Annotated in this window: 116 protein-coding genes and 2 pseudogenes (1 of these 118 only partly in view); 56 read left to right on the plus strand and 62 right to left on the minus strand. The window is 66.5% G+C overall.

The window, feature by feature from the left end:
* Both PUN51_RS09855 and PUN51_RS09860 read right to left on the minus strand, forming a co-directional pair.
* Nucleotides 1-81: the 5' portion of an ABC transporter ATP-binding protein gene (locus tag PUN51_RS09855; RefSeq protein ID WP_275180757.1), read on the minus strand. The gene continues 633 nt to the left of window position 1, outside the view; only the first 81 of its 714 coding nucleotides appear in the window; its start codon is at nucleotides 79-81; the stop codon falls past the left edge of the window.
* A gap of 31 nt (nucleotides 82-112) precedes the next feature.
* Nucleotides 113-1216, minus strand: a complete 1104-nt coding sequence (locus tag PUN51_RS09860; protein WP_224023174.1) for an FtsX-like permease family protein — start codon at nucleotides 1214-1216, stop codon at nucleotides 113-115.
* A 167-nt stretch (nucleotides 1217-1383) separates the two neighbouring features.
* On the opposite strand from PUN51_RS09860, the gene PUN51_RS09865 reads away from it, so the two are divergent.
* From PUN51_RS09865 to PUN51_RS09880, 4 genes are all read left to right on the plus strand, one after another.
* On the plus strand, nucleotides 1384-2694 hold the full coding sequence (locus PUN51_RS09865) for a sensor histidine kinase (RefSeq protein ID WP_275180758.1): 1311 nt from the start codon (nucleotides 1384-1386) through the stop codon (nucleotides 2692-2694).
* Nucleotides 2691-3350 (plus strand): response regulator, encoded by a 660-nt coding sequence (locus tag PUN51_RS09870; RefSeq protein WP_159630414.1) that lies wholly within the window; start codon nucleotides 2691-2693, stop codon nucleotides 3348-3350. The genes PUN51_RS09865 and PUN51_RS09870 overlap by 4 nt, the downstream gene beginning before the upstream one ends.
* Nucleotides 3351-3466: 116 nt before the next feature.
* Nucleotides 3467-5080: an AMP-binding protein gene (locus tag PUN51_RS09875; protein WP_224023170.1), complete on the plus strand. Its 1614-nt coding sequence runs from the start codon at nucleotides 3467-3469 to the stop codon at nucleotides 5078-5080.
* Between the two features lie 103 nt (nucleotides 5081-5183).
* Nucleotides 5184-5369 carry a hypothetical protein gene (locus tag PUN51_RS09880; RefSeq protein WP_224023168.1) on the plus strand — a complete coding sequence of 62 codons (186 nt, stop codon included), beginning with the start codon at nucleotides 5184-5186 and terminating at the stop codon, nucleotides 5367-5369.
* A gap of 221 nt (nucleotides 5370-5590) precedes the next feature.
* Here the strand turns inward: PUN51_RS09880 and PUN51_RS09885 are convergent, their stop codons facing one another.
* On the minus strand, nucleotides 5591-5902 hold the full coding sequence (locus PUN51_RS09885; RefSeq protein ID WP_224023166.1) for an antibiotic biosynthesis monooxygenase family protein: 312 nt from the start codon (nucleotides 5900-5902) through the stop codon (nucleotides 5591-5593).
* Between the two features lie 27 nt (nucleotides 5903-5929).
* A complete protein-coding gene (locus tag PUN51_RS09890) occupies nucleotides 5930-6448 on the minus strand; it encodes a GNAT family N-acetyltransferase (RefSeq protein ID WP_224023164.1) in 519 nt (172 codons plus the stop codon).
* A gap of 143 nt (nucleotides 6449-6591) precedes the next feature.
* Between PUN51_RS09890 and PUN51_RS09895 the strand changes: the two genes are divergently transcribed.
* On the plus strand, nucleotides 6592-7833 hold the full coding sequence (locus tag PUN51_RS09895) for a GAF domain-containing sensor histidine kinase (RefSeq protein WP_224023162.1): 1242 nt from the start codon (nucleotides 6592-6594) through the stop codon (nucleotides 7831-7833).
* A gap of 64 nt (nucleotides 7834-7897) precedes the next feature.
* Here the strand turns inward: PUN51_RS09895 and katG are convergent, their stop codons facing one another.
* Nucleotides 7898-10192, minus strand: coding sequence for a catalase/peroxidase HPI (katG, locus tag PUN51_RS09900; protein ID WP_275180759.1), 2295 nt, complete (start codon nucleotides 10190-10192; stop codon nucleotides 7898-7900).
* A gap of 327 nt (nucleotides 10193-10519) precedes the next feature.
* On the opposite strand from katG, the gene PUN51_RS09905 reads away from it, so the two are divergent.
* Nucleotides 10520-11617: an SDR family oxidoreductase gene (locus PUN51_RS09905; RefSeq protein ID WP_275180760.1), complete on the plus strand. Its 1098-nt coding sequence runs from the start codon at nucleotides 10520-10522 to the stop codon at nucleotides 11615-11617.
* Here the strand turns inward: PUN51_RS09905 and PUN51_RS09910 are convergent.
* On the minus strand, nucleotides 11571-12806 hold the full coding sequence (locus PUN51_RS09910) for an MFS transporter (protein WP_275180761.1): 1236 nt from the start codon (nucleotides 12804-12806) through the stop codon (nucleotides 11571-11573). The two genes, PUN51_RS09905 and PUN51_RS09910, sit on opposite strands and share 47 nt — an antisense overlap.
* 224 nt (nucleotides 12807-13030) lie before the next feature.
* Between PUN51_RS09910 and PUN51_RS09915 the strand changes: the two genes are divergently transcribed.
* Together PUN51_RS09915 and PUN51_RS09920 are read left to right on the plus strand one after the other, a co-directional pair.
* Nucleotides 13031-14764, plus strand: a complete 1734-nt coding sequence (locus tag PUN51_RS09915) for an ABC transporter ATP-binding protein (protein ID WP_275180762.1) — start codon at nucleotides 13031-13033, stop codon at nucleotides 14762-14764.
* Complete coding sequence (locus PUN51_RS09920; RefSeq protein ID WP_275180763.1) at nucleotides 14761-16788, plus strand: ABC transporter ATP-binding protein; 2028 nt, start codon at nucleotides 14761-14763, stop codon at nucleotides 16786-16788. The genes PUN51_RS09915 and PUN51_RS09920 overlap by 4 nt, the downstream gene beginning before the upstream one ends.
* A gap of 71 nt (nucleotides 16789-16859) precedes the next feature.
* Here PUN51_RS09920 and PUN51_RS09925 read toward each other — a convergent pair whose 3' ends face one another.
* From PUN51_RS09925 to PUN51_RS09955, 7 genes are all read right to left on the minus strand, one after another.
* Nucleotides 16860-18236, minus strand: a complete 1377-nt coding sequence (locus tag PUN51_RS09925) for an MFS transporter (protein WP_275180764.1) — start codon at nucleotides 18234-18236, stop codon at nucleotides 16860-16862.
* Between the two features lie 86 nt (nucleotides 18237-18322).
* A complete protein-coding gene (locus tag PUN51_RS09930; RefSeq protein WP_224023150.1) occupies nucleotides 18323-18775 on the minus strand; it encodes a MaoC family dehydratase in 453 nt (150 codons plus the stop codon).
* Nucleotides 18776-19969, minus strand: a complete 1194-nt coding sequence (locus tag PUN51_RS09935; protein ID WP_275180765.1) for a thiolase family protein — start codon at nucleotides 19967-19969, stop codon at nucleotides 18776-18778.
* Nucleotides 19969-20745: a 3-oxoacyl-ACP reductase FabG gene (gene fabG, locus PUN51_RS09940; RefSeq protein WP_224023146.1), complete on the minus strand. Its 777-nt coding sequence runs from the start codon at nucleotides 20743-20745 to the stop codon at nucleotides 19969-19971. The genes PUN51_RS09935 and fabG overlap by 1 nt, the downstream gene beginning before the upstream one ends.
* A gap of 60 nt (nucleotides 20746-20805) precedes the next feature.
* The gene (locus tag PUN51_RS09945; protein ID WP_275180766.1) at nucleotides 20806-22002 is read right to left on the minus strand and encodes an acyl-CoA dehydrogenase family protein; all 1197 of its coding nucleotides are present in this window, start codon (nucleotides 22000-22002) and stop codon (nucleotides 20806-20808) included.
* The gene (locus PUN51_RS09950; protein WP_224023142.1) at nucleotides 21999-22463 is read right to left on the minus strand and encodes an acyl-CoA thioesterase; all 465 of its coding nucleotides are present in this window, start codon (nucleotides 22461-22463) and stop codon (nucleotides 21999-22001) included. Before PUN51_RS09950 ends, PUN51_RS09945 begins: the two co-directional genes overlap by 4 nt.
* Nucleotides 22456-23706 carry a CaiB/BaiF CoA transferase family protein gene (locus PUN51_RS09955; RefSeq protein WP_275180767.1) on the minus strand — a complete coding sequence of 417 codons (1251 nt, stop codon included), beginning with the start codon at nucleotides 23704-23706 and terminating at the stop codon, nucleotides 22456-22458. Before PUN51_RS09955 ends, PUN51_RS09950 begins: the two co-directional genes overlap by 8 nt.
* 175 nt (nucleotides 23707-23881) lie before the next feature.
* Between PUN51_RS09955 and PUN51_RS09960 the strand changes: the two genes are divergently transcribed.
* The 6 genes from PUN51_RS09960 (at nucleotide 23882) to PUN51_RS09985 (ending at nucleotide 30661) form a co-directional block, all read left to right on the plus strand.
* Nucleotides 23882-24778, plus strand: coding sequence for a LysR substrate-binding domain-containing protein (locus tag PUN51_RS09960; protein ID WP_224023138.1), 897 nt, complete (start codon nucleotides 23882-23884; stop codon nucleotides 24776-24778).
* A 153-nt stretch (nucleotides 24779-24931) separates the two neighbouring features.
* A complete protein-coding gene (locus tag PUN51_RS09965; RefSeq protein ID WP_275180768.1) occupies nucleotides 24932-26125 on the plus strand; it encodes an acyl-CoA dehydrogenase family protein in 1194 nt (397 codons plus the stop codon).
* Between the two features lie 280 nt (nucleotides 26126-26405).
* A complete protein-coding gene (locus PUN51_RS09970) occupies nucleotides 26406-27854 on the plus strand; it encodes an HNH endonuclease signature motif containing protein (RefSeq protein WP_275180769.1) in 1449 nt (482 codons plus the stop codon).
* Nucleotides 27855-28071: 217 nt separating this feature from the next.
* Nucleotides 28072-28938, plus strand: coding sequence for a phosphatidylinositol-specific phospholipase C/glycerophosphodiester phosphodiesterase family protein (locus PUN51_RS09975; RefSeq protein WP_275180770.1), 867 nt, complete (start codon nucleotides 28072-28074; stop codon nucleotides 28936-28938).
* 36 nt (nucleotides 28939-28974) lie between these two features.
* Nucleotides 28975-30030 carry a hypothetical protein gene (locus tag PUN51_RS09980; protein ID WP_275180771.1) on the plus strand — a complete coding sequence of 352 codons (1056 nt, stop codon included), beginning with the start codon at nucleotides 28975-28977 and terminating at the stop codon, nucleotides 30028-30030.
* Between the two features lie 175 nt (nucleotides 30031-30205).
* Nucleotides 30206-30661, plus strand: coding sequence for an SRPBCC family protein (locus PUN51_RS09985; protein WP_159630441.1), 456 nt, complete (start codon nucleotides 30206-30208; stop codon nucleotides 30659-30661).
* A 112-nt stretch (nucleotides 30662-30773) separates the two neighbouring features.
* Here the strand turns inward: PUN51_RS09985 and PUN51_RS09990 are convergent, their stop codons facing one another.
* Nucleotides 30774-31568 carry a GntR family transcriptional regulator gene (locus PUN51_RS09990; RefSeq protein WP_275180772.1) on the minus strand — a complete coding sequence of 265 codons (795 nt, stop codon included), beginning with the start codon at nucleotides 31566-31568 and terminating at the stop codon, nucleotides 30774-30776.
* Between the two features lie 16 nt (nucleotides 31569-31584).
* Entirely contained in the window at nucleotides 31585-32943 is a 1359-nt protein-coding gene (locus PUN51_RS09995; protein WP_275180773.1) for an aspartate aminotransferase family protein, read from the minus strand.
* Between the two features lie 278 nt (nucleotides 32944-33221).
* On the opposite strand from PUN51_RS09995, the gene PUN51_RS10000 reads away from it, so the two are divergent.
* The gene (locus tag PUN51_RS10000; RefSeq protein ID WP_275180774.1) at nucleotides 33222-34262 is read left to right on the plus strand and encodes a phosphotransferase enzyme family protein; all 1041 of its coding nucleotides are present in this window, start codon (nucleotides 33222-33224) and stop codon (nucleotides 34260-34262) included.
* 73 nt (nucleotides 34263-34335) lie between these two features.
* On the plus strand, nucleotides 34336-35769 hold the full coding sequence (gene eat, locus PUN51_RS10005; protein WP_275180775.1) for an ethanolamine permease: 1434 nt from the start codon (nucleotides 34336-34338) through the stop codon (nucleotides 35767-35769).
* 30 nt (nucleotides 35770-35799) lie between these two features.
* Here the strand turns inward: eat and PUN51_RS10010 are convergent, their stop codons facing one another.
* On the minus strand, nucleotides 35800-36330 hold the full coding sequence (locus PUN51_RS10010) for a GNAT family N-acetyltransferase (RefSeq protein ID WP_275180776.1): 531 nt from the start codon (nucleotides 36328-36330) through the stop codon (nucleotides 35800-35802).
* A 190-nt stretch (nucleotides 36331-36520) separates the two neighbouring features.
* Between PUN51_RS10010 and PUN51_RS10015 the strand changes: the two genes are divergently transcribed.
* The 3 genes from PUN51_RS10015 to PUN51_RS10025 all read left to right on the plus strand — a co-directional run bounded on the left by PUN51_RS10015 (nucleotide 36521) and on the right by PUN51_RS10025 (nucleotide 38268).
* The gene (locus tag PUN51_RS10015) at nucleotides 36521-37429 is read left to right on the plus strand and encodes a patatin-like phospholipase family protein (RefSeq protein WP_275180777.1); all 909 of its coding nucleotides are present in this window, start codon (nucleotides 36521-36523) and stop codon (nucleotides 37427-37429) included.
* Between the two features lie 253 nt (nucleotides 37430-37682).
* Nucleotides 37683-37817 (plus strand): hypothetical protein, encoded by a 135-nt coding sequence (locus PUN51_RS10020; RefSeq protein WP_275180778.1) that lies wholly within the window; start codon nucleotides 37683-37685, stop codon nucleotides 37815-37817.
* Between the two features lie 109 nt (nucleotides 37818-37926).
* On the plus strand, nucleotides 37927-38268 hold the full coding sequence (locus tag PUN51_RS10025) for a hypothetical protein (RefSeq protein ID WP_275180779.1): 342 nt from the start codon (nucleotides 37927-37929) through the stop codon (nucleotides 38266-38268).
* 93 nt (nucleotides 38269-38361) lie between these two features.
* Here the strand turns inward: PUN51_RS10025 and PUN51_RS10030 are convergent, their stop codons facing one another.
* A complete protein-coding gene (locus PUN51_RS10030) occupies nucleotides 38362-38646 on the minus strand; it encodes a DUF427 domain-containing protein (protein ID WP_275180780.1) in 285 nt (94 codons plus the stop codon).
* Nucleotides 38647-38746: 100 nt separating this feature from the next.
* A complete protein-coding gene (locus tag PUN51_RS10035) occupies nucleotides 38747-39106 on the minus strand; it encodes a VOC family protein (RefSeq protein ID WP_159630460.1) in 360 nt (119 codons plus the stop codon).
* A gap of 71 nt (nucleotides 39107-39177) precedes the next feature.
* On the opposite strand from PUN51_RS10035, the gene PUN51_RS10040 reads away from it, so the two are divergent.
* On the plus strand, nucleotides 39178-39486 hold the full coding sequence (locus PUN51_RS10040) for a hypothetical protein (protein WP_275180781.1): 309 nt from the start codon (nucleotides 39178-39180) through the stop codon (nucleotides 39484-39486).
* A 10-nt stretch (nucleotides 39487-39496) separates the two neighbouring features.
* Here PUN51_RS10040 and PUN51_RS10045 read toward each other — a convergent pair whose 3' ends face one another.
* The 3 genes from PUN51_RS10045 to PUN51_RS10055 all read right to left on the minus strand — a co-directional run bounded on the left by PUN51_RS10045 (nucleotide 39497) and on the right by PUN51_RS10055 (nucleotide 42509).
* Nucleotides 39497-40201 (minus strand): EAL domain-containing protein, encoded by a 705-nt coding sequence (locus tag PUN51_RS10045; protein WP_275180782.1) that lies wholly within the window; start codon nucleotides 40199-40201, stop codon nucleotides 39497-39499.
* Between the two features lie 137 nt (nucleotides 40202-40338).
* On the minus strand, nucleotides 40339-41385 hold the full coding sequence (locus tag PUN51_RS10050) for a muramidase family protein (protein WP_275180783.1): 1047 nt from the start codon (nucleotides 41383-41385) through the stop codon (nucleotides 40339-40341).
* Nucleotides 41386-41552: 167 nt separating this feature from the next.
* The gene (locus PUN51_RS10055; RefSeq protein ID WP_275180784.1) at nucleotides 41553-42509 is read right to left on the minus strand and encodes a zinc-binding dehydrogenase; all 957 of its coding nucleotides are present in this window, start codon (nucleotides 42507-42509) and stop codon (nucleotides 41553-41555) included.
* 159 nt (nucleotides 42510-42668) lie between these two features.
* Between PUN51_RS10055 and PUN51_RS10060 the strand changes: the two genes are divergently transcribed.
* From PUN51_RS10060 to PUN51_RS10070, 3 genes are all read left to right on the plus strand, one after another.
* On the plus strand, nucleotides 42669-42983 hold the full coding sequence (locus PUN51_RS10060) for an ArsR/SmtB family transcription factor (protein ID WP_159630470.1): 315 nt from the start codon (nucleotides 42669-42671) through the stop codon (nucleotides 42981-42983).
* A complete protein-coding gene (locus tag PUN51_RS10065) occupies nucleotides 42980-43387 on the plus strand; it encodes an SRPBCC family protein (protein ID WP_159630472.1) in 408 nt (135 codons plus the stop codon). The genes PUN51_RS10060 and PUN51_RS10065 overlap by 4 nt, the downstream gene beginning before the upstream one ends.
* 103 nt (nucleotides 43388-43490) lie before the next feature.
* Nucleotides 43491-43739, plus strand: coding sequence for a hypothetical protein (locus tag PUN51_RS10070; RefSeq protein WP_275180785.1), 249 nt, complete (start codon nucleotides 43491-43493; stop codon nucleotides 43737-43739).
* Nucleotides 43740-43869: 130 nt separating this feature from the next.
* On the opposite strand, the gene PUN51_RS10075 is transcribed toward PUN51_RS10070, so the two are convergent.
* The 4 genes from PUN51_RS10075 to PUN51_RS10090 all read right to left on the minus strand — a co-directional run bounded on the left by PUN51_RS10075 (nucleotide 43870) and on the right by PUN51_RS10090 (nucleotide 47916).
* Nucleotides 43870-44034, minus strand: coding sequence for a hypothetical protein (locus tag PUN51_RS10075; RefSeq protein WP_275180786.1), 165 nt, complete (start codon nucleotides 44032-44034; stop codon nucleotides 43870-43872).
* 132 nt (nucleotides 44035-44166) lie between these two features.
* The gene (locus PUN51_RS10080; protein ID WP_275180787.1) at nucleotides 44167-45432 is read right to left on the minus strand and encodes a hypothetical protein; all 1266 of its coding nucleotides are present in this window, start codon (nucleotides 45430-45432) and stop codon (nucleotides 44167-44169) included.
* A gap of 238 nt (nucleotides 45433-45670) precedes the next feature.
* Nucleotides 45671-47437, minus strand: a complete 1767-nt coding sequence (locus tag PUN51_RS10085) for a DUF5671 domain-containing protein (RefSeq protein WP_275180826.1) — start codon at nucleotides 47435-47437, stop codon at nucleotides 45671-45673.
* Nucleotides 47434-47916, minus strand: coding sequence for a hypothetical protein (locus PUN51_RS10090; RefSeq protein ID WP_159630476.1), 483 nt, complete (start codon nucleotides 47914-47916; stop codon nucleotides 47434-47436). The genes PUN51_RS10085 and PUN51_RS10090 overlap by 4 nt, the downstream gene beginning before the upstream one ends.
* 159 nt (nucleotides 47917-48075) lie before the next feature.
* On the opposite strand from PUN51_RS10090, the gene PUN51_RS10095 reads away from it, so the two are divergent.
* The 12 genes from PUN51_RS10095 (at nucleotide 48076) to PUN51_RS10150 (ending at nucleotide 61180) form a co-directional block, all read left to right on the plus strand.
* The gene (locus tag PUN51_RS10095; RefSeq protein ID WP_159630478.1) at nucleotides 48076-48681 is read left to right on the plus strand and encodes a helix-turn-helix domain-containing protein; all 606 of its coding nucleotides are present in this window, start codon (nucleotides 48076-48078) and stop codon (nucleotides 48679-48681) included.
* Between the two features lie 163 nt (nucleotides 48682-48844).
* The gene (locus PUN51_RS10100) at nucleotides 48845-50176 is read left to right on the plus strand and encodes an MFS transporter (RefSeq protein ID WP_159630480.1); all 1332 of its coding nucleotides are present in this window, start codon (nucleotides 48845-48847) and stop codon (nucleotides 50174-50176) included.
* Nucleotides 50177-50187: 11 nt separating this feature from the next.
* Nucleotides 50188-51585: an FAD-dependent oxidoreductase gene (locus tag PUN51_RS10105; protein WP_275180788.1), complete on the plus strand. Its 1398-nt coding sequence runs from the start codon at nucleotides 50188-50190 to the stop codon at nucleotides 51583-51585.
* Nucleotides 51582-52835, plus strand: coding sequence for a CaiB/BaiF CoA transferase family protein (locus tag PUN51_RS10110; RefSeq protein WP_159630484.1), 1254 nt, complete (start codon nucleotides 51582-51584; stop codon nucleotides 52833-52835). The genes PUN51_RS10105 and PUN51_RS10110 overlap by 4 nt, the downstream gene beginning before the upstream one ends.
* Entirely contained in the window at nucleotides 52832-53635 is an 804-nt protein-coding gene (locus PUN51_RS10115) for an enoyl-CoA hydratase-related protein (protein ID WP_159630486.1), read from the plus strand. Before PUN51_RS10110 ends, PUN51_RS10115 begins: the two co-directional genes overlap by 4 nt.
* A 44-nt stretch (nucleotides 53636-53679) precedes the next feature.
* Nucleotides 53680-54630 carry a dihydrodipicolinate synthase family protein gene (locus tag PUN51_RS10120; RefSeq protein WP_224023095.1) on the plus strand — a complete coding sequence of 317 codons (951 nt, stop codon included), beginning with the start codon at nucleotides 53680-53682 and terminating at the stop codon, nucleotides 54628-54630.
* Nucleotides 54630-55430 carry an SDR family oxidoreductase gene (locus tag PUN51_RS10125; RefSeq protein WP_224023092.1) on the plus strand — a complete coding sequence of 267 codons (801 nt, stop codon included), beginning with the start codon at nucleotides 54630-54632 and terminating at the stop codon, nucleotides 55428-55430. The genes PUN51_RS10120 and PUN51_RS10125 overlap by 1 nt, the downstream gene beginning before the upstream one ends.
* A 27-nt stretch (nucleotides 55431-55457) precedes the next feature.
* Nucleotides 55458-56930 carry an aldehyde dehydrogenase family protein gene (locus PUN51_RS10130; protein ID WP_275180789.1) on the plus strand — a complete coding sequence of 491 codons (1473 nt, stop codon included), beginning with the start codon at nucleotides 55458-55460 and terminating at the stop codon, nucleotides 56928-56930.
* A 5-nt stretch (nucleotides 56931-56935) separates the two neighbouring features.
* Complete coding sequence (gene fdxA / locus PUN51_RS10135) at nucleotides 56936-57256, plus strand: ferredoxin (protein ID WP_275180790.1); 321 nt, start codon at nucleotides 56936-56938, stop codon at nucleotides 57254-57256.
* A 281-nt stretch (nucleotides 57257-57537) separates the two neighbouring features.
* Complete coding sequence (locus tag PUN51_RS10140) at nucleotides 57538-58908, plus strand: MFS transporter (protein WP_374114926.1); 1371 nt, start codon at nucleotides 57538-57540, stop codon at nucleotides 58906-58908.
* 105 nt (nucleotides 58909-59013) lie between these two features.
* Entirely contained in the window at nucleotides 59014-60270 is a 1257-nt protein-coding gene (locus PUN51_RS10145) for an aminopeptidase P family protein (protein ID WP_159630498.1), read from the plus strand.
* A 73-nt stretch (nucleotides 60271-60343) separates the two neighbouring features.
* Complete coding sequence (locus tag PUN51_RS10150; RefSeq protein ID WP_374114927.1) at nucleotides 60344-61180, plus strand: IclR family transcriptional regulator; 837 nt, start codon at nucleotides 60344-60346, stop codon at nucleotides 61178-61180.
* 129 nt (nucleotides 61181-61309) lie between these two features.
* Here PUN51_RS10150 and PUN51_RS20820 read toward each other — a convergent pair.
* Nucleotides 61310-61552 (minus strand): annotated as a pseudogene (locus PUN51_RS20820) (VOC family protein); the annotation flags it as partial.
* Here PUN51_RS20820 and PUN51_RS20825 point away from each other — a divergent pair.
* Nucleotides 61538-61711 carry a hypothetical protein gene (locus PUN51_RS20825; RefSeq protein WP_374114928.1) on the plus strand — a complete coding sequence of 58 codons (174 nt, stop codon included), beginning with the start codon at nucleotides 61538-61540 and terminating at the stop codon, nucleotides 61709-61711. The pseudogene PUN51_RS20820 and the gene PUN51_RS20825 sit on opposite strands and share 15 nt — an antisense overlap.
* 356 nt (nucleotides 61712-62067) lie before the next feature.
* Here the strand turns inward: PUN51_RS20825 and PUN51_RS10160 are convergent, their stop codons facing one another.
* Entirely contained in the window at nucleotides 62068-63669 is a 1602-nt protein-coding gene (locus PUN51_RS10160; RefSeq protein WP_224027119.1) for a PucR family transcriptional regulator, read from the minus strand.
* A gap of 107 nt (nucleotides 63670-63776) precedes the next feature.
* Here PUN51_RS10160 and PUN51_RS10165 point away from each other — a divergent pair, with 107 nt between their 5' ends.
* From PUN51_RS10165 to PUN51_RS10175, 3 genes are all read left to right on the plus strand, one after another.
* Nucleotides 63777-65336 (plus strand): purine-cytosine permease family protein, encoded by a 1560-nt coding sequence (locus tag PUN51_RS10165; RefSeq protein WP_275180791.1) that lies wholly within the window; start codon nucleotides 63777-63779, stop codon nucleotides 65334-65336.
* A gap of 57 nt (nucleotides 65337-65393) precedes the next feature.
* A complete protein-coding gene (locus PUN51_RS10170) occupies nucleotides 65394-66341 on the plus strand; it encodes a polysaccharide deacetylase family protein (protein ID WP_275180792.1) in 948 nt (315 codons plus the stop codon).
* A gap of 133 nt (nucleotides 66342-66474) precedes the next feature.
* The gene (locus PUN51_RS10175; protein ID WP_275180793.1) at nucleotides 66475-67710 is read left to right on the plus strand and encodes an amidohydrolase; all 1236 of its coding nucleotides are present in this window, start codon (nucleotides 66475-66477) and stop codon (nucleotides 67708-67710) included.
* Here PUN51_RS10175 and PUN51_RS10180 read toward each other — a convergent pair.
* Nucleotides 67707-68540: a helix-turn-helix transcriptional regulator gene (locus tag PUN51_RS10180; RefSeq protein ID WP_275180794.1), complete on the minus strand. Its 834-nt coding sequence runs from the start codon at nucleotides 68538-68540 to the stop codon at nucleotides 67707-67709. The genes PUN51_RS10175 and PUN51_RS10180 overlap by 4 nt on opposite strands.
* 85 nt (nucleotides 68541-68625) lie before the next feature.
* On the opposite strand from PUN51_RS10180, the gene ilvD reads away from it, so the two are divergent.
* The 4 genes from ilvD (at nucleotide 68626) to PUN51_RS10200 (ending at nucleotide 73169) form a co-directional block, all read left to right on the plus strand.
* On the plus strand, nucleotides 68626-70485 hold the full coding sequence (gene ilvD / locus PUN51_RS10185; RefSeq protein ID WP_275180795.1) for a dihydroxy-acid dehydratase: 1860 nt from the start codon (nucleotides 68626-68628) through the stop codon (nucleotides 70483-70485).
* 114 nt (nucleotides 70486-70599) lie between these two features.
* Nucleotides 70600-71418: an oxygenase MpaB family protein gene (locus PUN51_RS10190; RefSeq protein ID WP_159630516.1), complete on the plus strand. Its 819-nt coding sequence runs from the start codon at nucleotides 70600-70602 to the stop codon at nucleotides 71416-71418.
* Between the two features lie 92 nt (nucleotides 71419-71510).
* On the plus strand, nucleotides 71511-72728 hold the full coding sequence (locus tag PUN51_RS10195; RefSeq protein WP_275180796.1) for an MFS transporter: 1218 nt from the start codon (nucleotides 71511-71513) through the stop codon (nucleotides 72726-72728).
* A gap of 45 nt (nucleotides 72729-72773) precedes the next feature.
* Nucleotides 72774-73169 carry a (R)-mandelonitrile lyase gene (locus PUN51_RS10200; RefSeq protein WP_275180797.1) on the plus strand — a complete coding sequence of 132 codons (396 nt, stop codon included), beginning with the start codon at nucleotides 72774-72776 and terminating at the stop codon, nucleotides 73167-73169.
* Between the two features lie 73 nt (nucleotides 73170-73242).
* On the opposite strand, the gene PUN51_RS10205 is transcribed toward PUN51_RS10200, so the two are convergent.
* Complete coding sequence (locus tag PUN51_RS10205; RefSeq protein ID WP_224027112.1) at nucleotides 73243-73665, minus strand: universal stress protein; 423 nt, start codon at nucleotides 73663-73665, stop codon at nucleotides 73243-73245.
* Nucleotides 73666-73868: 203 nt separating this feature from the next.
* Here PUN51_RS10205 and PUN51_RS10210 point away from each other — a divergent pair, with 203 nt between their 5' ends.
* Nucleotides 73869-74531 carry a hypothetical protein gene (locus PUN51_RS10210; RefSeq protein WP_275180798.1) on the plus strand — a complete coding sequence of 221 codons (663 nt, stop codon included), beginning with the start codon at nucleotides 73869-73871 and terminating at the stop codon, nucleotides 74529-74531.
* A gap of 16 nt (nucleotides 74532-74547) precedes the next feature.
* On the opposite strand, the gene PUN51_RS10215 is transcribed toward PUN51_RS10210, so the two are convergent.
* The 5 genes from PUN51_RS10215 to PUN51_RS10235 form a co-directional block, all read right to left on the minus strand.
* Nucleotides 74548-75906: an LLM class flavin-dependent oxidoreductase gene (locus tag PUN51_RS10215; RefSeq protein WP_275180799.1), complete on the minus strand. Its 1359-nt coding sequence runs from the start codon at nucleotides 75904-75906 to the stop codon at nucleotides 74548-74550.
* 21 nt (nucleotides 75907-75927) lie between these two features.
* A complete protein-coding gene (locus PUN51_RS10220) occupies nucleotides 75928-76710 on the minus strand; it encodes an ABC transporter ATP-binding protein (RefSeq protein ID WP_275180800.1) in 783 nt (260 codons plus the stop codon).
* On the minus strand, nucleotides 76686-77540 hold the full coding sequence (locus PUN51_RS10225) for an ABC transporter permease (protein WP_224027108.1): 855 nt from the start codon (nucleotides 77538-77540) through the stop codon (nucleotides 76686-76688). Before PUN51_RS10225 ends, PUN51_RS10220 begins: the two co-directional genes overlap by 25 nt.
* Nucleotides 77537-78655: an ABC transporter substrate-binding protein gene (locus tag PUN51_RS10230; protein WP_275180801.1), complete on the minus strand. Its 1119-nt coding sequence runs from the start codon at nucleotides 78653-78655 to the stop codon at nucleotides 77537-77539. The genes PUN51_RS10225 and PUN51_RS10230 overlap by 4 nt, the downstream gene beginning before the upstream one ends.
* A 388-nt stretch (nucleotides 78656-79043) precedes the next feature.
* Complete coding sequence (locus PUN51_RS10235; protein ID WP_159630535.1) at nucleotides 79044-79937, minus strand: helix-turn-helix transcriptional regulator; 894 nt, start codon at nucleotides 79935-79937, stop codon at nucleotides 79044-79046.
* Between the two features lie 140 nt (nucleotides 79938-80077).
* Here PUN51_RS10235 and PUN51_RS10240 point away from each other — a divergent pair, with 140 nt between their 5' ends.
* Together PUN51_RS10240 and PUN51_RS10245 are read left to right on the plus strand one after the other, a co-directional pair.
* Nucleotides 80078-81094: a zinc-dependent alcohol dehydrogenase family protein gene (locus tag PUN51_RS10240; protein WP_224027106.1), complete on the plus strand. Its 1017-nt coding sequence runs from the start codon at nucleotides 80078-80080 to the stop codon at nucleotides 81092-81094.
* 150 nt (nucleotides 81095-81244) lie between these two features.
* Nucleotides 81245-82285 (plus strand): NAD(P)-dependent alcohol dehydrogenase, encoded by a 1041-nt coding sequence (locus tag PUN51_RS10245; protein ID WP_224027105.1) that lies wholly within the window; start codon nucleotides 81245-81247, stop codon nucleotides 82283-82285.
* Between the two features lie 99 nt (nucleotides 82286-82384).
* Here PUN51_RS10245 and PUN51_RS10250 read toward each other — a convergent pair whose 3' ends face one another.
* From PUN51_RS10250 to PUN51_RS20830, 14 genes are all read right to left on the minus strand, one after another.
* Nucleotides 82385-83422: a nitronate monooxygenase gene (locus PUN51_RS10250; protein ID WP_224027104.1), complete on the minus strand. Its 1038-nt coding sequence runs from the start codon at nucleotides 83420-83422 to the stop codon at nucleotides 82385-82387.
* 62 nt (nucleotides 83423-83484) lie between these two features.
* A complete protein-coding gene (locus PUN51_RS10255) occupies nucleotides 83485-83817 on the minus strand; it encodes a hypothetical protein (protein ID WP_275180802.1) in 333 nt (110 codons plus the stop codon).
* Nucleotides 83814-84395: an Asp23/Gls24 family envelope stress response protein gene (locus tag PUN51_RS10260; RefSeq protein ID WP_275180803.1), complete on the minus strand. Its 582-nt coding sequence runs from the start codon at nucleotides 84393-84395 to the stop codon at nucleotides 83814-83816. Before PUN51_RS10260 ends, PUN51_RS10255 begins: the two co-directional genes overlap by 4 nt.
* Nucleotides 84392-84958, minus strand: a complete 567-nt coding sequence (locus PUN51_RS10265) for an RNA polymerase sigma factor (protein WP_374114931.1) — start codon at nucleotides 84956-84958, stop codon at nucleotides 84392-84394. The genes PUN51_RS10260 and PUN51_RS10265 overlap by 4 nt, the downstream gene beginning before the upstream one ends.
* A gap of 113 nt (nucleotides 84959-85071) precedes the next feature.
* Entirely contained in the window at nucleotides 85072-85302 is a 231-nt protein-coding gene (locus tag PUN51_RS10270) for a CsbD family protein (RefSeq protein WP_275180805.1), read from the minus strand.
* A gap of 33 nt (nucleotides 85303-85335) precedes the next feature.
* On the minus strand, nucleotides 85336-85953 hold the full coding sequence (locus PUN51_RS10275; protein ID WP_275180806.1) for a hypothetical protein: 618 nt from the start codon (nucleotides 85951-85953) through the stop codon (nucleotides 85336-85338).
* Nucleotides 85950-86531 carry a hypothetical protein gene (locus tag PUN51_RS10280; protein WP_275180807.1) on the minus strand — a complete coding sequence of 194 codons (582 nt, stop codon included), beginning with the start codon at nucleotides 86529-86531 and terminating at the stop codon, nucleotides 85950-85952. Before PUN51_RS10280 ends, PUN51_RS10275 begins: the two co-directional genes overlap by 4 nt.
* Complete coding sequence (locus PUN51_RS10285; RefSeq protein ID WP_275180808.1) at nucleotides 86528-86968, minus strand: hypothetical protein; 441 nt, start codon at nucleotides 86966-86968, stop codon at nucleotides 86528-86530. Before PUN51_RS10285 ends, PUN51_RS10280 begins: the two co-directional genes overlap by 4 nt.
* A complete protein-coding gene (locus PUN51_RS10290; protein WP_224027096.1) occupies nucleotides 86965-87156 on the minus strand; it encodes a DUF2273 domain-containing protein in 192 nt (63 codons plus the stop codon). The genes PUN51_RS10285 and PUN51_RS10290 overlap by 4 nt, the downstream gene beginning before the upstream one ends.
* The gene (locus tag PUN51_RS10295; protein WP_224027095.1) at nucleotides 87153-87632 is read right to left on the minus strand and encodes an Asp23/Gls24 family envelope stress response protein; all 480 of its coding nucleotides are present in this window, start codon (nucleotides 87630-87632) and stop codon (nucleotides 87153-87155) included. Before PUN51_RS10295 ends, PUN51_RS10290 begins: the two co-directional genes overlap by 4 nt.
* Nucleotides 87633-87827: 195 nt before the next feature.
* Nucleotides 87828-88022 carry a hypothetical protein gene (locus PUN51_RS10300; protein WP_159630557.1) on the minus strand — a complete coding sequence of 65 codons (195 nt, stop codon included), beginning with the start codon at nucleotides 88020-88022 and terminating at the stop codon, nucleotides 87828-87830.
* 226 nt (nucleotides 88023-88248) lie between these two features.
* On the minus strand, nucleotides 88249-89016 hold the full coding sequence (locus PUN51_RS10305) for a GAF and ANTAR domain-containing protein (RefSeq protein ID WP_224027094.1): 768 nt from the start codon (nucleotides 89014-89016) through the stop codon (nucleotides 88249-88251).
* Complete coding sequence (locus PUN51_RS10310) at nucleotides 89013-89264, minus strand: hypothetical protein (protein ID WP_159630561.1); 252 nt, start codon at nucleotides 89262-89264, stop codon at nucleotides 89013-89015. The genes PUN51_RS10305 and PUN51_RS10310 overlap by 4 nt, the downstream gene beginning before the upstream one ends.
* A gap of 237 nt (nucleotides 89265-89501) precedes the next feature.
* Nucleotides 89502-89930 (minus strand): hypothetical protein, encoded by a 429-nt coding sequence (locus PUN51_RS20830; RefSeq protein ID WP_374114929.1) that lies wholly within the window; start codon nucleotides 89928-89930, stop codon nucleotides 89502-89504.
* A 214-nt stretch (nucleotides 89931-90144) separates the two neighbouring features.
* Here PUN51_RS20830 and PUN51_RS10320 point away from each other — a divergent pair, with 214 nt between their 5' ends.
* Nucleotides 90145-90879 carry a GAF and ANTAR domain-containing protein gene (locus PUN51_RS10320; protein WP_159630563.1) on the plus strand — a complete coding sequence of 245 codons (735 nt, stop codon included), beginning with the start codon at nucleotides 90145-90147 and terminating at the stop codon, nucleotides 90877-90879.
* A gap of 46 nt (nucleotides 90880-90925) precedes the next feature.
* Here PUN51_RS10320 and PUN51_RS10325 read toward each other — a convergent pair whose 3' ends face one another.
* Nucleotides 90926-91654 carry a hypothetical protein gene (locus PUN51_RS10325; protein ID WP_275180809.1) on the minus strand — a complete coding sequence of 243 codons (729 nt, stop codon included), beginning with the start codon at nucleotides 91652-91654 and terminating at the stop codon, nucleotides 90926-90928.
* A 90-nt stretch (nucleotides 91655-91744) separates the two neighbouring features.
* Between PUN51_RS10325 and PUN51_RS10330 the strand changes: the two genes are divergently transcribed.
* The 3 genes from PUN51_RS10330 (at nucleotide 91745) to PUN51_RS10340 (ending at nucleotide 93335) form a co-directional block, all read left to right on the plus strand.
* Entirely contained in the window at nucleotides 91745-92077 is a 333-nt protein-coding gene (locus PUN51_RS10330) for an ArsR/SmtB family transcription factor (RefSeq protein WP_275180810.1), read from the plus strand.
* A gap of 12 nt (nucleotides 92078-92089) precedes the next feature.
* The gene (locus tag PUN51_RS10335) at nucleotides 92090-92587 is read left to right on the plus strand and encodes an SRPBCC family protein (RefSeq protein ID WP_275180811.1); all 498 of its coding nucleotides are present in this window, start codon (nucleotides 92090-92092) and stop codon (nucleotides 92585-92587) included.
* A 154-nt stretch (nucleotides 92588-92741) separates the two neighbouring features.
* Nucleotides 92742-93335: a J-domain-containing protein gene (locus PUN51_RS10340; protein ID WP_275180829.1), complete on the plus strand. Its 594-nt coding sequence runs from the start codon at nucleotides 92742-92744 to the stop codon at nucleotides 93333-93335.
* 135 nt (nucleotides 93336-93470) lie between these two features.
* Here the strand turns inward: PUN51_RS10340 and PUN51_RS10345 are convergent, their stop codons facing one another.
* Nucleotides 93471-95642: a transglycosylase domain-containing protein gene (locus tag PUN51_RS10345; protein ID WP_275180812.1), complete on the minus strand. Its 2172-nt coding sequence runs from the start codon at nucleotides 95640-95642 to the stop codon at nucleotides 93471-93473.
* A gap of 177 nt (nucleotides 95643-95819) precedes the next feature.
* Here PUN51_RS10345 and PUN51_RS10350 point away from each other — a divergent pair, with 177 nt between their 5' ends.
* Entirely contained in the window at nucleotides 95820-96446 is a 627-nt protein-coding gene (locus PUN51_RS10350; protein ID WP_159630575.1) for a PadR family transcriptional regulator, read from the plus strand.
* Nucleotides 96447-96456: 10 nt separating this feature from the next.
* Here PUN51_RS10350 and PUN51_RS10355 read toward each other — a convergent pair whose 3' ends face one another.
* From PUN51_RS10355 to PUN51_RS10365, 3 genes are all read right to left on the minus strand, one after another.
* On the minus strand, nucleotides 96457-97776 hold the full coding sequence (locus PUN51_RS10355; RefSeq protein ID WP_201302385.1) for an ammonium transporter: 1320 nt from the start codon (nucleotides 97774-97776) through the stop codon (nucleotides 96457-96459).
* Nucleotides 97777-98101: 325 nt separating this feature from the next.
* On the minus strand, nucleotides 98102-98896 hold the full coding sequence (locus tag PUN51_RS10360; RefSeq protein WP_224027085.1) for a carbon-nitrogen hydrolase family protein: 795 nt from the start codon (nucleotides 98894-98896) through the stop codon (nucleotides 98102-98104).
* An 80-nt stretch (nucleotides 98897-98976) separates the two neighbouring features.
* Nucleotides 98977-99213, minus strand: a complete 237-nt coding sequence (locus tag PUN51_RS10365; protein ID WP_159630581.1) for a DUF2630 family protein — start codon at nucleotides 99211-99213, stop codon at nucleotides 98977-98979.
* Nucleotides 99214-99298: 85 nt separating this feature from the next.
* Here PUN51_RS10365 and PUN51_RS10370 point away from each other — a divergent pair, with 85 nt between their 5' ends.
* Nucleotides 99299-99697 (plus strand): hypothetical protein, encoded by a 399-nt coding sequence (locus PUN51_RS10370; RefSeq protein WP_159630583.1) that lies wholly within the window; start codon nucleotides 99299-99301, stop codon nucleotides 99695-99697.
* 34 nt (nucleotides 99698-99731) lie between these two features.
* Here the strand turns inward: PUN51_RS10370 and PUN51_RS10375 are convergent, their stop codons facing one another.
* The 4 genes from PUN51_RS10375 to PUN51_RS10390 all read right to left on the minus strand — a co-directional run bounded on the left by PUN51_RS10375 (nucleotide 99732) and on the right by PUN51_RS10390 (nucleotide 102121).
* Nucleotides 99732-100064, minus strand: a complete 333-nt coding sequence (locus tag PUN51_RS10375) for a DUF202 domain-containing protein (protein WP_159630585.1) — start codon at nucleotides 100062-100064, stop codon at nucleotides 99732-99734.
* Nucleotides 100065-100068: 4 nt separating this feature from the next.
* Nucleotides 100069-100419 (minus strand): YidH family protein, encoded by a 351-nt coding sequence (locus PUN51_RS10380; RefSeq protein ID WP_159635145.1) that lies wholly within the window; start codon nucleotides 100417-100419, stop codon nucleotides 100069-100071.
* A 91-nt stretch (nucleotides 100420-100510) separates the two neighbouring features.
* Nucleotides 100511-101713: an L-2-hydroxyglutarate oxidase gene (lhgO, locus tag PUN51_RS10385; protein ID WP_275180813.1), complete on the minus strand. Its 1203-nt coding sequence runs from the start codon at nucleotides 101711-101713 to the stop codon at nucleotides 100511-100513.
* 48 nt (nucleotides 101714-101761) lie between these two features.
* Nucleotides 101762-102121: a YnfA family protein gene (locus PUN51_RS10390; protein ID WP_224027082.1), complete on the minus strand. Its 360-nt coding sequence runs from the start codon at nucleotides 102119-102121 to the stop codon at nucleotides 101762-101764.
* A gap of 54 nt (nucleotides 102122-102175) precedes the next feature.
* Here PUN51_RS10390 and PUN51_RS10395 point away from each other — a divergent pair, with 54 nt between their 5' ends.
* The 3 genes from PUN51_RS10395 (at nucleotide 102176) to PUN51_RS10405 (ending at nucleotide 105625) form a co-directional block, all read left to right on the plus strand.
* Nucleotides 102176-103222, plus strand: coding sequence for an LLM class flavin-dependent oxidoreductase (locus tag PUN51_RS10395; protein ID WP_224027081.1), 1047 nt, complete (start codon nucleotides 102176-102178; stop codon nucleotides 103220-103222).
* A 125-nt stretch (nucleotides 103223-103347) separates the two neighbouring features.
* Nucleotides 103348-104442: a ferredoxin reductase gene (locus PUN51_RS10400; RefSeq protein WP_224027080.1), complete on the plus strand. Its 1095-nt coding sequence runs from the start codon at nucleotides 103348-103350 to the stop codon at nucleotides 104440-104442.
* A 13-nt stretch (nucleotides 104443-104455) separates the two neighbouring features.
* On the plus strand, nucleotides 104456-105625 hold the full coding sequence (locus PUN51_RS10405; protein WP_224027079.1) for a fatty acid desaturase family protein: 1170 nt from the start codon (nucleotides 104456-104458) through the stop codon (nucleotides 105623-105625).
* Between the two features lie 65 nt (nucleotides 105626-105690).
* Here PUN51_RS10405 and PUN51_RS10410 read toward each other — a convergent pair whose 3' ends face one another.
* On the minus strand, nucleotides 105691-106773 hold the full coding sequence (locus PUN51_RS10410; protein ID WP_275180814.1) for a cation diffusion facilitator family transporter: 1083 nt from the start codon (nucleotides 106771-106773) through the stop codon (nucleotides 105691-105693).
* Nucleotides 106770-107147: an ArsR/SmtB family transcription factor gene (locus PUN51_RS10415; protein WP_224027077.1), complete on the minus strand. Its 378-nt coding sequence runs from the start codon at nucleotides 107145-107147 to the stop codon at nucleotides 106770-106772. The genes PUN51_RS10410 and PUN51_RS10415 overlap by 4 nt, the downstream gene beginning before the upstream one ends.
* 158 nt (nucleotides 107148-107305) lie before the next feature.
* On the opposite strand from PUN51_RS10415, the gene PUN51_RS10420 reads away from it, so the two are divergent.
* On the plus strand, nucleotides 107306-108142 hold the full coding sequence (locus tag PUN51_RS10420) for an alpha/beta fold hydrolase (RefSeq protein ID WP_275180815.1): 837 nt from the start codon (nucleotides 107306-107308) through the stop codon (nucleotides 108140-108142).
* A gap of 96 nt (nucleotides 108143-108238) precedes the next feature.
* Here the strand turns inward: PUN51_RS10420 and PUN51_RS10425 are convergent, their stop codons facing one another.
* The 3 genes and pseudogenes from PUN51_RS10425 to PUN51_RS20835 form a co-directional block, all read right to left on the minus strand.
* Complete coding sequence (locus PUN51_RS10425; protein WP_275180831.1) at nucleotides 108239-108481, minus strand: hypothetical protein; 243 nt, start codon at nucleotides 108479-108481, stop codon at nucleotides 108239-108241.
* A 19-nt stretch (nucleotides 108482-108500) separates the two neighbouring features.
* Nucleotides 108501-108647, minus strand: a pseudogene (locus PUN51_RS10430) (response regulator); the annotation flags it as partial.
* A 77-nt stretch (nucleotides 108648-108724) separates the two neighbouring features.
* Nucleotides 108725-108847, minus strand: a 123-nt coding sequence (locus tag PUN51_RS20835; RefSeq protein WP_275181331.1) for an integrase core domain-containing protein, incomplete at its 5' end; no start/stop codon positions are given.

Below are 108847 nucleotides of genomic sequence, written 5' to 3' on the forward strand. Positions count from 1 at the left end.
GTCCAGGGCGGTGGTGGTCCCGCCGCCGTCCGGGTATTCGAGGGTGACGTTGACCAGGCTCAAGGGAGCGGTTGTGGCCATGGTGGGTTCCTTTCGGGGGAGGGAAGAGGGGTTAGTTGCCGCCGAGCGCGAGGAGCGCATCGACTTTGGTGACGCGGCGGACAGCCAGCGCGGCACCGGCCAGGCCCAGGGCAACGATCCCGACGACGGGAATCACCGTGGTGCCCAGGCTCAGCTGGAAGGGGGCGGCCTGGGCCGCGAACGCTCCGGCGGCAACACCCACGGCCCCGCCCGCTCCGGCGCCCGCCAGCAGCACAATGGCGGCCTGGGTCATGGCGTCGCGCAGGATGTAGGTGCTGGGCGCGCCCATGGCTTTGAGGACGGCGATGTCCCTGGTGCGCTGGATGGTCCAGACGCTCAGGAAGGCCACGATCACCAGTGCCGAAATTCCGTACAGGAACGCCTGCATCAGGGCCAGCGACCCGTTTTCGCTTTTGAAGGAGCCCAGGGCCTGGAAGGATCCGGTGCGCGACGCGCTGACGGTGTGGGCTGCAGCGTTCGCCGCCGCCTCATCCACTGTGGCCCCGTTCGCATAGGTGACGGCGACGACCGTGGCCAGCTGTCCGCCGTCGGACACGTGTGCCGCCTTGGCCCACGCGGGCAGCGCGGTCCACACCACGCTGGTGTGCGCGTACCACTGGTCCGGCACCACGGCCGCGACCGAAAGTTCCACGCCGCCCAAAGACAGCTTGCCGCCCTGGCCCACCGACAGGGCCTCCGCCACCGAGGAGCCCACCACGGCCGTGCCGGTGGAGACCTCCGCGGGTGGCAGCGGACTGCCCTGCGCGACGCCGAACAGGGCAACATTCGCTGTCCCCGAACCCTCCGCCGTCTGCGCCCGGGTCTGGATGATGCCCAGCGGTTCGGCGGACCGGACCCCGGGCCGGTCCTTCCAGCTGTCCACCTGGGCGGCGGTCACGGCGCTTTCGGTGAAGGACGCCTTGGGGGAACCGGTGCCGGGGGCGCCGAAGACGATGGTGTCCACAGGGCTGGCCGCAGCTGCCCCGAGCCTGGCGATGGCGGACGTGGATTGCTCGGCAAGGCCCGCGGTCAGGCCGGACAGCATGACCAGCAGCAGGGTGATCAGGGCTACGACGCCGCCCATCATGGCGAACCGGCCTTTGGCGAAGCGGATATCGCGGATTGCCAGGAACACGTTGTTTCTTCTCTCAGCAGGGGTGAATTGTTCTGTAGTTCCACCATCCCGGCCGGAGCCTCCACGGACATCGCGGGGATGGTTGATCCGCGGGCATGGAACGGTTGAGCCCGGAGTCAACCTTTCGGTTGATCCGCTCCCCGCAGTCCCCGGCATAAGCTGATGAAATGCCTGCCACTCCCTTGCCAACACCACCGGAGAAGGCCGCAGGTGTTTCCGGGCGGGGGCCGCTGAATGCCCTGGAAAACGCATCATCCGCAGCTATCCTCCGAGTCCTGCGGGTCACGCTGCACACCGGGTTCGCGCTGCTGCTGGCCGTCGGCCTGGTCCGGATGCTGATGGCGGGAGGTGCCCTGCGCTGGGTGTGGGCCAGCGCCGCTGTGGTCCTCGCTGCTGTCTACCTGGCCGGCACAGTCCTGGAAAAGCGCCATGCCGAGGGCCGGACCGTTGTGGATCCCCGCCGCTACGGTTTGCTCTGGCTGGGCCTGGTCACGGCCCTGTGGGTTTTCCTGCTGGCCGGCAGCGCCGATTTCGCCTGGCTGGCGTTCCCCATCTTTTTCCTGCACCTTCATTTGCTGCCACGGCGCGCCGCGCTCCTGACCATCGCGCTGATGACGGTGGCGGTCATCGCTTCCCAATGGGCTGCCAGCGGCGCTCCTGTCCCGCACGCTGCGGCCGTCGTCGGGCCTGTCCTGGGCGCGATCTTTTCCGTCATCACCGGCCTGGCCTACGCAGCCCTGTACCGCGAGGCGGAAAACCAACGGCGCGCGGCGGACGAGCTGCGGCGGACACGGGAGGAGCTGGCCCGGTCCCAGCACCAGGCGGGCGTACTGGCCGAGCGGGAGCGGCTGGCCCGGGAAATCCACGACACGCTGGCGCAAGGCCTGTCCAGCATCGTGCTGCTGGGCCGGGCCGCAGGGCAGTCCCTCGCCGACGGTGATCTCGCCACGGCTTCAGGGCGGCTGGCGCTGGTGCAGCAGACCGCGGCGGATAATCTGGCCGAGGCCCGCAGTTTTGTCCGCGGCCTGTCCTCACCCCAGCTGGAGGGCACCACCTTGGTGGAGGCCCTGGGACGGCTGTGCGAGAGGACCTGGACAGACGCCGAGGCCGCGGGGGCGCCCCTGCACTGCCGCCTGGAGGTGGACGGGGAGCCACAGGACCTGCCCCAGCCTGTCCGCATTGCCCTGCTGCGGGCGGCGCAGGCGAGCCTTGCGAACGTCCGCGAACACGCCCGGGCAAGCACCGCCGTCGTCAGCCTTGCCTTCCTGGGCAGTGAAGTGACCATGGACGTGTACGACGACGGCACGGGCTTTGACCCGCCAGATCGGGAAAGTGCCGCGGGCGCAGCGGACGGCAGCGGCTTTGGGCTGCGCTCGCTGCGGGAACGGGTCGCCGCCTTGAACGGCACGCTGGCGGTGGAGTCGGCGCCGGGCGAGGGCACAGTGGTGGCCATCAGGCTCCCGGTGGAGGAACCGTGAGCGACATACGGGTATTGCTGGTGGACGACCACCCTGTGGTCCGCGCCGGGCTGCGTGCCATGCTCACCGGCTTTGAAGGCATTTCGATCGCCGCGGAGGCCCCTGACGGCAGGGCAGCGCTGAAGGAACTGGCCCGGTTGACCGCCCTGGGTGAAGCGCCGGATGTGGTCCTCATGGACCTGCAGATGGGGGACGACATGGACGGCGTCACGGCCACGGCCGAGATCCGGAAGCTCGATGCTCCGCCGCCGGTGCTCATCCTCACCACCTATGACACCGACGCGGACATCCTCGCCGCCGTGGAGGCAGGGGCCAGTGGCTACATGTTGAAGGACGCCCCGCCGGAGCAGCTGCGGCAAGCGGTGCTGCAGGCTGCCGCCGGCGGCACGGTCCTGGCACCGCGGGCGGCCGCGCTGCTGATGAACCGGATCAGCAACCCCGGCACGTCGCTGACCCCGCGGGAAGTGCAGCTGCTGGAACTGCTGGCCACGGGCCTGTCCAACCGCGCCATTGCCAGGCAGGTCTTCATTTCGGAGGCGACCGTGAAGACCCACCTGGTGCACATCTACGGCAAGCTCGGCGTGGACAACCGCACGGCCGCCATCGCTGCCGCCACGCAGCGGCGGATCATCCGGCCGCCCGGCGCCAAGGGGTGACCTGTCGGCGCATGACAGCAGGGCGCGGCATGTGACGGCGATCTCAGTGCAGTAGGTTGATTCCACCGTGTTACACATGCCGGTGCTTCAAGGTGCTGTTGTTCAAAGGAGAATGAATGTCCCGTCCGGTTCCAGCCGTCGATGCCCTTCTCGCCACCTACGGTGCGCCGGACGCCTGCGCGGCCGAGCTCCTGTGTGACAGCCACGATCCCGATGCCGTTGCCTTCACAGTGGTCGCAGCTGACTTTTCGGCGGAGGACATTACCTACGGCCAGCTGCGGGAGCGGTCGGAACGGGGAGCCGCCGCCCTGGCGGAACTGGGGGTCGGCCCCGGGGACGCGGTGGCCACCCTGATGGGAAAGTCGGCAGACCTGGCGGTTATGCTCCTGGCCATTTGGCGGCGCGGGGCCGTCCATGTGCCCTTGTTCACGGCCTTCGCGTGGCCCGCCATCGAACTCCGCCTTACCGCTTCCCGTGCCAAGGTGGTGATCACCGACCCCGACCAGCGGGCGAAGATCCAGGAAACCGGCGCCGCCGTGGTGGTTGCCGGCGAAGAAGCCTCCGCGCCGGACCTGGCGCTCACGCCGCTCCTGGCCCGGCAGCGGCCGGGGATCGCCTCCGAAGCTGTGGGAGGGGACGGCGGCCTGGTCCTCATCTTTACGTCCGGCACCACGGGCGCCCCCAAGGGCGTGCCGGTGCCGGTCCGGGCGTTGGCAGCGTTCCGCCAGTACATCGAACTGGGCCTGGACGTCAGTGAAGGGGATGTCTTCTGGAATGCCGCAGACCCCGGCTGGGCGTACGGCCTGTACTACGGGATCCTCGGTCCCATGGCGGCGGGACGGCGGAACATCCTGCTGCGCCCCGGGTTCTCCCCGGAACTCAGCTTCAAGGTGCTGGAGGCGTTCTCGGTGACCAACTTCGCCGCCGCGCCTACCGTGTACCGCACCATGCGGGCCAAGGCCGGCGCCGGAACCGGGCCGTTCCAGCTTCGGCGCGCTTCATCCGCCGGCGAACCGCTGACCCCTGAAGTGATCAGCTGGGCCCGGGAGGTGCTGGGCGTTCCGGTGCGGGACCACTACGGGCAGACCGAACACGGAATGATGATCATCAACGCCTGGCATGACGATGTGAGGACGGAACTGAGGCCGGGTTCCATGGGCCGGCCCTTGCCGGGGTGGAGCTGCGCGGTCCTCAAGGACAATGCCGACGAGCCGGCCGCGCCCGGCGAGCTGGGCCGCGTCGCCGTCAACGTGGCGGAAAGTCCCATGATGTGGTTCAAGGGCTACCAGGATGCGCCGAAGAAGACCGCCGAAAGGTTCAGCGCGGACGGCAAGTGGTACCTGACCGGGGACGCGGGCATGGTGGACGCGGACGGTTACTACTTCTTCTCCTCCCGCGATGATGACGTGATCATCATGGCCGGATACCGGATTGGCCCGTTCGACGTGGAAAGCGTCCTGGCCACGCATCCGGCGGTCCTGGAATGTGCCGTGGTGGGCGCTCCCGACGAACTGCGCGGTGAAGTCCTGGAGGCCTACGTGGTCCTGGCGGACGGCACCGCCGCCAGTGATGCCCTGCTGGTTGAACTCCAGACCATGGTCAAGACGCAGTTCGCCGCCCATGCCTATCCGCGCCGCATCCACTTCGTTGCGGACCTGCCCAAGACGCCGTCGGGAAAGCTCCAGCGCTACATCCTGAGGCAGCAGCGGGCAGCGGCCCCCGGCAGCTAGCGGGCGGCGGTTTTTGGGGGACGGGCAGAAAACCTCAAGCTGTTCCGGAGCCTTTTCCGGCACCGGCTGTTAGCGTTGAGGCCCAGCCACAGAAGGAGGAGCGATGTCTATCAATTCACCTGATTCACTGCCTGAGGACGAGCCGCAGGAGGACACGGCCGCCAGGAAAGGCAACCCCGACGGCGGGATCCCCGGCGGGAAAGACGGCGTCGGGATCTCCGGTGGGGCCGAGCCCAACACTTTTGAGCCGGAGGAGGACCCCGACGCCTCGGCGGGCCCGGCAGACTAAAGGGCCTCGCGGACTAGAGGGCCCCGCAGATTGAAGGGACCCGGGGCCACCCTCAAAGTTCCATCAAGATTGGCCAAAGCCGCTGCAATCTGTGATTTCCGCAAGCTACCGGCCGGTAATTTATAACTGTTTCCAACGCCAGTTCCCCGGCAGGAAGCAAGGAGCCCCCGCGCTGGAGCGAGACTCGCGCGGGGGCTTCCCCCCAACGTCCGCGGCGCGGCTTATGACGCGGCTTTCGGCGCGGCGCTAACTGTTTCGAAGTGCTCCACCACCGGAAACGGCTCATAGAAGCGGTGCAGCAAAGAACGCCACTGCTGGTACCCCGGGGATCCCCTGAAGCCCACTGTATGGTCTTCCAGCGACTCCCATTCAACGAGCAGCAGGTACGTTTGGGGAGATTCAATCGAGCGCAACAAAGACATGGCGAGGAAGCCCGGCATTGAAGCGATGATGTGCCGGGCCTGGGCGAAAGCTTCCTCGAAGTCCTCTTCCCGGCCGGGTATGACCGGAAGCAGCGCGTGTTCTGTGATCACCCGCCAAGTTTGGCACGCGTTCGCCGGCTATTCGGTGTCGATCCAGTAGCGGCGCTTGCCGTTGCGCGTGTCCTCGTATTGGCCGCCGTTCTTTTCGATGGTTGCCCGCGAGCCGGCGTTGTCCTCGTCGCACGTCAGGAGAACCTGCGTGATTCCCAATGCCCGTGCCAGGGGCAGCGCATCGGCAAGTGCTTTCGCGGCATGGCCGCGGCGCCTGGCGGAGGGCCGGACGCTGTAGCCGATGTGCCCCCCTTCGTTGAGGAGGTGGTCGTTCAGCCCGTGCCTGATGGCCAGGGACCCAAGGAAGGTGCCGCCGTCGGCAATCCATAGATAGGTGCAGGGCACGTAGCCCGGCTTCCGCACGGTTTCCGGCTGCGCGTCTTTGATGAGGGCATCGACGAAGCGGCCAAAGACGGCGGGGTCCTGGAGATCGTCCGGGGACCAGCCCTCGGCGCCTGCGCCGTCCAGGTGGGCACCTTGGAACTCCGCAGTTCCTTCCAGCCAGGAAGAGTGGAGGGCTGGGTCCGGGACGATGAGTTGGGCCATAACTGGATCCTATGCCGCCTGCCGGAGCAATGCCTCTGAATCCCGGCCCGCGGCAGAGGAGCGGGGAAACGTATTCCCGGGACACGGGTGGTGGCCTGTACTATCTCCCCGGGGACCCCTTTGCGGTCTGGGAAGGGACGTTCATGGTTGGCACGCACTCGATGACAGCAGCGCTCAGCGATCCACTCGGACGGGACGAATTACTGCAGGAGTACGGATTCACCTTCGCCAACGGCGGGGGACGCCAGCGGAGCGTTGATCAGGCGCTTTCAACGGAACCCCTCGAAAACCTTGTCCAGCTTGCCGCAAAGCTCTGCGGCGTCCCCTACGGCGTGATTAACGTTGTCACGTCCGATGAGCAACAGCAGGTGGCCGCCGTCGGCTTTGAGGCCGCCGTCTGCGCCCGGGAGGACTCCATGTGCGCACAAGTCTTCCTCTCGGGGAAGACAACAGTTGTCCCGGACGCATCCCTGGACCCCCGCCTCGCATCGAATCCGTTTGTGACAGGGGAAATTGCCGCCGTCCGGTTCTATGCTTCGGTTCCGTTGGAGACGTCGTCCGGGTTCGTGCTGGGGTCGCTGTGCGTCTTTTCCAATTCTGCGGGCACACCCGATAAGGACCAGCTGGACATGCTGGAGATCCTGGCCCGCCAGGCAGTGCAGCTGCTTGAGCTCCAGCGGCGCACGCTGCAGTTGAACAGTGCCCTCGACGAGGTGCGGGAAAGCAACGCCAAGCTGGCGGAGTTTGCAGGACGCGTCAGCCATGACCTGCGCGGACCACTCACCACCATGCTGGGCTACGTGGAGATGGCAGAGGATGAAGTGGACGGGGACCACCCGGCGGCCGAGTATCTGCAGATCATCGGCGCCAGCGGCCACCGCATGCTGACCATGCTTGAGGACGTCCTGACCTACTCACGGATGGGCGGTGTCCTCCAGCGGCAGCACGTATCCCTTCAGGACGTGGCGGCCGAAGTGGCCAGGGATTTGGGCCTGTCCTTCGGGCCCGGCGCCGTCCTGGACAGCGGGGAGATGAAGCTCCACGTGGACCCCGGGCAGTTGCGCACCCTGCTGCAGAACCTGGTGGCCAACGCCATGAACTACCGGAGCCCGGACCGGGACCTCAGCGTGCGCATCAGCGGCATTTCGAATTACCACGGAACCACTGTGCTGGTGGCGGACAACGGCAAGGGCATTGCGCCGGTGGACCGGCAGCGCGTGCTGGAACCACTGGTCCGGCTGCACCGCGACGGGGACGGGCACGGCTCCGGCCTTGGGTTGGCCATCTGCCGCCGCATTGTTGAGGCGCACGGTGGGGAATTGAGCTTGAAGGAATCACCCGGCGGCGGGACCACGGCGGTCATCAGCTTCCCGGCCGACCAATAAAGCCGCCTCAGCAGGTCCGGGCCGGCTGCGGAATGCAGCCGGCCCGGAGCCTGGATTGTGGAGGCTAGTTCAGGTCGAACCGGTCCAGTTCCATGACCTTTGCCCAGGCGGCCACGAAGTCGTTCACGAACTTCTCCTTGGCGTCATCGCTGGCGTAGACCTCGGCCAGTGCCCGCAGCTGGGAGTTGGAACCGAAGACCAGGTCCACCGGGGTGGCCGTCCACTTGAGTTCACCGGTGGCAACATCGGTGATCTCGTAGAAGTTCTCCTCCGACTCCGACGCCTTCCATTTGGTGCCGGGCGAGAGCAGGTTGACGAAGAAGTCGTTCGTCAGGACCTGCGGCTTGTCCGTCAGCACACCGTGGCTGGAGCCGGCCACGTTGGTGCCCAGGGCACGCATGCCGCCCACCAGCGCCGTCATCTCGGGCGCGGAGAGGTCCAGCATGTACGCCTTGTCCAGCAGGAGGGTCTCCGGCTGGACCTTCGCACCGGGGCGCAGATAGTTGCGGAACCCGTCGGCCCGCGGCTCCAGGTACTGGAAGGATTCGACGTCGGTCTGTTCCTGCGTAGCGTCCGTGCGGCCCGGACGGAACGGCACCGTGACGGGGAACCCGGCGTCGGCTGCTGCCTTTTCCACGGCAGCAGCGCCGCCCAGGACGATAAGGTCCGCGAGTGAGACCTTCTTGCCGCCGGACTGTGCCGAGTTGAACTCCTCCTGCACGCGCTCAAGTACGGGAAGCACGGCAGCCAGCTGCTCCGGTTCGTGGGCCTCCCAGCTGCGCTGCGGCTCCAGCCTGATCCGGGCGCCGTTGGCCCCGCCGCGGCGGTCCGTCTTTCGGTAGGTTGCAGCCGATGCCCAGGCTGTGCTGGCCAGCTGCGGGATGGTCAGTCCGGAGTCAAGGAGCTTGGCCTTGAGCTCGGCAATGTCCTGTTCGCCGATCAGTTCGTGGTCGACGGCGGGGACCGGATCCTGCCACAGCTGTGCCTCCGGAACCCAGGGCCCCAGCATGTGCGGGCCCACTGGTCCCATGTCGCGGTGCAGCAGCTTGTACCAGGCCTTGGCGAAGGCCAGGGCGAACTGGTCCGGGTTCTCCAGGAAACGCCGGCCGATCTTCTCGTACTCCGGGTCGAAACGCAGCGACAGGTCCGTGGTCAGCATGGTGGGCCGGTGCTTCTTGTTGGGGTCGTGCGCGTCCGGGATGATCTCGGGGGCGTCCTTGGCGACCCACTGGTGGGCGCCGCCGGGGCTCTCGACCAGTTCCCATTCGTATTCGAAGAGGATCTCCAGGAAGCGGTTGCTCCACTGCGTGGGCTTGTCCGTCCACGTGACCTCCAGCCCGGAGGTGATGGTGTCGCCGCCCGTGCCGCTGCCGTAGGTGCTGAGCCAGCCCAGGCCCTGCGCCTCAAGGTCCGCCCCCTCGGGTTCGGGGCCCACGTGTGCGTCTGCGGGGCCGGCGCCGTGGGTCTTGCCGAACGTGTGGCCGCCGGCGATCAGCGCGAAAGTCTCTTCGTCGTTCATCGCCATGCGCTTGAACGTCTCACGGATGAACGCGGCAGCAGCCACGGGATCCGGGTTGCCCATGGGGCCTTCGGGGTTGACGTAGATGAGGCCCATTTCGGTGGAACCGACGTTGTCCGCCATAGTGCCCTCACCGGTGTACCGCTCGTCACCGAGCCAGGCGTCCTCCGGGCCCCAGAAGATCTGCTCGGGCTCCCACACGTCCTCGCGGCCAAAGGCGAAACCGAACGTCTTGAAGCCCATGGACTCAAGGGCAACGTTGCCGGCGAGGACCAACAGGTCCGCCCAGGAAAGCTTCTGGCCGTACTTCTGCTTGACGGGCCACAGCAGGCGGCGGGCCTTGTCCAGGTTGGCGTTGTCCGGCCAGCTGTTCAGCGGCGCGAACCGCTGGCTGCCGTCGCCCGCTCCGCCGCGGCCGTCGTGGACGCGGTAGGTTCCGGCGGCGTGCCAGCTCAGGCGGATCATCAGTCCGCCGTAGTGGCCGAAGTCCGCCGGCCACCAGTCCTGGGAAGTGGTCAGCACCTGGCTGATGTCCTGCTTGAGGGCTTCGACGTCGAGCTTCTGGAATTCCTCGCGGTAGCTGAAGGACGGCCCAAGCGGGTTGCTCGCCTGGCCGTGCGTGTGCAGCACGGAGAGGTCCAGCTGGTTGGGCCACCAGTCCTGGTTGGTCCGTGGCCGGTGCCCCTTGGGTGTCGGCGAATCGATCGCAGGGTTTTCGCTTTCACTGCCCTGGGCGGTGGCACTGCCATGAGCCACCGGGCACCCGCCCTCAACCTTCTGGTCCAGGCCCTGTGCGCTCCCGGGAGTGGGGACCGGGGGATGGTCTTGGGGATCGGTCATGTGCTTATTCCTTCCGTTGGGCCGAGGCCGCGGTTGGACTCGGGCAGCCGGTGCAACCCTCCTATTTGACCATGGACGGGTGACAGGGAGAGACCCTCCTACGCCATGGGTGAAACCCGGCCTGTCACCGCCCCGCACCCTGCAATTTGTCCGGAACCTCCTGTCCGCCACTTGCCGGCGCCGGAATATCTGGCTGACGCTCCGACTTGTCGCCAGAGGGTCCATGGTGGCCCACTGTCCCGGCGTAACGCAGCGCGCGGGCCTCCGCCCAGGCGTGAGGCCGCGCTGACGCGCGGATGCAACCAAGCACCTACGAAGAGGAGCACTATGACCATCGGATCAGGATCAGGAACAGCAGCGGGCAACGGACGGACAGCGCTGGTGGTAGGGGCCACCGGCATCGCAGGGTCCGCACTGGTGGATACCCTGGTGGGCGAAGGCTGGACAGTCCTGGCCTTGTCCCGCCGGCCAGGTCCCGGACGCGCCGGCGTCAGGTGGCTCTCCGCGGACCTGACCTCGGCCGAATCCCTTGCCGCTGTGCTGGGTCCGGAGAACCCGTCACATGTCTTCTTCACCGCATGGTCGCGCCGCGCCACCGAGGAAGAGAACATCGCCGTCAATGCGGGCATGGTTCGTGAGCTCCTCTCAGCACTGCAGGGCAAGGACGTGGCCCACGTTGCCCTGATGACCGGACTCAAGCATTACCTGGGACCGTTCGAGGCATACGCCGCCGGAGAAATGCCGGACACCCCCTTCCACGAGGAGGAACCGCGCCTTCCGGTGCCGAACTTCTATTACGCCCAGGAGGACGAGCTCTGGGCGGCCGCGGCCCGGCAGGGGTTCACCTGGTCCGTCCACCGCGCCCACACGGTAATCGGGCATGCGGTGGGCAACGCCATGAACATGGGACTCACACTCGCCGCGCAGGCCACCCTGTGCCGGGACAGCGGGCAGCCGTTCATCTTCCCGGGGTCGGAAACGCAGTGGAACGGGCTCACGGACATGACGGATGCCGGCCTGCTCGCCGAGCACATGCTCTGGGCTTCAACCACCCCCGCGGCCGCTGACGAGGCCTTCAACATCGTCAACGGCGACGTGTTCCGCTGGCGCTGGATGTGGCCGAAACTCGCCGCCTACTTCGGCCTGGAGTGGGAGGGATACCAGGCAAAGCCCCATCCCCTTGAGCAGTCCATGGCGGGCCGGGAGGAGCAGTGGCGGCGGATCGCCGCGGAACACAACCTCAGCGAACCGGACCTGGACCGGGTGGCCAGCTGGTGGCATACGGACGGAGACCTGGGCCGCGGCATCGAGGTGGTGACGGACATGGGGAAGAGCCGTGACGCCGGCTTTACCGGGTACCGGCGGACGCTGGACGCCTTTACGTCGCTGTTTGACCGCTACCGCGCCGAGAAGCTGATTCCCTGATGACACGGTCGCGGCCGGCGAACAACCCGGTCACTGCCAGGATGGCCATGGCACCGGCGGTGCCGAGCAGTGGAAGCGTCCAGTCCCCGCTGGCATCCTTGAGGGCACCGAAGGCCACCGGGCCCACCGCGGCCAGCCCGTAGCCCACGGACTGTGCCATGCCGGACAGGGATGCTGCCTGCGGGTGGTTCACCGTCCGGAGGCTGAACAGCGACAGGGCAATGACAATGAGGCTTCCGCATCCGACGGCGCCCAACAGGACCCACAGGAGGACGAGGTCCGGCGCGAGTGCCAGGCCCAGGAAGGTCACGAACACCAACGCCCCGCTGGCGAAGGACACCACCCGCTGGTCGGGTCCCCGGTGCAGGACCGCGCCCGTCCCCAGGCTGGCGAACACGCTGATCAGCAGGAAGACGGAAAGGTGTACGCCGGCAGTGGTGGCGGGGATCCCGCGGCTTTGCTCGATGGTGGGCAGCCAGGCCATCAGGACATAGAAGGCGATCGACTGCAGCCCCATAAACGCCGTCACCTGCCAGCCCAGTGCTGAGCCCCAGGGCGATCGGTGTGCCCGTTCCTGCGGTGCGGCGTGCGCGGCGCTTGTTCCGTGGCGGCGCAACCATGGCAGCAGCACGGCCATGGCGATGAGGGCCAGCCCCACCCAGGCGCCGAGGGCGAGCCGCCATCCTGCCGGCGACGTTTGGGCCACGGGAACGACGACGGCGGCCCCCACCGCTGCGAACGCGGCCTGGGCAGCGGTATAGCTGCCGGTGACCTGGCTGACCCGCAACGGAAAGTCCCGCTTGACGAGGGAGGGGACCAGGACGTTGAGGAACGCGATGGCCACGCCGATCAGGACCGTCCCGGCCCAGATGAAGCCGGGCACGGGCAGGGAGCGGAGCACGATGCCGGAGGCGAGGATCAGCAATGACATCCACAGTGCCCGGTCCAGGCCCAGCCGGGCAGCAAAGCCGGGCGCAAGGGGCGAGAAGACAGCGAACGCGATGAGCGGGAGGCCGGTGAGGAATCCCGCTGCGGCACTTGACAATCCCAGGTCGCTGCTGATGTTGACCAGGACCGGTCCGACGCTGACAAAGGACACCCGAAGGTTGACTGCGATGAGCAGGACGCCGATGAAGGCGACTCCGAACCTGGCAGTGTTCTGGGAGGGGTTCCGTGTGCCGGCAAACATCGTTGTTTCTTCCATCCTTCGGTGGGGCGGCGCGTTCTTGGCGCCCATCCAGTTCTCTCACACCCATGTACCCACCGGCCCGGCTGGATCCCCGGCGAGTCCCCCGAATACGCCGTGGGAGAACCTGCAAAGTTCTGGCTTGATGGCCCGGTCAAGTCCCAGCTGCTGGACGTAAACTGACGCTCGCACCACGTTTGTGGACATTCCGTCAGGTTGGAGCCGCCTTGCTCTGGAAGTTGCTTGTCGAATACCTGCGGCCGCACCGGCCGCTGCTGGCCGCCGTCGTGGTTTTCCAGCTGGCGCAGTCCATCGCGTCGCTGTACCTGCCCACGCTGAACGCGGACATCATTGACCAGGGCGTGGCCCGGGGCGATACCGGCTACATCCTGTCCACCGGCAGCATCATGCTGCTCATCACCCTGGCGCAGATCGCGTGTGCCGTGGTGGCCGTGTACTTCGGTGCCAAGGCGGCGATGGGCCTGGGCCGCGACCTGCGCGGGGCCATTTTCGAGCGGGTGGGGCAGTTTTCCGAGCAGGAGGTCACCAGGTTCGGCGCGCCCAGCCTGATCACCCGCTCCACCAATGACGTCCAGCAGGTCCAGCAGCTGGTGCTGATGTCCGCCACGCTCATGGTGGCCGCGCCCATGCTCAGCATCGGCGGGGTGATCATGGCTATCCGGCAGGACGCCCAGCTGTCCTGGCTCATTGCCGTGTGCGTCCCGGTGCTGCTGATCGCCGTCGGCCTTATTGTCACGCGCATGGTGCCACTGTTCCGCAAGATGCAGGCCCGGATCGACACCGTCAATCGGGTGCTGCGCGAGCAGCTCACCGGCATCCGGGTGGTGCGGGCCTTCGTGCGGGAGGACATGGAGACGGAACGGTTCGCGGGCGCCAACACGGACGTTACCGATGTTGCGCTCCGGGCAGGCCGGCTGATGGCCCTGATGTTCCCCACCGTCATGCTGATCCTGAACGTCTCCAGCGTGGCCGTGATCTGGTTCGGCGCGTTCCGGATCGAGGACGGGTCCATGCAGGTGGGAACCCTGATCGCGTTCCTGAGCTACCTGATGCAGATCCTGATGTCCGTCATGATGGCCACGTTCATGGCGGTGATGATCCCGCGGGCGTCGGTATCGGCGGACCGGATCGGCGAGGTGCTGGGCACCAGTTCCAGCGTCCTGCCGCCGAAGCAGCCGGTCACCAGCGCGGTCCGGCGCGGTGAGCTGGAAATGCGCGACGTCGGATTCGCTTACCCTGGTGCCGACCAGCCCGTCCTGTCCGGGATCAGCTTCACCGCCCGCGCGGGGCAGACCACGGCGATCATCGGCAGCACCGGCTCCGGCAAGACCACCCTGGTGAACCTGATGCCGCGGCTCTTCGACGTCACCTCGGGGGCGGTACTGATGGACGGCGTGGACATCCGCGACCTGGACCCGGACCTGCTGTGGGGGCACATCGGCCTGGTGCCGCAGCGGCCCTACCTGTTCTCCGGCACCGTTCGCAGCAACCTGCTGTACGGCAACCCGGATGCCACCGAGGATGAGCTTTGGAGCGCGCTGGAGATTGCGCAGGCCCGGGACTTCGTGGAGCAGATGGAGGACGGGCTGGATGCGACCATCTCCCAGGGCGGCACCAATGTCTCCGGCGGCCAGAGGCAGCGGCTGGCCATCGCCCGGGCTTTGGTGAAGCGGCCCGAGCTCTACATTTTTGACGATTCGTTTTCTTCGCTGGACACCGGCACCGATGCCCGGCTGCGTCAGGCACTCAAGCGCAACATCGCCGGCGCCACCATGGTGATCATCGCCCAGCGGGTGTCCAGCATTGTTGATGCGGACCAGATCCTGGTGCTCGACGACGGCAGGATCGTTGCGCAGGGCACGCACCACGAGTTGCTGGAGACATCGGAGACGTACCGCGAGATTGTGTCGTCCCAGCTGGCAGCGGAGGAGACGGTATGAGCCACGGATCCACCCCCGCACGCGGCACCAAAGCCGCGCCCGCCTCCGCAGGCGGCCAGGCCGACGTCGTACGCATTCCACGGCCGCGCGGCGGCCCCGGGCATGGCGGCCCCTTTGCCGGGATGAATGTCCCGGCGGAGAAAGCGATGAACTTCGGCGGCTCCGCCAAACGCCTGCTGGGCACGCTGCGGCCGGAGCGGTTCTGGCTGATGCTGGTGCTGGCCATGGCTGTGGCGGGCGTGGTGCTGCAGGTGATTGGGCCGCGGCTGCTGGGCGAGGGCACCAACCTGATTTTTTCCGGCGTGGTGTCCAAACAGCTGCCGCCGGGGATGACGCAGGCGCAGTTGATTGCGATGCTGCGGGCATCGGGGGAGAACCAGAAGGCGGACATGCTCAGCGCCATGACGCTGACGCCGGGCGCGGGGATCGACTTTTCTGCGCTGGCCAGTGTGCTGACGTGGGCGCTGGTGCTGTACGTGCTGGGCTCGGCGTTCATGTGGGGGCAGGCGTATGTGCTGAACGGCGTGGTGCAGCGGACCGTGTTTGGGCTGCGCGAGCAGATTGAGGCGAAGATCAACCGGCTGCCGCTGCGGTACTTCGATTCAATCCAGCGCGGTGAGCTGCTCAGCCGGGTGACCAACGATGTGGACAATATTTCGCAGAGCCTGCAGCAGTCCATCAGCCAGGCCGTGACGTCCGTGCTGACGGTGCTGGGCGTGCTGGTGATGATGTTCATCCTCTCGCCCACGCTGGCGCTGATCGCGCTGGTGACCATTCCGCTGACGCTGGGGATCACCACGCTGATCGCCAAGCGCTCGCAGAAGCTGTTCGTGCAGCAGTGGAAGAACACCGGCGAGCTGAACGGGCAGATCGAGGAGACCTACACCGGGCACGCACTCGTGAAGGTGTTCGGCCGGCAGCGCGAGGTGGGGGAGCGGTTCCGGCAGAAGAACGCGGAGCTGTATGAGGCGAGCTTCGGGGCGCAATTCATTTCCGGGCTGATCATGCCGGCCATGACGTTCATCGGGAACCTGGTGTACGTGGGGATCGCCGTGGTGGGTGGCCTGCAGGTGGCGTCCGGGGCCATGCAGCTGGGCGATGTGCAGGCGTTCATCCAGTACTCGCGGCAGTTCACTCAGCCGCTGGCGCAGCTGGGGTCCATGGCGAACCTGCTGCAGTCAGGGGTGGCCTCTGCCGAGCGTGTGTTCGAGCTGTTGGATACGGAGGAACAGTCACCGGATCCTGTGGGGGCTTCGCTGCAAAGCCCTGACGGTGCTGCCCGGGGGCGGCTGGTGTTTGAGGATGTGTCCTTCTCGTATTCGCCGGACAAGCCGCTGATCAGTGGGCTGTCCTTGGTGGCAGAGCCGGGGCAGACGGTGGCGATTGTGGGGCCGACCGGGGCGGGCAAGACCACGCTGGTGAACCTGATGATGCGGTTCTACGAGCTCGACGGCGGCCGCATCACTTTGGACGGTGTGGACATCACCACCATGAGCCGGCACGACCTGCGCTCGCGGATGGGGATGGTGCTGCAGGACACGTGGCTGTTCGGCGGGACCATTCGCGACAACATTGCGTACGGCCGGCCTGCTGCTTCCTCTTCAGACGTATTGGAAGCTGCCCGGGCGACGTATGTTGATCGCTTTGTGAAGTCCCTGCCCGAGGGGTACGACACCGTGCTGGACGACGAAGGCTCCAACGTCTCCGCCGGCGAGAAGCAGCTGCTGACGATTGCGCGGGCATTCCTGGCTTCGCCTTCTGTGCTGATCCTGGATGAGGCGACGTCCTCCGTGGACACCCGGACGGAGGTGCTGGTTCAGAAGGCGATGAGCGCGCTGCGGTCCGACCGGACGTCCTTTGTGATTGCGCACCGCCTGTCCACGATCCGCGACGCCGACCTCATCCTGGTGATGGAGAACGGGCAGATCGTGGAGCAGGGGACGCACGCGTCACTCCTCGCTGCCGGCGGGGCATACGCGCGGTTGTATGAGGCGCAGTTCGCGGCGCCGGTGGCGGAGGTCTAAGGCCTGCCGCGACTGGACGCTCGAAAGCGGGCGACGGCTGAGAGCTCCCGCCGTCGCCCGCTTTTGTGGGCCTAGAACGCGTCTGCCTCCGCGTTGAGGTCCCGGCCCCTGGTTTCCGGGGCAAAGAAGCCTGCCGCAAAACCGATTGCCGCGTAGGCCATGAGGATTCCGGCAACTGGGATCCACCCCGGTCCGGTCGCAGCAACGACGCTGGCAGCAATAATGGGGCCAAGACCTCCGGACAGAACGGCGCCAATTTCCTTGACGGTCGTCATAAAGGAGAAGCGACGTTTGGAGCCGAACATCTCCACCAGCCACGTGGACTCCACGCCATACAGGTTCGGCAGCGGACCGCCTACATAAACAACGAAGACCAGGGCCACCAATACGGGGTTCCGTGTTTCGATCATCAGCATCGCGGGAATGGTGAAGGCGAACTGGAACCCGGAGAGCCAGAGCCAAACTTTGCGTCGGCCGAACCGGTCAGTGAGCTTACCGGTCAGCAGGACCGTAAGCACGCCCAAAACGGAGCCGAGCGTCACGCCCGTAGTGACCAGATTGGGGTCCATCTTCACCACAGACACCGTCCATCCGATAAGGAATCCCTTGACGAGGTACACGGAGCCGTTTTCGCCGAGTTTGATGCCCAGCGAGACGAGGAAGGCCTTCTTGGAATCGGCAACGTCACGCCAGACGCTTTGTTGCTTGGCCTCCAGGCGCGCCGCTGCCCGCCGCGCCTTCACCGCCTCGAAGACCGGTGATTCGCTCACACTGCGCCGCAAGTACAGTGCCACAAGGGTGGTACCGACGCTCAGCAGGAAGGGAAGACGCCATCCCCAGGCGAGGAACTCGTCTTTAGGCATTTGCGAGAGCAGCAGCCACAGTCCGCTGGCCAACAGCACACCTGTTGCCGTTCCCAGTGCCACCACGGCGCCGTAAAATCCGCGCTTATTCGACGGGGCGGATTCCACCAGCAGCAGCGAGGCCCCGGACAGCTCGGCGCCGGCGCCGAAGCCCTGGATAAGCCGCAGGAGCACCAGGAGGATGGGAGCCATGACCCCGATCTGGGCAAACGTGGGCAAAAGACCCATTCCCAGAGTGGCGATCCCCATCATTCCCACGGTTATGACCAGGACGGATTTCCGCCCGTATTTATCCCCAAGGTAGCCGAAATAGACCCCGCCCAAGGGCCGGACGAGGAATCCGGAACCAAAAGCGGCAAAGCTGGCGAGCAAGGCCATGGCAGGGTCTGTATTGGGGAAGAACAGCGGCCCGAAAACGAGCGCCGCCGCCAGGGTATAAAGCGTGAAGTCCATGTATTCCAACGCGGAACCAAGGAAGGACGAAACTGAGGTGCGGCGCAGTTCAGCAGGCGACACCTTCAGTTCCGACGCGGACCCCTGGAGGCCAGCGTCGACGTATTTCAGGTTTGAGTTTTCTGTGCTCATGGGGTTTCTCCCTCGGAAAGGGCCTGCAGGCAGGCCCAGCCGTAACGTCGTTGTTCGGATGGTGGTGCAAGGTCTTCAGGAGCAGCTCAGCTCGGGAGCAGGGAGACAGTCTCCGCTATGCAGGCAGGCTTTTGCGAGCCTTCCAGCTCGATCAGGTGATGGAACTGCAGCTGCCGTCCGCTGGCTGTCTCGCTCACTGAGGCCAGCGTCAGCCGGTCCCTGATGCGTGAGTTGACCCTGGCCGGGGCAGGGAACCGTACCTTGTTCAGGCCGTAGTTGATGATCATCGCAGCCCCATCAACGCGATACACCTGGCCAGCCAGGTACGGCAGCATCGACAAGCTGAGGTAACCGTGCGCGACGGTGGTGCCGAACGGTCCGTCGGCGGCCCGCTCCGGGTCCGTGTGGATCCACTGTTGGTCCAGTGTGGCGTTGGCGAAGGCCTGAATCTGGGATTGGTCCAGAGTGTGCCACCCACTGACCCCGATTTCCTGTCCCGTCATGCTGGCCAGCTCGGCGGCGTCCTTGAACAGTCTCATCTAGACCCTCTCCAGCAGCATGGCGACGCCCTGGCCCAGGCCGACGCACATGGTGGCCAGGCCGCGGTTGGCGTCTTCGCGTTCCATCCGCCCCAGCAGCGTGACGACGATCCTTGAACCGGAGGAACCCAGGGGATGCCCCAAGGCGATTGCACCGCCGTCGTTGTTGACAGTTCCTGCATCCATACCAAGCAGCCGCATGCAGGCCAGCGCCTGCGCTGCGAACGCCTCATTGAGTTCGACGGCGCCCACGTCCGCCAGGCCCCAGCCAGCCTTGGCCAGTGCCTTTTGAGTCGCAGGCACCGGGCCGATGCCCATCACTTCCGGCGCCACACCGGCCGCTTGGCTGGTGACGATGCGGGCCCGCGGGGTGAGCCCGTAGCGCTCCACGGCCTCGCCGCTGGCGACTACTACTGCGGATGCACCGTCGTTGAGGGAGCTTGAGTTGCCAGCGGTGACCACTCCACCGGGCGCCACGATGGGCCGGAGGGCGGCGAGGGCATCAGCGCTTGACCCCCGCCTGGGCCCTTCATCGGTCTCCACCAGCGAGACTTCCCCCCGCCTGCCCTTGACCGGAACAGGGACTATCTCATCTTTGAAACGGCCCGCGTCGATCGCCGCCACAGCCAGGTTGTGCGAGCGCAGTGCAAAGCTGTCCGCGTCCGCACGCGAAATTTTCTCCCGGCCAGCCACTTCTTCTGCCGTTTCGGGCATGGAAAACAGCGCCCCGGACTCCATCCGCGGGTTAGTGAACCGTGCACCGATTGAGGTGTCCGCGACTTCACCCGGTTTGCCGTACGGCTTCTCCGGTTTGGCCATGACCCACGGCGCGCGGGTCATGGATTCCACGCCGCCAGCCACTACAAGGTCGGCGTCACCGTTGCGCACCGATTGCGCCGCCATGCCGATGGCGGTTAGCCCGGAGGCACACAGCCGGTTGACCGTCACGGCCGGAACGGCATGCGGGAAGCCGGCCAGTAGCGCGGCCATCCGGGCAACGTTTCGGTTGTCCTCCCCGGCCTGGTTGACGCAGCCGAGGATTACTTCGTCGACGGCGGCAGGATCGACGCTGGCGCGGTCCACGGCGGCCTGCAGCACCAGGGCGGCCAAGTCGTCGGGGCGGACCGTCGCGAGCGCGCCGCCGTGACGGCCCACGGGCGTGCGGACACCTCCGACGAGGAATGCCTCGGGCATCAGCGCGCCCCGCCGTTGATGTAGAGGGTCTGACCGGAGATGTAGGAGGAGTCGTCACCGGCGAAGAAAGCGACTGCAGCGGCGACTTCCTCCGGTTGGCCGACGCGTCCCAGCGGGGTGCGCTCCGCGACCGCCTGCTGGTGTTCGGCCGGGCTGGCCCCGACACGCTCGGCAGTGGCGGCAGTCATCGACGTGGCGATGTAACCCGGTGCCACGGCGTTGACCGTGATGTTGAACGGACCAAGTTCGATGGCGAGCGTCGCCGTCAGACCCTGGATGCCGGCTTTTGCCGCAGCGTAGTTGGCTTGGCCACGATTGCCCAGTGCGCTGCGGCTGCTGAGCGAGACGATCTTTCCGTACTTGGCCGGAACCATGTACCGCTGGGCAGCGCGCGAGCAGAGGTAGGCGCTGGTGAGGTTGGTGGTCAGGACGGAGTCCCAGTCCGGCCGCTCCATCTTGAAGAACATATTGTCGCGGGTAATGCCGGCGTTGTTTACCAGGATGTCCAGGCGGCCGAACTCCCTGTGGATGTCATCGAACACCCGGTCCACGGCTTCCTCATCCGTGACATCGCAGCAGGCGGCAACGGCTTTTCCACCTGCCGCCAGGACGTCCGGGTGGTCCGAGATGCGCTGTGCGGTGTCCTTGGCGCGGTCCTCATTGAGGTCAAGGACGACGACGGTGGCACCCCCTGCGGCCAGTTTCAGCGCGGTGGCAGCACCGATGCCCTGCGCCCCTCCGGTGACCGCGGCCACCCGGTTCGTGAAGTTGCTCATGACTATTCCTTTGCGTATATGGATTTCGTTAATGTCGTGCTGCCGAAGCCCAGCGGGCATCTAGCTGAAGGCGGAGAGGCCGGTGATCTCCCGGCCTACGAGCAGGGACTGGATGGAGTCTGTGCCTTCGTAAGTGGAGACAACCTCCATGTCGGTCATGTGCCTCGCCACGTGGTTCTCCAGCAGTACGCCGTTGCCGCCGAGCATGTCCCGCGCTTCGGAACAGATCCAGCGGGCTTTCCGTGCCGTATGCATCTTGGCGAGTGACGCCATGGGCCCGGTCATCCGGTCGTCTTCGGCGAGTTCGGCCAGCCGGAAGCAGATCAGCTGCATGGCGGTCAGTTCGGCGAGCATGTTGGCCAGTTTGTTCTGCACGAGCTGGAAACTGCCGATGGGTTTGCCGAACTGCTGGCGGGTCTTCGCGTAGTCCAGTGCGATCTCGTAGGCAGCCATTGCGTGGCCGTAGGACTCCCAGGACGCGCCGCTTCGCGTTGAGGTCAGTACGCGGGTGACGTCCTTGAACGAGTGGCATTCCGGGAGCCGGTTGGCGGCCGGGATCCGGAGGTTATCGAGGGTGATATCCGGCTGGAGGATCGCCCGCTTGCCGATCTTGCCGGTGATGACTTCGGTGGAGTATCCGTCCGGAAAGCTGCCGTCCCCGTTCCGCTCCATCACGAACGCCTTTACCTTCGCGTCTGCTTCGTCGCGGGCAAAGATGATGACGACGTCGGCCATGCTGGCGTTGCCGATCCAGCGCTTGCGTCCATTGATGATGTAGCTGTCCCCATCCCGGCGCGCGCTGGTTTCGAGTGCCACCGAATCAGATCCGTGCTCGGGTTCGGTCAGGGCGAAGGCGCCGATCTTGCCAAGGGCTGCCATGCCGGGGAGCCACCGCTGTTTTTGCTCCTCGCTGCCGAGCATGTTGATGGTTCCCATCGCCAGTCCGGACTGGACGCCGAGGAAGGTGTTAACGGAACCATCGCCGCGGGAGATCTCCGCGGCAACAATCCCGGCGGCAAGCCGGCTTAGCCCAGGACATCCGTAACCCTGAATGGTTGTTCCGACGATGCCGAGCCCGGCAAGCTTGGGAACAAGGTCGACGGGAAATTCGGCACGTTCCCAGTAGCCATTAATGACGGGCAGCAGGTCTTTGTCCACGAAGGCGCGGACTTTGAGCCGGAGCGCCCGGTCCTCAGCGCTGAGGAAATCGTCCATAAGGTAAAAATCGGTGCCGTTCGCGGCGATTTCCGGTGTCATCGAGAGAACTCCAGTGGTGTGTGATCGGGAACCCGCTTACGCTGCGGGTCCGTGTTTCCTTGTGAAGGTTGGAAAAGGGTGAGCCAGTGGCGCTCGTGTTCGGCCAACGGCCGGGACTTGCCAGTGTCCCGATGGACTGAAACCAGCACGGTCCGGCCGTCTACGGCGACTGCGCCGTGTTGGCTGCCCCTGAATTCCAGGCTGAATGAACTCGTGCCGATCCTGATCACGGTCAGTTCAACCTCCAGGTCTTCGCCGTGATGCACCGGCCGCCGGTAGTTCACGTCGAGGCTGGCCACCACCGTGGGGGTTGCCTCGGCTTGACGTATTCCTGGCATCGAGGATCGCCACTTGATTCTTGACTCCTCCAGGAGGGTGACGACGGCGGCGTGGTTGACGTGCCCATTGAGGTCCTGGTCGGACCACCGGGGGCAGACGCGGGTCCGGTAGGTTTCAGGCATCGACCAGGGCTTTCCGGTTCAGCAGCCAGTCCCGCACCAGCCCGGAGCTTGCGTTCAACTCGGGCGGTGCGAGTGAGTAGTCCACCGGGGTGAGGGAATACTCGACAGGGTGTCGGACCGTGGGGATCTTCCGTTCCCCTTCGCCCGCCATCACTACCGGCCTTAGCCCCAGCTGTTCAGCCAGCTCGACGCCGCCGCGGACGTCCTGGATCGGAGCGCAGGGCAGCCCTGCCGACGAGAGCTCGCGGAACCATTCGTCAGCTGATTGGGCAGCCAACTGGGCGTGGAGGATGCCCCGCAGCTCGTCGCGGTTGGCGTTGCGCTGCAGCGTCGTCGCAAACTTCGGATCCCTCGCTACGTCGGGAATCCCCAGCGCCCCGCACAGCCGGACGAACTGGGCGTCATTGCCCGTCGCGATGATGATGGTGCCGTCTCCGGTCTGCATCGGGGCGTATGGATACATGCTGGGGTGTTCGTTACCCATCCTGGTGGGTACTACACCGCCCGATACGTAGGCCGCAGACTGGTTCACCATGCCGGACAGGGCCGAGGTCAGCAGGTTGAGCTCTACCAGCTGACCTTCGCCGGTCCGGTCCTTGTGGTGCAGCGCCCCCAGGATGCCGATGGCAGCATGCAGGCCTGTGATGACATCGAATAGTGCGATGCCTGCCCGGTACGGCTGGGTGTCCTGGTCCCCGGTCAGGCTCATCATTCCCGATGCGGCCTGCACCAAAAGGTCGTACCCCGGAATGTGGGCGCCGGCTCCGGTACCGAATCCTGTGATGGAAGCGTAGATGATGTCCGGGTTCAATTCGGCCGCGGCCGCGTAATCCAAGCCCAGCCGTGCCATGTTGCCGGGCTTGAAGTTCTCGATCATGACGTCGGCCGTGCTGATCAGGGAACGTGCTACGTCGAGGTCTTCCGGGTCTTTCAGGTCCAGGGCAATGGAATGTTTGTTGCGGTTGACCGCGAGGAAAAACGTGGCCTCGCCGTCCCGGACAGGGGGCATGTACGTACGGGTGTCGTCACCCTCGGGTCCCTCCACCTTGATCACTGTGGCGCCCATGTCAGCCAGGAGCATGGTGGCGTATGGGCCGGCCAGCACCCTGCTGAAATCTGCGACCACGATGCCGGCGAGGGGCCCGGCGCTTGCCCTGCCCAGGGCATCAAAGCCGTGGTTATCGTTGCCTCCTGCGGGCTGGTCCTGCCGCCTGGAGACCGATTCGTCGATCGGTTGTGTCATCTGAAATCCTCCGCAATGTGGTCTGCATCACCAACCTTTGCAAGCGGACTGATTCACGTCCAATACGTATTTGGTGCTGGACTGATACCCGTCCGTCATCAGCGTCGGCGCGTTCCTTGGGTAATCTTGGGCGTATGGACAATGACGTTTACCCGGGCAGGAGCTGAGCGCGGGAGTGGAAATACATCAGATCCGGGCCTTCCTTGCCGTGGCGGAGGAATTGCATTTCGGCCGGGCCGCCCGCCGGCTTCATATGGCCCAGCCGCCGTTGAGCCGTTCCATTCAGCGGCTTGAGCATGAACTAAAGGCGCCCCTCTTTATCCGCAGCACGCGGACAGTCCAGTTGACCGCCGAAGGCCAGGCGTTGGTCGGTCCGGCACGTGACATACTCGAAGGGTGCCGGCGGGGCCGCCTGGCGGTGGCCTCCGTGGGCCGTGGCGAAACCGGGCGCGTGCGCGTCGCCTTTGCCGGTGTTTCCTCGCATGTGATGGTTGGCAGGCTCGCCAAGCGTGTCAGGGAAGTGCACCCCGGAATCGACTTTGAGCTCTCCAGTTCCAACTTCGCGCTACCGGCCATGGACAAGGTCATGGGCGGGGCCATGGAAGTCGGCCTGGGCCGCTGGAACTTCATTCCCGCTGTCCTCGACTCCCGGATCGTGGCCAACGAGCGGCTCGTTGTGGCGCTGTATGAAAGCCACCCGTTGAGTGGACAGGCTTCGCTGCGCATGGCTGACCTTGCGGGGCAGCCCTTCGTTACGTTGCCTGAGCATCCTGGCGCCATCCTCCATGACCACCTTCGGCGGCTCTCCAGTGCCGCGGGGTACGTCGTGGAGATTGCCCAGGTGGCGCCGGATTCACAGACGCTCATGGCGCTGGTGGCGGCGGAAATCGGCGTCGCGCTGACGGTTTCTTCGGTGCCTGAAAACTTCAGCCACCCGGGCGTCGTCTTTCTCCCCCTGGAAGACCCGGCAGATGCCATCCAACTGCGGCTGGTTTGGCGGAAGGACAACGCCAGTCCGGCCCTGCGGGAAGTCCTTCGGCTCTCGGAAGAGGTCCTCCCGTCACCGGCCTGAACCGCACATTGATGCAGTTGGAGCATCAGCGGATTCACTATTAGGTATTGGATCTGACGGCAATCTGACTGGCACAGTGGTGGAGATCACGGCGGACGCACACCACGCCACCGCCGCCGCCAACCTGTCCCCTTACCTGCCAGGAGAACCACCGTGACCGTAACCGCAACCGCACCCGCCCGGGTCTTCGACGACGTTCTCAACCTCGATACCCTCCTGACCCCCGGGGAACTGGAACTGCGCAGCACTGTCCGGGACTTTGTGGATGAACGGATCAGGCCCAACATTGCGGGCTGGTACGAAGATGCCCACTTCCCGCTCGAGCTTGTTCCCGAGCTTGGCAAGCTTGGGGTCCTCGGGATGCACCTGAAGGGCTACGGATGCCCCGGCCGCAGCGCCGTCGAGTACGGCCTCGCCGCCATGGAACTGGAAGCCGGCGACTCAGGGCTTCGGACCTTTGTCAGCGTCCAGGGTTCCCTGGCCATGACCGCCATTCACAAGTGGGGGTCCGAGGAGCAGCGGAACGAGCACCTGCCGGCCATGGCGCGGGGTGAAAAGATCGGCTGCTTCGGGCTTACCGAGCCGACCGCCGGCTCCGACCCTTCCAGCATGGCGACTTTTGCGGCACCTGACGGAGCCGGCGGGTGGGTCATTAACGGGGCAAAGCGCTGGATCGGGCTTGCTTCCGTGGCGCAGATCGCGGTCATCTGGGCCAACACCGCCGAAGGGATCCGCGGGTTCATCGTGCCGACGGACACCCCCGGCTTCACCGCGACGCCCATCAGTGCAAAGCTCTCCATGCGCGCCTCCATCCAGTGCGACATCACTCTTGATGACGTCCGGTTGCCTGCCAACGCACTCCTGCCGGGCGCGCACGGACTCAGGGGTCCGTTCTCCTGCCTCAACGAAGCCCGCTACGGAATCATCTGGGGCGCCATGGGTGCTGCCCGGGACTCCTACGAAGCCGCGCTGGCCTATGCCGGGGACCGTCTCCAGTTCGGCAAGCCCCTTGCCGGCTACCAGCTCACGCAGGAAAAGCTGGTAAATATGCTGCTGGAAATCCAGAAGGGAACGCTGTTGGCGCTCCATACGGGGCGCCTCAAGGACGCCGGGACGCTGCAGCCGGTACAGATCTCCGTGGGAAAACTGAACAATGTACGGGAGGCTATTGCAATCTGCCGCGAAGCGCGCACAATCCTGGGGGGAAACGGAATCACCTTGGACTACTCGCCGCTGCGGCATGCCAACAACCTTGAATCAGTGCGCACGTATGAAGGTACTGACGAGGTCCACACCCTTATCCTGGGCCAGCGGATCACCGGCATCTCGGCGTTTCGCCAGGAGTAACGGTATGGCGCCGTCTATGCCGATGTGTGCCATACCTTTCACCCGTCCTTAGCGCCCTCTCGACGGCGGGAGCCGCCCACCGTCACCCCGTCCGCCAACAGGCCGCCTGCCAGTAAGCCAGTGCCAGTGCCGGAAGTCTGCGGGAACTCCGCTGTCCCCGTGGACAGCAGGAACGAAGATGCGATGGCAAATCGGTCCGCAGAAGCGGCGGTCAACGGCCGACGCGGGTGTGTTGCGGCGCCGAACTCAAAATGTCAGACCCCCGTGACAGGCTTTGGGTATGGAAACCGGAGCGATTGGGGATGCGAAAGGCACGGCCGGACTCGCCGGTGCCGTCGCATCCCTGGCCGGGCTGGTGGACGAACTAATAGGAGTCCTGAGCGGTTCGTCGGATGCTGCGGATAATGCTCACGGCGTCGACAGTCATGATCCGCTTCGGGACGTTGCCGAGTCCTGTCTGGACGGCCTTGGCATCGTGGCCCGAATCGAAGCTGCTACTGCGGCCGTGAAAGTGCGGCTGCTCGCAGAGTATTCCGAGGCCGCAGCCGCCATGGAAGCGCCGGCGGAAAGCGCCTCTGAATCATCGGCGCGGGACATGAGTGTCGTCGCCGAAGTCGCCTGCACGCTCACCATCGGCGAGGGAGCCACATCCGCACTGCTGCAGGACGCCCATGCGCTCATCACCTCTCTTCCGTTGACGCTCAAAGCCATGGAGGCCGGCGCCGTCTCCTGGCGGCATGCCCAGATCATGGTCGACGAAACCAGCAGCCTGGACGCTGCAGCTGCAACAGCCTTGGAATCTCACTTCCTGGACCCGGAGGCGCCTAACGCGGCCCGGGGTGCATCTGCCGGAGAGCTGGTCCCGGGCCGTTTCCGTCGGAAAGTGCGTGCCTGGCGGGAACGCCATCACCCCGAGTCGCTGACGGTCAGGCACGTGAAGTCCGTCGCGGATCGGCGGATGGAGTACTCGCCGGACCGGGACGGTATGGCCTGGGTTTCGCTTTACATGGCTGCGGACAAGGCCTGTGCTGTCTGGAACAGGACGTCTGCCCTGGCCCGCGGGTTGCAGGGACCTGAGGAGCCGAGAACCCTTACCCAGCTCAGGGCAGACCTGGCCGCAAAGTTGCTGCTCGGTGACACCGGGGACCTTGCCGGGCCTGGGCCGTCCCTCAAAGCTGACGTGCTGGTCACGGTACCGGTCTGTTCCCTCCTCGGTGCCACGGACGAGCCCGCAGACCTGGACAATTACGGACCCATCCCCGCATCGATGGCGCGAAAACTCGTCGCGGAAGGTGCCAACTCGTTCTACCGGGTTTTGGTGGACCCACGCGACGGAGCCCCGCTTGAACTTGGCGGGACCAGCTACCGGCTCCCGGAATCGCTAAAGCGGTGGTTGCGGATGCGGGATGGAAAGTGCACCTTTCCCGGCTGCAGCAACCACAGCCAGGACAATGAGGCGGACCACCTCACGGCCTGGGAGCGCGGAGGCAGCACCGGAATCAGCAACCTGGGACAGTTGTGCCCCAAACATCACCGGCTCAAGCACCGAACCGGCTGGAGGCCTGGTCCGGCTTCCAGGAATGAGCCGCCGGGCTGGACTTCTCCAAGTGGTCGTCAGTACAACGCAGAGCAGCCGGACCGGGCACCCACACTCTGGCCGCCGGGCTGCCTTCCGGAAGAGGCCAGCGTGCTGGAGGCATTGGTTGTGGATTATCTCGCGGTCTCCTAACCAGCGGTTAGTTGGGCTGCCCGCAGGACACACCCTCCAGCTCCATCACGGCTGCGGAACTCACGCCAGCCCCGATGTTGATGTTCCCCGCCGTTCACCACGATGCAACCAAGACGCCCTGAACCGTTTCGCCAGGCCAAGCAGTCTTTTCACGCACCCTCACGCCCGGAACACCCCATCACCGGGCGGACATCCCCGACGTACCAGGAGTACTCCCGTGTTCGTGAAAAGCACCCTCGCCGCCGTCGCTGTCTTCGCCTCCCTGGCCGGGACAGCCGTAGCCCCCGCCCAAGCCGGGGCCGAGGCACCCAATCCGGCGCCCGTCGTCGTCGGCCAACCCCTTGCCGGCACCCATGCCCACAACGACTACGAGCACGACCGCCCCCTGTTCGACGCACTGGAGCACGGTTTCACCAGCGTCGAGGCGGACGTATGGCTGGTCGACGGTGAACTGCGCGTGGCCCACGACCTCGCTGACGCCAAACAGGGCGTCACGCTCGAGAGCCTCTACCTCGACCCACTCCAGGACCTGGTCCGCAGCCAGCCCGGCCACAGCGTCTACCCCAAGTGGGACGGCAGCCTGCAGCTCCTGATCGACATCAAGAGCGAGGGCGAGGCCACCTACGCCGCCATCGAGCAGGAATTGGCCGAACACCGCGACATCATGAGCCGCTACACCAACGGCAACGTCAAGACCGGCCCGGTCACCGCAGTCATCAGCGGCAACCGCCCGCTGGCCACCATGCAGTCCCAGGACAAGCGCTTCAGCTTCTACGACGGCCGCTCCACCGACCTCACCTCCGGCCTGCCCGCCGCTCTGATGCCGCTGGTCAGCGACAACTGGACCAAGCTCTTCACCTGGCAGGGCGTCGGCCCCATGCCGGAGGCCGAGCGCGCCAAGCTGCGCGCCTTCGTGGCCACCGCACACGCCAACGGCTACCGCGTCCGCTTCTGGGCCACCCCGGACCAGCCCGGTACCGCCCGCGACGCCGTCTGGACCGAACTCGCCGACGCCGGCGTGGACCACATCAACACCGACGACCTCGCCGGCCTCCAGCAGTTCCTCACCGCCCGCGGCGCCTGAGCCCCCACTCCAGCCCACAACAGAAGCAGGACCCCCATGCCTTCAAAGACTTTGACAATCACGACGGCGGCGCTCACCTTGGCATTCGGCCTCCTGGCGTCCCAGCCCGCCTTCGCCGAAACAGCCCAGGCGGACAGCACCAGCGACGGCAACCAGGCCTTCACCTTCGCCGCCATCGGCGACATCCCCTACGGCGCCGCCGAGATCGCCAAGTTTCCGTCCCACATCCAGGATCTCAACGCGGACATGGAACTGAAGTTTGTAGCACACGTGGGCGATATAAAAAACGGTTCGTCCGTCTGCTCGGATGAGTATTTCTCCTACATCCGCACCCAGTTCGACACCTTCGCCCACCCGCTGGTCTACACGCCCGGCGACAACGAATGGGTGGACTGCCACCGCACCAACAACGGGGCCTACAACCCGCTGGAGCGCCTGGACAAGATCCGGGAGGTCTTCTTCAACCAGCCCGGCAAGACCCTGGGCGCCACCATGCCGGTGAAGTCGCAGGAGAACCTGGGCCTCCCGGAGGACGTCCGCTTCGAGAAGAACCGGGTGGCCTTCTCCGTGCTGAACGTCCAGGGCAGCAACAACTCCCTCCTGCCGTGGACCGGACTGGGCAAGACGGCCGCCACGCCCGAGCAGCTCGCCGAGGTGGAACACCGCACGGACGCGGTCATCGCCCAGATCCACCAGACCTTCGCCGAGGCCAGGCGCAGTAACGACCGCGCCGTGGTGCTCATGCAGCAGGCCGACATGTTCGATCCGTCGCTCCTGGCCGACGCCACCGCAAACCCGGCGACCGTCTCTGGCTTCCGCGGGATCGTCCAGGCCATCGTCGAGGAAACCAACAACTTCGACGCCCCGGTCTACCTGGTCAACGGCGACAGCCACGTCTTGGCCGCAAACCAGCCCCTCGCCGCGGGCTCACCCTGGCTGGACATCTACGGCTCACCCGCCGCGGACAACCTGCAGCGCGTCACGGTGGACGGCGCCAACAACGCAGTTGACTACGTCCGCTTCACGGTGGCCGGCAACAGCGCCAAAGGCGCCGACGTGCTGAGCTGGGAAAAGGTCCCCTTCAGCCAGTAGCAGCGCAGAAGAAGCGGACGACGGCGGGCGCCCACCCGTCGTCGTCCGCTTTCGTTTTAGGTCTGGACACGGGTAGTCGCCGGATTTATCGTGCAAAGGTGGCGGCTGCCCGATTGGCAGGATGGCCCATGCTGCCAGTCCGCCATTGCGGCCGTCCGTCATGAGGAGGAAGCAGATGGCACACGTTGAAGAGGTTGAAGAGACGGTGGAAGTCGCTGTTCCGGTGCGGACCGCGTACAACCAGTGGACCCAGTTCGAATCGTTTCCGCAGTTCATGTCCGGCGTCGAGTCGGTGACGCAGCTGACCGACACCACCAACCACTGGGTTACCAAGGTGGGCGGCGTCCAGAGGGAGTTCGACACCGAAATCGTTGACCAGGCGCCTGATGACCGGATCGCCTGGCGCAGCACCGACGGCAAGTCGCATGCCGGTATCATCAGGTTTACGCCCCTGGATGCCACCCACACCAAGGTCAAAGTCCATTTCGAATGGGCACCGGAAACCGCAACTGAAAAGGCCGGCGCCGCGCTGAAGATCGACAACATGCAGGTCAAGGCCGACATGCGGAAGTTCAAGGACTTCATCGAATCGCGCGGCAGCGAGACCGGCGGCTGGCGCGGCGAGGTTTAGGACAGCGGCACGGTCCTTCACGAACAAACAGGAGCGGTCGACGGCGGGGGCCCACCCGCCGTCGACCGCTTTCCTTGTGTGGGACTACAGGCGGTGCTGCTGCCCGGACGTTTCACTCCCGTCCCAGCCGGACCGTCCTCTTCCAGTTGGTCCCGTACTTTTGCATGTGCACCCGGGTGCGGTCGGCGCGGAAAAAGTCACGGGCATACTCCACGGGCGCGCCCTGCACGTCCCAAGCGAGCCGCCGGATCTCCAGGAGGGCCGCCGCGGCTGGAACGCCGAGGACGTCCGCCTGCTCGGCGGAGGCGGGAACGGCTTCCACTGTTTCGTCGGCGCGGTCCAGCTCGAGCCCGTACTCCGAGGTCAGGAGGTGGTACAGCGAACCCTCCAGCGGATGGTTCAGCAGGCCGGAGAACCGGGCGGCAGGCAGCACGGACAAATCCAGCGACCAAGACAGGCCGTCCACAAGCCGTAATCTTTGGATGCGCAGCACCGCGTCTCCGCCGCCCAGGCGCAGGTTGCGCCGCTCGTCCGGCTGCGGGAGCCCCATCTCTGCGCGCAGGACGTGGGTGGCGATGGCCCGCCCCTGGTGGAGGACCATTTGGGGAACCCCCTCCACCGTGTTCAGGTGGCGCTGGATGCGTCCGTCATTGAAGAGCACGCCCCCGGAACGGCCCAGCACACGGCGGACCGTGCCCTCCGCCTCCATCCGCTCAATCGCCTGCCGCAGCACCGCCCGGCCAATCCCCAGCCGTTCGGCCAACGCCCGTTCGCTCCCCATCAGCTCGCCCGGGTTGAACCTCTCCATCCTGGCGTACCGGGTGAGAGCGGCATGGGCGGCGTCTGCCGGAGTCGATGCCGAGGGCTGCCCGTCCGTTCCTTTTGCCCCGTCTGTTCCTGTTGCCATGGATCAAATGTACGGATTACGCGCCCAATGCTGTCAGTGAGTCATCCAGGGCACCCACGAGCCAATCGATATCGGACGCCTGGAAGGCCAGCGGCGGGCGCAGTTTCAGGACATTCCCGTGCGGGCCCGCCACCGAGGTCAGCACGCCGCGTTCGCGCAGCTGCTCCAGCACGGCGAGCGCGAGGTCACGATCCGGTTCCCGGGTGCCGCGGTCCTTCACGAGCTCGAAGCCGATGAACAGTCCTGCACCGCGGACATCGCCCACCGACCCGTGCGTGGCACTAAGACCGGACAGGGCGGAAAACAGCGCCGCCCCAACACGCCGGCTATGCTCCTGCAGGCCTTCCGCGCGGATGGTGGAAAGCACTGCCTGCGCCGCTGCCATGGAGACGGGATTGCCGCCGAAGGTGTTGAAGTAGGGGATGGTGTCACTGAAGGTGGCCAGGACGTCGGCCTTGGCCACCAGCCCGGACACCGGAATTCCGTTGCCCATCGGCTTGCCCAGGGTGACAACGTCGGGGACGATCCCGTGGCGCTGGAATCCCCAAAACGACTCGCCGGTACGGCCGAAACCGGGCTGGACCTCGTCGGCAATGATGATGCCGCCGGCGCGGTGGATGACGTCCGCAGCCTCGCGCAGGTACCCTGCGGGGCCCGGGAGGACGCCGTCGGAGGAGAAGATCGAGTCCGCGATGAAGCCGGCGAAGCGTATGCCGTTCGCCTCCATGTCCGCGATGGCCGCGCGGATCCGGTTGGCGAACCAGGTGCCCAGGCCGGCACCGTCGGGCCCGGCTTCGGCGCCGAGCCTGTAGGCGTCGGGCGCGTCCACCAGGCGTGCGGTGGGTGCCAGCGGCTGTCCGGTGCCCAGTGCCGGCGATACCCCGGAGGTCAGTTCACTGGTGCCGTGGTACGCCTCCCTGGTGGCGATGATGCCTTCGCCTCCGCTGTATGCCTTGGCTACCCGGATGGCGAGGTCGTTCGCTTCGGAGCCCGTGCACATGTACATGGCCTTGTTCAGCCCGGCCGGCATGGTGGACAGGAGGTCGTCCGTGTAGTTCAGGATGTTCTCGTGCAAGTACCGGGTGTGCGTATTAAGCTGCTGCATCTGGGCCGTCACCGCCGCGGTAACAGCAGGATGGCAATGACCCAGGCTGGCCACATTGTTGTACGCGTCCAGGTATTTCCGCCCGGCAGCGTCCCACAGGTACTGTCCTTCGCCGCGGACCAGGTGGACGGGGTTCCGGTAGAAGAGCCGGTAGGAGGCTCCCAGCACGGTGTCGCGGCGCTCGGTCAGCCGGCGGGTTTCAGGGTCCAATCCATCGGCATGCTCTGCGCGAAAGCTGTTGGTGTCCATGATGGTGGAACGGATGACCATGGTGGGTTCCTTGCTGTTTGTGGCGTTTCGACGATGTCCGGACGGGCCCAACCCTCGGATCAATTTCGGTACTTCAAGTATGTTTGGGCGCGCTTGGCCTGATCGGCCCGGACGTGAATCCGGCGTTACGAAAAGCCTGCCAAATTTGAACGGTTTGTTTCCGTGTCGCGGGTTTGTTTCGGGACCGTAAATTCCTCCGGACGGAGGCGGCCTGCGGCGGCCGCCCATGCCATACTCGCTACCGGAGCCCAACCCTCCTCGCCCTCCGAGGAGCATCCATGAACACCATGACAGATACTTCCCCGCTCGCCGTCTTCAATAATCTTCGACGCGGGGAGCCGGCACCTGAGTGGATTGCCGGTGAAGTTACTTCAGCCTGGGGCCTGGATCCCCAGCGCACCGTCATCACCCTGATTGCCGTATCCGAGAACGCCACCTTCCGGATAACAGTCGACGGCGTCCCCGTCTCCGTTCTGCGGGTACACCGCCCCGGGCATGTGGGGGATGCCCGCCAGATCGCCGGTGAGCTGACCTGGGTCCGGCGTCTTGCCGAAGAAGCGGAAGTGCGGGTGCCCGACGTCGTTCCTACCGCCGACGGCCAGCTCCTGCATACCTTCACGGACGGGGGCGGCTCCCAATGGCACTGTGTCGCGTTTGCCTTCGTTTCGGGGGACATCCTGGAGGATTTCGCCGACCCGAGGCCCTATTACGCGGAAATCGGCGCCACCACAGCCCGTCTGCACCAGCAGGTGAAGCGCTGGCAGTTGCCGGATGGATTCACCCGCTTTTCCTGGCAGCTGACAGACATGCTGGGCGCGTCCAGCAGATGGGGTGACTGGCGGGGTGCGAACCTCACCCCTGAACAGGCCTCACTTCTGGCGCAGGCAGAATTCGCCGCAGTTGCGGCGCTCGACGGTCTTCCGGTGTCAGGTGACGCCTGGGGCCTGGTGCACGCCGACCTGAGGCCCTCCAACATCATGATCCACGGCGGCGCGCTCACCGTGATCGACTTCGACGATTGCGGCTTCTCCTGGCTGCTCTACGACTTCGCCTCGGCACTGTCCTTCATCGAACACGAGACATACGCGCCGGACATCGCCAAGAGCTGGGTTGAGGGGTACCGCACCGTCCGCAGCCTCTCGGAGTCCGACCTGAAGCACGCCGCGGCGCTCAGCATGATCCGCCGCCTGACGATGCTCGGCTGGACCACTACCCACCGCTCCGATGCATTGCCTGCTGACCTGTGGGCCGCCCAGATCCCCGGCACGGTGGCTGTCGCCGAGCGCTACCTCGCGTCGCCCACCTGGCTGTTCGACTGACCTGCCCAAGCCGTCCGTTTCGCGCCATTTCCGGCTGCAGCCACCCTCTTCCTCTACTTTCCTGGAGACTCCCATGACTCAAACCCTTCCGGCCGCGGACCAGCGGGCCGTGGACAAGGCCTATTTTGAACAGCGGTCCCTCAGGCGGGGCGCCGCAGGCTGGCTGCTCCTTGCCGGCCTTGGCATTTCGTACGTGATTTCCGGCGATTTTTCGGGCTGGAACTTCGGCCTGGAGGCCGGGGGATGGGGCGGCCTGCTGATCGCCTTCGTCCTGATGGGCGTCATGTACGCCTGCATGGTCTTCGGTCTTGCAGAAATGTCCTCTGCGCTGCCCGTGGCCGGTGCCGGGTACGGCTTTGCCCGCCGCGCGCTCGGCCGTTTGGGCGGATTCGCCACCGGGCTCGCCATCCTCATCGAGTATTCGATAGCGCCTGCGGCGATTGCTGTCTTTATCGGCGGCTATGTGGAAAGCCTGGGACTGTTCGGCATCACGGACGGCTGGCCGGTATACCTCGTGTGCTTCGCGCTGTTCATCGCTATCCACCTGGTTGGCGTCGGTGAGGCTCTTAAGGCAATGTTCGCCATCACGGGAATCGCCGTGGTGGCGCTGATCGCCTTCGTCATCGGCATGGTGCCGCACTTTGATCCCGCAAAGCTGTTCGATATTCCGGTCACTGACGCCGCCGGTGCCAGCGCGTTCCTGCCCAATGGTGCCGGCGGCATCCTCGGCGCGCTGGTCTTCGCCATCTGGTTCTTCCTGGCTGTTGAGGGCGTGCCCCTGGCGGCCGAGGAGGCCGAAAATCCGCAGCGGGACATGCCCCGCGCCATCATCGTCGCAATGGCCGTACTGGCGTTCACCGGCCTGTCCGTCCTGGTTCTTGCTCCGGGCGGAGCCGGGGCGGCGGCGATGAGCACGTCCTCGAGCCCGCTCCCTGACGCCCTGCGCGCTGTCGGCAATGACGGCCTGGCCGTGTTCGTCAACTACGCAGGCCTCGCCGGACTCGTGGCCAGCTTCTTCTCCATCGTCTACGCCTACTCCCGCCAGCTCTTCGCACTGTCCCGCGCAGGCTACCTTCCCACCTGGCTCAGCCGCACCAGCTCACGAAAAACACCCACCTGGGCGCTGATCGTCCCCGGCGCCATCGGCTTCATCCTCGCGGCCGCCGTCGCCGACGGAGACAAACTCATCAACATCGCAGTGTTCGGCGCAGCCGTGTCCTACGTGCTGCTCAACCTCTCCCACATCGTGCTCCGCAGGCGTGAACCGGAGCTGCACCGCCCCTACCGGACCCCTGGCGGCACACTGACCACCGCCGTCGGACTCGTCCTCGCAGTCATCGCGGTCGTGGCCACCTTCGTCGTGGACGTCCAGGCCGCCGCGATCACTGCGGCAATATTCGTCATCGGCCTGCTCTACTTCGCCTTCTACAGCCGCCACCGCCTGGTGGCCGGTGCCCCGGAGGAGGAATTCGCCCGGCTTCGGGCGTCGGAGGCAGAGCTTCGGTGACCGGAGGCGGAAGCTGAATCGAGCGCTGCTTCAGGAGCGGACGACGGCGGGGGCCCACCCGCCGTCGTCCGCTTTCCTTGTGTGGGACAACAGGCGGAGTTCCATAAACACGCTGTGGGGGTCCAGCACGTAGTCGGCGAACGGCGGGCACTCCGTGAACCCGTGCCGGGCGTAGAGCCTCCGCGCGGGCGCAAAGTAGTCCTCGGTTCCAGTTTCCAGGCAGACGCGCTCAAGGTTCCGCGTCCGGGCGGCATCAAGGATGTGCCCGAGCAGGAGGGTGGCCACGCCGCGTCCCCGGGCGGTTGCTGTAGTGCGCATGGACTTGATCTCGCCATGCCTCGCCGTGCCGGCGGGGGAGTCCAGCAGCTTAAGCGCGCCGCACCCCAAAAGGGTGCCGTCCTCACGGGCCGTCCAGAACGTGATCGACGGGGCGGACAGGGCGGAGTGGTCCAGGGCGTGCACGCTTTCGGCGGGCGAGGTGGCGAACATGTCGGCCAGGTGTTCGCTCAGGAGCAGGTGGACGTCATCACGTATGGGGCTGTCCCGGTCAATCGAAATCATCGCTTCAAATTTACCCGTTGCGAACATCAGCCACCGTGTGGCAGGATTCCCCTGATCGTGACCCGGCTCCAGGAGGTGAGACCCATGAATGCTGTATCCGTAATGGGCGCTCCCCCGCAGTCGACGATCAGCGGCTGACCCAGCCGCCACCGGGAGCGCCGCACAGGCACATTCGCGAAAGGCGACTCCCATGAACACAACACCTTCCTCCGTCCCGCACGCCGCTCCGACGGGAAGATCCAAACGCGCCCTGGTCCTTGGAGGCGGTGGCTCCACCGGCAACGCGTGGCTGATCGGCGTCCTCGCCGGCCTGGCAGACGCCGGGCTGGACGTGACCGGCGCCGACCGGGTCATTGGAACATCGGCGGGGTCCACGGCAGCCGCGCAGATTGCCGGCGCCGGGGCCGCCGAACTCTATGCCGCCGTCCTTGACGCTCCGCTTCCGCAGCGGACGCGTCCCACGGGAACGTCCGGCAGTCCGGTGTCCGGCCATCTGGAGCGGACCAGCAGGATCATCGCCGCCTCCGTGGATGCGCCGGACATGCGCCGCAGGATGGGCGCAACGGCACTGGACCTGGCGGCGGCCTACGACGCCTCGGAGCGGTGGCGGGCCACGGTCGCGGCCCGGCTGCCCACGGAAGAATGGCCAGAGCATGAACTGCTGATCACGGCCGTCGATGCGGCTACCGGGGACCCGGCAGTGTTCGACCGCACCAGCGGCATCGACCTGGTTGACGCCGTCGCCGCCAGTTGCTCCAGCGGCTCGGCGTACCGGATTGGGGACAGGAGCTATATCGACGGCGGCTACCGTCGCAACGAGAACGCCGACCTGGCGGCCGGGTGCGGGTGTGTCCTGGTTCTGTCGCCTTTCGGTGGCAGAACGCGGATGCCACTGGAATGGGGCATGCAGCTGGCGGCGCAGGTGGAAGAGCTGCGGGCAGGGGGCAGCAGGGTCGAAGTCATCTTCCCGGACAGCGGGGCCGGGCACATGTTCGGAGCCAACGCAATGGATGTGTCACTCCGTCCCGCAGCAGCCCAGTCCGGATACAACGAAGGAAAAGCCCGCGCCACGATGCTCACAGAATTCTGGAGGAAATGAAATAAGCGAATTTGAGGTTGTTTTCCTGGTGCGCGCAGAGTTTCCGGCTGCTTTCTTGAGGCAAAGCAAAAGAAACGCAAATCCCTGCGGGCCGGCAAAATTTTAAAAAAACCCACCCGGCTCCGAACCCATCCTGCACGCCCGGCAGTGTGCGCCATCATGCCGCTTGCTGACGGGCATTCGCAGGACTGGATAAAAAAATAAAAGTAGGTATGGTATCGGGTAACGCAAAGCAAAGAAAGGCGTGATTCCGATGTCCGAAAAATCCCCCAAAAGCGGCGCCGCGAAAAAAGCCGGCAAGTCCATCCTGGAAAAACGGGCCGACAAAAGAGCGAAAAACGAAAATAACGAACTGAATTTTATAAAACCGCGCAAAAACCAGCGCTGACCATGCCAGCGGGCGGCCGCCCGGGACTCCTAGCCCGCGGCCGCCCGCGCCACAGCGGCAAGCTCCACCGCGCCCACAGCCGGGCGATCAGCCGAAGGACACCACCGTGATGACCTCCCACAACGCTTTAGTCGTCTCCACCCGACTCACCCAGCCAGTCCACCTCCGGCCGATCGACTTTGATGAGACGGCCTTCCAGAAGATCGCCTCCGGCGGCATCGGCCACATCGCCGGCATGGATTGGCGCGTCTATCTGGACAGCCCCACCCATACGCTGGCCACGAATCCCCGCGCTGAGGTGCTCATCCGCGAGGCCGGAATCGATCTCGACGGAACCATCCAGGGGACGGCCCTGTTCCTGGGCCGCGGCCCGTCGGACGGAGAGTGCGACGCTCCCCGCCACCTCATCAGGCTTGCTGTGCAGTTGTTCGACCTGCCGCTCGCCGCTTAGCCGGCCCGGCACTCGATGATGCGTGCCGGGCCACATTGTTGGGGGCGGACGACGGCGGACAAGTATCCGCCGTCGTCCGCTTCACGCGGCCTGTCAGGCCTCGATGGTGACGCCTCGCCAGAACGCAACCCGATCCTCAATATGCTTCGCACGCGGCTTGGGCTCCGGGTAGTACCAGGCCGCGGCCTCGTTCAGCTCGCCGTCAACGTCCAGCGTGTGGTAGCTGGCCGTGCCCTTCCACGGGCAGAAGGTGTTCTTGCCGCTGTCCCGCAAATACGCGGGATTGACGGCGTCGCGCGGGAAATAGTGGTTTCCCTCCACCACCACCGTGTCCGCGGATTCGGCGATGACTTTTCCGTTCCAGACAGCCCTGACCATGAGATCCCTTCCGTCGGTTCCACCGCATCGGGATGCGGTACGTGTACGGATGCCAACGGGCCGCGCACCGGGCTTGTTCCCGGGATGCCGGGGCCCGGTCCTACCGTGGACTCTTGTCGATGACGCAGAACCGGTTCCCGTCCGGATCCTCCAGGACCACGAAGTCGGGGTCCTCCGGGTACGAGTCCCAGTCCACGCGCCGTGCGCCGAGCGCGACCAGGCGCTCCACCTCCGCGGACTGGTCGTCCGCATACAGGTCCAGGTGGATCCGCGGGTGGTCCTGGACCGGGGTTTCGCTGAGCATGAGGGACAGTTCCGTGCCCGGGCCCGACGACGGTACAAGGGTCACCCACGTCTCGTCGCCGGCCTCCCGGGGGACATAGCTGATGGCGTCGTTCCAGAACTTGGTGGCGGCGGCGACGTCGTTGACGCCGAGGACAATGGTTCCTATAGTCAACATCCGGCCAGCCTAGACCCGATCCGCCTGGCCCGGTAGGTACCGGGAGCCGGGGCACGGCTAGACTCGCGGGCATGGGGGAAGACAACAACACACCTGAAGAACACCGACCGTCGAAGCACGCCAAAGTTCCTGCCGCCGCGGTGCCTTTGCTGGGAATTGCGGCAGTGCTGTCGGGCGTCCTCATCGCCTACCTGAACCGCGATTTCACTGGCTGGTTCGCCTACGCACCGCTCAGCAATAAGCCGTTCGTTGCCAACGGGGCCGCCTTCGTCACGCAAGGCACTCAGATCGGGTTGGCTGTCATGGTGGCCGGACTGCTGGTGCTCGCGTTCTGGGCGGGGTACAGGCTGGGCCGCATGGGAAGATCCGGCCAGGAGTGAGGGGCCGGGGCTAGGCGGCAGGGATGCCAAGCGCCCGGATTCCCGGCAGGGCCTCGAATTCCGGTTTGGCGAACCAGTAGCCCTGGAACAAGCGGACTCCACCGGCTTTCAGGACCCGGAACTCCTCCTCGGTTTCCACGCCCTCTGCAAGCACCGTGATTCCCAGCTCCTTTGCGATGCCGCCGATGCCGGCCACCACTGCCTGCCGTGCCGGGCTGGTGTCTATGCCACGGATCAGCTTCATGTCGATCTTCAACAAGTCCGGCTGGAAGTCCACCAACAGACCCAGCCCCGCATGGCCGGCACCGAAATCGTCGATGGCTGTGGTGAAGCCCTGTTTACGGTACTCGGTGATGATGCTGGTCAGGTGGGCGGTGTCGGTGACTTCTTCGTTCTCCGTAAACTCGAACATGATGGACGATGTCGGAAAGCCACAGCGCTTCGCGGCATGGAGGGTGGCGCGGAGGCAGGCCGCCGGCTCATAGACCGCATTGGGCATGAAGTTGATGGACAGCACCAGCTCCTCATCCGCCGGGAACAGCCGTGATGCCAGCTCGATGGCCTTAACCCGGCAGTCCTGGTCGAAACGGTACCGCTGCTCCGGCAGCACTTTTCCCAGGACCTCGTAGGCGCCCTCGCCGGACAAGCCCCTGACCAGGGCCTCATAGCCCCAGACGCGGTGCGCCCCAGCGTCGAAAATCGGCTGGAAGGCCATGCTGAAGTCAAAGTCCAGCCGCGAAGATGTGGTGCAGCCGTCACACGCCAATGTCGGGTCCTCTCTCGGGTTACTCCAGAGTAGGGCACCCCAGGTCTCTGCCCGCAGTGAATGGGCCGGGTCACTGAGTGTTGACGTTAGCGTTCGGGATTATTGATGGGCTTGTCCAGCGCCACACTGATGGTCTGCCCGGGTGCCAGTTCCCCGGCCGGCAGGTCGGTAAATTCGTACCACGCCCCGCCTGTTCCTTTGCTGGGGCGATTGGCCGCGCGCAGGTCAGTCGCGCCGAAGCGGAAGACGATCTGACGCTCCGTGTCCCCGGGCGCCGTGGTGTAGGTCAGCGGAATCCCGTTGGCGTCTGCGGTGAAGCTTCCCTGTGCGCCCTCAATCTTCAGTGCGCCCGGAATCAGGCGAACCTTCGTACCGGCAGGAATGGGCTGGTCCGCCACCAAGGATGGGTTGTACAGCAGGATCTGTGCGGTGGTTGAGCGGAACTTGTAGCCAAGGCTGTCGAACGAGTCGCCGTCCACCGTGGTGTAGAAGACCGTCTGGCCGAACGAGTTGTTGACCTCTGTGCCGGACCCCGAGCGGCTGTCCACCGGGTTTTTTTGCAGGCGGATGGCCCTTCCGGCCTGGATGAAGAAGACGTTCCCCTTTTCGTAGGCGAACGGAACCTTATTCGCTTCCGCCAACTGCTCCTCGGTCAGGTTGAACCGGTAGGTGATGCCGGCCAGGCTGTCGTCGGGTTCCACTGTGTAATCCATTGGAATGCCGTTTACGTCGCCCGTGGCAGCGCCCATTGCGCCCCGCGTTGGACCGGACGGCAGCAGCCGGAGCTTCGTGCCCGGAGTGAGGGGAGTTCCGGGCTGGAGTCCGTTAAACTCTGCGACCTTTGCCTCGGAAAGCTTGTATGCCTTCGCTACTGCTGCGAGCGTGTCGCCCGCCGCCGTGGTGTAAAAGTCCACGTTGCCAAACGAGTCCCGCACGGTTTCTCCACTCAACGCGGGCTTCGCGGCGGAGGACGTGGTGGGGGCGGGTGTGGACTGGACGGCGGCCGCCGGCTCTGCCGCGTGATCAGAGTAGGTACATCCCGCCAACCCGGCCAGCAGCAGGACAATTGCCGCGGTATGCGGCCAGGCCACGCGCTTGGACTGCGTCTTTGATGTAGTGCAAGTTTCCACCATGGATATGTCCCCCAATAAGTCCGGCGCAGCCGGGTCAAGGTCCACAACGGACCAAAAGTGAGCCTAGTGGATGAACCGTGGGCGTGCCGCAGCAGCCGTCAAAAAAAGCAAGCGGACGACGGCGCGACCCGGCCGCCGTCGTCCGCTCAGCCCAGTGCGCGGCTGATTCAGTCCTCGTAGACCGCGATAAAGCGGCCCACCACGCCGCCCTTGCGCAGCTTGTCGATGGCGCCGGGGATATCGGCCTGCTGGATGAGGTTCATCGGCGGGTTCAGTTCGCCCGACTTCATGAGGGCGTAGAGGTTCTCGAGGTCCTCCTTGGTGCCCGACTTGGATCCCTTGATGGACAGCTGGTTGATGATCAGCGGGTAGGTGTTGATGGTCGCCTCAAGGCGTCCCATGCCCACCTGGACCAGCGTGCCGAACTCGGCGAGGGTCTCAAGTGCCGCGGAGGTGGTGGTGCCGAACCCGGCGTAATCAACGATCAGGTCCAGGTTCTTGTCCTTGAATTCGGTGATGGAGTCAGCCACTCCGGCCAGGCCGATCTCGTCCGCGAGCTTCTGTGTCTCGGGGTTCACCTCGGCGCCATAGACCTCTGCGCCTGACAGTGCTGCGACGCGGGCGCCGATGTAGCCCAGTCCGCCCAGGCCGATCACGCCTACCTTCATGCCCGCCTTGGCCCCGCCCACGGCCATGATGGCGTGGTAGGCGGTAAGTCCGGCATCGGTGGCCATCGCACCCAGCTCGAAGGAGACCTCATCGGGCAGTTTCACCAGGTTGTCGTCGGTGGCGAGCAGTTTGGGGCCGAAGCCGCCGTCCCATTTGCCGTAACCCAGCGCGTCGCCGTCCTTCATGACGGGGGAGAGGCCAACCCGGTCGCCCACCTTCCAGTGCTCCATGCCGGGGCCTACTTCGGTGATGACGCCGGCATTTTCGTGGCCCATGGTGCGGGGGAGTTCCGGGAACAGCGGCATCCAGCCGGCGTCGTCGAGGGCGGTCACGTCCGAGTGGCACACCCCGGCGGCTCTGACGCTGACTACTACCTGGCCCGGACCGGCACTGGGTTCAGCCACTTCGTTGAGGGTGAGGGGGTTATTAGTGCCGGTGAACTGCCATGCCTTCATGGGGCATTCTCCTTCGGTCCGTTAGGTAAGTTCATGCATTTGCATGCAATTACAGCGTACGCCTGTTTCGGCCCAGCGTAGCCCTGATGCGATACGGGGAACATGGCCGCCTTCTGCCCTTTTCGGATAGGTCGGAAATTTCCGACGTATAATGAAAATGTGCTTCCCGATATCTTCGCCGCCGTATCCAACCCGGCGCGGCGGAAAATCCTGGACGAGCTGCGCCAGGGACCCAGGACCGCTGGTGAACTCACCGGCCTGCTGGACCTCAGCCGTCCGGCAGCGTCGGAGCACCTCGCCGTGCTCCGGGATGCAGGGCTGGTGCGGGAGGAACGGCAGGGGCGGAACAGGGTGTACCACCTCCAGCCGGCGCCCCTCGCCGAGGTTGGCACCTGGGTGAAGCACTTCGAGCACTACTGGAACCAGCGGCTGGATGCGCTGGCAGACCTTCTGGACGAGGAGAAACCGACATGACCGACAACGCGATCAGGCTGGAACGCCGCTACCCGCACCCCGCCGCCGCCGTCTGGGCCGCCCTGACAACCCCGGAACTGCTGGCCCGCTGGTGGGCGCCAGGCAACATCGCACCCGTTGCAGGGCACCGCTTCACCATGGACATGGACGCCTGGGGCCAGCAGCAGTGCGAGGTCCTTGCCGTAGACCCCGGAAAGTCCATCAGCTTCCTGTTCTCCGAAGGCCAGCTGGACACCACCATCACCTGGCGCCTTGAGCCCGTCGAGGACGGCACCGTCCTCCACTTTGAACACGCCGGCTTCCAGCTCGACACACCCATGGGCCGCCACGCCATCGAAGGCATGGGCAACGGCTGGCCGGGGCTGCTGACCCGCATCGACGGGCTTCTCGCCGAAGCAGCCTGACGTTGCAGGGGAAGGGACGACGGCGGGACGCGGCCGCCGTCGTCCCTTCCCCTGGGATCCTTCCGCCCGTTTACTGCCGGACGGAGAAGGGTAACGATGGAGTATGACTGATTCCGGAGCGGGCGGAGCCAACGATCCCTTTGACGGCAACGACGGGATTGTGGGCGGCAGCGGACACGTCGAGACGCCTGAGAGCATTGCCGAGGATGTCCGCCACGACATCCAACTGGGCCAGGTCCAGGACGACGTAGCCCATGTCCTTGAAGAACGGTTCGAGGAAGCGGGCATTGAGGCACGCCCCGAAGAAGTGGATGACCTCGCCGAGGAAATCGAGCGGGACGCTTCCAGCTGAACATCACCCGGGCGGGCCTGAAACGGCGGGTAACGACCTGGGCCAGTGCGCTGGCCGTGTTGGGCGCATGGCTCTGAGGAGTCATACCGGTGGTCCAGGTGGCCCGTCCCGTCAGCCCGGCAAGCGGACGCTAGGGCCAGTCTGCCCGGGTGAACCTGACGGGGCTGTGCAACGTCAGGAGACAGTCAGACGTCCATTCCGCCAGCTTCTGCTGTACGTCCAGTGAATCCGCCACAGCGACCTGCTGCGCATCCTGGTCCGTGGCGTCCTGAAGACCTTCGACTGAGCTTTTCACTTATCCCCCTTGCAAGCGTGTGTGCCCACACTAGGCACCCCCGAATGCCAAGGGAAGAGGGTTAATCCACCAGCCGGATAAACTGCGCAAATCTTGAGGAAGGCTGCCAGCGGAGATGGACCGGTGGCACATTCACTTTCCTGCACGGGAGAAAACAGCGTCGAAGAAAGATGCCAGCGCGTCGGCCCTGGACTGTGCCTCGGCCTGGGAAGCCGTGCCGCTGGCAGCCTCGATGGACAGTGTTCCCCGGCGCGCCCCGCACCGCACGTGCCATTGGCCTGTGCCGTCGCTGAGCTGATAGGCAACGGCGTAGCTCGAATCAGCGGTGATGGCGGTGGCCAATGCGGCAACAGGAGACCACGTCCGGCCCGTGCCCTCGAACAGGATTTCCTGCACAGAGGTACAGCTGCGGAGCCGTTCCGCTCTGGCGTCGAACGGGTAGGGCGGCTGCGCAGTCGACGGCATATTGACGGCGGTGAAGTCGGTGTAGTCCATCTTGGTCGCACCCTGGATCTGCCCCTGCCCGGAGACGGAACCAGCCAGCGACGCGGTGTACGCCTGGTCATCGAAGGTGCAGGGGGAGTCGGCCGGCGGCGTCAGGACTGTGGGCGTGGAGCCTTGGGGAGGCCCAATGATCCCCGCCTGCGGCAGGCTCACCGTTTCCCCGCCGGGGGCGGTCATGCCCTTGAACAGCGCCACCATCTGCTCAGGCGTCATTGAGTTTGGAGCGCTTGGTTCCGCTGGTGCTTGGGGGCCGCCCGCTTCGCTGATGAGCTCCTTCGCCAGTTCCGCCATCGAATCCACGGCCGGTTTGGCGTCGGCTTCAGAGTTCAGGGTGGCAACAGAGAGCGTAAGCGTGATGGACAGGGCGCCGTCCAGGACACGCAATCCGGCCATGCCGAAGTCTCCTGGGCCCTTCGGGCTGGTGACCTGCGTGAACGCATGCTGCTTGTCGGCGATGGGGGGAGCGGCCAACAACTGGAGGGCGTAGGTGGAGGTCCTGCCCGACTCGGTGTATGCCAGATCGAACTGGCTGCAGCGGGCCGCGAGGTCATCCCCGTAACCGAAATCGGCCTTGGCGAGGACGTCCTGGTCCGCAGACCGCAACACGATCATGATGGTGCTGGTGGGGCCGGACTGCCCGCCGGCCGGCGGCATGATGCCCTCGGCGAAGTTGATGTTCTTGTCGGCCCAGCGGGTGAACGGGTCCTGGGGAACCAGGGCAGCGCAGTCACCCGGGGTGGTTTCCGTCCGGGTTTGCGGGAGTGACCCGCTTGCCGCACCCGAGCGCAGGCGCGTTGAGTCCTGGGCCGTAGGATGCGGCAGGTTGCGCGACCGTCCCACGCCGTTGATGATGGCTGCAAGTTCCGCGTCCGAGAAGGGCTTGGACGGTGACACTGCTGGCCCTGGGATGGAAGGGGAGGCGGAGGCGGGAGAGGCAGAACTGCCGGATGGGCCGCTTGGCGGGGGTGTACCGCCGGGTGTGCACGCGGCCAAGGCGAGGAGGACCGCCGCCAGGCATCCGAGGCCGCTCCTGCTGTTCCGTCCCGAGGTGGCACCACCATGCTTCACCGGTCCACGAACAGCCATCGCCGGCCTCCTTTGCCATCACGCTAGGCTCCGGCTTCCGCGCCAGCTAGGGCCGTAGTACCCGGCCAGTCGCGTGGCCATCAAGGGCGGGACGGCCGTCAAGGACTGCAGCGCCACCAACGCCGACCAACGGGATGACCTCCAGCCGGTTCCCCGGGCCTGCAACGACCAGGATCTGCTGCGTTGTGGCGCCCTCCAGTGCCGCCGTCACCTGCCGGATGAGATCCCCGGCCACGGGTGAAGGCTCAGTCGACGGCGGAAGTCCGGGGCCGCCGTCGTCCGCCCGCAGCCAGATGGTCACCTTGGCGCCGGTGCCGTCAGCGATGCCGCGGGCCAATGCCTCGGGATCCACGGAACCTGCTGGGTATCCGCTGACCAGGGTGACCCGCTCAACGACGCGCTTGTGCGCGGGCGCCGCGGCGGCAAGCAGTGCCCGGTCATGCCGCCAGAGCGCGAAGTGGTAGCCCGCGACGAGGCCTGCCGCCACGAGGAGGCCGAGGGGTGCGCGGACGCGGTCCAGGAGGCTTCCGCCGGTGACGTCGCCCAGCAGGAATTCGAAGAGCCGGTAGCCGATGACCAGCAGCGTAATGAGGGCCACCACGGCACTGACGCCGAAGAATGCCACCAGGTAGACTCGCCGGCCGGGCGGAATGTCCCCAGCGGTGCGCGGCTGGTGCCTCGGCTTCCAGGCCAGCCACCAGACCGGTGCCCCCACCACCAGCGAACTGATGCCGCCCAGAAGCAGCGTGCGGGTGGCGCCGCCGGCCAAGGGTGAGACGGCGGCGGCCAGCAGGGCATTGACCACAACGCCGATGCCGGAAGCTGCCGCAGCGAGGGCTACAGCGGACGTCACCAGGAGGCTGGCGCGGCGGGTCCTGATGGAACGGGTGACGGACGTGGTGCGGTGGTAGCGCCAGACCAGGGCCCCGATGACAGCGGACGCGATGGCTGGGGCGAGTGGCTCGAGCAGGTCGTTGAGGGGGTCGCTCCGGTCGAACGCCAGCCGCAGGAGGACGAACAGGATGACCCCGAGGCCGCCCAGGGCGGTGATGCCGGCGACGAAGATGCCCACGGCGATGATGGTGACGTCCACCAGCCCTGTCTGGAACCGCCGGCCGCCCTCCCGGAACCAGTGCCACCACCAGACCACAGCCCCGCCGGCGGCCCATACCAGGGACCGCAGGACAGGGAACCACCACGGCTCAAAGGCTGCCGCTGCCGTGAAACCGCGGATTGCCACGTCCAGCAGGGTGCCCAGCGCGGCGATGGCGGCTCCGGCGCCCAGCAGCAGCCCAAAGACGGAGCCGACGACGGCCCGCACGTCCTCGAGATGTGATGACGGTTTGCGGGGATGCTTCCACATCCACCGGTTCCACCACCAGATAGCCGACCACACCATCCCGTTGGCCAGCGGGGACTGCCATTGGCTTTCCTGCGTATCAATGAAGGAGGTGGCCAGATTCAACAGTGAGGTGGTGGCGATGATCAGCGAAACCGCGTACATCCCGGTCAGGTAGAGGCCCCACCCGGGCGCCCGGCGTTCCGACTCGTCATCAAGGCGTCTCCACACGAACCACCACAGCAGCAGCGCCAGCGGGCCGCCGATCAGGGTGAAGGCCAGGGACAGCGCCAGGCCGGCCACATCACCGGAGACCAGAGTGGATGCCGTCCGGAAAAGCCGCTCCAGCAGTCCCTGGAGCCCTGAGGCCGAGATTACCACCAGGGCAAACAGCAGGACGTACAGGATCAGCCGGCGCAGGGTTGCCAGCCCGCCCGCCGGGGCAGGGACGCTGGTTGCTGCCGGCGCCGTCATGGCTTCACCGGCACAACGGTGCAGTCCACCAGTGGGTACGGTGGCTGGTCGATCAGCCATTTGCCGTTCACCTTCAGGAGCGAGAAGGCGTCCTCCATTTCGTACTCCGACGGGCCAAACGGTCCACCTTGGGACGATCGGACGATCGAAACTTTCACCGTGGCTGAATTGGTGCGTTCCGTCGTCGAAACCAAGACAACCCGCGCTGGTGCCGGCTCGCTGACGTAGGCGCCCCGACACCGGCTCTTGGCACCCTCGGTGAGGTACGACTGGGCAGTGGTGCTGTCGCCGTCGATCACTGCCTTGCTGTACCGCTGGACCACCCCGGCCGGGCTCGCCTCATCGAGGGGAGCCGGCTCGCCGCGGGTGAAGACCACCGCGAGGGCAACCACCACCAGCAGAACCACCACCCCCACCAGCGCGAGCAGGATCCGGTCCGGTCTTCGCGCAGTGTGCTCCCTGGCGGCAGTCTCGTCCATGGCGCCAGTATGGGGCAGGGGCGTGCGATCCACGCGTGTCTTTTGGCCCGTCTTTGCCGTGCCCGCGTCGAATCTTCAGGATAATTAGGAAAAAGGGTTGTTTGAGTGAAAATCTTCACTATAGTTATGTGAGTAAGCTCACCCAGTGAAAGACAACCGATGACCACCGAGAGTAGCACCACCGCACCGCCAGCCACCAGCGAACTGCTGGCCACGGTTGGTAACAAGGTGCGGTCCATGCGCAAGGAAAAGGGCATGACCCTGGCCAAGCTCTCGGATGTCACGGGGCTCAGTCAGGCGATCGTCAGCCAGATCGAACGCGGAATGGCCAACCCGTCCTTCACAACCCTTGCCCAGCTGGCCCATGGACTGGACATTCCCGTGGGAAGGTTCTTCATCGGCCAGGACCAAACCAAGTCACCCGTCGTTCGCAGATCCGCACGGCGGAACCTGAAAAACGTCACCCGCGAATCCGTGGGCGAGGCAGTTCACGAACTGCTCACTCCGGACCGTGACGGCACCATCGAAGCGCAATGGATCATGACGCCCCCCGGGCACGACACCAGCGCAACACCCTTTACCCACAGCGGGGAAGAGTTCTGCTACATCATCTCGGGCCGCAAGGACGTCTACTTGGACGGCGTCTGCTACAGCCTGGAAGAAGGCGACTCCATCACCTATCCGGCAGAAACCCCGCACTGGTACAAGAACAGCTACGAAGAGGTATGCGTAGCCATCTGGGTGAACGCACCACACAAGTGGTAGGCCAACCGGTCCCCGCCGGCCCCTGCGTTTTCCCCTAGCTGTCCGGACCCAACCCGTGGCCCCGGACAATCCTTGCCACCTTCGCATCCTGCGCCTCCTCCAACAGGCGCCGCTGCGTCATACCCTCCTGCGCCCTCCCCGGCGCCAGCGTAAGGACACTTCCATGCTCGATATCCAAGCGACGGACAATGCCGTACCGTCATCCCGTTCGACCACTCCATCCCCCCGCAACCGCGACAAATTCTCCCCCGAGGTGCGTAAAGGACTCCTGGGCCTCGGCCTGGGAAACGCCCTGGAATGGTATGACTGGATGGTCTTCGGCCTCCTGTCCGCCTTCATCGGCCCGAATTTCTTTCCCAATACCGAGCCTCTCTCCGCCACCTTGAACGCGCTGGCCGTGTTCGCCGTCGGATTCGCTTTCAGGCCACTGGGCGGCATCCTGCTCGGGACGCTGGCGGACCGCATCGGCCGCCGCCGTGTGATGCTTTTGTCCATCATGCTGATGGCCGGCACCACCCTGGTCATCGCCGTAACCCCCAGCTACGCCACCATCGGCGCCTGGTCCGGCATCATCCTGGTGGCATGCCGCGTCCTGCAGGGCATCTCCACCGGCATCGAAGCCCCGCTCTCCACCTCCCACGCCGTTGAACTGGCTCCAGAAGGCCGCGAAGGCTACGTGGCCGGCATCATGTCTTTCTACGTCAACATCGGCATCCTGCTGGCCTCCCTCGTCAGCTTCGTCTGCAGCCTTACCATCGGTGGCGCCGCCATGGGGGAGTGGGGCTGGCGCATCCCTTTCATCATCGGCGCCTTGTTCGGCTTCGTGGTGCTCTACCTGCGGCGCTCGCTGCCCGAAACACTCAAGGAAGAAGAGCGCGCCGCCAACACCGCAAAGACCGTGTGGTCCGGTGTGGGCAAGCACTGGCTCTCCGTCCTGGCCATCATCTTCGTGGTGGGCGCCGCCCAGGCCTACAACTACGCCTGGAACGTGGGCTTGCCCAGCGCCGCCCGCAGTGGCTTCAAGGAAGACCCCACCGCCGTCTTCGCCCTAACCACCATCCTGGGCGTCATCCTCGTGGTGGGCAGCTGGATCATCGGCAAGCTGGCCGACGGCCGGTCAATGTCCCGCTGGTTCCTGGTGACCCGCGTCCTGGCCATCCCGTCCGTGTTCCTCATGCTCCTGTACGTCCAGCCCGGCATCGGCGGATTCGCAGCAGTCCTTCTGGGCGGCTCGATCGTCCTGGTCCTGAACATGACCCTCTACAACGTGGTCAGCTCCTCCCTGATGCCCAAGAACATCCGTGGCACCGGCGTGGCCCTGGGTTACGGCATCGGCGTGGCCGTCTTCGGCGGCACGGCCTCCTACCTCCTGGTCTGGCTGCAGTCCCTTGACCTCACCTGGGTCTTCCCGGTCTACGTAGCCGTCCTCTCCAGTCTCAGCATCGTTTTCTACCTCGCCGCACGCCGTACCAACGGCATCTTCGTCGGAAAGTAAGGACTTCCCTCATGAACAACACACCCAGCTTCGCCGCGCCCAAAACCGGTTCCCTGGAGCTCTCCACCACCACGGCGGACCTCACCGCCCCGGTGATTTCCCGGTCCAACGTCCTTGTGGTTGGTGGTGGCCCCGCAGGCGTGGCCGCTGCCGTCACCGCCGCCCGCTCCGGCGCCAAGGTGACCCTCCTGGAGCGCTACTCCTCCCTGGGTGGCCTGGCCTCCGGCGGCATGGTGCTGGTCCTGGATGACATGATTAACGGCCAGGACATCACCGTCACCGGCATCGTGTCCGAATACGTGGAACGCCTGCAGAAACTGGGCCTGGCCATCGTCCCGCCCGCCGAGGACCGCCGCACCTCCGAGGAACTCTGGAACAAGTGGGGCCGCTACGGCACCTTCGACTTCCACTCCCACACCAATCCCAAGCCCATCTGCTACGCCGCCGCGTTCGACCCTGACGGCTGGAAGCGCGTCTCGAACGACCTGGTCCGCGAGGCCGGCGTGGACCTGCGGCTGCACTCCTGGTTCTCCCGCCCCATCGTGGACAACGGCGTCATCAAGGGCGTCATCTGCGAAACCAAGCTCGGCCCGCAGGCCTTCATGGCGGACGTGGTCATCGACACCACCGGCGACATCGACGTGGCCTCCCGCGCCGGCGCCAGCTACGCCAAGGACAACTACCTCACCACCCTCGTGTTCCGGCTGGGCAACGTGGACACCGCCGCTGCAGAAGCCTTCGAGCAGGCCAACCCCAAGGAAGCGCGCGCCATCAACCGCAAGATCAAGCGCCTCTTGGGCGGGGCCTGGGAGCTGTGGTGGCTGAAGACCCCCATCGACGGCGTCGTGTGGTGCAACGCGCCGCACATGACCGGTTTTGATGGTGTGGATCCGGCAGGCATGACCGCCGCCGAGTTCTCCGCCCGGGACAAGATCTCCGAGGCCGTGGACTACGTCCGGGCCAACCTCCCCGGATTCGAAAAGTGCTACATGCTGGACGTCGCCTCCCAGATGGGCGTCCGACAGACCCGCCTGCTGCAGGGCGAGTACGTTATGACCAAGGATGACGTCACGTCCCGCCGCCACTTCCAGGACAGCGTGGCCCGCGGCCGGGACTACTACTACCCGTACCGCTCGCTGCTGCCAAAGGAAGTGGACCAGTTGCTGGTGGCCGGCCGCCACTACTCCGCCACCCCGGAGGCGCAGAAGATGTCCCGCGAGATCCCGCCCTGCATGGCCATGGGACAGGCCGTCGGCGTCGCCGCCGCTCTCGCCGTCGAATCCGGCGTGCTGGTCCGCGACGTGGCGGCAGCGGACATCCAGCAGGGGATGCGCCGGCACGGCGCGGACCCCGGCGACGTCCCGTCGTCGAACGCCACCCTGGACGCCGAAGTGGCGGTCCTGGCGTGAGCGCGGCAACGGTAGAGCGGGTGGAGGAACGCACGACGGCGGCGGGCGCCAAGGCCGCTGCGTCACCGGTGCCCCTTCCGCTGGAGGGCATCCGGATCGTCGACTTCACCCAGGTGTTCATGGGCCCGTCCTGCACCCAGCTGCTGGGCGACTACGGCGCGGACATCATCAAGGTGGAGCGGCCCGGCGCGGGTGACATCTCCCGTAACTCGTTCCCGGACCAGGACGGCCAGGACAACCCGATCTTCCTGTCCATCAACCGCAACAAGCGCAGCGTCTCCGTGGACACGCGGACCGACGAAGGCCGCGAGGTGCTGCACCGGCTCCTGGCCGACGCCGACGTGGTGGTCAGCAACTTCCGCTCCGGCGTCATGGAGCGGATGGGCTTCGGCTACGAGGAGCTCAAGACGAATAACCCCGGCATCATCTGGGCCTCCGGCACCGGTTTCGGCCCGGTGGGACCGTACTCGCACAAGGGCGGCCAGGATGCGATTGCCCAGGCGTACTCCGGTGTGATGTGGCGGCGCGAATCGGATGACCAGAAGCCCGCGATCTACCCCACCACGCTCTGCGACTACATCACCGGCATGCACCTCATGCAGGGCATCCTGCTGGCGCTGCGGACGCGCCAGGCATCAGGCGTGGGGCAGAAAGTGGAGGTGACCATGTACGACTCCATGCTGCACCTGCAGATGCAGGAGGCCTGCATGCAGCTCAACCGCGGCTATGAGGTCAACTGGGGCGCCATGCCACTGAGCGGCGTCTTCGAAACCACCGACGGTGCCGTGTGCATGGTGGGCGGCTTTACCCCTGACCCGCTGGCGAGGATCTCCGACGCCCTGGGCCTGGACGAGGACCTCACCGAACGCCCCGGGTTCGCTACCCTGGAGCAGCAGTTCAAGAACAAGCCCGCCCTGCAGGCCATCTTCCGGGAGCACTTCGCCGCCAACACCACCGAGTACTGGACCGGGAAACTGGAGGAACAGGGACTGCTCAACGCTCCCGTCCACACGTTGGAACAGGCGCTCGCTGATGCCCAGACCGAGGCGAACGGCATGATCGTGGAGGCTGAACACCCGCGGGTGGGGACCGTGAAGATGCTCAACGCGCCCATCCGGCTCTCCGCCACTCCGCCCAGTATCCGCCGCGCCGCCCCCCGCCTGGGGGAGCACAACGTGGAGGTCCTGCTGGAGAACGGCTTCGACGCCGAGGCGATTGCCCGGCTTCAGCAGCTGGGAGTCCTGCGGTGACGGCAGTGGCAGAGCGGGTTGACGAGGTCACCCTCTTGATCAATGACGGCGTCGCAACCGTCACTATCGACCGCCAGCATGTCCTGAACGCCGTCGACGGTACCGCGCAGGCCCGGCTCAACCGGATTTGGGACCAGCTGGAACAGGACCCGTCAGTGCGGACCGTGGTCATCACCGGTGCCGGGTCCCGTGCCTTCTGCGTCGGAGCGGACATGTCCGCGTCCGCGGTGGATAAGACCGGCCTGGAGTATTGGGCCGGCCTGGACCCCAACGGCTTCGGCGGATTGAGCCTGCGCACCACACTGGACGTCCCCGTGATCGCCAAGGTCAACGGCTACGCGCTGGGCGGCGGGATGGAGATCGTCCTGGGCGCGGACATCGTGGTGGCCGTGGACAGCGCGAAGTTCGGGCTGACGGAGCCCCGGGTGGGGCGCTTGGCGCTCGACGGCGGCATCCACCAGTTGCTGCGCCGCGTCCCCTACACCCAGGCCATGGGCATGCTGCTCACCGGCCGGAAAGCCGACGCCGCCGAAATGCAGGCCATGGGCCTGGTCAACGAAGTGGTTCCTGCTGACGAACTCGACGACGCAGTGCAGCGCTGGGTGGACCAGATCCTCGCCTGCGCCCCCACCTCCGTCCGGGCGGTCAAGCAGATGGCTGCCCGGACTTCGCACCTGACGGCCGCCGAAGCACGCGGTCTCCGGCTGCCCGCCCTCATGGCCGCCCTGGACAGCGAAGACTCCGCCGAAGGCGTCCGCGCGTTCCAGGAAAAACGTCCGCCGGTGTGGCCGGGCCGCTGAATACACGTTTCCCACTAAGAGTTCCAACAAAAGAAGGACCACTCATGCCGCAATCCGCCGCGCCTGAAAACCGTGAATCCCTGGCCCCGGGCGTGTGGGGCGTTGTTGCCACCCCGTTCCAGGGCAGCACCCTGGACCTGGACCTGGACAGCCTCTCGGACCTCGTGGAACGCTACGAAACCATCGGCGCCACCGGCCTGACCGTCCTGGGCGTTTTCGGCGAGGCTGCCGCCCTCATTGCGGAGGAGCGGCGGCAGGTGCTGGAAATCGCCGTCGAATGCACCAGCCTGCCCCTGGTGGTGGGAGTGACGGCACTGGCCACCCGGCCGGCTATCGAGGAAATCCGTGCAGCCCAACAGGTGGCCGGCCACCGCCTTACTGCTGTCATGGTGCAGGCCAACTCGCCAAAACCGGAGGTGGTGGCCGCCCATCTGGACGCCATCCACCGTGCCACCGGCGTCAAGGTGGTGCTGCAGGATTATCCCCTCGCCAGCGGCGTCACCATCTCCACCGACGCGCTCATTACAGTGGTCAAAGCAAGCCCGTCCGTTGTTGCCATCAAGGCCGAGGCGCCGCCCACCAGCGTGGCCATCGGCACGCTCAGTGCTGCTACAGGAATCTCAGTGTTCGGTGGCCTCGGCGGCCAGGGACTGCTGGACGAGCTCCTGGCCGGGGCGGCGGGCGCCATGACGGGATTCTCCTACCCCGAGGCGCTCATCGCCTGCGTCCGGGCCTGGCGGCGGGAAGGGTACGCGGCTGCCGCGGCCCAACTGGTGCCCTACCTGCCGCTCATCAACTTCGAGCAGCAGGCCAAGGTGGCACTGGCCATCCGCAAGGAATGCCTGCGGGAACGGGGCTGGATCAAGGACTCAGGCGTCCGGGCCCCGGCGGCTGCCTTCCCCGAGAACCTGCGCCACGCCATGACCGCTCACCTCCGCGAAGCCGCCACGGCACTGAAGCTCACCAGTGCCCCCATTACGGCCGGGAGCCTCTGATGGACATGGGCATCGTCGGACGGACAGTGCTGGTGGCCGCCTCCACCGGAGGGCTGGGACTCGCCGTGGCTCGGGCGCTGGCTGCGGAAGGGGCCAAAGTTGCCATCGTGGGCCGGCGGCGGGACCGGGCCGATGAGATCGTGGGCGAGCTGCAGGCAGCATACGGCGGCAATCCCGGTTTCGCGGCCATCGCCGTCGAAGCCGACCTCACCGTTCAGGGCGGAGTGGAGGCGGCAGTAGCCCAGACCGAATCCGGCCTGGGTCCCATCGACATCCTGGTCCTCAACGGGCCCGGCCCCAAGCCCGGCGCCGCTGCCACCCTGGGCTCCGAGGACATCGCCGCGGCATTCGACACCCTGGTCAAGCCACACCAGGCACTGGTGGCCCTGACACTTCCCGGCATGCGCGAGCGGCGCTGGGGGAGGATCCTGGCCGTCGGGTCAAGCGGCGTGGCAGCGCCGCTGCCCAATTTGGCCATCTCCAACACCGGGCGCGCCGCGCTTGCTGCCTACCTCAAGACGCTCGCCGCCGAGGTGGCGCTGGACGGGGTGACAGTGAACCTCCTCCTGCCGGGAAGGATCGCCACGGACCGCGTCACAGAGCTGGACCAGGCCGCCGCCAAGCGCCGCGGCACCACGCTGGAAGAGATCCGGCTCGAGTCCCGGAAAACCATCCCCGCGCGGCGGTATGGGGAACCCGCCGAATTCGGCGCCGCTGCCGCCTTCCTGTGCAGCGCCCCGGCGTCGTACATCACCGGCGTGGCACTGCGGTGCGACGGCGGCCTCATCCGCAGCCTCTAGCCACACCCAACATCCTGAAGGAACACCATGACCTCCACCGCACTTGCCGCCGAAACTTCCACCGCCCACGCGCACCTCACCGCCCAGCACCTCATCAACGGCCAATGGCTTGGTGAGGCGGACACCCGGCGCATGAACCCCGCCCGGCCGGATGAGCTGGCGGCACTGTCACCCAGCGGAACCGCCGCGGACGTTGACGCCGCCATTACCGCCGCCGCAGCGGCGCAGCCGGCCTGGGCCGCACTGCCCGCCCCCTCCCGCGGAGCCATCCTCATCACCGCCGGAAACCTGCTGGTCGAACGGCAGGGCACCATCGCCGAGGACCTTGTCCGGGAGGAAGGCAAAACCCTGGCCGAAGCCAAGGGCGAAGTGAAACGCGCCTCCGACGTGCTGCGCTTTTTCGGTTCACTCGGCTGGGCCGCCAGCGGCGAAGTGCTGCCGAGCGGGCTGCCGGACACCACCATCACGACGCGGCGCGAGCCGCTGGGCGTCGTCGGCTTGATCACGCCCTGGAACTTCCCCATCGCCATCCCGGCCTGGAAGGCCGCGCCGGCACTGATCAGCGGCAATGCCGTTGTGATCAAGCCCGCGGAGCTCACTCCGTTGTCCGCCACGCACCTGGCCCGCGCCCTCCAGGACGCAGGACTGCCGGCGGGCGTATTCAACGTGGTGCACGGCAAGGGCCGCGTGGTGGGCGATGCTTTGGCCCGGGATCCCCGTATTGCCGGTATGTCCTTCACCGGTTCCACCAACGTGGGCCTGGGCCTCCAGGAGATCCTCAACGGCCGGCGCGCCCGCGTGCAGCTGGAGATGGGCGGCAAGAACGGCGTCCTGGTCCTGGATGACGCGGACCCGCGCAAGGCAGCCCAGGTGGTGGCTGCCGGGGCCTTCGGCCTCACCGGGCAGGCCTGCACCGCCACGTCCCGGGTGTACGTTACCCCCGGTATCCGCGCCGCCTTCCTCGACGCCCTCGTGGCGGAAGCCGCCAAGTACACGCCGGGCGACGGCCTGGAGTCGGCCATGGGTGCGGTGGTGAGCCCGCAGCAGTTCGAGCAGGACCAAGCAGCGGTGCGCGGTGCCGTCGAACGCGGTGCAACCCTCCTGCACGGAAAGCACGATGGCGACTCCTCCGAAGCGCTGTTCTTCCCCGCCGCCGTGCTCACCGACCTGGCCTTCGACGATCAGGCCGTGACCGAGGAGATATTCGGTCCCGTGGTGGCGGTCCTGGAGGTGGCTGACTACGAGGCAGGCCTGGCCGCCATCAATGACTCCCGCTACGGCCTGACCGCCGGCATCTGCACGGATTCGCTGGCCTTGGCCACCGACTTCTCCGCAAGGGCCCAGGCCGGCGTGATCAAAGTCAACCGGCCCACCGCCGGGCTGGACCTGAACGTGCCGTTCGGCGGCGTCAAGGACTCCTCAACCAACACGTTCCGCGAACAGGGCAGGTCCGCCCTGGAGTTCTTCACGTGGGCCAAGACCGTGTACACGGGTGTGTAGCTGCCATGACCTATGTGATCGCCCAGCCCTGCGTGGATGTGAAGGACAAGGCCTGTATCCAGGAGTGCCCGGTGGACTGCATCTACGAGGGCGAACGTTCGCTCTACATTCACCCATCGGAATGCGTGGACTGCGGTGCCTGTGATCCCGTGTGCCCGGTGGAGGCGATCTACTTTTCCGACGACGTCCCCGATGAATGGGCGGACTACGTCGTGGCGAACGTGGAGTTCTTCTCGGAGCTGGGGTCACCGCAGGGTGCATCAGCCGTTGGGAACCTGCACCGGGACCATCCGGTGATAGCAGGGGAAGCCGTTCCGTTGCGGTAACAGCCGTTCATGCCTTTGCCCAATAGTGGCCGCCAAGCCTTACCGCTTGGCGGCCACTATTGCGTTAACGGCCAGAATTCGCGTGTGTTACAACTCTGTTGTTTTTGCTGCAACAGAGGCTTTTGTTCCTGATTGGATACCGTGCTGTCGGCCTTGTCGTCTTGATGTGCGGATCCCGGGGATTAATCATTGCGAAACCTCTTGACTGTGTTGCGCGTCACGGCCTATCTTGAAACAACCACGTTGCAAGCAATGCAACTCTGACTTTCATTGGTGGTTTCATGAGTACCCAACAAAACTCACCCGAGGCAGGGATGGTTGCCGCTGACGCCAACGCTCCTGCCGGGGCTGGTGGCGGCATGGACAACGCCGTTGCCAGCAAGGACGTTCGACGCCGGGTGGTCACTGCGAGCTTCATCGGCAACTTTGTCGAATGGTTCGACTACGCGGTGTACGGCTATCTGGCCGCAGTAATTTCCTCAGTGTTCTTCCCTGAGGCCGATCGGCAGACCGCGCTGCTGGCTACCTTCGCCGTCTTTGCCATCTCGTTCTTCGTCCGTCCCCTGGGTGGCTTCTTCTGGGGTCACATCGGCGACAAGCTCGGCCGGCGCAAGGCTCTGTCCCTGTCCATCGTCATCATGTCCGTCTCCACGTTCTGCATCGCCCTCATCCCGGGCTACGGAACCATCGGACTGCTGGCCCCGCTCCTTCTGCTCCTGGTCCGCGTGGTTCAGGGCTTCTCGGCGGCCGGCGAATACGCCGGAGCATCAGCCTTCCTGGTGGAATACGCGCCGGCCAACCGCCGTGGCCTCTATGCCGCCGTCGTGCCCGCCAGTACCGCCGCCGGCCTGCTCCTGGGCTCACTGATCGCAGCGCTCCTCAGCTCGGTACTCAGCACCGACCAACTGCACGAATGGGGATGGCGGCTGCCGTTCCTGCTGGCCGCCCCCATGGGACTGATCGGCCGCTACATCCGCACCAAGCTGGAGGACACCCCCGCTTTCCGCGCACTGGCCGACCAGGAGGAATCCGCTCCCAAAGCCCCTGCGCTGGACATGTTCCGGACCTATCGCAAACAGCTGCTGATCGCCTGCGGTGCCGTGCTGCTCAACGCCGTCGGTTTCTACGTCATCCTCAGCTACATGCCCACCTACCTGTCCGAGGAACTTGGCTTCGGGCCCACCGAATCCTTCCTTGCCACCACGATCGCCCTGGCCAGCTATATCGGCTTCATCTTCCTGACCGGCCTCGCCTCGGACCGGTTCGGCCGCAAGCGCATGCTGATCACCGCGTCCGTGCTGTTCATGCTGCTGACTGTTCCCGCTTTCATGCTGCTGGACACGGGCAACTTCCTGGTGATCGTCCTGGTCCAGATCCTGCTGGGCGGCATGCTTACGCTGAACGACGGAACGCTGCCCAGTTTCCTGGCCGAACTGTTCCCCACCAAAGTCCGGTACAGCGGCTTCGCCGTCAGCTTCAACCTCTCCAACGCCCTGTTCGGCGGCACGGCCCCGTTCATGGCCACCCTGCTGATCGGCATGACCCAGAGCAAGCTGGCGCCGGGCTGGTACCTCGTGGCCGCATCCGCCGTGTCGCTCATGGCCGTGCTGTTCGCCACCGAAACCTCGCGGAAGCCCCTCAAGCACCTCTGACCAACCAGAGGCCCCTGACCCATCCGGGTCCACAGACCAACCTCACTACGCAAACAACACCAACTGCACCAACAGCAGCTGGCACCCACTAGAAAGGCACCACCCGTGACTATCACTGCCGACAACGCCTCCTCCATCGCCGAACTCGAGCGCCTCAAGGTCCTGCACAACGGCACCAAGGGCAAGCTCACGTTCTCCGACGCAGAGTTCGAGCGCCGCCTTGGCGGCCTCCGCAAGATCATGGCCGCCAAGGAGCTGGACGCGGTTATCCTCACCAGCTACCACGGCATCAAGTACTACTCCGACTTCCTGTACACCACGTTCGGCCGCAACTACGCCCTGGTGGTCACCGCCAACGACTCCGTCACCGTCACCGCCAACATCGACGCCGGCATGCCGTGGCGCACCTCCTACGGCGAGAACATCGTCTACACCGACTGGCGCCGCGACAACTTCTACTTCGGCCTCCAGGAAGCCCTGCGCCAGCGAGGCGTCAAGGCCACCCGGCTGGGCGTCGAGGACGACTTTCTCCCGGGCCTGACCCGCGAAAAGATCGCCGCGGCGTTCCCCGGCGCCCAGCTCCTGGACGTCTCCCAGGACGCCATGCGCCAGCGCATGATCAAGTCCGCCGAGGAAATCGAAGTCATCAAGCACGGCGCCCGCATCGGCGACCTGGGCGGCGAAGCCATCCGCAACGCCATCCGCGAAGGCATCTCCGAGTACGAAGTGGCCCTCATCGGCACCGAGGCCATGGTGCACGAGATCGCCAGGACCTTCCCGGACCGCGAGGTCCGCGACACCTGGGTGTGGTTCCAGTCCGGCATCAACACCGACGGCGCCCACAACTGGGCCACCACCCGCAAGCTGCAGCAGGGCGACATCCTCTCGCTCAACTGCTTCCCCATGACCTCCGGTTACTACACCGCCCTGGAGCGGACCCTCTTCCTGGGCCAGCCGGACGAGCGCTCGCTGGAGCTGTGGAACATCAACGTCGAGGTGCACGAGCGCGGCCTGGAACTGATCAAGCCCGGCGCCGTCTGCAAGGACATCGCCGCCGAGCTCAACGAGATCTACATCAGCCACGGCCTGCTGGCCAACCGCACCTTCGGTTACGGCCACTCCTTCGGCGTCCTGAGCCACTACTACGGCCGCGAAGCCGGCCTGGAGCTGCGCGAGGACATCGACACCGTCCTCGAGCCGGGCATGGTGGTTTCCATGGAGCCCATGATCACGGTGGCGGACGGCCTGCCGGGCGCCGGCGGCTACCGCGAGCACGACATCCTGGTGATCGGCGAGGACAACACGGTGGAAAACATCACCAAGTTCCCGTTCGGCCCGGAACACAACATCGTCCAGGGATAACCATCTGAACAGCCGAAGCGGCGCCGTGCACCACGGCGCCGCTTTCGGTGTCCAGCCCCGACCATAGGGAAAGATGGTGTCCACCATGACTCCTGCGAAAACCCCAGACAGCAACGGCAGCGGAACCGGCACCAACGGCGGGACGGACGCCAAAGGAGCCTCCGTCGTCGTCAACGCCATCGCCGTCCTGCGCACCTTCACGGCGGACGAACCCCTGCTGGGCGTCACGGAAATCGCCAACCGCGTGGGCATGCACAAGTCCAGCGTGTCCCGTATCCTGGCCACCTTCGAGCAGGAAAACCTGGTGGAACGCGACCCGGAAACCAAGCGGTTCCGGCTGGGCCTGGGGCTCATCGCCGTCGCCGGACCGCTGCTGGCCGAGATGGAGGAACGCCGCGTTGCCTACCCCGTCCTGCGGCAGCTGACCGAGCAGACCGGCGAAACCAGTGCCCTCATGCTGTGGAACGGTGACGAGGCCATCTGCGTGGAGCAGATCGCGAGCCACCACCAGATCAAGCACACCACCCCCCTGGGCGCCCGCTACCGTGACGCGATGAGCGCCTCGGTCCAGGTGTTCCTGTCCACGCTGCCGGCCGAACGGGTGCGTGAACTGTTGCGCAGCGGAACCATCACCTTTCCGGGACTGGACGACGACGGACTGGCAGCGTACGAAGTCCGGCTCCAGGATGTTGCGCAGCGGGGATGGGCGGGGAACTACGGCGAATCGTCCATGGACGAGGTGGGCGTGGCCGCGCCTGTCCGCGACCACCGCGGCGACGTTGTGGCGGCCGTCCTGATTCCGGCGCCGCGGTTCCGGGTGTCCAAGGAACAGTTCGAGAGTCTGGGGGAGGCCTGCGTCGCCGCCGCCGCCAAGGTGACCACCCGGCTGGGTGGCCGCCCGGGAAGCTGACGCTGCCTGGTCAGGCCCGTGCCGGCGGGGTGCCGGTTTGCTCCGTGACCGCGCTGACCGCGCGACCACACCGCCCCAGGGGTCGCTGATCACGGCACTCCTGAACCCGGGGGTATCCATGGGTGCCATGACAATGCCGCCGCCCAGGGCAACGGCCCGGTCGGCGGTCCTGTCTGCATCGGTGACCCCGAAGTTCACACTCCAATGTGGAGGAACAGTCACGCCGTCGGCGGGGGTAGCCACGGCCACCAGTTGGTCTTCGAGGAGCCACAGTGAAAACGGGGCGTCCGGCGGCGACGCCAGTTCCCAGTTGAACAATGCCCTGTAGAACTCCTGGGCCTTTCCAAGATCCGGGGTGTGCAGCGAACTCATGGCCCAGCTATTGGGCTGGTCTGCAAGCTCAACGCCGTCATTGACGCCCGCCTGCCGCAGGCAGAACAGCACGCCGGAGGAATCGGCAACCAGTTGCGAACGGGTCCCGGCGCCGATGGCCCCGAGCTGCCGGCCGCCCGCCTGTTCCGCCAGCGCTGAAGCCTTCCCGGCATCGCCCACCCGGATATGGGTCAGCCATCCCGCTGGTGATCCCGGCGGGGCCTGCCCCACGCCGCCTACGGAGCGGCCGTCAAGGCGCGCCAGACAGTACCCGCCCTCGAATCCCGGCACCTGTATCGGATCGTCGAACGTCCAGCCGAACAGTCCGCCATAGAACTCTTTGGCACCCTGGGGGTCCGGTTGCCAGGTGTCGACCCAGCACGGCGCACCCACTAAGGAAGTATTCCGCTTTGCCATCCGCCGCGCCCTTTCCATCCGAGCTGCCCGGACCCGGGGCCCGGCCACAGGGAAATGCCAGGCAAGCATACGTCCGGAAGCAGGGGCCCCGCAGGAGGTCAGGGCAGCCCGGCCATCCTCGCCGCCAGGTGCAGCGCCGCGAGCCGCCCCGTCCCGCGCGGATCCCCTCCGCAGAGCTCGAAAATCCGCTGCAGCCGGTGGTGCATCGACTGCCGCTCAAGGTGCAGTTCGCGCGCCGACTGTGCGGTATTGCAGCCGGAGTCCAGCCACACCTGCAGGGTCTCCAGCAGCTGGGACTGCCGCTGAGCATCATGCTCCAGGACCGCCCGCAACTGCCGGCTCACGAACGCCTCCCTGGACGAGGCATCCAGGCAGGTCAGAGCGAGGCTTTCCACGGCGGCGTCCTGGGCGTCAACCACAACCAGGCCCCGGGACGGGTGCCGCCTGCGCGCGGACGCATTCCGGCGGCGGATCTGCCGTACCTCCAGGGCGCGCCGGGCTTCCGCCAGTGACCAGGCTGCCTCCGCCACGCCGTCTGCCAGCGGCCCGACGGCGATCACGGCATCGTGGTCCCCCTCCAGTCCCTGCAGGGATTCCAGGAGCTGCCGCCGCTCGCCGGCCGTCTCGGTGCACGGCAGGCCGATCATCACCACCAGCTCGGTGTCATCCAGGTACGCGGCACAGGGAATCCGCTGCGAGCTCAGGAAGTTTTCGACGGCGCCGCGCAGCTCCTGCGGTGCCGCCGCGTGGATCGCGGCCACCACGGCGGGGGAGTCCGTGGGGAAGCCGGCGCCGGGGGCCAGCTGCTCGAGGCGCCACTCCGGTGCGGAATTCAGCACGGCGCGCATCAGTTCAGCGCCGGCCAGGGCGTGCAGTCCCGGAGGCGTGTGCTGCAGCAGCGCCAGGCCCAGGATGTCCACTGCGCGCTCGCCCGCCACCTGGGCCAGCGCCGTGTCCGCGACATCCGGCACGTGCACCTCGAGCCGCCCCATGAGGACCCCGCGCACGGGGATGTCCACGGTGATGACCGTTCCGCCGGCCACCGGGTAAAAGCCGCCGTGGCCGCCTGGCCCGGTGCCGTCGTCGTCCGCTGTTCCTTCTCCGGCTTCCGCGTCCACCCCGTTGCTCCAACCCTCCGGCGCCGCGCTGCCCATGGTCACTCCCCACGGGGAGGTGAGCTTCACGGCCGAGCCGGTGATGCCTGCCAGCACGCCCAGGATCTTGTCCAGTGAAGCGCCATGCGCCAGCTCGGCAGCCATGGCGCGCGTGGCGGCATCCGCCTGCTGCAGGTGCCCCACCGACTCGCTGACCAGCATGGAGTTGATGGCCTGCATGACGCCGACGAACGGGACCACCTTGCGCAGTTCCACCACGGGAAGGCCGTATTCCTCAGCCGTCTGCAGCATGTCCGCAGGAATTTCCGGCAGTGCACCGCCGGTCTCGATGGCCAGCGCAGCGACGCCGCGCTGCGCCAGCTCACGGACGTAGTCCCCGCGTCTGGCCGGGGTGGCGGTGGCCAGCGTGATCCCGCCGCAGAGCAGCAGTTCACCGCCACGGAGCAGGGGGGCGATGTCCAGCACCTCACTGGAGTGGACCCAGCGGACCGGCTGCGCATCAGCCACCACGCCCTGGGGGTGGACCACGGGATCGGCGGCGGCGAGGGCGGGGTGGGCGAGTATTTCGCCAAGAAACACTGACACGACAGTCCGTAACGTAGTAGGGGGATTTATTCGACACATTGTATCTTGTTGCTTGTGATGGGGGCCACATAGCCTAGTTGGTACTTATCCACCTCACGGAGGCCCCCATGCAAGAAAAGCTTTCTACAGCCACGCACGGCCAACCTGACCAGGCCACGCAGGACCACAGCGCCGTGGACCACGAAGCCTGGCTGCAGCCCATCCCCGAATCAGCACGAACACGCAAGGTATCCGGCCAGTTCTGGATCTGGGCGGGCGCCAACCTGGCACCCATCAACTGGGTGCTGGGGGCACTCGGTATCCAGCTGGGACTCGGACTCGCGGACACCATCACCGTGCTGGTGCTGGGCAACCTGATCGGCATGCTGCTCTTTGGCTGCTTCGTCCTCCTGGGCCAGAAGACCGGAGCCACCGGCATGGTCCTGGCCCGGGCGGCATTCGGACGGCGCGGCAACTACCTGCCGGCCGCCATCCAGGCCCTGCTGGTCATCGGCTGGTGCGCGGTGAACACCTGGATCATCCTGGACCTGGTCATGGCGCTCTTCGGAACCCTTGGCTGGGTTGACCCGGAAGCCCCCAACTACGGCTGGAAGATCGGCGTCGCCACCTTCATCATGGCCCTTCAGGTTGCCATCGCCTGGTTCGGCTACAAGGCCATCGCCGCCTTCGAGAAATGGACCGTGCCGCCCACCATCCTCATCCTGGCCGTCATGTCCGCGGTGGCCTGGTTCGGCATGGACATCAACTGGAGCTACGCCGGTCCCGCTGGCGCCGTCCTGGAAGGCTCTGAGCGGATCGCGGCCATGAGCGCGGTGATGACCGCCATCGGCATTGGCTGGGGCATCACCTGGTTCACCTACGCCGCGGACTACTCCCGGTTCGTCAGCACCAGCGTCCCCAAGAAGAAGGTCTACCTCGCTTCAGTGCTGGGCCAGTTCATCCCCGTGGTGTGGCTCGGCGTCCTGGGCGCCAGCCTTGCCACCAACAGCGGTGAGATCGATCCCGGCAAGCTGATCGTCCTGAACTTCGGTGCCATGGCGCTGCCAGTGCTGCTGATGGTGCTCCACGGCCCCATCGCCACCAACATCCTGAACATCTACACCTTCTCCGTGGCCACCCAGGCCCTGGACATCTCCATCAGCCGCCGCAAGCTGAACCTGTTCGTCGGCGTCTTCTCGCTCGCCGCCGTCGTCTTCTTCATCTTCCAGGAGGACTTCGCCGCAGTACTCGACGCCTGGCTGATCGGCCTGGTGGCCTGGGTGGCCGCCTGGGGCGGAATCATGCTGGTGCACTACTTCTGGCTGGAGAAGCGCTGGCCGGGCGGAACCGATCGGCTGTTCGACGGCGTCGGCACAAAGCGGCTGCCGGTGGTCAACTTCGCCGGCGTCATCTCCCTCCTGGCCGGGATCTTCGCCACGTGGCTGTTCATGTACGGCCTGATCCCCATCATGCAGGGCCCCATCGCCGTGGCCCTGGGCGGCTGGGACCTGTCCTGGCTGGCCGGTGGACTGACCAGCGCCGGGGTGTACGCCATCCTCGGCCCGCGCCAGCACATCCGCTACCTGGCCATCGAGCCACGCGCCGCACAGAAGGTGGACGCCACCCCTGGAGCGACCGCCTCCGAAGCAGGGAGCGCGGAGAGCACGCCCGCCCTTCCCGCCCTCTAAGCTCACCATCCCGTAGAACCTGGCGGGCGCCCACAGCGCCCGCCGAAAGGATTTCCCGTGAACCAGCCCGCCATCGCGGACCCCCTGCACCCCATCACCTGGCCCGAAGGCTTCAAGGCCGCAGCGTCCTTCACCTTCGATGTGGACGCCGAATCCTGCATCATCGCCCACGATCCCACCAGCACCCGGCGCATGTCGCTGATGAGCCACCAGTCCTACGGCCCCAAGATCGCGGTTCCAAGGCTGCTCGCCATCCTGGCCCGCCAGGACATCCAGGCCACCTTCTTCATCCCCGGTTTCACCGCCGAGTCCTACCCGGACGTGGTCCGGCAGATCGTTGACGGCGGCCACGAAGTGGCGCACCACGGCTACCTGCACGAACCCATGCAAGGCATCGACGCCGCCACCGAGGCCAGCTACATCGACCGCGGCCTGGAGGCCCTCGCCAAAGTCGCAGGCGTCCGACCCGTGGGCTACCGCGCACCGTGGTGGGAGCTGAACTGGCACTCCCCGGGCCTGCTGGCGGACCGCGGCTTCCTTTACGATTCCAGCCTGCTCGACGGCGATGCCCCCTACCGCTTCGCCGTCGCCGCCGATGATCCCCGGGACATCGTTGAGATCCCGGTGGACTGGACCCTGGACGACTGGGAGCAGTACGCCTTCTACCCGGGCGTTACGGGCAGCGGCGTGATCGAGAGCCCGGCCAAGGTCCTGGAAATGTGGACGCTTGAAGCCGAGGCCCACCATTCCCAGGGCAGCTGCTTCGTCCTCACCAACCACCCGTTCATCTCGGGGCGGCCATCCAAGGCCGTGGCGCTGGAGCAGCTCATGGAGCGGGTGAAGGCAATGGACGGCATGTGGGTGACCACCATGGAGAACATTGCCCGGCACACCAAGGCCACGGTCACCGAGGTCCACACCCACGCGCGGATCGAGGTGCCGGTATTCCCGGGCGCGGGTGCACAGTTCAAGCCGGCCGTAGTGCGGCAGGGGGTGCTGGCCTAGCGTTGGTGGGCAAGAAGCGGCCGGCAGCGGGATTTCCCGCCGCCGGCCGCTTTTGGTTGCCCATGGACACCATCCGTTGGTGCCGCCTATGGTGGCCGGAAAGGCCGGCGCCACCGGCCGGGAGGAGCCTTCGATGGATTTTGCGAACAGCGCTGCGGACGGGATCGAGCAGGAGCTGGCCTGGCAGGTCCCGCTCTACGAACAGCTCCACCGGAATCCGGAGCTCGGCCTCGCCGAACACCAGACCTCCGCTGCTGTTGCGGCGAAGCTGGCGGCCTGGGGGTTCGACGTCCGGCACTTTGGCGGCACCGGCGTGGTGGGCGTTCTGGCCAACGGACCCGGCCCGGGTGTCCTGGCCCGGGCCGACATGGACGCCCTCCCGGTTACCGAGGCAACCGGAGCACGCTACGCCTCCGCCGTCCCGGGGGTGATGCACGCGTGCGCTCACGACATGCACGTGGTGGCGCTGCTGGGCGCGGCAAAGTACCTGGCAGACCACCGGGATGCCTGGCGGGGAACCTACACCGCCCTGTTCCAGCCGGCAGAGGAGACGGCCGCAGGCTCGCAGGCAATGCTCGACGACGGCCTGGCCGCCGGAATCCCGCGGCCGGACATCGCGCTGGCCCAGCACGTCATGCCCACCGAGGCAGGAACCATCGGCACCACGCCGGGCCCGGTCCTCTCGGCCGGCGACTCTGTACGGATTACCGTCCACGGCCGCGGCGCCCACGGCTCCATGCCGCACAAGTCCGTGGATCCGGTGGTGCTCGCCGCCTCGATCGTCCTCCGCCTGCAGACTGTGGTGTCCCGCGAAACGATTCCAGGGGAGTTCGCAGTGCTGACTGTTGGCTCGGTGAGCGCCGGAGCCACGGCCAACATCATCCCGGACCGGGCGGAGCTGCTGCTCAACCTCCGCACGTACGACCTTGCCGTACGGGCCGCCATGATGGCCGCCATCGAGCGGATCGTGCGGGGCGAGTGCGCAGCCGCCGGCTCGCCGCAGGAACCGGAGTTCGAGTATTACGACCAGTACCCGCTGACCAGCAACGATGCGGAGGCCAACGCCCGGGTCACTGCAGCCTTCACCAGGGCCTTCGGCCCGGACGCTGTCTACCGCACCACCCCGCAGACGGCGTCAGAGGATTTCAGCCGCATTCCCGACGCCTTCGGCATTCCGTACGTGTACTGGGTGGCGGGCTCCGTGCCGCCGGAAACCTACCGGCGGGCGGTGGCGAACGGAACGGTGGACGCCGACATCCCGGCCAACCACTCGCCGTCGTTCCTTCCCGCCGTCCACCCCACCCTCGCCGTGGCCACGCGGGCCCAGGCGGCAGCCGCGCTCGCCTACCTCGCGGCGCAGCCGGGTTAGGCCCCCGCCAGCAGGGACTTCATCTGCGCCGCGGCATCGCTGCCCGGGGCCGGTGTGTACACCACGAGGTGCAGGTCCGGCCGGTCCGACGGGGACACCTGGTGGTGTTCCAGTTGCAGCACCCCCACGGCCGGATGGTGGAAGAGGCGCTCGCGGGACTCGAAACCCAGGATGTCGTACAGGTCCCAGCCCTGCCGGAACTCCGGGCTTGCTTCCTTGAGCCGTTCCACCTGGTACTGGATGTCCGGATCGCCCAGCCGCTGCCCGGTTTCGGCCCGGAACTCCGCAAGGAACCGCTTGCTGGTGGTGTCCCAGTCCGGCAGCAGGTTCCGGACGTAGGGGTCCGTGAACACCAGCCACAGCAGGTTCCGGTCCGCCGCCGGCACCGTGGCGATGTTGGGGTACAGCGCCGCGTAGGCCTTGTTCCACCCGGCCACGCCCCAGTCCGGAAACAGGGCGAAGGACGGGTTGGGGTCCAGGGCATCCAGCAGGCGCTGGATGTGGGGCGGGGCGGTATCGGCTGCCGGCCCGGCGGGAGCTGCGGAGGCATACCCGCCCAGCGACAGGACGTAGCCCAGGCCGGTGCTGGACAAATGCAACGCACGGCTGATGGCCTCCAGGACCTGCCGGGACGGGCTGATGTCCCTGCCCTGCTCCAGCCAGGTGTACCAGGTGACGCTGACGCCGGAAAGGAATGCCACCTCCTCGCGGCGGAGCCCACGCTCACGGCTGCGGCCGACGGGCGGCAGGCCGTAGTCGGCCCGCAGCGCCTGGTCGCGCCGGGCCCTCAGGAAGAGGCCAAGTTCTTTTCGCCGCCCGGGATCACTCACCGGAAAATACTATTACTCTGGTACTCCCACTACTAGTAGCAGCGCTGTCTTCCGTCCGCGTCGCCCAGGCAAGATGATGGTAAGCATGCCTGCACTCCGCTCTAAAACAGTCACCCATGGCCGCAACATGGCCGGCGCCCGCGCACTGCTGCGCGCTTCCGGCGTCGCCAACTCGGACATCGGCAAGCCGATCATCGCCGTCGCCAACTCCTTCACCGAATTCGTCCCGGGCCACACCCACCTTGCCCCGGTGGGGCGCATTGTCTCCGACGCGATCCTTGCCGCGGGCGCCGTGCCGCGCGAGTTCAACACCATCGCCGTGGATGACGGCATCGCCATGGGCCACAGCGGCATGCTCTACTCGCTGCCGTCCCGCGACCTGATCGCCGACTCCGTTGAGTACATGGTGAACGCGCACTGTGCCGACGCCCTGGTCTGCATCTCCAACTGCGACAAGATCACCCCCGGCATGCTCATGGCGGCGCTGCGCCTGAACATCCCCGTAGTCTTCGTCTCCGGCGGCCCCATGGAAGCCGGCCGCGTGACCCTGACCGACGGCTCCGTCCGCTCCCTGGACCTGGTCAACGCGATCGCCGACGCCGTGGATGAGTCCATCTCCGACGCGGACATCAACCTCATCGAAGAGAACGCCTGCCCCACCTGCGGTTCCTGCTCCGGAATGTTCACCGCCAACTCCATGAACTGCCTCACCGAGGCCATCGGCCTCTCCCTGCCGGGCAACGGCTCCGTGCTGGCCACCCACACCGCCCGCAAGGCGCTGTACGAGAAGGCGGGCGCCACCGTCGTCGAGCTGGTGAAGCGCTATTACGACGGCGACGACGACTCCGTGCTGCCCCGCTCCATCGCCACCGCCAAGGCCTTCGATAACGCCATGGCGCTGGACATCTCCATGGGCGGCTCCACCAACACCATCCTGCACCTGCTGGCCGCGGCCCAGGAGGCAGGTGTGGACTACGGCCTGGCCGAGATGGACGCCAAGTCCCGCCAGGTGCCCTGCCTGGCCAAGGTGGCCCCGAACGTGGCCAAGGACAAGACCTACTACATGGAGGATGTGCACCGTGCCGGCGGCATCCCCGCCCTGCTGGGCGAGCTGAACCGCGGCGGCCTCCTGCACAAGGACGTCCACTCCGTGCACTCCAACGATCTGGACGGCTGGCTGGATGACTGGGACATCCGCGGCGGCAAGGCCACCGACGAGGCGCAGGCCCTGTGGCACGCGGCTCCCGGCGGCGTCCGGTCCTCCACCGCGTTCTCGCAGTCGAACGAGTGGACCTCCCTGGACACCGACGCTGAAGGTGGCTGCATCCGCTCGGTGGAGCACGCCTACTCCAAGGACGGCGGCCTGGCCGTGCTGCGCGGCAACATTGCCGTGGACGGTGCCGTGGTGAAGACCGCCGGCGTGGACGAATCCATCTGGACCTTTTCCGGGCCGGCTGTGGTTTGCGAATCCCAGGACGAAGCCGTGGAGAAGATCCTGAACAAGCAGATCAAGGAAGGCGACGTGGTGGTGATCCGCTACGAAGGCCCCAAGGGTGGTCCGGGCATGCAGGAGATGCTCTACCCCACGTCCTTCCTCAAGGGCCGCGGCCTGGGCAAGAAGTGCGCGCTCATCACGGACGGCCGCTTCTCCGGCGGTACCTCCGGCCTGTCGATCGGCCACATCTCCCCGGAGGCTGCGTCAGGGGGAACCATCGCGCTGGTGGAGGACGGCGACATCGTCAGCATCAACATCTCGCAGCGCTCCATGGAGCTGGAGGTCTCTGACGAAATCCTCGCCGAACGCCGCGAGAAACTGGAAGTCAACGGCGGGTACAAGCCCAAGGACCGGGACCGCCAGGTTTCCGCTGCCCTGCGCGCCTACGCCGCCATGGCCACCTCTGCGGACAAGGGCGCCGTCCGGGACGTGTCCCTCCTGGAGCGCTAACGCCCACACCCGGGCAGGGGAGGAGGCAGGACAGGTCCTGCGGCCCTCTTCTGCCCGGGCACAACGGGCCAAAGGGCCCGTCCTGATGTCCTGCCCCTCCGGTACCCTGTTCACATGGTGCAGGGAGAGGCCGATTTCCGGGCTGAAGGCATCCTGCTCGCCGGGGCAGGACGGGCCATTCTGCTGCAGCTTGCCAACCCCGCGATCGGCCGCGGCGTGGCGGCGCACAGCACGTTCACCCAACGCCCGGTAAACCGTCTCAAGGGCACTCTCACCTACGTCTACGGCATCGTGTACGGAACGGAGGAGCAGGCCAAGGAAGTCCGGCGCAGGGTGAACCACGCGCACGTTCCGGTACGCCGCACGGCGGCCGAACCGTCCGCCGGTTACAACGCCTTCGATCCGGCACTGCAGCTCTGGGTGGCAGCAACGCTCTATGACACCGCGCTGACCATCGTCGAGAAGATCCGCGGCCCGCTCGGCGACGAGGCGGCCGACGCAATGTACCGTGACTACGCACGGATTGGGACCGCCCTGCAGCTTCCACCGGACATGTGGCCGAAGGACCGGGCGGCGTTCAGACGCTACTGGGATGAGCAGCTTTCAACCCTCCGTGCCGAGGAGGAAGGCGTGCGCGTGGGGCGCGGCCTGCTGTTCCCCAAGCACACCGCACTCTGGTACCGCGCCATCATGCCGTCCGCGAGGTTCCTCACCGCCGGGCTCCTCCCGGAGCAACTGCGGAAGGACTACGGCCTCGCATGGAGCGACCGCCACCAGCACCGCTTCGACCGGACATGGCGCGTCCTTGCGGTGGCCTACCCCATGCTGCCGCTGCGCATCAGGCACTGGTTCAAGGACTACTGCCTGGCAGAACTGGAAAAAGACCTGCGGAAGAGCCCGCACAACATGCAGCGGCAAGGAACCTCTGCATAGGTCCGCGGCAGCCTTGCCCTAAAGGGGGTCTGCCAAAACCGGTTTCAGCAGGGCCCTCGCTAGGGCTCCGGGAGCACGGTTTGATGGAAGGCATGGCCCCCGAAACAACTGTCACCAGCACCCGTGCGCCCCAAGAACCAGGCGTGCAGCACCACGCGCACTGGGGAGGCGTCTTCGCGATGTCCCTGTGCGTCTTCGCCCTGATCGCCTCCGAATTCATGCCGGTCAGCCTGCTCACCCCAATGGCCGCCGAACTCCGGGTTTCCGAGGGGATGGTGGGGCAGGGCATCGCGATCTCCGGCCTGTTCGCCGTCGCCACCAGCCTGTCGGTGTCCACGCTGGCCGGCAGCATGAACCGCAAGACCCTGCTGCTGGGCCTGACCACGGTGATGGCTGTCTCCGGTGCCCTGGTCGCCATGGCCCCGGGCTACCTGCTCTTCATGGTGGGCCGTGCCCTCATTGGCGTGGTCATCGGCGGTTTCTGGTCCATGTCCGCAGCCACCGCCATGCGGCTGGTGCCGGCCTACCAGGTGCCGCGCGCCCTGGCGGTCTTCAATGGCGGCAACGCCCTGGCCACCGTGCTGGCTGCGCCGCTGGGCAGCTACCTGGGCTCATTCATCGGGTGGCGTGGAGCGTTCTTCTGCCTGGTTCCCGTGGCGGTGCTCGCCCTGGTCTGGCAGTGGATCAGCCTTCCTTCCATGCCGGTGGAAAAGCGGGCGTCCGGAAACGTCCTCGGAATTTTCGCCGCCTTCAAGAGCCCGGCTGTCGCCTGGGGGATGGCCGCCTGCGGCACCTTCTTCATGGGCCAGTTCGTCCTGTTCACCTACGTCCGTCCGTTCCTGGAGCGGGTGACCGGCGTGGAGGTGGCCACTGTGTCGCTCGTACTGCTGGTGATGGGTGTGGCAGGGTTTGCCGGCACCATGCTGATTGGCCGGTTCCTGGGGAAGGGCCTGTACCGGACACTGGTCACCATCCCGGCCCTTATGGCGCTCATCGCCGCCGCCCTGGTCCCCACCGGCGGCTGGCTCGCCGTCGTCATGGTCCTCCTGGGCGTTTGGGGGCTGCTGTCCACGGCCGCCCCGGTGGGCTGGTGGAGCTGGATCGCAGAGGCCATGCCCCACGACGCCGAGGGCGGTGGGGGCCTGATGGTGGCCGTCGTCCAGACCTCGATCGCCGTCGGATCAACGCTGGGTGGCGTCCTGTTCGACTCCGCCGGCCACGGCGGCGCCTTCCTGGTGGCCGCCGCTGTCCTCGCGGTCTCGTCGGTCCTGGCGTTCGTGACGGCACGGGTCACACGCCGGAGCGCCTGACCCAACAACAAACTTTCCAGTCAACCGAACTCACAGGAGGAGAACATGAAGTACACCAAGAGCGGCGGCCAGACAGGAGCCGGACCGAAGGAATGGTTCACCGGCACCGTGCAGATTGACGGCATCCGCAACCCCGATGAACAGTCAGCGGTCGGGTGCGCCCATGTCCGTTTCGCCCCTGGTGCCCGCACCGCCTGGCACCACCACCCCAAGGGCCAGACCCTCTATGTCACGGACGGCATCGGGCTGGTGGCGCGGCGCGGCGGGCAGGTCCAGGAAATCCGTCCCGGCGACGTGGTCTTCATCGAGCCGGGGGAGGAGCACTGGCACGGTGCGACCCCGGAGCGCTTCATGGCCCACGTCGCCATGCAGGAAGCGGACGAAAGCGGGCAGGTGGTTACCTGGCTCCAGCATGTCACCGATGAGGAATACGGGGCCTAAGAACCCTTAACGACGGTGGGCGGACGACGGCGGGAAGTCCCGCCGTCGTCCGCCCACTACCTTGCGGGGCAGCTTAGTCCTCGTAGGTGTTCGCGATGTAGACGTCGCACGGGGCGTTGTGCGCCACGCTGTTGGCGACGCTCCCCAGGAGCCGGCCGATGCCGCGCATCCTCCGGTTGCCCACCACGATCACCCGGGCATCCAGCCGGATGGCTTCCTTGATCAGCGAATCCGCCGGCTTGCCGCGGGCGGCGAAGTGGGTGATCTGCACTCCCGGCCGCGATGCGCCCAAGGATTTTGCCACCATCTCCGAGCTGTCCGCGTTGGAGATCCTTACCTTGTCCGAGCCCACCCCAAAGGTTTCGGCGTTCTCGATCTCAAAGGCAGTCACCACATGGAGGGACGCTCCCAGTGACTCCGCCAGGTCCAGCGCCACTTCTGCGGCCTTCCGTGCGGACGGGCTGGCATCCACACCTACTACAACTACTCCACTCATCGTTTCGCTCCTTCGTCATTCCCGGCATACAACGTCCATTGGCCAGTCTAGGGACTACCCGCCCGGAGCCCGCCTAACCGTAGACTCTGCAGGGGGGGTCATGACTGGGTTGATGGGGGAACATGGACGAGCTTTCCAAGCAGGCTGCACAGGATCGGACGGGCCTGCCACCCGTCTATGTGGACGTGCCGGATAAATCAGGTATGCCCGGTGCAGGTACCAGCAGACTCCTGAACACCGGCCTGACCGAGGCTGAGGCAACCGTGGCCGCGGAACCGGCACCGGCCCTCCACCCTTCCAGGAAACAAGAACGCCGGACCACTGTCGTGCGCGCCACCTGGATCCTGGGGTGCATCACCGCGGGAGTGATGCTGGGACTCTACAAGGATGCGGTCCAGGACCGGGATGCCGGACAAGCTGGCTGGGTGTTGACAGCGCTGGCCGTCCTCGTCCCGTGCCTCCTCGTGCTGGGCGCCTACCCGACGTGGAAGAGACGGAAGTTCCTCAAGGACTATAAGCAGCGGCACCAGGCATGGGTGGCCCGTTTCATTGGTAACTGGCCGCTCCGGGAGCGGCTGACCGATGTGGATGCCATCGCCGATGTCTGGCAGCGGGTCAGCACCCGGACCATGGCGGACACTTTGGAAGCAGGCCGGGACACCATCCTGGCCCAAGGGTCCCCGGGGGACCGTCCCGCCAGGCTGTTGGCCGAGGCACTCGCGGCCGTGGATGCCTGGGCGCGGGCACCCTGGCCGGATCCGGCCCTGTACCGTGCTGCCCAGGATGCCGTCGACCGGTTCGGCGAACTGGCAGGCCGGCGGCGTGCGGACGCCGTGCCGCCCGCACCGCCGCCGAACTTTCCCTGACAATCACCGCCGCCGGTCAAACCGAGGCGGCGTCCAGTTGCCTGCCGTTCCGGGTTTCGGGCCGCGCCAACCCATAGTGCTCCCGCAGGGTCCGTCCGGTGTACTCGGTGCGGAACAGTCCGCGTTCCTGCAGGATGGGCACCACCTGGTCCACGAACGCCTCCAGCCCGGAGGGGAGCACCGGCGGCATGATGTTGAAGCCGTCCGCGGCCCCGCCGTCGAACCATTCCTGGATGGCATCCGCCACCTGCACGGGCGTGCCGGTGAAGGTGCGGTGCCCGCGGCCGCCGCCAAGCCTGCCGATCAGCTGGCGAACGGTGAGCTGTTCGCGCCGGGCCAGTTGCACGATCAGGGTGTAGCGGCTCTTGGCGCCTTCGATTTCGTCCTCGCTGGGCAGGTTGTCCGGCAGTTGGCGGTCCAGCGGCAGGTCCACGGGGTCCACGCGGAGGGTCCGGGCCAGCTGGATCCGGGCGTATTCGGGCTTGATCAGCCGGTCCAGTTCGCGCTCCAGCTCCAGCGCCTCTTCCTCGGTGGCACCGATCACGGGGACGATGCCCGGGAGGATCTTGATGGTTTCCGGATCCCGGCCGGCAGCCGCGGTGCGGGCCTTCAGGTCGCGGTAGAACTCCTGCGCGTCGGCCAGGGTCTGGTGCGCGGTGAAGACGGCATCCGCGTACCGGGCGGCGAGGTCCTTCCCGTCCTCCGAAGAACCTGCCTGGACGATCAGCGGGTGCCCCTGCGGCGAACGCGGAACATTGAGCGGGCCGCGGACCTTGAAATGCCTGCCCTGATGGTCAATAGTCCGGATCCTGTCCGCATCACCCCACACGCCTCCGGCCTTGTCCGCCAGTACGGCGTCGTCCTGCCAGCTGTCCCACAGCTTCCGGGCCACTTCGATGAATTCCGCGGCGCGCTCGTAGCGGACGGCGTGGGCGGGCTGGTCGTCGACGCCGAAGTTCCGCGCGGCGTCCGGGCCTGCCGTGGTCACCACGTTCCAACCGGCGCGCCCGCCGCTGGCCCAGTCCACCGAGGCGAAGCGGCGGGCCAGGTTGAACGGTTCGTTGTAGGTTGTTGAGGCCGTGGCGATCAACCCGATGCGCTCGGTGGCGCCCGCGATGGCGGTGAGCAGCACCGTGGGCTCCAGCTTGCCGGCGGGGCGGCGGCCCACCTCGCCGAACAGGACAGGGGAGTCGGCGAAGAAGATGGAGTCCAGCTTGCCGCGCTCTGCAGTGCGGGCGAGCTGCTGGTAATGCTCCACCTTGGTTCCCGCATAGGGATCGCTTTCCGGCAGTCGCCACGACGCCTCGTGGTGGCCGGTGCTCATGAGGAAGGCGTTGAGGTGGAGTTGGCGCTGGGATGGGTACTTCGATGTCATGACGTGCTCCTTGCAGTTTGGTTAGCGGCCGACGGCGGCCGGTTCAGTAGTGCGCGCGGCCTCGACGCCCAGCGCCGTGAGGAGGTCGCGGCGCAGGGATTCGTGCCCCGCGGCATCGGCGGAAGAGCGGATTGCGGGTGGCACCGGGCGGACGGTGGCGATGCGCCCGCGGTCCAGGACCACGATCCGGTCCGCCAGCGCGATGGCCTCGTCCACGTCGTGGGTGACCAGCAGGACGGCTGGCCGGTGGGCCGCCACCAGGTCCTGGAGCAGCCCGTGCATCCTGATCCGGGTCAGGGCGTCCAGCGCGCCGAACGGCTCGTCGGCCAGCAGCAGCTGCGGTTCCCGGACCAGCGACCGGGCCAGCGCCACGCGTTGCTGCTCACCGCCGGAAAGCTGGTGCGGCCACGCCTTTTCACGTCCGGCGAGTCCCACTTCGGCGAGGGCCTTGCGGGCCCGGGCATCGGCGTCGTGCTCCCGGACGCCCAGGGTGACGTTGCCCAGGACCGTGTCCCACGGCAGCAGCCGGGAATCCTGGAAGACCACGGACACGCGGTCCGGAACGCTGATCACGCCGCCGCCGCGGACCTCGTGGTCCAGGCCGGTCAAGGCCCGCAGCAGGGTGCTTTTGCCGCAGCCGCTGGGGCCAAGCAGCGCCACGAATTCGCCGGGCGCGATGTCCAGGTCCACACCGTCCAGGACACTCTTGGTGCCGAAGCTGCGGACCAGCTTTCGCACGGAAACGGCGGACGGTGCTGCTGGTGCAGATGCGGCGGCGGTCAGCCCGCCAGGGTGCGCTGCCATGACAGGGCCTTTCGTTCGATGAAGCGGACAATGCCGTCGGAGAGGAGGCCCAGGATGCCGTAGACGGCCAGGCCCAGGACGATGATGTTGGTCTGGCCGTAGGTGCGCGCGAGCTCCATCATGTAGCCGATGCCGCTGGTGGCGTTGATCTGCTCCACCACCACCAGGGACACCCAGGCGCCGGTGACCGCGAAGCGCAGGCCCAGGAAGAACCCGGGCAGTGCGCCGGGGAGGACCACCTTGCGGATGAAGCCGGCCCGGCTTAGCCCTACGGTCTGGGCGAGTTCCACGAAGCGCAGGTCGATGCCGCGCAGCCCTGCGTGTGTCTGCAGGTAGACGGGAACGAAGACGCCAAGGGTGATGGTGAGGACCTTCATGGTCTCGTCGATGCCGAACCAAAGGATCAGCAGCGGGATCAACGCCAGGCCCGGTATGGCGCGCTTGATCTGCACCGGGCCGTCGATCAGCGCCTCGCCCACCCGGCTCAGTCCGGACAGGAGCGCCAGCACGGCGCCCACCACGATTCCGAAGAACAGCCCCAGGCCTGCGCGCTGGGCCGAGATGGCGAGGTTCTCCTGGAGGCGGCCGTCCGTGATGAGCTCACCGGCCGTGGCCACCACGGTCCACGGCTCGGACAGGATCCGCGGGTCAAGCAGCCCCGTGGCGGAAGAGGCGGTCCAGAGCAGGAGCAGAGCCAGCGGGCCCACCCAGGCGAGCCGCCGGCGTCGTCCGGGCCCAAGCCTCTTCCCCGTGGGCCGCACGTCGGGCTGTTCAGCCAGTGCCGGGTCCGGGCGTGCCGCCGCCACGGGACGTTCCAGCACGGCGCTCATGCGGCACCCCCCTTTCCGGCGGAAGCGAAGGCAGTGCCTGCGATGGCTTCGAAGCGGGTGTCGTAGAGGTCGGCCGCCGTCAGCTGCGGCTTCTTCTGTTCACGGGCCAGGAGATCGATGGTTTCCTGGTGCCGGGCAATGGCTTCCGTCCAGGACGTTGGGATGTCCCGCTTGCCGGTGGCGTCGATCAGGTACTGGCCGTCCTCGCGGGACAGGCCCTGGTCCTTGACGTAGTAGCCCTCCAGCCACTCGGCCGGGTGGTCTTCGATCCAGCGCTGGGCCTTGCCCCAGACCTTCACGTAGGTGGCCAGTGCGGCGGCCTTCGCGGGATCCGCCAGGACTTTGGCGGGGGAGTAGAGGAGGCTGGGATCGTCCCGCAGCCCGTGGCGGATGGTGGTCCCGCCGTCGGCCTTGTACTTGGCCAGGTACCGCTTGATCTGGACGCCGCCCAGAGGAGCCGCGTCCACCTGCCTGCTGGCCAGCGCCGTGGCATAGGCATCCCCGGTGCTGGGCAGTTCCACGAGCTTGACGTCCTCCTGCTTGAGCCCGGCCTTGTCCAGGATCCGCAGGACCAACGCGCCCTGGGCCTGGCCGGGGCTGTAGGCAATCTTCCTGCCGCGGAGGTCCTCGAGCCGGGTGATGCCTGCTCCCGGGGCCACGCCGAGTTCATAGATGGGGTGGCCCACGGCGTCCTGCCGGTACCCGGCGGCGATGATGCGGACGTCCAATCCGGTCCAGGTGGCGTGGATGGGCGGGATGTCCGCCACGGAACCGGTGTCCAGCGCATTGGCCCGGAACGCCTCGGTGGTTTGCGGGCCGCCGGAGATGTTGGCGAACTCCACGGTGAAGCCGTCCAGTTCCTTGATCAGGCCGGACAATTCCAGCGCCACCTTGATGCTGGGGTCGCCCACCTTGATGGTGGTGCCGGCAGGGACGCTGGCCGCCAGTGGCTCCAGGGCGCCCTGGCTGATCCGCTCACTGCCGGCCGTTGCCGCTCCGCCGCAGGCTGAGAGCAGCCCGACGGCGGGCACCGCCAGGAGCGCGCCCAGGGCACGGCGGCGGGAAAAGGCGGGGATGCCCAGGGCGGGATTGGGTGGTGATGCTGGGAAGGACATGGTGTTCCTTTCGGGAAGTTTCCGGGTACGACGACGGCGCCCGGGGTGGGTGCCCGGGCGGGCGTAAAGGGGTGGATGGGTCCGCCCGTGCGGCGGGATGAGGGTGCTTGAAGAGCTGCGTTTGGGTGATGTTCCTGAATGCTGCGTTCGGCCTGGCCGGTGCCGTGCAAACACCTAAACATGGCCCGGAGGGTGTTGGCCAGCGTCAAGCAACGCAGGCTAAACGCGGCGAAACGGCGCTACTTATGGCGCCATCCTTGAGACAAAACAGGCAATGCTGCGCCACGAACCGAAACCTGCGTTAAGGGAACCGCAACGGCAGTTCATGTGACTGGACGTGGATTCCGGGCCGCCGGATGGTGCGGCGGGTGCCGCCCCAGGCAGGCTTCTAGCCGCCCACCTTCGCCTGCACCGTTTCCACGATGTTCTCGGTGACGGCCCAGGAGGCCAGGAGCTTGAGGGCTTCCTCGGACGGGCTGCCGGGGGTGGCGGGATAAACGGTGAGGGTATGCCCCGGGTCCTCTTCCAGGCCCAGCACCTGGTAGTTCAGCTCGAGGAGCCCCACCACGGGATGCTGGAAGAACTTGGTGCCCGCGTAGTGGCGGCGGACGTTGTGCGCTGCCCACAGCGTGCGGAATTCGTCGCTGCGCATCGAGAGTTCACCAATGAGTTCGGCAATGCCCTTGTCATGGGGATTGCGGCCGGCCTCCCGTCGCAGGATGGCCACGTTGGTGTTGGCCGCCCGGTCCCAGTCCGTGTAGAAGTTGTGCGCGCGGGGGTCCAGGAAGATGAACCGGGAGTGGTTGGCCGGCCGTGACGGAGTGCGGTACATGTCCGAATACAGGGCATAGCCCAGGGTGTTGGCGGCCACGATGTCCAGGCGGTTGTTGCCGATGAAGGCAGGCGCCTCCGTGATGGCATCCAGCAGGTATTGCAGCTCCGGCCGGACCTTGGACGGGGCGGAGCCGCCGGTACCCGCAGCCCGCTTGCGGCCCGAGGTGTTGGCTGCCCGGGCCAGGTCATAGAGGTGGTCATGCTCTGCGCGGTCCAGTTCCAGGGCACCGGCGATGGCATCCAGGACGCTGTCAGAAACGCCGTGCAGGTTTCCCCGTTCCAGCCGCGTGTAGTAGTCCACGCTGACTCCGGCCAGCCGCGCCACTTCCTCGCGCCGGAGCCCCGGTACACGGCGGCGGCCGCCATAGGGTTCGATGCCGGCCTGCTCGGGGGTAATCCGCCCACGGCGTGAAGACAGGAACTGCCGTACCTCGGCTCGGTTATCCATAGGGAACACGTTACGACGGATGGCAGGACCCTAAGGAGGTTCTGCCAGAACCAGTTACAGCAGGGCCCTCGCCAACGGTGCCGGGGCCGGGTTTGATGGGACTGTCCCTTTCAGCCGTTTCACCATGTGGAGGACCCAGCATGCGCGCAACCATCATGCACGCGCCCGGAGACGTCCGGGTCGAGGATCGTGACAAACCAGCAGTCCGGCAGCCCACGGATGCGGTCATCAAACTCGTTGCCGCCTGCGTCTGCGGGTCGGACCTGTGGCCCTACCGCGGCGCTGACAAAATTTCCAAGCCCGCGCCGATGGGCCACGAGTACGTGGGAATCGTCGAGGAAGTCGGTGCCGGGGTCAGGAATGTCCGCCCTGGACAGTTCGTCGTCGGGTCATTTTTCGCCTCGGACAACACCTGCGACATCTGCCGCTCCGGCTACCAGAGCGCGTGTGTCCACCGCCAGGGCGTGGGCGGTGCACAGGCGGAATACATGCGCGTCCCGCTCGCAGACGGCACCCTGGTGGCAACACCCGGCATGCCCGACGCCGCCAAGGTTCCGTCGCTGCTTGCAGCCTCCGACGTCCTGGGGACAGGATGGTTCGCCGCGAAGGCGGCCGAGGTGGGCCCGGGCAAGACAGTGGCAGTAGTGGGCGACGGCGCCGTGGGACTTTTGGGGGTCCTCGCAGCGCAGCAGATGGGTGCTGAACGGATCATCGCCATGTCCCGCCACGCGGACCGGCAGGCGCTGGCACGCGAGTTTGGCGCCACTGACATCGTGGAGGAGCGCGGGGACGAGGGCGTGAAGAAGATCAAGGAACTCACCGGCGGCCTTGGCGCGCACTCCGTCCTCGAAGCCGTGGGCACGCAGGAATCGATGCTGCAGGCCATCCACGCCACCAGGGCAGGCGGCCATGTGGGCTTTGTGGGAGTCTCCCACGATGTGGCGCTGCCCGGGCGGGACCTGTTCTACTCGCATGTGCACCTGCACGGCGGCCCTGCTCCGGTCCGGCAATACCTGCCGGAGCTGATCGACCTGATCCTCGGCGGCACGATCAATCCCGGAAAAGTGTTTGACTTGGAACTCCCGCTCGAGCAGGCCGCGGACGCGTATAAGGCCATGGACGAACGCCGCGCCATCAAGGTGCTGCTGCGCCCCTAGCGCATCCTTGCCCCGATGGCCCACACGGGCCCAAAGGGTAGGACTCTCAAGACCAGTCACAACAGGGCCACCTTGGTGCCCCCTTTTCCCGGTTTGCTCCGAACAACCCCGGTAGCATTTATATGTCCCCCAACAGATCACAGGAGAACCATGACTACCGTCAAGGCTTATGCATCCCCGTCCGCCACGGAGGACCTGGTGGCTACCACCATTGAGCGCCGCGAAGTGGGCCCTCACGACGTCCTGATCGACATTAAGTTCGCCGGCATCTGCCACTCGGACATCCACACCGTCCGCGGTGACTGGGGCCCGCAGCAGTACCCGCTGGTGCCCGGCCACGAGATTGCCGGCATCGTCACCGAGGTGGGGGCCGAGGTGACCAAGCACAAAGTGGGCGACCGCGTTGGCGTTGGCTGCATGGTCAACTCCTGCCGGGAATGCGTCAACTGCCAGAAGGGCGAGGAGCAGTACTGCCTCAAGGGCAACACCGGCACCTACGGCGCGGTTGACCGCGATGGCACCATCACGCAGGGTGGCTACTCCACCCACGTTGTGGTCACCGAAGACTTCGTCGTCACCATTCCCGAGGGCATCGACCTCGACGTCGCCGCACCGCTGCTATGCGCCGGCATCACCACCTACTCGCCGCTGCGGCACTGGGGTGCCGGTCCCGGCAAGAACGTTGCCGTCGTCGGCCTCGGCGGCCTGGGCCACATGGCCGTCAAGCTGGCCCACGCCATGGGAGCCGAGGTGACCGTCCTGTCACAGTCGCTGAAGAAGCAGGAGGACGGCCTGAAGCTGGGCGCCGACCACTACTTCGCCACGAGCGACGAGAACACCTTCTCCGAACTCGGCGGCTCCTTCGACCTGATCATCAACACGGTCAGCGCCTCGATCGACATCAGCTCCTACCTGGGCCTGCTGAAGCTCGACGGCGCCCTGGTCAACGTGGGCGCCCCCGCGGAACCGCTTCCCGTCAACGCCTTCGCGCTGATCGGCGGACGCCGTTCCTTCGCCGGTTCCATGATCGGCGGCATCCGCGAGACCCAGGAGATGCTGAACTTCTGCGCCGAGCACGGGCTTGGTGCCGAGATCGAAGTCATCCCGGCTGAGAAGATCAACGACGCCTACGAGCGCGTGCTGGCATCGGATGTCCGGTACCGCTTCGTGATCGACACCGCCACCTTCTAAAGCACCACCCCCGCTTTCACGGCGCGCGCGGCGGGCCGGCTCCCACAAGGGGCCGGGCCGCCGTCGGGCTTTAAAAAGCGGACGACGGCGGCCCAAGCCTTACGGCGCGAGGCTTTCCAGGATGGAAACCGCGGAGCCTTCCCTCGTGTCCCGGTAATTGATGCCGGCCCACAGGTTCAGCCACTCCGGCTCCCCTGCTGCCGCGGCTGCGGCGCGCAGGGGAGTGGTGAGGTGGTGGATCTCGGGGTAGCCGTACGGGGCGTCGCCGTCGTGGCGGCGCATGAACCCGTTGTAGAGGCCGCGCGCGTTGCGGCCGGAGAAGGCTCGGGTAACGGCGGTGGTGGTGAAATGGTCCGACGCCGAGAGGGCAGCCCGGTGCGTGGGCTTGGTTCCCGCTTCATCAGCGCGGAGGAACGCGGTGCCGGCCTGGACCGCAACCGCCCCGACGGCCAGCGCAGCCCGGGTGTGCTCCGACGAGGCAATGCCACCCGCCGCGATGAGGGGCACCTCCAGATCAGACAGCCCGCCCAGGATCCCGTGGAGGGGAACCAGGGGAGCAGGCGCGTCAGGTTTGAACGTTCCGCGGTGGCCTCCGGCTTCGGGGCCTTGGACGCACAAGGCGTCGGCGCCTGCCGCGAGCGCCTGCAGCGCTTCTTCACGGTCCGTGACCGTGGCGATGACGTACATCCCGCGGTGCTGCAGTGCTTCCACCACGCTGGTTTCTGGAATATCGAAGGTGAATGAAACCACCGCCGGTGCCAGGTCCAGCAAGGCCTCGAGCTTTTGGTCCCAGTCGTCATCGTCATGCCGGGGCTCGCCGAGGCTCACGCCGAAGCGCTCAGCATCCGGGGCCAGCGAATCGGCGTATTGCTGCAGGGACGCCGGACTGATGACGGACGCCTGGGGTACGAAGAGGTTCACGCCGAACGGCTTGTCCGTTTGGCTCCTGACGGACTCGATCTCGGCGCGCATGGCAGCGGCAGTCTTGTAGCCAGCCGCAACGAAACCCAGGCCGCCGGCCCCGCTGACGGCCGCTGCAAGCTGTGGGGTGGACGGTCCCCCGGCCATGGGCGCCTGGATGACGGGCAGCGCCAGCGACTCGAGCCTGAACCTGGTGCTTTTCCGGTGCGCAGCCATATGCCCTTCCCGTCGTTTGGGTGTACCTGACGAATGCTACGCCGGTTGGTGACTGGACGAGGTCAGCCCTCCCGGCCTGCGGGCGGCGAACCGGCCGCGATGCGTACCACCGTGACCTGGACGGCGACGTTGCCCGGCGCCAAATGGCTTCGAACGGCGGCAGCCACGGCGCGGACCACTTCCGGCGTCCGGGCGTCCGGGCTGACGCCGATCCGGACAGTTGCCTCGGTGCGGCCGCCGTCTTCCCGGACCTCGACCAGCGGAGGGGCGTCGGCGTTGTTCCGCTGCAGCAGGGATGCCGCCTGGCCGGGAAGCCGCTGCCACAGGGTCCGGGCGGGAAAGACTTCCGTGACGCCGTCGACCGCCATGATGGCCTGCTGCAGAGCGGTGGTCACGATTCCTCCCGTGGTGCGTCGATGACGTCGCTAATGGTGATGTCGATGGCCGAGATGTTCAGCTCGGTGTGGCGGGCCAGCGCCTCGGCCAGATCCTGCCGGAGCGACGCCGCGCTGGCCATGAGCGCATGGCCGAACAGGACCGCAAGGTCCAGCCGGACCGCCACAGGGCTGCCCGGAACGGTGACGTCTCCCTCCAGCCGGACCTTGCCGGCCACTGCTCCCGGCCGGCTGTCCGCCACGGACCGGACCAGGGCAACGATGGAACCCTCGGTTTCGGACAGGGTGTCCGCGGGATCGTCGGAGCTCAGCGGGATGCTCCGTCCCGGCCGCAGTTCCAGCGCCAGGTTTGCCAGGATGTCCTTCAGCCAGTCGTCGGTGCCGCTGCCGGCGGCTGCCAGGTCACTGGCGAAGAGTTCGTCGCCGGCCGCCGAGAGCCGCCGGAGGGAGTCGAGGCCGTTGCGGCACTCCGGGCAGGATTCCAGGTGGGGCGGATCGGGGAATTCACCGGTGTCCAGGTAGAGGCTGAGTTCCTCGAGCGTGTGGCCGCACTCGAACGTGTCGTTGGGCATGCTCATCGCCAATCTTCCATTTCGCGGACCAGTGTAATCCGGGCCCGGGCGAGCCGCCCCCGGACACTGTCTGGGCTGATGTTCAGGGTCCGGGCAATCTCTTCGTAGCTTTGGCCGTTGATTTCCTTCAGGATCCAGCAGCGCCGCTGCTCTTCGGGCAACGCAGACAGGGCAGCCTTCAGGGAGTCAATGCCGGCACCGGCGACGGCCGCTGTCTCCGGCCCTGCGCCCGGGGACACAGTATCCGCCGGCGCCTCCCCGTCCGCCGTGGTGAGGCTGGCGTGGTTCCGGCGCCTGCGCAGCAGGTCGATGCTGCGGCTGCCGGTGAGCCGCAGCAGCCAGCCCTTCACTGCAGCGGGTTCGCGCAGTGTGTCCAGCTGCTGCCACGCCTGGACCAGCACTTCCTGCACCACGTCATCCGCGTCCGCATACGAACCCGTCAGGCGCCGGGCGGCTGCCCGCATGTGTGGACCATAGCGGCGGGCCAGGGACTCGAAAGCCGCCGTGTCGCCGTCGGCTGCCCTGCCTGCCAGGATGGCATCGGGGACCACGTCCAACTGGTCCCGCACCAAGGGTAAACCTGTCACCGGTTTCTGCTTTCACTATCGGCGCGAGCGCCTGGCGGGCGGCAGGACGGCCCGCCCACCTCGGAGGTGGAGCGGGCCTGCCGCAGGGGGACTGCCTACTCTTTGCTGAAGCCCTCTTTGACCTTGGCCGCCGCGTCCCTGAGGTTGCTGCCGATGCCCTTGGCGGCGTCCTTGACCTTTTCGCCGGCCTCCTGCAGCTTGGCCTGGGCCTGGTCCCGCTGCCCCTCCCGCTGCAGTTCCTCGTTGCCGGTCAGCTTCCCTGCACCTTCCTTGGCTGCGCCGAGGTGGTTGGTGGCTGCATTGTTGAGCTTGTCGTCGAGTCCCATGGTGATTCCTTCCGTTGTGTTTCCTGTTGCTGCTCAGCCGGCGCGGTGTGCGCGGGCCAGCTTTGTCCTGGTTCCACTTCCTATTCGGACCAGAACAGTGGGGTGATGACCCAGGAGCGCGTCAATCGCGCCGACCAGGTCCTCCGCCAGGTCCGCGACCTCCCGGGGGGAGGCGCCGTTGCGGGCCTGCAGCGTGAGCCGGAGGGCAGGGGCTGTGTTCCGTTTGGTGCGGCCCCGCCAGGCTGTCAGGGAGCTTCCGACGACGGCCCGGTTGCCTTTCAGGGCCTCGTCCACCGCTGCGGCCAGGTAGGAGACGTCCACTGCCGTGTCCCCGGACTCCGGATCCTGTTCGCTGGCGGCAGTGCCGGTGCGGCCGCCGCCCTGCCGCGTCAACCAGAAGATGCTTGCCGCCGCACCCAGGAGCAGCAGCGCGGGCAGGGCGAGGGACCACCAACTGCCCAGGGGCTCCGGTGCCGGTGCGGTGGGAAGCAAGGCCTGCCACCGTTCCAGCAGGCCAGTGGCAACGGCATTCCACTGTTCCCGGACCGCGGGAACCAATCCCGCTCCAGCGGACAGCAGGCCCGCCGCCAGCAGCACCAGCCCGGCGGTGGCCAGGAGGAGCCTGTTCATGGCCCTGTTGGTGCTGTTCATCGTCCCACCGCTCCTTTCGTGGCAACCCGGATCTGCGCCGGGATGGTTTTGCGAAGGCGCAGGGATGCCACTTCCTCGGCTGCCGCCGCCGTGAGGACGGCCGGGTCCAGGGTCATGCCCGACGTCGGGTGGACGTGGACCAGAGCGCGGTTGCGGGTCACGGTGGTGGCCACCTGCCCGGGGGCCAGGTTGGCGGCCAGCCGCACCTTGCGTGAGATGGCGGCAGCGATTGTTTCGTCGTCCACCACCAGGGCGCTGCGGCCGCTGAGCATGGCACGCCGGCCGCGGCGCCCGCCCTTGACCGCCGCGAGCAGCAGGGCGGCACCGGCCAGGGCAACGACGGTTCCGCCGGCCACCAGGCCCTCGGGCAGGACGGCCTCTGGAACAGCTGCCACGAGCGATGCGAGATGGCCTGGGGATGCCAGCAGCGCAGGTTGCCCCAGCAGCGACAGGACGCTTTCGGTTCCCAGCCACAGGCAGGCCACCAGCAGCAGGACTGCGGTAAGGACGGATAATCCGGCGCGCGATGAGTGCGTTTCCCGGCGGATGATCCGGTTGGTGATGCGTCCCTGGTTCACGGTTTCCTCCTGTCCAATCTGCGGTCTGAACGGCCCGAACGGTCTGAACGGTCTGACTGGTCCACCCGCTGGTCCACCCGGTCCTCGCGGACGGCCCGGCCTCCCGCTCCAAGGCGGATGTTGATGCGGCCGCACTGCAGCCCGGTGATCTGCTGGCCCAGGGAGGAAATCCTCAGCCGGGCGATGCTTGCGCGCTCCAGCACTGGGAGCTGTCCCTGTCCCGGCGGTCCCTGCAGTGCGGACGGTCCGGGCAACGGGGGCGGCGGGAGCCGCACCAGGAGGTCCACACCCAGCTTTCCCGCATCGTCCTGCAGTGTGGCTGACACGTCCTCCGGCCGAACCCTGAAGGCACCGGACGCCACCGCTTCCAGGGCGTGGCGCAGCGCTGCCTGCTCGATCCGGGTGTGGCCCTGGCGGGTGTGCGCCTGCGTGGTCACGTTGACGAGCGGCGGCCGCGCAGGGCATCCAGCACGGCGCCGAGGTCCAGCCGGCCTTCAGCGGCCCTTCCCAGTACGGCTCCTGTTCCCATGAAGAGCGCCGTCAGCAGGAAGCCCCAGAATCCGAAGGCCAGGGCGGCCAGCGCCAGGACGGCTCCGGCGGCCGTCCCGGCAACCACCGGGGTCATGCAACCCTCGGTTCGCGGTCGACGTCGTCCGAGTCCTCACCATCGGACGGAACATGGATGTCCGTGATGGTGATGTTGACTTCGGTGACCTCCATGCCCACCAGGTCCTCCACGGCGGAGTAGACGGCGTCGCGGGCGTTGTCCGCCACCTGCTGGAGGGGGTGCGGGTACTCCACCACGAGGGTCACATCAACGGCAACCTGGGTCTGGCCCACCTCGACATTGACGCCCTGGGTCAGGTCCTTCTGGCCAACCTTTTCGCGAAGGTTGCCCAGGGCCCGGGCTGCGCCGCCGCCCAGGGCGTGCACACCGTCAATCTCCTGGATGGCGATGCCGGCGATCTTGGCCACCACGCCGTCCGCCACCGTGGTGCGTCCGCGTCCGTCGTGGCCGGCGGCGGAGGAAAGTTCATGGGCAGGGGCGGCAGCCGTCTTCTTCTGCTGGACCGTTGCGGGGGTTTGCGTCTGCGTGGTCATTGCGTCGCTCCTTCTTGTTCTGGAACTGGATTCCAGGGCGCCTCGTGCGCCCTCACAAGTAAGACGCAGCGGGAGCGGAAAACCTCACGCAGGTTTTCGTGTGATCGTCGTCACTTTCGGATCCGGGCAGCAAAAAGGGCGTTGACGACGGCGGGTTGGGCCCGCCGTCGTCAACGCCCTGTGCGGGCGGGCCGCTTAGAGGGCCAGTGCCGGCTCGTTCCCGCGGACGCTTAAGGTGAAGGTGTTAGGTCCGCTGCAGGTGACGGCGATGCGGCAGGTGGTGGTGTTGTGGCGCGCGGAGAGGTCGGAGACCGCGGAATCGAGGGTCTCGTGGAGGGAAGTCCGGTCCCAGATCTTCAGCGTCACGGATTCGGCAGTGTTAAACGTCATTGTTCAGTACTTTCCTGTGTCAAGCCGGTTGTGTCCCCGGCAATGGCCTGTCCGCGCTCGGAGGGTCGGTGGCCTGCGCTCACCGGTGGGCCTCGTTGCGTCACCAGGATGTCAAGGGCGGATATTCCGGCCCTGCCTATCCATAGTGCCCATGGCGGACGGGCCTGCTCAACCAAATCACGCATTTGTTGCGAGTGAATCTCATCACGTGTGACCGGCGCCACAGCTACTCGTCGAAGTAGGCAGTAATCCTCTCTTCCCCTGAAATCGACGTAATGACCGTGGCGGCCACGTCCCGCAGCTTGATGTTCCTGGTGCTCGAGGCCCGCGTGAGGATGCTGAAGGCTGTATCCCGGTCGCAGCGGTTCTGGGCCATGATCGCGCCCACGGCCATGTCGATCACGGTGCGTGACTGCATTGCGGCGGTGAGGTCATTCCTGGCTTCCCTGAGCTGCGAAATCCGCAGGATCAGCCGCAGGGAACTGGCCGCCTGGGCCGCGAACGACTCCACGGTGGCGACGTCCTCGCCGGAGAACCCGTTGCTGCGGCCCGAGTAGAGGTTCAGCACCGCTTCTGCCTCCCCCGCCAGGTCCAGCGGGACGGCGAGGATGGAGGACACGCCGTGCGCTGCAGCCGTCCGGATATAGGGTCTCCAGCGGTCCTCGGCGGACAGGTCCGGCACAAGGAGGGTGGTTCCCTGCCGGAGCGCGGTAAGGCAGGGGCCCTGGCCGAATCCGTTTTGCAGCTCGTCAAGGGCCCGCGCCGCAGCGTCACTTGCCGCTACGGCCTGGGGCCGCTTGTGCCGCAGCACCGTGACGCCGCTGTGGATCGTGTTCCCGGGGCCGGACAGCCGCGTACTTGCCAGGATTGCCAGTTCAGTCAGGAACGCCTTGATGTCCGGGCTTTCCAGCACCAGTTGCTGCAAGGACAGCTCTGCTGCCTCCAGCGGCAGTTCGTCGGGGTCCGGGAAGGGCTGCCCGTCACTGCCGGTCATTGGTCCTCGCCCGCTGACAGTTCCCTCATGGCCGTGGCAATCAATCCCACCTGGGAGGCCGGAAGGTGGAGCGCTTCGTTGAGGTAGGCGTCGAATGACATTTCGTCAGCGTCGCCGCCGAGGCCGTAGTAGTACGTCCACAGTTTCAGCATCGGTAGCTGCGTCTCGCGGAAACGCCGGGCCACGTCCCTTCGCTGCTCGTCGGCTTCCAGCAGTTGGTCAGGGTCCCCGGTCCAGTCGGCGTTCATCCTTGCGGTCCCAATGGCCCGGCGGTGGTCAGCGCATTGTTCCCGGCCATCTGGCCTCGATCCATAATTGCGCCAGATATTGCTTTTCCTGGCTGGCGGCCGCCCGCTCTTGGCGCGTTCGGCCCGTGCATTCAACCTCCGGATCCTGGTGCCATCCCGAAATCTCCTACGTTTGACACTACGCCCTTGGGGGTCCTTCTGGTATAGCGGCCGGTTGCCTTCGCGCGGCCCGGCCGCCTATTGGCCGGGTGTCGTCGTCCCCGGCCCCGCCCCGCCGTCACTGTCGTGTTCTGCGTCCGGCAGGAAGCTGCGGCCGTCCCCATCTCCCCAGCCGGAGGCATCCTCTGCCTGCCCTGTGTCTGCTGGCAGGCCCGTATCTGACCGCCCGGCAGGGGAACCACCTGGTTGGCGGGAGAAGTCATCGGAATACGGGGCGCGGGGGCGCGGCAAGTCCTCTATGAGTTCATTCGCTGCCAGTGCCAGGAGGTCGCGCTGGCTTGCCGGCAACGAGAGAAGTCCCTGCAGATAGGCCTCCACTTCATATTCGCCCGCGTCCCCGGACAAGCCAAAGTACTTCAGCCACAACGCCGAAATGGAGATGTCGGCGGCTTTCATGGCCGCCCGGAGCCGGCGCCGTTGTTCCGGCTCGTTTGGATCGAAGCCCACAGGCTGGTTCCTAGTTCGGGCCTGCCGGCGACCCGGCAGGCGTCGAGGCGCTGGCGGACTGCAGCGGGCTGCCCGTTTGGCGTGCCTTCCCCATAAGTTGCTGAAGCCTTTCGTCGTGCGTAAGTCCAAGCGGATCCCTGAGACTTCAGCTTAAGCCCCCGTAAATGCCCGCTCCGCTGCCGCGCGGGGGCCGGGCGACCGTAAGATGAACCCCATGCTGAATCCTGCCGACGATGTGACCGTCCAGAACCTCCAGGAGGTCCTGGTGGGTGCTGAAAATGCCGTGGAGTTCCTGTCCGGACTCTCGGGAATGGCGGCAGCGGCAGTATCCGCGGCTGCCGGTGACGACATTGAGTGCGCGGTGACCCTGAAGCTCCGGCGCCGGCCCACCACTGCGGCCGGCAGCAGTGCCCGGGCCCTGGAACTGGACCTCATCGAGCAGGCGCTGGGGGACGGTCCGTGTATCCGTGCGTTGCGTGAGATGGCACCTGTGCTGATCGACGACGTCGCGCGGGACCCCCGGTGGACCAAGTACAACCAGGAACTGGCAGGCCGGGGCGTACAGAGCACCCTGGGCGTGCCACTGGAAATCAGCAGCGAAGCCAGTGCTGCCCTGAACTTCTTCGCCACCAAGCCGGGCGTGTTCACGGCAGACGTCTACGACAAAGCGGCGGGATTCGCCGCCGCCGCCCACAACACATTGCACCTCTCGGTCCGCATCCACACCGCGCAGAACCGGGCAGACGACCTCGAAGCTGCCCTGGAGAGCAGGACCGCCATCAACCTGGCCTGCGGCGTCATCATGGCGCAGAACCGGTGTTCCCAGGAAGAAGCGATGGAGATCCTCACCAAGGTCTCCAGCAACCGCAACCGGAAGCTGCGGGACGTGGCCAAGGAACTGATTGAACAGCTGTCCGGAAGCAGCATCCAGACGCACTTCGAGGCCTAGGCCGGCGCCCCAGGCTCCCTGCCGTCCACCAGCGGTCCCCGTCCGGTCAACGGGCGGTCCGCACGGACACCGCCGCCCCGCCTTCTGCCGTGCGGATGTCCCAGCAGTTGCCGCTGCCAATGACCTCGTAGTCCCTGGCTCCGACTGATTCCAGCACCACTGCCGTGCCCTCATCGATGGCAACCGCCCATTCCACCAGGCCTGCTGCCACGGCGCCCACCGCGCGGCTCAATGTCCCGGCCTGGGCGGCGTGGACGTCCACCGCGAACGGGGCCAGCCCCAGGCCCTTCCGGACGTCCACTGCGTCCAGGCCCTCCGAGCACTCCTCCCCGCACACGTCCACCCCGTTGATACGGCAACCGCCCATCAGCGCACGTCCTGGTGCCACCATGGCTCCGGCGGAGAACCCCAGATAGGGGGCGCCCCCTGCCACCAGCCCGGAGATGGCGGTGGCCGCCGGGAGGAGGCCACTCCAGTACGCCGGCGTCAATCCGCCGCCCACCACCACGCCGTCCACACTGCTGAACCCAGCCGGATCCGCCGTCCTGCCTTCTGCCAGCGGCACCGCCACCACCTCACAGTCAAGCCTGGGCCGGAGCGGGCCTGCGCAGGCCTCCACCAGCTCCTGCAGGCTTCTGCCGTGATGATGCACGGCAACGGCGACCCGGGCAGGCCGGCCCGGCGCGGCATGCCGCCGGATATCCTCCACGAACCGGTCAAAGACGTCCGGAAAGCCGAGCGGATCCGGGCCGGCCCCGGCAAGGAAAATGCTCATGGGCTCCAAGGTACCGGCCGGCGCTGCCGTGCTGCCGGAGGAAGGAAAAACGCTTGACCTGCCGTCACGGCGGGACTAACGTACAACCAAATGGTTGTAGAAAAACTGAGCGAGGCCGAATTGGACCGCCTCTTCCAGGCGTTCGCCGACTCCACCCGGCGGGACATCGTCCGCCGGGTCACCGTGGGCGAGTACTCCGTGTCCGGCCTGGCAGCCCTCTACGCCATGAGTTTCGCCGCCGTCCAAAAACATGTGGCGGTGCTGGAACGCGCATCACTGGTCACCAAGGAAAAGCGCGGAAGGGAGCAGATCGTGCGGGGCAACCACGAAGGACTGCACAACGCCCGGCGGCTGCTCGATGACTATGAACAGATCTGGCGGCAGCGGGCCGCCCGGATGGCCGACATTCTCGCTGAAGGTTAGGAATGCATTGCCATGACAGTCATCAGTACGGATAAGAACCCGGAGGCCCTGAGCCTCACCCTCGTCGCCGAGTTCGACGCCGGCGTGGAGCGGGTCTGGCAGCTCTTCGAGGATCCCCGCCGGCTGGAACGCTGGTGGGGACCGCCCACCTATCCTGCCACTTTCTACAAGCATGACTTTGTTCCCGGCGGCCGGGCCGGCTACTACATGACAGGACCTGGCGGGGACAAGGCGCACGGCTGGTGGGAGTTCACCAGCATCGAGTCCCCGCGGGAGCTGCAGTTCGACGACGGGTTCGCGGACAGCGACGGCAACCCCACGGGGGAGTTCGGCATCAGCCACGCCACGGTGACCCTGGAGCCGCTGGGGGAGCGGACCCGGATGACCATGCTGTCCACCTTCGAGTCCGAGGAACAGCTGGAGCAGATGATGCAGATGGGGATGGAGGAAGGACTCAAGGAGGCGGTCGGCCAGATGGACGGCATCCTCGCCGAGCACGCCAACGCCTGACAGCGCACCTACCACCACCCTTTGCCACAGCGCCGGGTGGGCGGACGACGGCGGGACGCGCCGCCGTCGTCCGCCCACCTTGGGCGTTGAACGCACAAGCCCACCGCTGAATACTGGAAGATGGGGGGCCAAGCGAGGAGAGGCGGTGGTGGCAATGAGCGGCGGCGCAGGGGATTTTCGCAAGCGCCTGGAGCGTGCGGCCGAAGTCCGCTCATACCGTGGTGCCGGCATCAGCGCCGAGGAGGAAGCCGCGCTGGACGCCCTCGACGCGCAGGAGCGGGAGAAGCGCAAGAAAGTCAGCGATGCCGCCCGCGCGGAATACCTGGTCCGCGACGCCATGGCGCAAGGCAAGTTCGACAACCTGAAGTACGCGGGCAAGCCGATCCCGGGCCTGGGCGAATCGTACGATCCCGACTGGTGGGTGAAGGGGCTGATCCAGCGGGAGAACATCAGCGGCCTGGGCCCGGCGGCCATCCTGCTCCGCACTGAGGACGCCGAACTCGACGCCAGGCTGGACGCCCAGTACACCGAGCAGCAGGTCCGGGATATCCTGCAGGATTTCAACCGGCGGGTGATCGACGCCCGCCGCCAGCTCCAGGGCGGCCCGCCGGTGGTCACCAGGACCCGGGATGTGGAGGAGGAAGTGGAGGGCTGGCGCAGCCGCCGGACCGCGCGCGCGGTGGAGGCGCCTGCTGAGCCGGAGCCGGAGCGGTCCTGGTGGAAGCGCCTCTGGAAGGGCACGGGCTAGGCGGGAGGGTTTGCCCTCACGAACTGCTCGCACAAGGCGTTGTAGTACTTGCCGGTCTGGCCCCGGCGGGCCAGGCCAATCCTTCTGCACACCTGCTGCGACGCGGCGTTGGCCGGGATGGAAGTGCCAGCCGGGCTACGGCCTGTAGTTGGGATTGGGCCCAATCATCGAAGCGGGCGGCGGCGCGAACGGACCCGCCGGGTAGAGGGGTGCCACCTTGAGCATGTAGTTGGCCCACTGGGGCCCGGCAATCATGTACCCGTCAAGGCGGGGGTAGAACGTGCCGTTGATGGTGACGTTCTGCCCCGCCCGTTTTTGGCCTTCCAGGGCATCGCCGAAGAAGGACGCCGTGACCAGGCCGGTGGTGTAGCCAACCACCCAGGTGGACCCGTTGTTGTTCGAGGTTCCGGTCTTGGCGGCTGTCGGAACCTTGTCCTGCACCTTCGGGTTGATCCAGACGCCGGAACCCTTCTTCAGCACGTCCTGCAGTACCGAGTTGACGCCGCGGGCCACGTCGGGTTTGACGGCGTCGTGGCAGTCGGGTGCCTGGGCGGGCAGTTTTGCCCCGGCGGGATCAGCGACATCAACCAGGGCGATGGGAGCACAATAGCGGCCCTCCGTGGCGAAGGTGGCAAAGGCATTTGCCAGGGTGAGGGGTGCCACACCGGTGCCGCCGAGGAGGTTGCCCAGCTGATGCATGTTGACCGGGGTGCTGTCCAGGCCGCTGTGCAGCCCTACGGCGTCCACCATCTTCTGGATGCCGCAAAAGTCGAGCTGGGATGCCGAAGCGAAGGTGGCCGTGTTGATCGAGTTGTACAGGCCGTAATTGACGGGCATTGGGCGGTAGAAGCCGTCCTCCGCATTCTGCAGGTCATCGGCAGCGCCGAGGGCAGGGTTGGCCTGGGCCGTGCTGTACGCTCCCAGCACCTTCCCGCAGCTGTCCTTCCACGGGAACCCCAGCGGATAGACCCGCCGTGAGGCGTCCACTTCGGCGGTGAGCGACTTTCCCTCGTTCAGCCACTCCGCAAAGGTAAAGGGCTTCATGGTGGACCCGGGCTGGAACCCGCCGGCGCCGTTCAGGTCGTTGCCCTGGGCGTCCTTGGCATCCACGTTGAAATTCAGGTTGGTGTCGAACTTGCCTGGTTGCGGGAGGAAGACCGTGTTCTGGGCCATGGCCAGGATCTTGCCGCTGCCCGGTTGCAGGGTCAGCAGCGAGGCCGCCCACCGGTCCGGGTTCGCGCCCGCCGTTTCGTCCACCTGGGCCTGGGCGGCTGCCTGGAGCCTGCTGTCCAGGGTGGTGGTGATGGTGAGGCCGCCGCGGTAAAGCTTCCGTTCGCGGTCAGCCTCGGTGGGCCCGTAGGCGGGATTGTTCAGGATCAGATGGGAGATGTAGTCGCAGAAGTACGGCGCCATGGCAGCGTTGGCGCAGCCCTGCTGTTGCGGCGTGATCTTCAGCTGGATCGGGGTGGCTACGGCGGCATCGTACTGGGCCTGCGTGATCTTGCGCAGGCGCAGCATCTCGGACAGGACCTGGTTCCTGCGCACGATCGACTTATCAGGATTGGTGGCCGGGTTGTAGAGGGTGGGGCTGTTGACCACCCCGGCCAGCAAGGCGGCCTGGGGGAGGGTAAGGTCCTTCGCGGTGGTGCTGAAGAAGTAGCGTGCTGCCGCTTCAATCCCGTACGCGTTGCTGCTGAAGAACACAATATTGAGGTACCCCTCAAGGATTTGGTCCTTGGTGTACTTCTTCTCCAGCGTGACGGCCAGCTTCATTTCGCGCAGTTTGTCGCCCAGGTTCTTCTGCCCGTTCAGCACCACCGCGTCCGGCCTGTCCTGCGAAAGCTGCGCCTCGTTCAGGACGTTGGTGACGTACTGCTGCGTGATGGTGGACGCGCCCTGCTCGCCGCCCTTGGTCAGGTTGGACACCACTGCCCGCAGTATCCCCTGCGGGTCCACACCGGCGTGCTCGTAGAACCTGCTGTCCTCGATGGCGACAATGCCTTCCTTGATGAAGGGCGACATCTGGTCCAGCGGCACCTTCACGCGGTTTTCCGCGTAAAAGGTGGCGATTTGCTGCCCGTCGGAAGTGAGGACTTTGGTGGCCTGCGATGGCGGCTGCACGGTCAGTTCAGCGGGCAGGCTTTCGAAGAATCCGATCGAGGAACTGACCCCCATTCCCGCGGCTGCCACGGCCGGCACCACCAGGCTGGCCGCCAGCACGCCGCACATGGCACTCGCTGCGAGGAACCCCAGGATCCGTCCCAGAACTGTCCCAAAACCGAGCCTGCGCTTCCGCTTCCTTGCCATTCCTCAGCCCCCGCGCTCGAAGGTGGGATCAGGATACGCTCCCGCCGGGGAGCGAGCCAGAGCCGGAAAGGTCAGGATTTGGTCACGCCAGACCATTGACCAGCGATAGTTACCGACATATCGTTAACTATCGCTGAATCCACAGCGAACACGACAGTATGAAAGGACGATGCCACCATGAAAGGCATATTCGACGACAAACAACCGGGCCCTGAGTTCGGCAGGGGCCGCTTCGAGCGGGGGAGGGGCCACCGCGGCCCCCATGGGCACCGCGGTCCAGGCTTTGGTCCGGGGTTCGGGCCTGGTTTTGGCCCTGGATTCGGGCCGGGTTTTGGTCCGGGGTTCGGCCCCGGCTTTGGACGCGGCGGACGGCGGGCCAGCCGCGGTGATGTGCGCGCGGCCATCCTGTCACTCCTGGCGGAGGCGCCATCCAATGGTTACGGACTGATCAAGACCATTGCCGCCAAGACCGGCGGCGTGTGGCGGCCCAGCCCGGGATCCATCTATCCCACGCTCCAGCAGCTGGTGGACGAGGGCCTGATTGAGGCGCTCAGCGAAGGCCGCGGGACTGAGTTTGCCCTTACCGATGCAGGCCGCGCTTACGTGGCGGAACACGCGGAGGAAATGGAGAACGCGTGGAACGCTGAACCGGACAGCGCGGACCGGGACTTCCATCAGAGCATCGCCAAGCTCATGGGTGCCATCCACCAGTTCCGCGCCGGAGTGACCGGGGAACAGCGGGCTGCCGCCGTCGAAAAGATGGACGAATTGCGCCGCGCGCTCTACAAGATCCTTGCGGACTAGAAACGCAGACCTACGCGAAGGAGTCTTCCTTGGCGTGCCGTTCAGCCGGGGCAGCTGCGGTCGGGATGTGGGCCGCGGCGTGGCGCAGGGGATTGAATCCTGCTCCGATCTCACCGAATGCGTAGGCAGTCTCTGCGTGCTCGGACAGGTCCACGCCGGCGGTCTCGGCCTCGTGGCTGACCCGGAAGCCCACCGTCTTGTTGATGATCCGGGCAATGACCGCGGTTCCAACACCGGACAACAGGAGGGTGATGATGACGGCGGCTGTCTGGGCAATGAGCTGCTGGACTCCGCCGCCGTAGAAGAGGCCGCCGCCCTGGCCGTTCACGGGAAGGGCGATCAAGCCCAGGGACAGGGTGCCGATGAGGCCGGCGCCCAGGTGGACACCCACCACGTCCAGGGAGTCGTCGAGGCCAAAGCGGTATTTGAGGTCCACGAATACGCAGCAGGCCGCGCCGGCCACCAGGCCCAGGCCGATAGCGGCCACGGGGCTGATGTTGGCGCAGGAAGGGGTGATGGCCACCAAGCCGGCAACCACGCCGGAGGCGGCGCCCAGGGATGTGGGGTGTCCGTGGCGGACCTTCTCCGTGACCAGCCAGCTGAGCATGGCGGCCGCGGGTGCCACCAGGGTGTTGATCCAAATGAGGCCGGCCTGTTCGACGCTGGTGGCGGCCCCCCCATTGAAGCCAAACCAGCCGAACCACAGGATCGCGGCGCCGAGCATGATGAAAGGCAGGTTGTGGGGGCGGTGGTTGGGGTCCTTCGCGAACCCGTGGCGCTGGCCAACGATCACGGCCAGCACCAGGGCAGCCGTTCCCGAACTGATTTCCACCACGGCACCGCCGGCGAAATCGATGACCTGGCCGAAGATTTCCGTGACGGCACCCCCTGCGCTCATCAGCCCGCCGCCCCAGATCATGTACGCGAGCGGGCAGTAGATCACCGTGATCCACACCGGCACGAACAGGGCCCAGGCCCCGAACTTGGCGCGGTCGGCGATGGCGCCGCTGATCAGGGCAACGGTGATGATGGCGAATGTTGCGCTGTACCCGGCCTTGAGGAGGTCCGGTGAACCCATGAGGTTCTGCAGGCCAAAGCTGGTGAAGGGATTGCCGAAGAGGCCCAGCACGCCGTCGCCGGTGGTCATCGAGTAGCCCCACAGAACCCAGACAACGCCAACAATCCCTGCCGAGATGAAGCTCATCATGATCATGTTGAGGGCGGCCTTGGCGCGGGTCATGCCGCCGTAGAAGAGGCCAAGGCCCGGGGTCATCAGCAGGACCATGGCTGCCGAGATCATCAGCCAGACGTGTTGGGCAGTGATTTCCACCGGTGGGTCCCTTCGCAACGTGAACGTGGTGCAGGGGCCCGATTGGCCCCATGGCATTTCCCCGGGTTCCATTTTTGGCGGTGTGTGTTTCAGCCAATGCCGCTTAAAGTTGCGGCCACGTTACACAAATCGCCCGTGCGTGAAGTTCACGTATCGGCTATGTTTCGGGCATGTAAACGGCGCCTCTTCCGCCGCCGGCCTCCGGACGCCCCGGCCCCGCCCGATGCCTGCCATCACGGGCGCAGGCCGCCCGCCCCAGGTGAGACCCGGCGTCGTCCGCTCTTTCGGCCGTCTGTTTCGAAGCTATGAACGGCGCCTCACGCGATCAGAACGTGCGGGCGTTGGCCAGGACGGGCAGCTTCGTGCGGACGTCGTCCACCGTTGAGGGATCAATGTCGACGACGGCGAGTTCCGGCTTGCCGCCCAGCGCCACCACCGCCTTGCCCAGGGGGGTGATCACGGCGCTGTGCCCGATGCCGGTGGGTGCTGTGCCCGCCGGGCCGGCGCCCACTGTTTCGGGGTCGCCTTGGCCGCAGGCGACCACAAAAGTGGTGCTGTCCAGCGCCCGGGCGCGCACCAGCAGGTCCCACTGCTCCGCCTTGCCCTCACCGGCACCCCAGGAGGCGCACACGATGTTCACCTGGGCACCAGCGTTGGCGTTGGCGGTGAACAGGCCCGGGAAACGGACGTCGTAGCAGGTCGCCAGGCCGAACACGGTACCGTCCAGTTCGAAGGTTACCGGTGCCTCCCCGGCCTCGACGGTCCGGGACTCGGCGAAACCGAAGGCGTCAAAAAGGTGGACCTTGTCATAGGACGCCTCCACTCCGGGCCCGGTGACCAGCAGTGTGTTACGGACCCGGCCGTCCTTTCCCGGAGTGAACATGCCGGCCACGATCGTGAGGTCCAGCTCCTTCGCCATCCTGCGGACTTCGCTGGCCCACGGGCCGTCAACGGGCTCGGCAATGTCCTTCAGGGAGTGGCCGAAGGCGCGCATCGTCGCTTCGGGGAAAACCACCAGCTGGGCGCCGGCGTTGCTGGCCTGGGCAGCGTACTCCCACACCAGCTCAAGGTTGGCTGCTGTGTCGGCACTGCTGATGATCTGGGCTACGGCGATACGCATGGAAGAAACTCAATCTGTGGGTAACGGAAAAGGGGTGCCCGGGTAGGTTGACCCGGGCACCCAAGGCGGTCCGGCGACGGCTACTGCCTGTAACCTTCAACCTCGCTGATGGGGCGGGCTTCGGCGTCGTTCGGGTTCTCGCCCGAATCCTTCTTGGCCCGCCGTTGACGCAGCAGGTCCCAGCACTGGTCCAGGCTTTCTTCCACATACTTGAGCCGTGCCTGGTCCGGGGCCTGCCCGCCCCCCGAGCCCTCACGCAGTGAGTGCTCCTCCTCCACGAGGGCCTGGATGTGCGTCAAAATGTCCTGATCATTCATGGCTTCCCCTTACTCCGGTCCGGTCTCCTTCAGCGTACGTATCAGGTGCTGAAGGAGCCAGCCCCTGAGCTGTACCATCAACTTCATGCCCACTGCGCTCGATATGGCAGGTCCCATCCTGGAAGTGCTCACCTGGTTGTGCCTGCCCGCCGGGCTGGGACTGCTCTTCTACACCGGATTCCTCCGCCGCTTCGTGCACCCGTGGGACATGGCCGAGGCCGTGGTGTACTCCGATTCCACCGGTGTTGGCTTCCGCTGGTTTGACCGGAAGCACCAGGTGCACAACGCCCCGATGTCCCCGTACGACATCAAGGACATGGCCGCGGGAGACACCCTGCCCATCTATTACCACCCCAAGCGTCCAACGCAGTGGCAGACCACCAGGCCGGAGGAAGCCGGGAGGACGGCCTCGGTCCTGGGCCGGTGCCTGACGGCGATAGGCGCCGTGGCCCTGCTGGCCGGCTTCGTCCTGCCCATGTTCTAGCTGGCCGGTACGGGTCCAGCTGGCCGGGACCGTTCTAGCTGACCAGCACCACCACAATGCCCAGGCACCCCAGGGCGAGCCCGGCGAAGGCGGTCCAGAGCACAGCGGGCAGGTCGGCCTCGATGCTTTCGCCGGCCAGCCCGTGCGACCTCGCCTGGTAGCGGCGGCGCTGCGTGAGGTAAATGGCCAGGGCGGCGCCGCCGGAAATCACCGGCAGCATCAGGATGGGCGGCCCATAGGTGGGAAGCCAGCGCAGGAAGAAGGCGCTGGCCGTCACCAGCGCCAGCATGGTCCGGCCCCAGGCGAGGGCCGTCCGCTCCGGCTGGAGGCCGGGATCGCCGTGGGGGCTGGGGCCGCTGGATGCCACGGAATCAGCGCCAGAGAATGAAGACCAGTACGACGGCGGCAGCCAGCGCGCCTGCCCCGGCCAGCAGGGGCACAAAGAGCGGCAGCGGCAACGGCGCCTTGTTCCGCATGCTGCGCTCCACCCGGAGCCACCGCATGGCGGCGCCGCCACTGAGCATCATGCCCAGCAGAAGCAGCAGGACGGCCAGGCCTTTCCGGACAGGCTCAATGAAAAGGCCCGAAGTGAACGCCTCGATGGCAATGCCACCCGCCAGCAGCGCAAGCGACGTCCGGATCCAGGCCAGGAAGGTGCGTTCGTTCGCCAGCGTGAAGCGCGGGTCCGGTTCCTCGCCGCCGGGCAGCAGCCGTTCCGCCATCCTCCCGCGCGACGGCGGGACCGTTGGCCGGGGCGGCTGCTCACTGTTGATCACCGGGCCAGTTTAGCCGTGGCCGGTGCCGCCCTGCCGGTCAGGACGCGGGGTGCAGCACGGCTTTGCCGGCCAGGTGTTCCCCGATGGGCAGGGCGGCGGTTGCGGCCGGGGAGGGGGCGTTCAGGACGTGGATCATCCTGTCCGTCTCCGCCAGCAGGAAATCGTGCAGGAGCGTTCCGTCCCGGCGCACCGCCTGTGCCCGGATGCCTGCCTCGTACGGCAGCAGGTCCGCCTTGGACAGGCCGGGGGCGTATTTGCGGCATTCCTGGAGGTAGCTGCCCTTGAACAGCGAGTTTCGGACTTCGCGCACTGCGGTGGCGGCGTTGGACCTTGCCACGTGCCACAGCCCGGGAAAGCGCAGATAGCGGCCCACGTCCTTGAGGTCCACGGAGAATTTGGGGTAGCCCTCCCGGGCCAGGCCCAGGACCGCATTGGGTCCCACAGTGATGCTGCCGTTGATGGTGGGAGTGAGGTGCACCCCCAGGAAGGGCAGGTCCGGATCCGGTACGGGGTAGATCAGGTGGGTCACATAGTCCCACTTGGATTCCGGGAGCTCGAAGTACTCCCCGCGGAAAGGAATGATCTGGACATCAATCTTCATGCCGGCCATTTCCGCCACGCGGTCCGACTGCAGGCCCGCACACGCCACCAGGCGGCGGCACGAGTAGGCGGCCTGGCCCGTGGCAACCTCCACGCGGTCCGAATGCTCCACGATCGAGCCCACGGTGGCTCCGGTGATGACCCGCCCGCCGGCAGCGGAGATGAGGTCGGCCAGCTTCCGCGCCACTTCCCCGTAGTCCACGATGCCGGTGCTCGGAATGAACAGCGCGCCCAGTCCCGAAACGTTGGGCTCGCGCCTATTGAGTTCCGCCTGGTCGAGGCGCTCGCAGTCCAGCCCATGGACGGCCGCGCGTTCCTCCAGCCGGCCCAGCAGGTCCAGCTCCACGGCCGAGGTGGCCACGAGCAGCTTGCCCGGCTCGGCGAACCTGATCCCGTGCTCCCGGCAGAACTCCTTGGTTTGTTGCGCTCCGGCCTTGCTGAACCGGGCCTTGAGGCTGTCCGGGGCGTAGTAGATGCCGGAATGGATAACGCCGCTGTTGTGCCCGGTCTGGTGCGAAGCCAGGGAACCCGCGGCCTCGAGCAGGACCAGGGAGGCTCCCGGTTGCCTCTGCAACAACTGGTAGGCAGTTGCAAGGCCTACGATGCCGCCACCAATAACGCAGTAGTCCACCCGCTCCACAGGACCCGCCTTTCGTCGTGGCTAGATTTTAGCCACGCTCCCGCTGCTTTATCCGCCGCTGCGGGGTGCAAACATGATCACGGCGACGCCCAGCAGGCAGACCAGGGATCCGGCGACGTCCCACCGGTCCGGGCGGAAGCCGTCAAATGCCATGCCCCACACCAGGGAGCCGGCAACGAACACTCCGCCGTAGGCCGCCAGGATCCGCCCAAAATGGGCGTCCGGCTGGAGCGTGGCCACGAAGCCATAGACGCCCAGCGCGATCACGCCGAGCCCCGCCCACCACCAGTCCCTGCCCTCGCGCACGGCCTGCCACACCAGCCAGGCGCCGCCGATTTCAGCGGCAGCGGCCAGCACGAACAGCACGATGGTCTTGAAGACAGCGACAGTTTCACCCGGAGTACCCACCCAGCCATCATCCCAGCCGGGAATGCAGCTGCCGGCAGCACCGTTGGGGGAAGTATGGAGCGCATCGGATTCCTTTCATTCGGCCACTGGGGCCCCGGCCAGGGTTCCCAAACCAGGACGGCGGCGGATGCCCTTCTCCAGGGCATCGAACTTGCGGTCGCCGCCGAAGAACTCGGAGTGGACGGCGCGTTCTTCCGTGTCCACCACTTCGCCCGGCAGCAGGCATCGCCCTTCCCCCTCCTGTCAGCCATCGCGGCCCGCACCAGCCGCATCGAAATTGGCACGGGTGTGATCGACATGCGCTACGAAAACCCGCTGTACATGGCAGAGGAAGCGGCCGCGGCAGACCTGATCAGCGGCGGCAGGCTGCAGCTTGGCATCAGCCGTGGTTCACCCGAGCCCGCCCTGCAGGGCGCGTCCGCGTTCGGCTACCGGCCGCAGCCGGGGGAGACCGATGCGGACATGGCCCGCCGCCACACCGACACCTTCCGCAAAGCCATTACCGGCGCCGGGGTGGCCCAGGCCGATCCCCGCTACGCGGGCGGGGCCACCGGACTACTCCCGGTCCAGCCCCAGTCCCCGGGGCTGGCGGAACGGATCTGGTGGGGTGCCGGCAGCCGGAAGACCGCCGTATGGGCCGCGGAACTCGGGATGAACCTGATGAGCTCCACCCTGCTCACGGAGGACACCGGGGTCCCGTTCCATGAACTCCAGGCCGAGCAGATCCAGCTGTTCCGGGAGGCGTGGGCCGCGGCGGGCCATGCCCATGCGCCGAGGGTTTCGGTGAGCCGCAGTGTCCTGCCCATCGTGGATGATGAGGACAAGTACTTCTTTGCCGGAAGCGAGCTCCGCGATGGCCGTGACCAGGTGGGTGTCATTGACGGGTTGACGGCCAGGTTCGGCAAGAGCTACGTGGGGCCGCCGGACCTCCTGGCGGAGCAGCTCGCCGCCGATACCGCGGTGCAGGCTGCGGACACGCTCCTCCTGACCGTTCCTAACCAGCTGGGCGTGGAGTTCAACGCCAAGCTTTTGGGCAACATCGCAAAATACGTGGCCCCTGCCCTGGGATGGAGCCGAAAGGACGCCGGGAACCTTTTGTGAGACCGAACCGTTACTCTTAAGAGTGCGGCGTGGGGGCTTCGCGCCCACCAACTAGCGTGTGACTGCGGAACGGTCATATGACGGAGAGAGAGAAATATGGCTCGCACCGCTCTAGGCTTACCCGTATGATCCGGCTACGACAGCTGGCCCAGGCGGCCTCAGTGCTCACTACCCCTTTGGCGCCCGAAGATATCCTGGCGCTGTTCAACCCTGTCTACTCGGCCCGGCAGTTGCGCGGCGTGGTCACCCGGGTGGTCCAGGAGACCGCCCAGTCGGCCACGATCTTCTTCCGCCCGGGCCGTGGCTGGAAGGCGCACCTGGCAGGCCAGTGGGCCCGCATCGGCGTAGAACTCGACGGCGTTCGCCACTGGCGCTCCTACTCCCTCAGCGCTCCCGCCGGCAAGGACCCGGCCATCACGGTCACCGATGTCGGCGCCGTGTCCGGCACCCTGGTGCGCACCACGAAGCCCGGGGACGTGCTGTTCCTGGCCCCGCCCCAGGGCGACTTCGTGCTCCCTGAGCACCCGCGCCCCCTGCTCATGGTCACAGCGGGCAGCGGCATCACCCCGGTGATGTCCATGATCCGTACCCTCGTTCCCCGCCGCCCGGATGCCGACGTCGTCCTGGTCCACTCGGCCCGCACGCCGGATGACAGCCTGTTCCGCGAGGAGCTGGCCGAGCTCGCGGACCAGTTCCCCAACTTCCGGCTGGCGCACTGGTACACCGGCGAGCAGGGCCGCATGGACTTTTCCAGCACCAAGGAGCTGGACGCGATCTGCCCCGACTGGAAGGAACGGGCAGCCTACGCCTGCGGTCCGGACAGTTTCCTGGACGACGCAGAAGCGCTCTGGAAGCGGGCACTGACCGCCAAGGCTCCCGGCTCCGACGTCGCCGTGGCGGGCGACCCCGGCAACCTGATGATCGAGCGCTTCAACACCACGTTCAACGCGGGCGTAGGGCACGACGGCGGCCTGGTCACCTTCGAAGCCTCCGACCGCGAGGTGCAGGCCGACGGCGACACCCCCATCCTGGACGTCGGCGAGGACGCCGGGGTGCTGATGCCCAGCGGCTGCCGGATGGGCATCTGCCACAGCTGCCTCACACCGCTGCTTGCCGGGCAGGTCCGGGACCTGCGTACCGGGGAAATCCATGGCGAACCCGGCCAACTGATCCAAACGTGTGTCTCGGCAGCCGCCGGACCCGTAAACCTCGAAATCTGAGGAGCACCACGGAATGTCTGTAATCACCCCTACCAAGGTCACGCCCGCGGGAAGCTCGAGAACGCGCCCCGGGAAGCTCGCCGAATCGGGCAGCCCCACCGTCCGGCCGCCGGCGGCCGCGCACCTCAGCGACGAGCAGGTAGCGGAGCTGGGCCGCGAGCTCGACGCCATCCGGGATGAAGTCCTGGCCAAGCGGGGCGCCGAGGATGCTGCCTACATCCGCCGGATGATCAAGATCCAGCGCGGGCTCGAGATCTCCGGCCGGGCCGCCCTCCTGGTCAGTAAGAACAAGGCTGCCTGGGTCACCGGTACCACCTTGCTGAGCCTGGCCAAGATCCTGGAAAACATGGAACTGGGCCACAACATCCTGCACGGCCAGTGGGACTGGATGCGGGACCCGGACATCCACTCCACCACCTGGGAATGGGACTTCGTCACGCCGTCGCGTTCCTGGCAGCACACCCACAACGACCTGCACCACCGCTGGACCAACGTGGTGGGCAAGGACAACGACGTCGGATACAACCTCCTGCGCATGGATGAGCAGCAGCCGTGGAAGCCCATCAACCTGGCCAACCCGCTGTTCAACGCCATCCTGGCCCCGGTCTTCGAGTGGGGCATTGCCATCTACGACCTTGAGCTGACCGAGTATAAGGAAGGCACCAAGTCCAAGGAGGCCCTGCACAAGGACCTCAAGGCGCTCGGCAAGAAGGTTGTCACCCAGTTCACCAAGGACTATGCAGCAACCCCGGCGGTCGCCATGCTCACCGGGTCCGCGAAGCAGGCCCTCTTCGGCACGATCGCAGCCAACGCCATCCGCAACGTCTGGGCCCACGCGGTGATCTTCTGCGGCCACTTCCCGGAGGGAACCGACACCTTCACGGAAGAGATGGTGGACGGCGAAACCCGCGGTGACTGGTATGTCCGCCAGATGATCGGCTCAGCCAACATCTCGGGCTCGAAGTTCATGCACCTCATGACGGGCAACCTCTCACACCAGATCGAGCACCACCTCTTCCCGGACCTGCCCTCGAACCGGTACGCCGAGGTGGCGCCCAGGGTCCGCGAGATCTGCCAGCGGTACGGCCTGAAGTACACCACCGGGCCGCTGCTGAAGCAGGTCGGCTCCTCCTGGGCAAAGGTCTTCAAGCTCGCGCTGCCTGGAAAGGCTGCCCGCGCCTAGGTCCGGAATCCCCGCAACGCAGAAGTGACCCGGCCAGGCCGGGTCACTTCTGCGTTAAGCGCCCGCTACCGCCGGGTGCCGGGAGCCAGGAGCATGTGGTCCAGCTTGGGCAGTGCCTGCCGAAGCCGGTGGTCGGCGCGGTCAAGGACCTCCTCGGCGTGCGACAGCTCCGTGTCTGCCAGTTCGATGCGTGCCGAGCCCTGCAGCCGGTGGCCCGACCACCGCAGCTGCAGGTGCTGGACGCCGAGGACGCCCGTCGTCCCCTCCAGCGCGGACTGGGCACGCGACACCAGCTCCGGTTCGATGCCATCCATAAGCCGCCGTCCGATACTCCGAATGGTGCCCCACAGCAGCACCATGATGGCTGCGGAGATGATCAGCCCAACGATCGGGTCCGCCAGCGGAAAACCGAGCATGACGCCGACGGCGCCGATCACCACGGCCAGCGAGGTGAAGCCGTCCGTCCGGGCGTGCACACCGTCTGCCACCAGCGCGGCGGAACCGATCCTGCGGCCCACCCGGATGCGGTAGATGGCCACGGCTTCGTTTCCTGCAAAACCGATCAGGCCCGCGGCCATGACCCAGCCCAGGTTCTGCAGCGGCTGGGGATGGATCAGCCGGTCCACTGACTGCCAGCCGGCAACGACGGCGGAAAGGGCCACCACGGCCACGATGAACAGGCCTGCCAGGTCCTCCGCCCTTCCGTAGCCGTACGTGTACCGGCGGTTGGCGGCCCTGCGCCCCAGGATGAAGGCAACCCACAGGGGTACCGCGGTCAGGGCGTCGGAAAAGTTGTGGATGGTGTCCGCCAGCAGGGCCACCGAGCTGCTGAACAGGACCACCAGGAATTGCAGCACGGTCGTGGCCAGCAGGACGAACATGCTGATCTTCAGCGCCCGGATGCCCTCGCTGCTGGCCTCCATGGCGTCGTCAATGGAATCGGCGGCATCGTGCGTGTGCGGAACGAACAGTTCGAACAGCCAGCCCTTGAAGCCGGAGTGGTGGTGGCCGTGCCCGTCGTGGTCATGATCGTGCGGGTGGTCGTGACCGTGGTCGTGGTGGTGCTCATGACCGTGGTCGTGTCCGCCGTGCCCCTCCTCATGGGGGTGACTGTGCGTGTGTGTCGACTCCTGGTGCGGCCCGCTCATGAGGCACTCCTTTGCGCAGAATGGTTGGTGATGCGGTGGTGTGCCGGCTCTCCGCCAAGGGCGTGTTCGGCCTGGAAGATCGCATCCGCCACCAGTTGCCGTGCATGCTCGTTTTCCAGCCGGTAGAGCACACGCGTCCCGTCCTGCCGCGTGGACACCATCCGGGCCAGGCGCATTTTCGCCAGGTGCTGGGACACGGCGGCAGGGGACTTGCCCACGACGTCCGCCAGGGCGCCCACCGCCATCTCGCCGTCCCGGAGCGCCAAAATAATCCGCACCCTGGTAGCGTCGGCCAGCATGGCGAAGACCTCCACCGCCAACTCCACGTATTGGCTGTCCGCGCCCAGCGAGCAAGCATTCTTATCTGCATTCATGCGCATATATTGTCACAGCTGCCGCCGCAACGCACTTTGGCAACGTCCGCCGTCGCCGCAAAACGCTCCCCGCCCGGAGCCGGCCGCCCTAGAGTAGGAGATGCGTGGCACGGCGCTCTGCCTGCCGCCTGGCCAGTCTCGAAAGGAATTCATCCCCGATGGCTTTAATCACCGTTGGCACTGAGAACAGCACTGATATCGAGATCTACTACGAGGACCACGGCTCAGGACAGCCCGTGGTGCTGATCCATGGCTACCCCCTGGACGGGTCATCCTGGGAAAAGCAGGCTGCTGCCCTGCTGGGTGCCGGCTACCGTGTCATCACCTATGACCGCCGCGGTTTCGGCAAATCCAGCAAGCCCGCCGGGGGATACGACTACGACACCTTCGCGGCGGACCTCAACACCCTGCTGACCACCCTGGACCTGAACGACGTGGTGCTGGTGGGCTTCTCCATGGGCACCGGCGAAGTCGGCCGCTACCTGGGCACCTACGGCTCCGCACGCGTGGCCCGGGCAGCGTTCCTCGGATCCCTGGAGCCCTACCTGCTCAAGGCCGACGACAATCCCGACGGCGTCCCCCAGGAGGTGTTCGACGGCCTTCTGGAAGCAGTCACGGCCGACCGCTACGCCTTCTTCACCGAATTCTTCAAGAATTTCTACAACTCCGACACCTTCCTGGGCACCCCGCGCCTGAGTCAGGAAGTCATGAATGCGGGCTGGAACCTTGCCGTCGGCTCGGGGGCAACGGCTTCCGTTGCCGCCCAACCCACCTGGCTCACGGACTTCCGCCAGGACATCCCCAAGATCGATGTCCCGGCCCTGATCGTGCACGGCACCGCGGACAACATCCTGCCCATTGACTCCACCGGCCGCCTGTTCGCCAAGGCGCTGCCCAGCGCTGAGTACGTGGAGATCGAGGGTGCCCCGCACGGCCTGCTGTGGACGCACGCCGCGGAGGTCAACGAGGCCCTGCTGGACTTCCTGTCGAAGTAGCGCCAGTGCGCGTCCGACGGCGGCACGGGCCGCCGCCGGACGCGTCACCGCTGCCGGGGGCTGCCGGGAGTTACGGTTCGATTCCCGGCGGCCGGCTCAGCAGTGGGATTTGCCCGGTATTTGGGGCTCCTGTGAAACAGCCGCCGCCGGGCACAGCTGCCCGGCAAGGGCCTTCAGTTCCTTCGGATGGAAAGGTTTGGTGAGGTAGCCGGCAGCCCCTGACGCCATGCCGGCCAGCACGTCGTCTTCCTCGGAGCGGGCCGTCAGGAAGAGCAAGGGTGCGGTGGTGAGGACGCGGATGGCGGGCCACCACGTGCCCGTCCATGTCGGGAAGCCCAAGGTCCAGGGTGACCAGGGCGATGGCGGGATCAGACGCCGCGGCGATGCCCTCCGCACCTGTTCCCACCGCGGTGACCTTGAACCCCGCGCGGGACAGGACCACCGAGATCAGGCCCCGGATGTCGTCGTCATCCTCCACGACAAGGCAAACACGCTGCTGTTCCATTTGAGCCCCCCGGCGAAAAGTTGGCACCAGTCTACTGGTGGCAGGACACGTTGGCGCAGACCGCCGCCCTAGCTGTACTAACCCGGTTGGTTGGTGACGCGGCTGGCGGGTGAGGCGCCTTTGAGTGCAGTGTGTGGCCTGCGCTGATTGTAGTACTCGATGAAGTCGGGGTAGCAGGATTGCCGTTCGGCTTCTGAGCT

Source organism: Arthrobacter sp. NQ4 (assembly GCF_029077345.1).
Lineage (GTDB): Bacteria > Actinomycetota > Actinomycetes > Actinomycetales > Micrococcaceae > Arthrobacter.

What these genes read in the sequence shown, in the direction of transcription:
- PUN51_RS09865 (WP_275180758.1), top strand. Translation starts at nt 1,384, where the DNA reads ATGCCTGCCACTCCCTTGCCAACACCACCGGAGAAGGCCGCAGGTGTT.
- PUN51_RS09875 (WP_224023170.1), top strand. Translation starts at nt 3,467, where the DNA reads ATGTCCCGTCCGGTTCCAGCCGTCGATGCCCTTCTCGCCACCTACGGT.
- PUN51_RS09880 (WP_224023168.1), top strand. Translation starts at nt 5,184, where the DNA reads ATGTCTATCAATTCACCTGATTCACTGCCTGAGGACGAGCCGCAGGAG.
- PUN51_RS09890 (WP_224023164.1), bottom strand. Translation starts at nt 6,448, where the DNA reads ATGGCCCAACTCATCGTCCCGGACCCAGCCCTCCACTCTTCCTGGCTG.
- PUN51_RS09895 (WP_224023162.1), top strand. Translation starts at nt 6,592, where the DNA reads ATGGTTGGCACGCACTCGATGACAGCAGCGCTCAGCGATCCACTCGGA.
- katG (WP_275180759.1), bottom strand. Translation starts at nt 10,192, where the DNA reads ATGACCGATCCCCAAGACCATCCCCCGGTCCCCACTCCCGGGAGCGCA.
- PUN51_RS09905 (WP_275180760.1), top strand. Translation starts at nt 10,520, where the DNA reads ATGACCATCGGATCAGGATCAGGAACAGCAGCGGGCAACGGACGGACA.
- PUN51_RS09910 (WP_275180761.1), bottom strand. Translation starts at nt 12,806, where the DNA reads ATGTTTGCCGGCACACGGAACCCCTCCCAGAACACTGCCAGGTTCGGA.
- PUN51_RS09920 (WP_275180763.1), top strand. Translation starts at nt 14,761, where the DNA reads ATGAGCCACGGATCCACCCCCGCACGCGGCACCAAAGCCGCGCCCGCC.
- PUN51_RS09925 (WP_275180764.1), bottom strand. Translation starts at nt 18,236, where the DNA reads ATGAGCACAGAAAACTCAAACCTGAAATACGTCGACGCTGGCCTCCAG.
- PUN51_RS09930 (WP_224023150.1), bottom strand. Translation starts at nt 18,775, where the DNA reads ATGAGACTGTTCAAGGACGCCGCCGAGCTGGCCAGCATGACGGGACAG.
- PUN51_RS09935 (WP_275180765.1), bottom strand. Translation starts at nt 19,969, where the DNA reads ATGCCCGAGGCATTCCTCGTCGGAGGTGTCCGCACGCCCGTGGGCCGT.
- fabG (WP_224023146.1), bottom strand. Translation starts at nt 20,745, where the DNA reads ATGAGCAACTTCACGAACCGGGTGGCCGCGGTCACCGGAGGGGCGCAG.
- PUN51_RS09945 (WP_275180766.1), bottom strand. Translation starts at nt 22,002, where the DNA reads ATGACACCGGAAATCGCCGCGAACGGCACCGATTTTTACCTTATGGAC.
- PUN51_RS09950 (WP_224023142.1), bottom strand. Translation starts at nt 22,463, where the DNA reads ATGCCTGAAACCTACCGGACCCGCGTCTGCCCCCGGTGGTCCGACCAG.
- PUN51_RS09955 (WP_275180767.1), bottom strand. Translation starts at nt 23,706, where the DNA reads ATGACACAACCGATCGACGAATCGGTCTCCAGGCGGCAGGACCAGCCC.
- PUN51_RS09970 (WP_275180769.1), top strand. Translation starts at nt 26,406, where the DNA reads ATGGAAACCGGAGCGATTGGGGATGCGAAAGGCACGGCCGGACTCGCC.
- PUN51_RS09980 (WP_275180771.1), top strand. Translation starts at nt 28,975, where the DNA reads ATGCCTTCAAAGACTTTGACAATCACGACGGCGGCGCTCACCTTGGCA.
- PUN51_RS09985 (WP_159630441.1), top strand. Translation starts at nt 30,206, where the DNA reads ATGGCACACGTTGAAGAGGTTGAAGAGACGGTGGAAGTCGCTGTTCCG.
- PUN51_RS09990 (WP_275180772.1), bottom strand. Translation starts at nt 31,568, where the DNA reads ATGGCAACAGGAACAGACGGGGCAAAAGGAACGGACGGGCAGCCCTCG.
- PUN51_RS09995 (WP_275180773.1), bottom strand. Translation starts at nt 32,943, where the DNA reads ATGGTCATCCGTTCCACCATCATGGACACCAACAGCTTTCGCGCAGAG.
- PUN51_RS10000 (WP_275180774.1), top strand. Translation starts at nt 33,222, where the DNA reads ATGAACACCATGACAGATACTTCCCCGCTCGCCGTCTTCAATAATCTT.
- eat (WP_275180775.1), top strand. Translation starts at nt 34,336, where the DNA reads ATGACTCAAACCCTTCCGGCCGCGGACCAGCGGGCCGTGGACAAGGCC.
- PUN51_RS10010 (WP_275180776.1), bottom strand. Translation starts at nt 36,330, where the DNA reads ATGATTTCGATTGACCGGGACAGCCCCATACGTGATGACGTCCACCTG.
- PUN51_RS10015 (WP_275180777.1), top strand. Translation starts at nt 36,521, where the DNA reads ATGAACACAACACCTTCCTCCGTCCCGCACGCCGCTCCGACGGGAAGA.
- PUN51_RS10020 (WP_275180778.1), top strand. Translation starts at nt 37,683, where the DNA reads ATGTCCGAAAAATCCCCCAAAAGCGGCGCCGCGAAAAAAGCCGGCAAG.
- PUN51_RS10025 (WP_275180779.1), top strand. Translation starts at nt 37,927, where the DNA reads ATGACCTCCCACAACGCTTTAGTCGTCTCCACCCGACTCACCCAGCCA.
- PUN51_RS10030 (WP_275180780.1), bottom strand. Translation starts at nt 38,646, where the DNA reads ATGGTCAGGGCTGTCTGGAACGGAAAAGTCATCGCCGAATCCGCGGAC.
- PUN51_RS10035 (WP_159630460.1), bottom strand. Translation starts at nt 39,106, where the DNA reads ATGTTGACTATAGGAACCATTGTCCTCGGCGTCAACGACGTCGCCGCC.
- PUN51_RS10040 (WP_275180781.1), top strand. Translation starts at nt 39,178, where the DNA reads ATGGGGGAAGACAACAACACACCTGAAGAACACCGACCGTCGAAGCAC.
- PUN51_RS10045 (WP_275180782.1), bottom strand. Translation starts at nt 40,201, where the DNA reads ATGGCCTTCCAGCCGATTTTCGACGCTGGGGCGCACCGCGTCTGGGGC.
- PUN51_RS10050 (WP_275180783.1), bottom strand. Translation starts at nt 41,385, where the DNA reads ATGGTGGAAACTTGCACTACATCAAAGACGCAGTCCAAGCGCGTGGCC.
- PUN51_RS10055 (WP_275180784.1), bottom strand. Translation starts at nt 42,509, where the DNA reads ATGAAGGCATGGCAGTTCACCGGCACTAATAACCCCCTCACCCTCAAC.
- PUN51_RS10065 (WP_159630472.1), top strand. Translation starts at nt 42,980, where the DNA reads ATGACCGACAACGCGATCAGGCTGGAACGCCGCTACCCGCACCCCGCC.
- PUN51_RS10070 (WP_275180785.1), top strand. Translation starts at nt 43,491, where the DNA reads ATGACTGATTCCGGAGCGGGCGGAGCCAACGATCCCTTTGACGGCAAC.
- PUN51_RS10085 (WP_275180826.1), bottom strand. Translation starts at nt 47,437, where the DNA reads ATGACGGCGCCGGCAGCAACCAGCGTCCCTGCCCCGGCGGGCGGGCTG.
- PUN51_RS10090 (WP_159630476.1), bottom strand. Translation starts at nt 47,916, where the DNA reads ATGGACGAGACTGCCGCCAGGGAGCACACTGCGCGAAGACCGGACCGG.
- PUN51_RS10095 (WP_159630478.1), top strand. Translation starts at nt 48,076, where the DNA reads ATGACCACCGAGAGTAGCACCACCGCACCGCCAGCCACCAGCGAACTG.
- PUN51_RS10100 (WP_159630480.1), top strand. Translation starts at nt 48,845, where the DNA reads ATGCTCGATATCCAAGCGACGGACAATGCCGTACCGTCATCCCGTTCG.
- PUN51_RS10105 (WP_275180788.1), top strand. Translation starts at nt 50,188, where the DNA reads ATGAACAACACACCCAGCTTCGCCGCGCCCAAAACCGGTTCCCTGGAG.
- PUN51_RS10120 (WP_224023095.1), top strand. Translation starts at nt 53,680, where the DNA reads ATGCCGCAATCCGCCGCGCCTGAAAACCGTGAATCCCTGGCCCCGGGC.
- PUN51_RS10125 (WP_224023092.1), top strand. Translation starts at nt 54,630, where the DNA reads ATGGACATGGGCATCGTCGGACGGACAGTGCTGGTGGCCGCCTCCACC.
- PUN51_RS10130 (WP_275180789.1), top strand. Translation starts at nt 55,458, where the DNA reads ATGACCTCCACCGCACTTGCCGCCGAAACTTCCACCGCCCACGCGCAC.
- fdxA (WP_275180790.1), top strand. Translation starts at nt 56,936, where the DNA reads ATGACCTATGTGATCGCCCAGCCCTGCGTGGATGTGAAGGACAAGGCC.
- PUN51_RS10140 (WP_374114926.1), top strand. Translation starts at nt 57,538, where the DNA reads ATGAGTACCCAACAAAACTCACCCGAGGCAGGGATGGTTGCCGCTGAC.
- PUN51_RS10150 (WP_374114927.1), top strand. Translation starts at nt 60,344, where the DNA reads ATGGTGTCCACCATGACTCCTGCGAAAACCCCAGACAGCAACGGCAGC.
- PUN51_RS10165 (WP_275180791.1), top strand. Translation starts at nt 63,777, where the DNA reads ATGCAAGAAAAGCTTTCTACAGCCACGCACGGCCAACCTGACCAGGCC.
- PUN51_RS10175 (WP_275180793.1), top strand. Translation starts at nt 66,475, where the DNA reads ATGGATTTTGCGAACAGCGCTGCGGACGGGATCGAGCAGGAGCTGGCC.
- ilvD (WP_275180795.1), top strand. Translation starts at nt 68,626, where the DNA reads ATGCCTGCACTCCGCTCTAAAACAGTCACCCATGGCCGCAACATGGCC.
- PUN51_RS10190 (WP_159630516.1), top strand. Translation starts at nt 70,600, where the DNA reads ATGGTGCAGGGAGAGGCCGATTTCCGGGCTGAAGGCATCCTGCTCGCC.
- PUN51_RS10195 (WP_275180796.1), top strand. Translation starts at nt 71,511, where the DNA reads ATGGCCCCCGAAACAACTGTCACCAGCACCCGTGCGCCCCAAGAACCA.
- PUN51_RS10200 (WP_275180797.1), top strand. Translation starts at nt 72,774, where the DNA reads ATGAAGTACACCAAGAGCGGCGGCCAGACAGGAGCCGGACCGAAGGAA.
- PUN51_RS10205 (WP_224027112.1), bottom strand. Translation starts at nt 73,665, where the DNA reads ATGAGTGGAGTAGTTGTAGTAGGTGTGGATGCCAGCCCGTCCGCACGG.
- PUN51_RS10210 (WP_275180798.1), top strand. Translation starts at nt 73,869, where the DNA reads ATGCCCGGTGCAGGTACCAGCAGACTCCTGAACACCGGCCTGACCGAG.
- PUN51_RS10215 (WP_275180799.1), bottom strand. Translation starts at nt 75,906, where the DNA reads ATGACATCGAAGTACCCATCCCAGCGCCAACTCCACCTCAACGCCTTC.
- PUN51_RS10220 (WP_275180800.1), bottom strand. Translation starts at nt 76,710, where the DNA reads ATGGCAGCGCACCCTGGCGGGCTGACCGCCGCCGCATCTGCACCAGCA.
- PUN51_RS10225 (WP_224027108.1), bottom strand. Translation starts at nt 77,540, where the DNA reads ATGAGCGCCGTGCTGGAACGTCCCGTGGCGGCGGCACGCCCGGACCCG.
- PUN51_RS10230 (WP_275180801.1), bottom strand. Translation starts at nt 78,655, where the DNA reads ATGTCCTTCCCAGCATCACCACCCAATCCCGCCCTGGGCATCCCCGCC.
- PUN51_RS10235 (WP_159630535.1), bottom strand. Translation starts at nt 79,937, where the DNA reads ATGGATAACCGAGCCGAGGTACGGCAGTTCCTGTCTTCACGCCGTGGG.
- PUN51_RS10240 (WP_224027106.1), top strand. Translation starts at nt 80,078, where the DNA reads ATGCGCGCAACCATCATGCACGCGCCCGGAGACGTCCGGGTCGAGGAT.
- PUN51_RS10245 (WP_224027105.1), top strand. Translation starts at nt 81,245, where the DNA reads ATGACTACCGTCAAGGCTTATGCATCCCCGTCCGCCACGGAGGACCTG.
- PUN51_RS10250 (WP_224027104.1), bottom strand. Translation starts at nt 83,422, where the DNA reads ATGGCTGCGCACCGGAAAAGCACCAGGTTCAGGCTCGAGTCGCTGGCG.
- PUN51_RS10260 (WP_275180803.1), bottom strand. Translation starts at nt 84,395, where the DNA reads ATGAGCATGCCCAACGACACGTTCGAGTGCGGCCACACGCTCGAGGAA.
- PUN51_RS10270 (WP_275180805.1), bottom strand. Translation starts at nt 85,302, where the DNA reads ATGGGACTCGACGACAAGCTCAACAATGCAGCCACCAACCACCTCGGC.
- PUN51_RS10275 (WP_275180806.1), bottom strand. Translation starts at nt 85,953, where the DNA reads ATGAACAGCACCAACAGGGCCATGAACAGGCTCCTCCTGGCCACCGCC.
- PUN51_RS10290 (WP_224027096.1), bottom strand. Translation starts at nt 87,156, where the DNA reads ATGACCCCGGTGGTTGCCGGGACGGCCGCCGGAGCCGTCCTGGCGCTG.
- PUN51_RS10295 (WP_224027095.1), bottom strand. Translation starts at nt 87,632, where the DNA reads ATGACCACGCAGACGCAAACCCCCGCAACGGTCCAGCAGAAGAAGACG.
- PUN51_RS10300 (WP_159630557.1), bottom strand. Translation starts at nt 88,022, where the DNA reads ATGACGTTTAACACTGCCGAATCCGTGACGCTGAAGATCTGGGACCGG.
- PUN51_RS10305 (WP_224027094.1), bottom strand. Translation starts at nt 89,016, where the DNA reads ATGACCGGCAGTGACGGGCAGCCCTTCCCGGACCCCGACGAACTGCCG.
- PUN51_RS10310 (WP_159630561.1), bottom strand. Translation starts at nt 89,264, where the DNA reads ATGAACGCCGACTGGACCGGGGACCCTGACCAACTGCTGGAAGCCGAC.
- PUN51_RS10320 (WP_159630563.1), top strand. Translation starts at nt 90,145, where the DNA reads ATGCTGAATCCTGCCGACGATGTGACCGTCCAGAACCTCCAGGAGGTC.
- PUN51_RS10325 (WP_275180809.1), bottom strand. Translation starts at nt 91,654, where the DNA reads ATGAGCATTTTCCTTGCCGGGGCCGGCCCGGATCCGCTCGGCTTTCCG.
- PUN51_RS10330 (WP_275180810.1), top strand. Translation starts at nt 91,745, where the DNA reads ATGGTTGTAGAAAAACTGAGCGAGGCCGAATTGGACCGCCTCTTCCAG.
- PUN51_RS10335 (WP_275180811.1), top strand. Translation starts at nt 92,090, where the DNA reads ATGACAGTCATCAGTACGGATAAGAACCCGGAGGCCCTGAGCCTCACC.
- PUN51_RS10340 (WP_275180829.1), top strand. Translation starts at nt 92,742, where the DNA reads ATGAGCGGCGGCGCAGGGGATTTTCGCAAGCGCCTGGAGCGTGCGGCC.
- PUN51_RS10345 (WP_275180812.1), bottom strand. Translation starts at nt 95,642, where the DNA reads ATGGCAAGGAAGCGGAAGCGCAGGCTCGGTTTTGGGACAGTTCTGGGA.
- PUN51_RS10350 (WP_159630575.1), top strand. Translation starts at nt 95,820, where the DNA reads ATGAAAGGCATATTCGACGACAAACAACCGGGCCCTGAGTTCGGCAGG.
- PUN51_RS10360 (WP_224027085.1), bottom strand. Translation starts at nt 98,896, where the DNA reads ATGCGTATCGCCGTAGCCCAGATCATCAGCAGTGCCGACACAGCAGCC.
- PUN51_RS10365 (WP_159630581.1), bottom strand. Translation starts at nt 99,213, where the DNA reads ATGAATGATCAGGACATTTTGACGCACATCCAGGCCCTCGTGGAGGAG.
- PUN51_RS10370 (WP_159630583.1), top strand. Translation starts at nt 99,299, where the DNA reads ATGCCCACTGCGCTCGATATGGCAGGTCCCATCCTGGAAGTGCTCACC.
- PUN51_RS10380 (WP_159635145.1), bottom strand. Translation starts at nt 100,419, where the DNA reads ATGGCGGAACGGCTGCTGCCCGGCGGCGAGGAACCGGACCCGCGCTTC.
- PUN51_RS10395 (WP_224027081.1), top strand. Translation starts at nt 102,176, where the DNA reads ATGGAGCGCATCGGATTCCTTTCATTCGGCCACTGGGGCCCCGGCCAG.
- PUN51_RS10400 (WP_224027080.1), top strand. Translation starts at nt 103,348, where the DNA reads ATGATCCGGCTACGACAGCTGGCCCAGGCGGCCTCAGTGCTCACTACC.
- PUN51_RS10405 (WP_224027079.1), top strand. Translation starts at nt 104,456, where the DNA reads ATGTCTGTAATCACCCCTACCAAGGTCACGCCCGCGGGAAGCTCGAGA.
- PUN51_RS10410 (WP_275180814.1), bottom strand. Translation starts at nt 106,773, where the DNA reads ATGAGCGGGCCGCACCAGGAGTCGACACACACGCACAGTCACCCCCAT.
- PUN51_RS10415 (WP_224027077.1), bottom strand. Translation starts at nt 107,147, where the DNA reads ATGAATGCAGATAAGAATGCTTGCTCGCTGGGCGCGGACAGCCAATAC.
- PUN51_RS10420 (WP_275180815.1), top strand. Translation starts at nt 107,306, where the DNA reads ATGGCTTTAATCACCGTTGGCACTGAGAACAGCACTGATATCGAGATC.